This is a genomic window from Amycolatopsis bullii, assembly GCF_014654205.1.
In the GTDB taxonomy this organism is placed as follows: Bacteria; Actinomycetota; Actinomycetes; order Mycobacteriales; family Pseudonocardiaceae; genus Amycolatopsis; species Amycolatopsis plumensis.
Window position 1 is genome coordinate 53877 of the sequence record NZ_BNAW01000016.1, and the last position, 102570, is coordinate 156446.

Genomic DNA, 102570 nt, shown 5'->3' on the forward strand with positions numbered 1-102570 from the left:
CGACGCGATGAACGCCGACTCCGGAGTCCCGCTGAAGTCGCTCAAGGTCGACGGCGGCATGGTCGTCAACGAGCTGCTCATGCAGTTCCAGGCCGACATCCTCGGCGTGCCGGTGATCCGCCCGGTGGTCAACGAGACCACCGCGCTGGGTGCCGCCTACGCCGCCGGTCTCGCCGTCGGGTTCTGGAAGTCCGAGGACGACATCCGCACCAACTGGGCCCAGGACAAGCAGTGGGACCCGTCGATGGACGACGCCCGCCGCGAGCGCGAGTACCGCAACTGGAAGAAGGCCGTCACCAAGACCTTCGACTGGGTCTCCGAAGAAGACTCAGAGGACTGAGCGGACTGAGCGGACTGACCGGCGAGGGCCGGGGGTGCCGCCTCGTGGCGCTCCCGGCCCGCCCGCTCACACCGCCCAGCCCTCCGGCTCGCCCGACTGCTCGTTGGGCGCGATGACCATGAACGGCACGCCCTGGTCGTCGGTGGCGCGCACCTGCCGCCCGTACGGCGAGTCGAACGGCTTCCCCTCGACCGAGCCGCCGAGCTCGGCCACCTTGGCCGCGGCCGCGTCGGCGTCGGCCGCCCAGAAGTACGCCGACCAGTACGACGGCACCTCCGGTGGCGCCGAGCCGGGTACCGCGCCGAGGCCGCCGACCGGGCGCCCGTCGAGCAGCAGTACCGCGTACGTGAAGTCGTCGCCGGAGATGTCCTGGAAGCCGTAGCCGAAGACCTCCTCGTAGAACGGCTTCGCCGCCGCGTAGTCACGGCTGTGGCACTCGTTCCACGCCAGGGCGCCCGGGGCCGCCACGACCTGCGTGCCGATGTGGTTGCCGGCCTCCCAGAGCCCGAAGACGGCCCCCGTGGGATCGGCCGCGATCGCCATCCGGCTCTCCTTCAGCACTTCCATCACCGGCGTCACGATCCGCCCGCCCGCCTCGGTGACGGCCGCGGCCGTGCGGTCCACATCGGACACCGCGAGGTACGTCGTCCAGAACGGCGGGACGTCCTGGCCCGGTGGGGTCTGCCCGATGCCGGCGACCGGGCGCCCCCGCAGCTGCGCCATGCCGTAGAAGCCGGTCTCCGCACCGCCCCGCTGCACGTCCCACCCGAACAGGCCGCTGTAGAAGGCGATCGCCTTCGCCTGGTCGGGCACCATCAGGTCCACCCAGCTCGGCGTGCCGTCGGGCCACCTTTCGTTCCGGAACACCATGTCGACTCCCAACCCTCGTCCGCGCCACCTGGCGGTGACGACGGGCACAGTCTGGCACCGGGCACCGACAAAAACCGAAAATCAGGCCTGGACCAGCCGGGCGTAGACGACGATGTTGTCGACGTAGTTGTGCGCGCTCCGGTCGAAGACGCCGCCGCAGGTGATCAGCCGCAGCTCCGGCCCGGCCGTGTCGTCGTAGACGCCTTCGCGCTCGAAGTCCTTCTTCGGCACTTGGTGCACCTTCGTCACCTCGAACACCACCGTGGTGCCGTCCTTGCGGGCGATCGAGACCCGGTCACCCGCCGCCAGCTCCTTGAGCCGGAAGAAGATGCCCTTCTGGTGGTTGCCGTCGACGTGCCCCAGCACGACGGCCGGGCCGGTCTCGCCCGGCGTCGGCGCGTAGGTGTACCAGCCGGCCTGCAGCGGCGTGGTCACCGGCGGTACCTCGACGGTGTTGTCCGGGTTGAGCCCCAGCGGGACCAGCGTCGAGCGCGCGCCGATCTTCGGGATGTCGATCGAAACGGGCTCGGATTTGGGCAGCGCCGCGACGGCGTCCTGGCTCGCGGCCTGCGGCTCCGGGGTGACCGCGACCGGCTGGGCGGGCGGCGGCTGCGCGGTGTCCGGGCCGCTGCCGCCGTCGAGGGTCAGCACCAGGACCACCACCAGCGCGGCGAGCAACGCCACGATGAAGGCGATCAGGAAGCCCCGCCTGCCGCCCGTTGTCTTCGTGCTCATGCTCTCCCCCTGACCAACGCTGACAAAGTTCACACGTCCGGGTGGTTCCGGTGGTTGAGCCGGGCCGCGGTCAGCGGCGCCAGGCTCGCCGGGCCAGCACGAAACCGCCACCGCCGAGGGCCAGCACGCCCATGGCGCCCGCGGCGGCGAGCGGCCCGTGGCCGGCCGGGCCGCCCCCGGTCTGCGGTGCCCCCGACGGTACCTTCGCCACCTGACGACGTTCACCCAGCACGGTGAACTTCGTGGTCAGTTCGGCGACACCGCAGGAGAACGACACCTGGTAGACGCCGGGTTTCGCGGGCTGCACGATCGCCGACGCGGCCGCGGCGGGCGCCTTGGCCGGGTCGTTCTGCGGGCCGACCCGCCGGAGCGCCCCGATCTTGAGGACCGGGGACGCCGGGTCGTGCGTGCTCGCGGCTTCGCAGCCGAGCCGGATCTCCACCTTCGCTCCCGGACGGGCCGCGGTCGGCATGACGCGGAAGTAGGCCTTCGGGTTTCCCGCGTGCTCGGTGGGTGTCGCGGCGAAGGCCGCCGGCGCCGAGAGCAGCAAGCCACCCGAAACGGCGGCAACGGCCAGGATCTTTTTCGTTTCCATCCCTTTTCCCCTCCCCCCGGGACTTCTGCTTCGAAAGACGCCCTACCTGCGGAGAGGTTGCCTTCCGCGCCGAAAAAACCGCCCCGGAGCGTGGCTCCGGGGCGGTCGTGGCGATTTCGGGAAATCAGCCCGCCATGCTGCCGTCGCCCGCCTTTGCGGCGCCGGAGGGCACCTTCGCCACCTGCGCGGCGGGCACCGTGAACTGCGTGGTGTAGGTCTGGCCGCCACAGGTCACGGTCAGCGGGTACGTGCCCGCCGCGGTGCCGGGCTTCAGCTCGGCGTCGGCGCTGATGTTCGCGTCGGCGCCCATGAACGGGCCAGGGGTGTAGTTGGCGAACGTCAGCACCGGCGAAGAGAACGCCGGCGAAGGGCCTTCGCACTTCGCCAGCGCGACGTTCGGCGCGTCGCGGACGTACTTGTCCACCAGCGTCTGGTTGATCGCGGTGTTCACGTTGAGCTGAACGCTGCCCGCCTTCGGGGCCGCGCTCGTGCCCGGCGCCGGAGTGGTGCTCTGCGCCATCGCCGGTCCGGTCAGCGCCGTCGCCCCGATCACCGCTGCCGCAACGAAAACCACCGTCTTGCGCACTCTCGCACCCTTCGCGTTCTTCAGCCTTACAACCGACAAGACGCGACGGGTGCGCCGGGGTTGCGTGCCGTCGTCAGTCGAGATCGTCGTGGCGCATGAGCTGGCGCCCGGCCTCGGTGATCGAGCCCGACAACGACGGGTAAACCGAAAATGTCAGTGCCAGGTGGTCCACTGTGAGCTGGTTCTGGACGGCGAGCGCGATGGGGAGGATGAGCTCGCTCGCCTGCGGCGCCACGACGACACCACCGACGACCACGCCGGTGGCGGGGCGGCAGAACAGCTTCACGAAGCCTCGGCGGAGGCCCTCCATCTTCGCGCGCGCGTTGGTGGCCAGGGGCAGCATGATGGTGCGCGCGGGCACCTCGCCGGAGTCGATCGCCTGCTGGCTGATACCGACGGTGGCGATCTCCGGGTGGGTGAACACGTTGGCGGCGACGGTCTTGAGCTTGATCGGCGCGACGCCTTCGCCCAGCGCGTGCCACATCGCGATGCGGCCCTGCATGCTCGCCACCGAGGCGAGCATGAGCACGCCGGTGCAGTCGCCGGCGGCGTAGATCCCGGGAACGGAGGTGCGTGAAACGCGGTCGACGGTGATGAACCCGCCGGGGCCGACCTCGATGCCGACCTTGTCGAGGCCGATGTCCTTCGTGTTGGGCACCGACCCGACGGTCATCAGCGCGTGGCTGGCTTCGATCACGCGGCCGTCGGCGAGGTGAATCTCGACGCCCTTTTCGGTGCGCTCGACGCGGTCGGCGCGCGCGTGCTTGGCGACGGTCGTCCCGCGCTGGGAGAAGACCTCTTCGAGCACCGCAGCGGCGTCGGCGTCCTCGTGCGGGAGGACGCGGTCACGGCTGGAGACGACGGTGACCTTGACCCCCATCTCGGTGTAGGCGGAGGCGAACTCGGCGCCGGTGACGCCGGAGCCGATCACGGCGAGGTGCTCCGGCAGCTCCCGGAGCTCGTAGAGCTGGCGCCAGTCGAGGATGCGCTCGCCGTCCGGCACGGCGCCGGGCAGCACGCGCGGGGTGGCGCCGGTGGCGATGAGGACGACGTCGGCGGGCAGCTTCTCGGTGCCGTCCTTCGTCGTGACGGCGACCTTGTGCGTCGCCAGGCCGGGCTCTTCGTCGCAGAAGCGGGCCTCGCCGGCGATGACGCGGACGCCCTCGCGCTGGACGCGGGCGCGGATGTCGGCGGACTGGGCGAGCGCGAGCCCCTTCACCCGGCCGTGGACGGTCGGGAGGTCGATGCTGGTGTCGGCCAGGTCGGTGTTGATGCCGAGCTCGCTGAGGTCGTGCATCTTCGCCAGTGCGCCGGAGCTCGCGATGAACGTCTTCGAGGGAACGCAGTCGTAGAGGACGCACGCGCCGCCGAGGCCGTCCCGCTCGACGATCGTGACGTCGGCTCCGTGCTGGGCCGCGACCAGCGCCGCTTCGTAGCCGGCCGGGCCCCCGCCCATGATCACGATCCTGGTCACCTGGGTCCTCCTCTGGGCTGTTCGTGCGGTGCTCTCACCGTACGCGGCGAAGGTGACCGGACACTGAAGTGGGCGAACACGGCGAGTGCGTCCACTCGGGTGAGGGAGGTATCGCTACGCTGTCGGGCGTGCCGTTGTATGCCGCGTACGGATCGAACATGGAGCCCGCCCAGATGCTGGAGCGCGCGCCGCACTCTCCGATGGCCGGCACCGGCTGGCTGGAGGGCTGGCGCCTGACCTTCGGCGGCGAGGACCTGGGGTGGGAAGGTGCCCTGGCGACGATCGTCGAGGACCCGGCGTCCCGCGTCTTCGTCGTGTTGTACGACGTGACGCCACTGGACGAGGACGGCCTGGACCGCTGGGAGGGCGGCGAGCTGGGCATCCACTCGAAGATCCGCCTCCGAGTCCAGACGATGGACGGCTCCGTCCTGGCCTGGCTCTACGTCCTCGACGCCTACGAAGGCGGCCTCCCGTCAGCTCGCTACCTGGGTGTCCTGGCCGACGCCGCCGAGGCAGCCGGCGCCCCCGCCGACTACGTCGACGACCTCCGAACTCGCCCCTGCTCCGGCATAACCGGCTGATGCCCCGCCAATCACGCGTGATGCCCCTCTGATCACGCGTGATGCCTCTCCAGACACGCGTGATGCCCCGAACGTAACTTGAAGGCGTCCCGCAGCTCGGCGAGGACGCGCCCCGGCTCGCGCAGATCGACGGCCGTCGCCCGGATGGTGACCCAGCCTCGCCCGGCCATCCGCTCGTCCCGCTCGGCATCGTGCTCGTGCCGCTCCTCGTGTGCGGCGAACCCGTCGTACTCGAGCGCGATGCGCAACTCGGGCCACGCGATGTCGAGGACGTAGAGGCGGCGACCGTCGACGGTGGTGATCTCTAACTGCGCCTCCGGGACCGGGAACCCGGCCTCGACCACGATCAGCCGGAGGATGCTCTCCGGGGGCGATTCGGCCTTCCCGGTCGCCAGAGCCAGCAGCATCTGCGCCCTGTGGATACCTCGCCGATCCCGACGGTCGATGAGGCGGTCCCGGACGTTCTTCCGCAGGGTCTGGCGGTGGTCATCCGGTAGTCCCGCCATCGCCTGGTCGACCCCGGCGAACGCGGTTCGATCATCGCCCGAGCACAGGTGATCGGCGAGGGCGAGGTCGAGCGAAAACACCGGGAGCCCCTTGAGTTCGAGCACATCGGCGGGCTGGTATTCGGCCCGGTGCACGACCAGTCCCGGCTTCGATCGAGCCCGCTTCTCCGGTGGTACGGAGAGTTGGATCGTCGTGTCCGCAACCGCCGAAATGCCATGCAGGGCAAGGGAAGTCGCGCCCGAGAGCACTGCCGGCGGCCCGACGTGGATCAACGCCGCCTGCGCCAGCGTCGGCAGATTCAGCGAGTCGGCGGCGTGGATGAGCACGCCACGCCAAGGCTGCGCGAGTACCCCTGTCGCCAGCCCTTTGAGCACCGCTCGGCGCCCCAGGATCTTGTCGGCCTCGGCGCGCGAAACCGCTCCGTGCGGCCCTCCCCAATCGATCACGTAATCGAGAATCGGCCCTTCCCGTGGAGAAGGGAAGGGCCTTTCTCGTGACCTGTGGATAACTCGCTATGCCTGTGGATAACCCTGTGCGGAAAGAGGCATCACGCGTGACTGGACGGGCATCATGCGTGACTGGAGGGGCATCACTACGCGAGGGTGGTTAGGGCTGTGTGGACCAGGGTTCGGACTCCGCAGAGGAGGGCTCGCTCGTCGAGGACGAACGTGGGGCGGTGGATGTCCGATTGGGGGGCGGGCGGGCCGGACCAGACGCCGAGGCGGGCGAAGGCTCCCTGGACGTGCTCCAGGTACCAGCCGAAGTCCTCGCCGCCCGAGGACTGCTCGGTGGGGGCCACCGCGCCCTCGCCGAGGGCCGCTTCCACGCCCGCGCGCATCAGGGCCGTCGACTCCGGGTCGGAGACCACCGGGGGGACGCCGCGGCGGTAGTCCAGGTGGAAGCCGACGCCCGTGGGGGCCAGCAGGGACTCCACCGAGGAGGCGACCAGCGGCTCCAGGGCCGTCCAGACCTCGTGGTCGGCCGTCCGCAGCGTCCCACGCAGGACGCCGTCCTGCGGGACCGCGTTGGCCGCCTGGCCCGCGTGGACCGCTCCCCAGACCAGGATCGTCCCGGAACGCGGGTCGACGCGGCGGGAGAGCACCGCGGGCAGGGACGTGATCACCGTGCCCAGCGCGTGCACCAGGTCCGCCGTCAGGTGCGGCCGGGACGTGTGGCCGCCCGGCGACGTCAGGCGCAGCTCGATCAGGTCCGCCGCCGACGTCAGCGCGCCGACGCGCATCCCCACCGACCCCACTTCGAGCCGCGGGTCGACGTGCAGGCCGTAGATCCGCTCGACGCCGTCCAGCGCGCCCGCCGCGATCATGTCCAGAGCTCCCCCGGGCATGACCTCCTCGGCCGGCTGGAAGATCAGCCGCACCCGGCCCGGCAGCTCCGGCGCGCCGGCCAGCGCGCGGGCCGCGCCCAGCAGGATCGCCGTGTGGGCGTCGTGGCCGCACATGTGCGCCGCGCCCTCGGTCGTCGACGCGTAGGGCAGCCCGGTCGCCTCCGTCAGCGGCAGGGCGTCCATGTCCGCGCGCAGCGCCACGCACCGCTCACCACTGCCGATGTCGCAGACGACGCCGGTGCCGCCCGGCAGCACCCAGGGCTTGAGACCGACCGAGCGCAACAGCGTGACGACCAGTTCCGTGGTCGCGAACTCGTGCCGCGACAGCTCCGGGTGCGCGTGGATGTGCCGCCGCCAGGCGAGCACGTCGGTCGCGTTGGCGCGCAGCCAGTCGTCCAGCCAGAACGGGCCACGGCCCGCACCAAGGTCCTCCACGGGAGCCATGCTTACGCCCGCTTCGGAGATGAGCGCTTCGGACCCCTCCATGGGGTTGATGATGCGCCCTTGGGGGTCGCCTGGAACGTCCGGTCGTGAGTCCAACACCGTCACGCCGCACCTCCTCCCGCAACACGGGTAACCCGCGCAGCGGCTGGGGTCACGCGTCGTGCCGATCGATCTGTCGTACGCATTTGCAGACGATCGTGCACCATGCAGGCGGCAAGCCGCGCCTCGAAAACGGCCGTCCGAGACGGCCGGTACCGGATCTGCGTTGAACGGCGTGCACTAGTTCGGCAAAGCCGAAAACCTCAGGACCCCTTGGCCCGCTTCGAACGGATCTTGCGCCCCCAGATCACGATGCCGAGCAGGACGACCGCGAGCAGGCCCGCGACCAGCTTGTTCTTGGTCTTCTCGCTGTTCGCCTTGTCCGTCTGGGCCGGGTCGAGCACCGGGCCCGGTGGCTGGGTCTGCGCCAGGACCGGGGCCACGGACGCGTGCGCCACGCTCACCGTGACGGCGGACGGCCGCGCGAGCGCCACTGCCGGTGACGCGGTGAACAGCACCGCCCCGAGCAGCCCGACCAGGACCAGACCCCGCAGTTTCGCCATGTCATCCTTTCGCCACGACCAGGCATTCTGCCCACGCATCGCCCGCACGTCAGCCACCGAACGCGTCGAGGATCCGCTGTGCACCGAGGGTAGCCGTCAGTTCACCGTCCCGCACCGCCCGTTCGACGTCGGGAACGACCGTTCGCACGTCCGGATGCACCGCCAGCCGACCGAGCAGCTGCTCGCGCACCATCGCCCAGGTCCAGTCGACCTGCTGCTGCCGCCGCCGGGCGTCCAGTTCGCCGGACGCCGTCAGCGTCTCGCGGTGCTGCTCGATGGCGCCCCAGACCTCGTCGAGCCGCAGGTTGTGCAGGCCGCTGCAGGTCAGCACCGGCGGCGTCCACGACGCTTCGGGCCCGTAGATCATCCGCAACGCGCCCGCCAGCTCCCGCGCGGCCCGCCGGGCGTCCCGCTCGTGGTCGCCGTCGGCCTTGTTGACCGCGATGACGTCGGCGAGCTCCAGCACGCCCTTCTTGATGCCCTGGAGCTGGTCACCGGTGCGGGCCAGCGTCAGGAACAGGAAGCAGTCGACCATGTTCGCGACGGTCACTTCGGACTGTCCGACCCCGACCGTCTCGACCAGCACCACGTCGTAGCCGGCCGCCTCCATCAGCACGATCGTCTCGCGGGTCGCCCGCGCGACCCCGCCCAGCGTCCCGGACGTCGGCGACGGCCGGATGAACGCTCGCGGGTCGACCGCCAGCCGCGCCATCCGGGTCTTGTCGCCGAGGATCGACCCGCCGGTCCGCGTCGACGACGGGTCCACCGCCAGCACGGCGACGCGGTGCCCCGCCGCGGTCAGGTCCGTGCCCAGCTGGTCGATGAATGTCGACTTGCCGACACCGGGCACGCCGGTGATGCCGACCCGCCGGGCGCCGCCGGCCGACGGCAGCAGCTCGACCAGCAGCTCCTGCGCCAGCGCCCGGTGGTCCTCCCGCTGCGACTCGACCAGCGTGATCGCCTTCGACAGCGTCCCGCGGTCCCCCGCGAGGACGCCCTTGGCGTAGGCGGTGACGTCGATCTTGCGCGGCAACGGTCAGGACTCCTGCGCCGACAGCTGACCGAGCAGGTCGATGGCGGCGTCCGCGAGCACCGTGCCGGGCCCGAAGATCGCCGCCGCCCCGGCCTCGCGCAGCGCCGGGTAGTCCTGCGGCGGGATGACGCCGCCGACGACGACCATGATGTCCTCGCGCCCCAGCTCGGCCAGCTCGTGCCGCAGCGCGGGCACCAGCGAGAGGTGCCCGGCGGCCAGCGACGAGACGCCGACGACGTGCACGTCCGCCTCGATCGCCTGCCGCGCCACCTCGGCCGGGGTGGAGAACAGCGGGCCGACGTCGACGTCGAAGCCGAGGTCGGCGAAGCCGGTGGCGATCACCTTCTGGCCGCGGTCGTGGCCGTCCTGGCCCATCTTCGCGACGAGGATCCGCGGGCGGCGGCCCTCCTCGGCGGCGAACTCCTCGACCAGCTGACGGGCCTTTTCGACGTTCTGCGTCTTCCCCACCTCCTCGCGGTACACCCCCGAGATGGTCCGGATCTGGCCGGAGTGCCGTCCCCAGATCTTCTCGAGCGCGTCGGAGATCTCGCCGACGGTGGCCTTCGCGCGAGCCGCGTCGATGGCCAGTTCCAGGAGGTTGCCCCCATTGCCCGCGCCCTCGGTGAGCCGCCGCAGGGCGTCCTCGGTGGCCGCGGAGTCGCGTTCCGACCGCAGCCGCCGCAGCTTCTCCAGCTGCTGCGCGCGGACGCCGGCGTTGTCGACCTTCAGCACTTCGATGTCGATGTCGTCGGTGACCTGGTACTTGTTGACGCCGATCACCGGCTGCCGCCCGGAGTCGATGCGGGCCTGCGTGCGCGCGGCGGCCTCCTCGATGCGCAGCTTCGGGATGCCCGCGTCGATCGCCTTGGCCATGCCGCCGGCCTGCTCGACCTCGGTGATGTGGCCCCACGCCTTGCGGGCGAGGTCGTAGGTCAGCTTCTCGACGAACGCGCTGCCGCCCCACGGGTCGATCACGCGGGTGGTGCCGGACTCCTGCTGCAGCAGCAGCTGGGTGTTGCGGGCGATCCGCGCGGAGAAGTCCGTCGGCAGCGCCAGAGCCTCGTCGAGGGCGTTCGTGTGCAGCGACTGGGTGTGTCCCTGGGTCGCGGCCATCGCCTCGACGCAGGTGCGGACGACGTTGTTGTAGACGTCCTGCGCGGTCAGCGACCAGCCGGACGTCTGGGAGTGCGTCCGCAGCGAGAGCGACTTCGACGACGTCGGATTGAAGCCCTTCACCAGCTTCGCCCACAGCAGGCGGGCCGCGCGCAGCTTCGCGACCTCCATGAAGAAGTTCATGCCGATCGCCCAGAAGAACGACAGCCGCGGCGCGAACTTGTCGACGCTGAGCCCCGCGGCGACCCCCGATCGGATGTACTCGACGCCGTCCGCCAGCGTGTAGGCCAGCTCCAGGTCGGCGGTCGCGCCGGCTTCCTGCATGTGGTAGCCGGAGATGGAGATCGAGTTGTACTTCGGCATGTGCTGCGAAGTGAAGGAGAAGATGTCGGAGATGATCCGCATCGACGGCTGCGGCGGGTAGATGTAGGTGTTGCGGACCATGAACTCCTTGAGGATGTCGTTCTGGATGGTCCCCGCGAGCTGTTCCGGCTTCACCCCCTGCTCTTCGGCCGCGACGACGTACAGGGCGAGCACCGGCAGCACCGCGCCGTTCATCGTCATCGACACCGACATCTTGTCGAGGGGAATCCCGTCGAAGAGCTGCCGCATGTCGTAGATGGAGTCGATCGCGACGCCCGCCATGCCGACGTCACCCGACACGCGGGGGTGGTCGGAGTCGTAGCCGCGGTGGGTGGCCAGGTCGAAGGCGACCGAGAGGCCCTTCTGCCCGGCCGCGAGGTTGCGCCGGTAGAAGGCGTTGGACTCTTCGGCGGTGGAGAACCCGGCGTACTGGCGGATGGTCCACGGCTGGTTGACGTACATCGTCGGGTACGGCCCGCGCAGGAAGGGCGCGATGCCGGGGTACGTGCCGAGGAAGTCCACATCGGACAGGTCGGCGGCGGTGTAGACGGGCTTGACGCCGATGCCTTCGGGCGTTTCCCAGGCCAGGGCGTCGGGGCCCTTGCCGGTGGCGCTCTCCACCGCGCGCGCCCAGGTGTCGCGGTCACCCGGTGACGGCGTGCCGAGGTCGAGACCGGCGAAGTTCGGGATGCTCATCGCGTGACTCCCAGCTTGGCGTGCAGGCCGTTCAGGACTTCCAGGGCGTCGCAACCGGCGAAAACGTTCGCGTCCACGCCGTCGTAGTCGCCCTTCCCCGCGAGCAGGACATACTCGGCCCCGAGGGACGCGGCGACATCGGCCGCCTGGGCCGCGTAGGCGTCATCGGTGCCGCAGAGGCAGGCGATGCGGGCGCCGGATTCGCGGAAAGCGCCGGGCAGGTCGTCGGTCGCGCCCGGGTTGACGGCTTCGATCCCGCCCGCCTGGAACAGGTTGGCGGCGAACCCGGCCCGCGTGGTGTGCGCGGCGACCGGGCCGAGGGTCGCGAGGAAGATCTTCGGCCGCGAGCCGTGCGAAGCGAGGTACGCGTCCGAAGCGTCGCGAAGCGCCTCGAAGCCTTCGGCGTAGCGGTGCCGCGGCAGCCCGCCTTCCACAGTGGACTCCACCGGCTCCCGCACCACCGGTTTCTCGGCCAGGTTCGGGAACTCGCTGACGCCGGTGAGCGGGTCGCGCCGCGTCGCGATCCGCGAAGAGCGCTTCTCCCACGTCGCCGCCAGCCGGGCCGCCAGCTCGCCGGAGGCCAGCGAAGCCACCAGGCCGCCTTCACCTTCGATGGCGGTGAACTCGGCCCAGGCGGCGTGCGCGAGGTCGTCGGTGAGCTTCTCGACGTACCAGGAGCCGCCCGCCGGGTCGGCGACGCCGGCCAGCTTGGACTCCTCCAGCAGCACGGCGTGGGTGTTGCGGGCGATCCGCGCGGAGAAGGCGTCGGGCTTGCCGATCGCCGCGTCGAACGGCAGCACGGTGACCGCGTCCGCGCCGCCGACGCCCGCGCCGAAGCACGCGACCGTCGTGCGCAGCATGTTCACCCAGGGATCACGCCGGGTCAGCATCGACGGCGACGTCACGGCGTGCTGGCGCATCGGGGAGGAGAAGCCGCACACCTCGGCGACGCGGGCCCACAGGCGCCGCGCGGCGCGCAGCTTCGCGATGGTGGAGAACTGGTCGGCGGTCGCGGCGAGCCGGAACTCCAGCTGGCCGGCCGCGGCTTCGGCGTCGAGGCCCGCGTCGGTCAGGGCCCGCAGGTAGGTGACGCCGGCGGCCACCAGCGCGCCCAGCTCCTGCGCGTCCGACCCGCCTGCTTCGTGGAACGGCAGGCCGTCGGCGACGATCGTGCGCACCTTCGGGTACTTCGCGGCGACACGCGCGGCGAGCGCGGCAGCCGGTTCGAGCTCGACCGCCGAGCCGGACCGGGCGGCCAGGCCGATCGGGTCGGCGCCCAGCACGGCGGTGGCCTCGCTCGCCGGGATCTCGCGTTCGGCGAGCAGCGTGAGCAGCTCGGAAGCGGCGGCCTCGTACTCGGCACCCGCGTCCAGGACCACCGGCGCCAGGTCGAGGTAGACCTCGTTCAGCGCGTCGGCCAGCGCCGACGGCGGCACCGAGAGCCAGATCGACGTCACGCCGCCTTCGAGGTCGGCGAGGATCGCCTTGTTGACGTCGCGCCCGTCTTCGCCGGTGAACCGGGATCGGACGTCCCAGCCGGTGCTGACATGGCCGTCCGGTCGCGCGCCGCGCACGTACGGCGGCAGGCCCGGGAAGCCGATGTCGCCGGGGAGGTCCTCGGCCGTGTACAGCGGCTGGATCTCGATCCCGTCGTAGGTCCGCGTGACGAGCTTGCTCTCCGGGGCACCCGCGAAGCCTGCAGGGTCTTCGGGGAGCTTGCCGCTCTTGCGCAGGACACCGGCGACCAGCTCCTGCCACTGCTCGCGCGTCGCCTGGGGAAACTCGGCCCCCAGGTCGAGTTCGGAGATCGGCGCTGACTCCGGACCGGCCACTTCAGTCATACCCAGTGATGGTAGAGGCACGGGCCGCGTCCGACCTGTGACTCTAGTCGCGCCCCTAGGCAATCCGGGGTCATTCGGGTACGACACAATCAGGGGGTGCCCCCCTCCAGCGAAGAGACACGAGTGGTCGCCGGTCGCTACCGGCTGCGTTCGGTGCTCGGCTCCGGCTCGATGGGCACCGTCTGGTCGGCCTACGACGAGTTCCTGCACCGGCAGGTGGCCGTCAAGGAGATGAAGGTGCCGCCGGGCATCCCGGCGTCGCAGGCGGACGAGCTGCGGGAGCGCACGCTGCGCGAGGCCCGCGCCATCGCCGTGCTCTCCCACCCCAACGTGATCATCCTGCACGACGTCGCCCGCGAGGACGACCAGCCGTTCGTGGTGATGGAGCTGCTGCCTTCGCGCAGCCTGGCGCACATCCTGCGCGACCACGGACCGCTGACCGTCGGGCAGGCCGCCGCGGTCGGCATCGCCGTGGCGTCCGCGCTGGAGGCCGCGCACGCCGCCGGGATCACCCACCGCGACGTCAAGCCGGGCAACGTCCTGGTGGCCAGCGACGGCCGGATCAAGCTGACCGACTTCGGCATCGCCCGCAACGTCTCCGAGGCGACCATGACCCGCACCGGGATCATGCTCGGCTCGCCCGCCTACATCGCGCCGGAGGTGGCCTCCGGCGGCGCCGTCACGCCGGCCGCGGACCTGTGGGGCCTCGGCGCCACACTGTTCGCCGCGGTCGAGGGCGCGCCGCCGTACGACGCCGACGGCGACCCCCTGGAGACGGTCGGCAAGGTTGTCAACGGGAAGGTGCCGCAGCCCAAGGCCGGTCCGCTGGCCGACGTCATCGGCGCGCTGATGAAGAAGGAGCCCGGCAACCGGATCACGCTCCGCGAGGTCCGGCACCGGCTGTACCCGCTGCAGACGAAGACGCCGCTCGACCTGTTCGGGGCCGAGCTGTTCCACACCCCGGACGGCAAGAAGACGTCCGCGCAGCCGGACGCGACCGACACACAGGTGATCAAGACCGTCCTGCCCGAGAAGGACAAGGTCAAGGCGGAGAAGAAGGCAGAGGGGTCGAGCAGCGAGCTCGCCGCCGACCCGGGCCCGCTGCCGTTCCTGCGCCCGCCCGCGCCCGCGCCGGCGCCCGGCTCGGGTCCGCCGACGTTGTTCGTCCCGCAGCCCAAGGCGGCCCGGCGCAGCTCCACGGCCACCGCCGTGCTCATCGCGGTGGCGATCCTGCTCTTCCTGCTCGCCGCGGGCGGCGGGTTCGCACTGGCCAGGACGGTCGGCGGGCAGTCGCTGCTGCCCCCGGCCGCCGCCCCGCCGCCGACGTCGAACGGCGTCACCGACGTCCCGGCGCCGACGCTGGTGCAGCAGTCCGGCGACGCGAGCTACGTGACCGGCAACGGCGGCCAGTTCGGCCTCCAGGTGCCCGAGGGCTGGCAGAAGTTCGTCGCCCCGCACACGACGACGAAGTTCGGGGCGAGCACCGCGGTCCAGTACGTCTCGCCCGACGGGCGCCGGTCGCTGCGGGTGGAACGGCTGGCGAAGTACTTCACCCAGTTCCCCGGCGACGGCGAGTACATCGCCTGGCTGAAGGGGTCCTACCCGGCCAACGCGTTCCAGCTCTACGACCCGACGCCGCTGCCGGGCGGCAAGGGCTCGACGCTGACCTACCGCCTGGCCGAGGGCGGCACCCTCCCCGAAGCCGGCCGGGGCGGCGGCACCCGCGTGACGTTCATGAACCTGGTCCAGGCGGGCAGCAGCCTGTGGATCCTGTCGGTCACCGTGCCCGCCGAGCAGGAGAGCTCGGGCCAGGACGTCTTCAGCCGCATCGCGCCGACCCTGAGCGTCTCGGACTAACCGCCGAGGACCTTGCGGGACACCTGCTCCTGGGCGAGGTGGCGCAGCCCGGCGAAGATCCGGTCGCCGAGCACGGTGGCGACCAGCCCGGTCTCGATGATCGTGTCCAGCGACGTCAGGCCGGCCACCACGTCGACGTCGAGTTCCGCGACGCGCATGGCCAGCTCGGCGTACTCCTCCAGCCGCTCGGTCAGCTTCTCCTGCCCCAGCTCCTTGGCCGTCGCCAGCGCCGCGACGAGGTTCGCCATCGTGCGGTGTTCCGGCGGGTGCACCTTCCAGCCGTGGCGGCGCATGACGTCGGCCAGCCGCCCGGACGCCCATTCGGCGGCCTCCTCGGACACCTTCGGCGGAGTCCCGGCCAGCTCCTGCTGGACGACGCCCATCGTCCGGTGCGGGGTCTCGTCGCCGTCGATCGCGCTCAGCACGGCGCCGACCGAGGCCAGCGGCAGGCCGCCGACTTCGGTGAGCGCCTTGATCAGCCGCAGCCGCCGGACGTGCGCCGCGGAGTACCGCGCCTGGTTCGGGCTGGTGCGCTCGCCGGGCGGCAGCAGGCCTTCGCGCAGGTAGTACTTGACGGTCGCGACCGGCACCCCGGACTCGGCGCTCAGCTCGGCCATCCGCATGCGTTTCCGCTCCGATCCCGGGGTCCGCCTCGGGGACAACCCTGAAGACTTCTCAGTATGGATAGTTTAACTTTCCAAAACGGAGAGCTTGACTATCCGTTCTGGGAGGAACCCATGACCATCTTGCGCCTTCCGTGGCTTCGCCCCGGGCCGGGGGCTCCGCCACCCGGAACCCCCGAAAAGAAGCGCCGTGCCGATCTCCGCAGCAGAACCCACACCTGGCACCGGCCGTCCGCGGTCGCGGCCGCCGCCCTGGCGGTGGTGGCGCTGCTGTGCGTCGCCGCCATGGTGCTCGACCAGCGGACCTTGGGAGGCGCGCCGCTCTGGGCGAAGCCGTTCAAGTTCGCCGTGTCCGGTGCGCTCTACTTCGCCACCTGGAGCTGGCTCGTCTCGCTGCTGCCGCGGTTCCGGCGCACGGCGGCCGGGCTGACGAACCTCCTGGTCCTCATCTTCGCCGCCGAGTACGTCCTGCTCGTGTTCCAGGCGGCCCGCGGCCGCGCGAGCCACTTCAACGTCGAGACCCCGCAGGACGCCGCGATCTTCGGCACCATGGCCGCGATGATCGCCGTGCTCTGGGTCGCCACCCTGGTGCTCACGGTGCTGGTGCTGTTCACGAAGGTCCCCGACCGCGCGTCGCGCTGGGCGGTGCGGACCGGCGCCGTCCTCTCGCTGGTGGGGATCTCGCTCGGCCAGCTGATGACGAACCCGACCGCGCAGCAGCTCGCGCAGTGGAAGAGCGGCGGACGGCCGTCGATGGTCGGCGGGCACACCGTCGGGCTCGAAGACGGCGGCCCCGGCCTGCCGATCCTCGGCTGGAGCACGGTGGGTGGCGACCTGCGGATCCCGCACTTCGTCGGGATGCACGCGCTGCAGGCGCTGCCGCTGCTCGCCATCGCGCTGGTGGCGCTGGCTCCGCGGTTCCCGCGGCTGCGTGACGACGTCGTGCGCGTCCGGCTCGTCCTGATCGGCGCGGCCGGGTACGCGGGCCTGATCGCGCTGGTCACCTGGCAGGCGCTGCGGGCGCAGCCGCTCGTGCACCCGGACGCGGCGACGCTCGGGGCGTTCGCCGTGCTGGCCGCCGGGGTCGGGCTGGGTTCGTGGGCCGCGGTGCGCGTCCGATGACCCTCTTCGACCTGGCGTTCCCGCTGGCCGCGCCGTTCTGGGCGCTACTGATCCTGGCCCCGAAGTGGCGGTGGACCGAGCGGATCATGAAGTCGCCGTGGGTGCCGCTGCTGCCGCTGATCTGCTACTTCGCGCTCGTGCTGCCGCACTTCGGCGAGTGGGGGCGGGCGATGCTGCGGCCCGACCTCGGCGTCCTGCAGACGCTGCTGGCCACGCCGTGGGGTGCCGGGCTGGTCTGGGCGCACCTCATTGCGTTCGACCTGTTCATCGCCCGCTGGATGTACTTCGAAGGGCGTGCCCGGGACATCTCGCCTTGGATCGTGAGCCCGATCCTGCTGCTGACGATCTTCCTCTCACCGTTCGGGCTGGCGGTGTTCCTGGTGGTCCGGACGGTCCGGATACGCTCCCTCGCATGACTGAACAAGAGGCCGCGAGCGCCATCGCCAAGCGCACCGGCGTGGACGCGCACGACATCGCGGTGGTCCTGGGCTCGGGCTGGCGCCCGGCGGCGGACGTCATCGGGGAGTGCGAGACGGAGATCCCGTTCGCCGAACTGCCCGGCTTCACCACGCCCGGCGCGGTGGGCCACGGCGGCACCATCCGGTCGCTGAAGATCGGGGACAAGAACGTCCTGGTCATGCTGGGCCGGACGCACTTCTACGAGGGCAAGGGCATCGACCCGGTGGTGCACAACGTGCGCACCGCGGCGGCGGCCGGCGTCCGGTCGGTGCTGCTGACGAACGCGGCGGGCGGCCTGCGCGAAGGCTTCCAGGTGGGTCAGCCGGTGCTGATCGCCGACCACCTGAACCTGACCGCGCGCTCGCCGATCGTCGGCGCGAACTTCGTCGACCTGACGGACCTGTACTCCGCGCGGCTGCGGAAGATCGCGCAGGAGATCGACCCGTCGCTCGAAGAAGGCGTCTACGCGGGCCTGGTGGGGCCGCACTTCGAGACGCCGGCGGAGATCCGGATGCTGCGCACGCTGGGCGCCGACCTGGTCGGCATGTCGACGGTGCTGGAGGCGATCGCCGCCCGCGCGGCCGGCGTCGAGGTCTTCGGCCTGTCCCTGGTGACGAACCTCGCCGCGGGCATGACCGGCGAGCCGCTCAACCACCAGGAAGTCCTGGAAGCCGGCCGCGCGGCGGCCACGAAGATGGGCTCCCTGCTCCGCGAACTGGTCACCCGCGCCTGACCGAGTTCCGGCTTGAATCACGTGAGTGCGTGATTCAAGCCGGAACTCGCGTGATCGAAGCCGTAATTCAGGCGAAGGTGGGGAGTTGGGCGGCCACCTCGGCCGGGGAGGGCATGGCCGCGACTTCGGCGGCCAGGGCCTGGGCGGCGTCGCGGACCGCGGGGTCCGTGAGCAGGTGGCGGGCCTTGGCGGCCACGGCTTCGGCGGTGACTTCGGCGCCGAGCAGGCGGTCGCCGACGCCGGCCGCGACGACCGCGTCCGCGTTGGTGAATTGGTCCGCGCCCTGCGGCAGCAGCAGCTGCGGGAGGGCCGCGCCGAACGCGCCGAGCGTCGTGCCGCTGCCGCCGTGGTGGACCACCAGGTCGACGTGCGGGAGCAGCGCCGCCTGCGGGACCCACGCCTCGAGCCGGACGTTCTCCGGCACCTCGCCCAGCGCGCCCTCGGGCAGCGACGGGCCGGTGGCGACCAGGACGTCGACGTCCAAACCGGACAGTCCGGCGATCGCCTCGGTGAGCACGCCCGCGTGGCCCATCGCCGTGCCCAGCGTCAGGTAGACCAGTGGACGCCGCTTGTCCAGCACGCCCGCCGGCAGCTCGCCCGGCTCGCTCCAGCCGACCGGGCGCAGCGGCACGCGGTGGGTGCGCGCCAGGAACTCCGGGTCCTGCACGGACTCCGGGCAGATGTCGACGAACGGGCCGCCGAACGCCAGGTCCTCGCCGACCTCGATCCCCAGCTCGGCCGCGTGCGAGCGGATCGCGTCCCGGATCTTCCCGGTCATCGGGTCGCCGGTCGACACGCGGCCGAAACCGTGCGCCACCACCGGGATCCCGGCCTTCAGCGCGGCGAACGCCCCGCCCGAATTGCCCGCCTCGCTCACCACCAGATCGGGCCGGACGTGCTCGAACAGCGGCAGCAGGTCGGCGAGGAACCGCTTCGGCATCAGCTCGCCGAACACCTTCGCGACGATCGGGAGGAGCACCTCCGGCGGGATGTCCCCCGGCGGGCCGGGCGGGCGGCCTCCGCCGAACGCCTGCCCGAAGGCGTCCTTGATGGCGAGCCCGGCGGCCGCGGTGTCGAGCCCGGCTTTCGTCAGCTGTGGCAGGAAGTCTTCCGAGGTGGCGAAGACGACGTCGTGGCCCGCGTCGCGTGCGGCGATCGCCAGCGGCACGAGCGGGAACGTGTGACCGAAGGACCCCAGTGAGGTGAAGAGTAAGCGCACCTACCCGACCATAGCCCGTAGGCTGTCGCGGTGACATCGGATTCCACCCTGCGTGACGCCGCTTCCCGCTGGATCGCCGCCGATCCGGACCCCGCCACCCGTGCCGAACTCGAGGCCGTCCTGGCCCGGGCCGGCAGCGACCCCGCGGCCGCCGGAGACCTCGCCGACCGGCTGGCCGGTCCCCTGGAGTTCGGCACCGCCGGCCTGCGCGGCCCGGTGCGCGCCGGGCCCAACGGGATGAACGTCGCCGTCGTCACCCGCACGACGGCCGGGGTCGCGGAGTGGCTGAAGGCGCACGGGCACGCCGGCGCGCTGGTCGTCGTCGGCCGCGACGCGCGACACGGCTCGGAAGCCTTCGCGACGGCCACCGCCGAGGTGCTGACCGCGGCCGGCTTCGACGTCAAGGTGTTCCCCCGCCCGCTGCCGACGCCGGTGCTCGCGTTCGCCGTCGGCCGGCTCGGCGCGGTGGCCGGGATCCAGATCACCGCGTCGCACAACCCCCCGGCGGACAACGGGTACAAGCTCTACGACGCGACCGGCGGGCAGATCGTCCCGCCGTCCGACGGGGAGATCGAGCGCGCCATCGAGGCCGCGCCGCCGGCCGCCGACGTGCCGCGGGCGCCCGGCGCCGAGGTCGTCGACCTGCTGCCGCGGTACCTCGACGAGGTCGCGACGCTGCCGCTGGGGCACGAACGCGCGGTGCGCGTGGCCGCGACGGCGTTGCACGGGGTGGGTGCCGACACGCTGCGCGCGGCGTTCGAGCGGGCCGGGTTCACCGACCTGCACCTGGTCGAGGCCCAGGCCGCGCCGGACCCGGACTTCCCGACCGTGTCGTTCCCGAACCCCGAGGAGCCGGGCGCGACGGACCTGCTGCTCGCGCTGGCGTCCGATGTGGACGCCGACCTGGCGATCGCGCTCGACCCGGACGCCGACCGCTGCGCGCTCGGCGTTCGCGAACGAAACGGCGAGTGGCGGATGCTGCGCGGCGACGAAACCGGCGTGCTGCTCGGCTCGTACGTCTTGTCCACAGTGGACCGCACGACGCTGCCGGACCCGCTGGTGGCCACCACGATCGTGTCGTCGTCGATGCTCGGCGAAATCGCCAAGGCCGAAGGCGCCCGGTACGCCGAGACGCTGACCGGCTTCAAGTGGCTGGTCCGCGCCGGCGAAGGGCTGGTGTTCGCCTACGAAGAGGCGCTCGGGCTGTGCGTGAACCCGGGCTTCGTGCGCGACAAGGACGGCATCGCCGCCGCGACGCTGGCCGCGGGGCTCGCCGCGCAGCTCAAGGCGCAGGGCCGCACCCCGCTCGACGTGCTCGACGAGCTGGCGCAGCGCCACGGCGTCCACCTGACCGACCAGGTTTCGCTGCGGGTCACCGATCTCGCCGTCCGCGGGCAGCTGATGGCGAAGGTGCGCACCACCCCGCCGGCCCGGCTCGGCGGCGTCGACGTCACCCTCGAAGACCTGCTGCCGGACGCCGACGTGGTGCGGCTGACCGGTGACGGCGTGCGCGTGGTCGTCCGGCCGTCCGGGACCGAGCCGAAGCTGAAGGCGTACCTGCAGGTGGTGGACAGCGCGCGCGAAGCGGCGCAGGAGCGGCTGACGGCGTTGCGGGCGGACGTCGAGGAGCTGCTCGCCTGATGCCTCGGCTGCTGATCGTCCACCACACGCCTTCGCCGTCGACGCAGGCGCTGTTCGAGGCGGTCGTGGCCGGGGCGACGCACCCCGACATCGAGGGGGTGACCGTGGTCCGCCGCGCGGCTCTGGCGGCCACGGTCACCGACGTCCTCGAAGCGGACGGCTACCTGCTCGGCACCCCGGCGAACCTCGGCAGCATGAGCGGCGCGCTGAAGCACTTCTTCGACACGATCTACTACCCGTGCCTGGACGAGACCCGAGGCCGCCCGTTCGGGTACTGGATTCACGGCAACAGCGACATTTCGGGCACGCAGCGGCAACTGCTGGCCATCACGACCGGCCTGGCGTGGGCCGAAGCGGCGGAACCCGTCATAAGCACGGGTGAACCGGACAAGAAGACCCTCGAAGCGGGCACCGAACTCGGCGGCACGCTGGCCGCGACGCTGATGGCCTGAAAACGTAAAGGGGCCTGTCACCGGAAGCCCTGGGGGTCGACCTCCGGCAACAGGCCGTGGTCAAGGGTTCGCCCGAGGGCGATCGACCTTGACCCCTGAAGCGTACTACAGACGGCCGATCATGACGAGTCGAAGGCATGACAACCTCTCGCCTTGGCCGTTCCGTGCACCCCCAGGGCACGGAGAGCCAGGCGAGAGGCGAGCCAACTGTAAACCACTGCATACGATGGCTGTCAACATGTGCGTACAGTGGTTTTTGCGGCTAGAATTTCCGCGGCTCGAATCCAGGGGGTGGAGATGGCACGGCAACGCACCTTCGCGGAACGCCTGAGCGCCCTGATCGAGGCCGCTCGGGTGGACGGCCGCGCGCCGCACAGCTACCGGGAGATCTCGGCCGCCGTCGAGCGGGCGGGCGGCCCGGCGATGTCGCCCGCGTACCTGCAGCAGCTCGCCACCGGCAAGCGGGTCAACCCGAAGATCCACTACGTCGAGGCGCTGGCGAGGCTGTTCGGCGTGCCGGTGACGTACTTCTTCGACGAAGAGGCGGCCGCGCCGCCGGCGGGTGAGGCGCAGCTGATGGCGATGCGCGCCCAGGAGCTGTCCCCGCAAGGCCGTCGGCAGGTGATGGACCTGCTGGAACTCGTCGAGCGCTACGAGCGGGCCGAACGCGAGGGCCGGAACCCGGAGGACCCCTCGCGATGAAGGAGCGCGAGCTGCGCCGCCGCTGCCGGAAGCTGCTCAAGGACCTGGACATCGGGCCGCCGCTGGACGTCGAGGTGCTGTGCGCGCGGCTGGGCGAGCGGCGCGGGAAGCCGATCCGGCTGCTCGCGTACCCGCTCGAAGTGCCGGGGCCGTTCGGCTGCTGGATCGCGACGTCGTCCGCGGACTACATCTTCTACCAGGCCGAAACGACGAAATCGCACCAGGACCACATCATCCTGCACGAGCTCGGGCACATGCTGGCGGACCACCACCCGCACGGCGACGCCGAGCCGACGGACTTCCTGCGCGGCCCGGCTCCCGATCTCGACCCGGATGCCGTACACCGCGCCCTGCGCCGCTCGTCCTACGATGACGCGCACGAGTGGGAAGCCGAGACCGTCGCGACCATCATCCTCGAGTGGGCGTCGGTCCTGAACTACACGATCCCGCGGCGCGCTGCGGACCGGGATCTCCGCCGGATCCAGGGGGCGCTCGGCGATCACCAAGGGTGGTTGTGAGCACGCTTTTCAGCCCGGTCAACCTGCTGGCTCTGGTGCTGTTCGCCGCCGCGCTGGCGTGGCGGATCTACCAGGTGACGCGCGCGCCGACCGTGCCGAACTGGGCCGTCACCGCGTGCGTGGCCGGGTTCGCCGCGGCGTTCCTGCTGCAGCAGCCGGTCGTCTCCGACGAAGTGGACGCGCTGCTGGGCCGGGGCGCGGCCCGCGTGGCGAACAACGCCCTGCTCGCGTGCGGCATCTGCGCACTGGTGATCTTCTTCCTCGGCTCGGCGCTGGGCCCCCGCCGCTACCGGCGGGTGGCGCTGGAGCTGGTGCCACTGGCGGCGGCGATCGCGTCGATGGTCGTCACGATGGCCTTGACCCCGCCGCAGCTGCGGGGCCTGCCGCTGGGGCCGTCGACGATCCACGACAGCGGGGTGGCGGCGTTCTACCTCGGCGCCGGGCTGTACCTGATCTACGGGCTCGTCGCCTGCACGGCCTGGATCGTGCGGTACCTGCGGGTGGCCGACCGCGATCTGCGGATCGGGCTGCGCCTGAGCGCGATCGGCATGGCCAGCGCGGCCGCCGGCAGCGTCTTCCGCGCGCTGTACATCGTGGTGGCGTGGGTGTTCGGGCCCGTGGTCAAGATCCTGCTGCTGCTGGGCGTGCCGTTCGTGATCGTCGGCGGGATGCTGTTCCTCGCCGGCGTCACCTACCCGGGGGTGCGGGCGCGCGTTTCGGCGCTGCGGCGGCGTCGCCAGCACCGGCGGGAACACGCGGCACTGGCTCCGTTGTGGACGGTCCTGGTCGAGGCGTTCCCCAGCATCGTGCTGCGGACGCCGCCGCGCGGTCGCGGTGGCGTCAACCGGGTCCACTACCGCCGGGTGATCGAAATCCGCGACGGGCTGGTGCAGCTCTCGCCGTACCTGGACGCGGACTTCGGCGAGGTCGTCGCCACCGATCCCGCGGCCGCGGCGGCCGCGCTGAAGGCGGCGTTGCGGCGGCACGCGGACGGCGAGGCCAGCGACGGCCGCGCCAAGCAGGTCCTGCCCGCCGGGGCGGACGACCTCGAATCGGACGTCCGGCCGCTGCTCGCGCTGTCGGCCGCGATGGCGGACGGGAAGTGACGTGGACACGCTGATCACCGCCGGCCGGGTGCTGCCGCGGCCGGCCACCCCGGTCGACGACGGTGCCGTGCTGGTGCGCGACGGCGTGATCGTCGCGGCGGGCCCGCGCGCGGACGTCGTCGCACAGGCCGCGCCGGACGCGGTCCGGCACGACTTCCCCACCGGGACCGCGCTGGCCGGTCTCTTCAACGTCCACGTCCACCTGGCCTTCGACGCCTCCCGGGAGGTGCTGGCCCACTTCTCGGAAACCGAAGACCTCCTGGACGGCGCGCGTTCGCGGCTGACGTCGATGCTGCGCAGCGGCGTCACGACCGTGCGGGACCTCGGGGACCGCGGGCACCTCGGCGCGGCCGTCCGGCGTTCGTTCGAGGGATCGGCGGCACCGCGGTTGCTGGTGTCCGGTCCGCCGATCACCGTGCCGGGCGGGCATTGCCACTTTTTCGGCGGCGAAACGGCTTCCGACGGCGAAATCCGCGCTCTGATCGACGCGAACGCGGCCGCGGGTGCGGACGTGATCAAGGTGATGGCCAGCGGCGGCCAGCTCACCGAAGGCGGCGCGGACATGTGGGAGTCGCAGTTCGACACGCGGCAGCTGCGCGTGGTCACCGAGCACGCGGCGGCCCACGGGTTGCCGGTGGCGGCCCACGCCCACGGCGCCGACGCGATCGAAGCCGCCGTCGAGGCCGGGGTGTCGACGGTCGAGCACTGCAGCTTCCTGACCGGCCCGCGCTCGTTCGACCGCCGTCCGGAGGTCGCCGAGCGGATGGCGGCCCGCGGGATCTCGGCGTGCTCGACGAGCAGCCGCAACTGGCGGGTGATCGTCGAGAAGCTCGGCGACGACGTCGCGCAGGCGATGTACGGGCGGCTGCCGTGGCTCGAAGAGCACGGCGTCCGGCTGCTGTCCGGCACCGACGCGGGCCTGCCGGGCTCGGTGTTCGACGACCCCGTCGGCGCGCTGGAGCTCTACGAGTGGCTCGGCTTCCCGCGGCGCCGGATCCTGGAGATCGCGACCGAGGACAGCGCGGCCGGGCTGGGCCTCGGCGGCGTCACCGGGCGGCTCGAAGCCGGGCTCGCGGCGGACGTCCTGGTCGTCGAAGGCGACCCCCTCGCGTCGCTGGCCGCGCTCCGCAACCCGCTGCTCGTCCTGGCCCAGGGCCGTTCCACCTAGGCCCCCGATCGGGGAATGCCCACTTACGTGACAGCGTTTTAAAACAGTGTTACTGTTGCGCTACCCACCTCGAAGGAGCTCCCCGATGCACGGACCGACCCAGCTGTTCACGGTGATCGCGCTGGTCTCGCTGCCGACCGTGATGTACGGCGGCTACGCGTTGATGGGCGTCCTGCGCGACCGCAAGCTGACCGAACACCAACGGGCGATGTTCCGGGCCGGCCACGCCCACGCCGGCGTCCTGCTGATCCTCGCTCTGGTCGCGCTGCAGATCCTGAGCCGCACGGCGTTGTCCGACACGACGTTGTGGATCACGTGCTTCCTGCTGCTGTTCGGCATCCTTGCCCAATCGGGTGGTTTCTTCCTCCACCTGCTGCCGAACAAGGGCAAGCTCGGCGGCCGCGTGACGTCCGTGGGCGCGGTGCTCCTGGCGGCGGCCACGCTCCTCACCGCGTACGGGGTCGCTTTCGCCTGAGCGCCGGTCGTTAAGCTGATGACGTGCCTGAATACCTGCCGACCGCGCCCTACAAGGGGACCCGGGACTTCCTGCCCGCCGAAATGTCCGTGCGTACCCAGGTGTTCGGTCATCTCTACGACGTCCTCGAGCGCCGCGGCTTCCTCCGCTACGACGGCCCGATCCTCGAGTCGGCCGAGATCTACGAGCGGAAGTCCGGCCAGGAGATCGCCGACAAGCAGCTGTACACGCTGACCGACAAGGGCGGGCGGCGGCTGGCGCTGCGGCCGGAGATGACGCCGTCGGTGGCGCGGATGATCGCCGGGAGCGCGAAGTCGCTGTCGTTCCCGGTCCGCTGGTACAGCCACCCGAACTGCCACCGCTACGAGGCGCCGCAGCGCGGCCGCGTGCGTGAGCACTGGCAGATCAACGCGGACATCTTCGGCTCGGACAGCGCCAACTGCGAGATCGAGATCTTCGAGCTGGTGCACGACCTGATGGCCGCGCTGGGCGCGACGCCGGACATGTTCGTGCTGCGCGTCAACGACCGGAACCTGCTGACGTCCGCGCTCACCGATGTCGCCGGTGTGTCGGCGGACCACCTGGCCCAGGTGTTCGCGCTGGTCGACCGCTGGGAGAAGTACCCGCGCGAGAAGCTGGCCGAGAGCGCCGGGGAGATCGGGCTCTCGGACAAGCAGTTCGAGAAGCTGGCCGAGACGCTCGACGCGGGCGAGGCGCTGCTCGACGAGCTGCCGGCCGACGTGCGGGAGCAGTCGAACCTGGTGCGGGTGCTCAACAGCAGCGCGGGTTCGCTGGTGAAGTACGAGCCGATGATCGTGCGCGGGCTGGCGTACTACACGTCGACCGTGTTCGAGGTCTTCGACACCTCGCCGGAGAACCGCCGTGCCCTCTTCGGCGGCGGCCGCTACAGCGACCTCGCGTCGATGTTCACGCCGCAGCAGATCCCCGGCATCGGGTTCGGCATGGGCGACGTCACGCTGATCGACTTCCTCGACACGCACGGGCTGACCCCGGCCCCGCGCAGCGAGGTCGACGTCATGGTGATCCCGGTGACCGAGGACCTCTTCGACGCGGCCCGGTCGGTGGCCGCGTCCCTGCGCGGCGCGGGCCTGCGGACGTCGACGCCGATCGAGCACCGGAAGCTGGGCAAGGAACTGACCCGCGCGGACAAGGCGGGCGCGGTCGCGGTGGTGATCGTCGGCCAGGAGGACTGGGCCGCGGGGAACGTGACGGTCCGCAGCCTGGCGACCCGGGAGCAGAACCCGGTCGCCGTCGCCGACGCCCCGGCGGCGGTGCGGGCGCTGCTGGCGTAAACCGGTTCGACTCCCCCTCCGGCGCCCGGGCATCCTGGGCGGCGGAGGGGGAGGCCGATGATCGAGTTCGAAGACGTGCGGCAGTGGGTCGAGTTCGACCTCACCGTGCGGCGGGAGTCGGGGTACCGCCGCGGGCGACGGCTGAGCCGCCGGCCCTCACGGGAAGAGCTGGCCGAAGCCGCGTGCGACGGTGACGGGTACCTGCGCGAGGCCGCCGTCAAGCGGCTCGCGGTCAGCACCGATCCCGAAGCGCTGCCGCTGCTGCTGATCCGGTGCGTCGACTGGGTCCGGCCGGTCCGGGAACGCGCCCGGTCGGCCGTTCTGTCCAAACTGGACGATTCGGCCCTACGCGCGATGCTGCCGCTCATCGGTGTCCTGCGGCGGCGGGAGGTCGACGACTGGATGACCACGCTGCTGCGCGACGCACTGCCGAGCGTGCTCGACGCCGCCTTGGCCGTGGACGACCGGGAAAGCCGCCGCTGGGCGCACCGCGAGGCGCTCGGGCTGCTGGCGCGCGAGCGGCTGCTGGAAATCGCGTCCACGCACCCCGACTTCGTGGTGCGCGCGATCTGCGGCGACGCGCTGCTCGACCGCGGCGAGTGCGTCGAGGAACTCCTGGCGGCCGGTGCACCGAAGGTCCGGGCGCGGGCGTTGACGCTGCTCGGTCCCGAAGCCCCCGTGGCCCGCCTCGCGGACCGGTCGTCGGCCGTGCGCGCGATGGCCCAGGTCCTCGTCCCGGACCCGGCGGCGCACTACCGCACGCTGCCGGTCTCGTTCGGCGCCCTCGCCGGGCTCGGCGAAACCGGCACGGCCGCCGACGCCCCGCTCCTGGAACGTCACCTCGCCGACGAGCGTCCCCGCGTCCGCCGGGCGGCCGTCCGCGGCCTGCGCCGGATCGCCCCGGAGTCGGCTGCGGTGCGGCCGTTGCTGACGGACCCGTCGCCCGCGGTGACCCGGGAGGTGGTGGCGTTCCTGCGTGGCCGGTTCGTCGACCCGGCCACGCTCCGGCCCCTCCTGGCCCCGGCCCACCCGCTCCACACGCGCCGCGCGGCCGCGGCCCTCCTCCGCGACCACGGCACCTGGCTGCGCCTGCACACGGACCTCACCCTCCTGGCCGACCCGGACCTCGCGGCCGACGCCCACCAGGACATCCACGCCTGGCTCCAGCACTCCGCGGCCACCTACACCACCCCGTCCCCCACCCTCGCCACCGAAATCGAGGCCCACCTCGACCGCCTCCCGCCCGAAACAGCCCGCGAAATCCGCTTCGCCCTCCCGAAATCCCCGTGATCAGCGGGGCATCACGTGTGTCTGGAGAGGCATCAAGCGTGATCAGAGGGGCATCTCGCGTGATCCGGGAGGCATCGCGCTGATGCCCGCTCAATCACGCGTGATGCCCGCCGGATCACGCGTGATGCCCGCTCGAGCACGCGTGATGCCTGCCGGATCACGAGGGGTCGGCGCGGAGGAGGCGGAGGGTGAACGTGGCTCCGGAGCCGGGGCGGGCGGCCGCGGCGATGGTGCCGCCGTGGCCCGTCACCACTTCGCGGACCAGGGCGAGGCCGAGGCCGAAGCGGCGGCCGTCGCCGTCGGAGCCGCGGGCGAACCGCTCGAAGATGCGGTCCGCGTCGGCGGCCGGGAAGCCCACGCCCGTGTCGCGGACGCGCAGCTCCACGTGCCGCTCGTCCGGGACGCCGAGCCAGACCTCGATCGAACCGCCCGGTGGGGTGTGGCCGAGCGCGTTGTCCAGCAACGCCGACAGCACGCGACGCAACGCCGTCGGCACGCCCTGGACGACGTACGGCCGCCGCTCGCGCGTCACCGCCAACCGGACCTGGCCCTCCGAAGCGCGCATCGCTTCCGCCGCCACCGCCTCCTCGGCCAGCACACCCAGCTCGACCAGCTCCAGCGACGGCCGTTCGCCGCACGCCTGCGCCGACAGCAGCAGGTCCTCGACGACCTCGCCGAGTTCCCGCGTGCCGCGGACCAGGTGGTCGAGCTCCACCGCGTCGCGGCCGGACGCCCGCCGGGCCAGCAGCTGCGCGCGCGTGTGCAGCCGGGTCAGCGGCGCGCGCAGTTCGTGGGACGCGTCCGCGACAAACGTCCGCTGCCGTCGCAGCGCGTCTTCCAGCGGCCGGATCGCCCGGCGGGCCAGCACCCGCCCGGACCCCAGCGCGGCCAGCAGCGCCAGCGCCTCGGCGACACCGAGCCCGAACACCAGCGACGCCCGGTCCTGGATCTGGTACCGCTCCTCGAAGAACGCCTGGGAGACGACACCGCCGCGGTTCTCCACCCGGAAGGTGTACGTCATCCCGTCGATCGACCGCCGCTCGATGTGGACGTCGCCGGGCGACGGCACGAACGCGTTCAGCTCCGGGATCGGCATCCCCGCCGGCGGCGGGCCCGCCGGCGCGTGCGCTCCCGGCGTGAACAGCCAGACGCAGCCGGGCGGGGTCGTGCCGGGGCCGAGCTGGATCGTCCTGGCCAGCAGCCGGTCCGCGTCGGCGTGCTGGCCCGAGAGCAGGATCCCGTACGCGATCGCGCCCGCGACGGCCACGAGCAGCGACACCACCACGGCGATCTGCGCGGTGATCACCCACCGCGCCCGCCGCAGGACCCGTTCCTCGGGAGCGGGACTCATACCACGCCGATCTGGTACCCGAGGCCGTGCACGGTCCGCACGGCGTCCCGGCCGAGCTTGCGCCGCAGGTAGTACACGTATGTGTCCACAATGGACTCACCGGTCGAGTCGGCGAACACGCGCGTGCGCAACGCGGCCCGCGGGTGGATCGCCTTGGGCCGCTGGGCCAGCGTCCGCAGCAGCTCGAACTCCCGGCCGGACAACGTGATCCGCTCGCCGCGCGGCAGCACGACCTCGTGCCGCCGCAGGTCGAGGGCGGCCGTGCCGAGCGGCAGGCACTCGGCGCCGTCGAGGTCACGACGACCCAGCGCGCGCAGCCGCGCGAGCAGCTCCTCGGCCTCGAACGGCTTGACGAGGTAGTCGTCCGCGCCGGCGTCGAGGCCCGCCACGCGGTCGGCCACCTCCCCCAGCGCCGAGAGCACCAGGACCCGCGTGGTCACCGCCCGGGCCCGCAGCCGCCGCAGCAGCTCCAGCCCGTCGAGCACCGGGACGCGGCGGTCGATGACCATCACGTCGTAGCTCCCGGTGAGCCCGAGGTGCAGACCACGCTGGCCGTCGTGCGCCACCTCGGTCTCGTAGCCCTCGTCCGCAAGCAGCTCCCCCAGCATGCCCGCCAGTTCCCGGTCGTCTTCGACCAGCAGCACTCTCGGCTTCGCCACCCCGTCGCGCACCGATCCATCTTGGCAGTTATTTCCGAACTTGAAGAATCAACTTTTCCCGGTCACCGGCACAGGTTCGGCCGTCAGGAGTACCTCGGTGCTCCCCTTGCGCGCATCGCGCCGGTCGAGCCAGGCCAGCACCGGCGCGGTCATGATCGTGGTGACCAGCGCGACGAGCACCAGCACCGTGAACAACGCCGGGGAGACGATCCCCGCGGCGAGCCCGACGTTGAGCGCGATCAGCTGCATCAGCCCGCGGGCGTTGACGAGCACGCCGACGCGCGTGGCGATCGCCGGCGGCTCTCCCGCCAGCCGGGCCGCGCCCCAGGACGCGCCCAGCTTGCCGATGATCGCGACCGCCACCGTCAGCAGCGCGAAGGCGAGCAGCTTCGGGTCGGCGAGCAGCGCGAACCGGGTGTTGAGGCCGGAATAGGTGAAGAACAGCGGGACGAACACGATCGACCCGATCGGCATGATCTTCGCGAGCACGGCGTCGGAGGCCGCACCGCGCGGGAACGCCACCCCGACGGTGAACGCGCCGAACACCGCGTACAGCCCGATCGTGTCGGTGAACCAGGCGGCCGCGAACAACGTCATCGCGGTGATGAGCACCCGCTGGTCGACGCTCACCCGGTCACTGCCCATCACCCGGGCCAGCAGGCGCCGCCCGACGATGAACACCAGCAGCGCGAACAGCAGCCCGCCGCCGAGCGCGAGCGCGATCGGTCCCAGCGACCCGGCGTGCATGCCCAGCACGACGGCCAGCAGCAGCCACGCGAGGACGTCGTCGAGCGCGCCGCAGGCCAGCGCGAGCGAGCCGAACCGCGTCGAGCCGATCCCGCGTTCGGTGATGATCCGCACCATCATCGGGAACGCCGTGATCGCCACCGCCACCCCGACGAACGCGGCCGACGTCACCAGCGAAACGCCGACCTTGCCGATGCCGACCCACGACGTGCCCAGCACCGCGACGCCGACTCCGAGCGCCAGGGGCACCAGTGTCCCGGCCGAGGAGATCGCCGCGACCGACTTGCGCGAGCTCATGATGCTGCGCAGGTTGAACTCGTAGCCGGCGCCGAACATGTAGATGACCAGGCCGATCTGGCCGCCGACGTAGAGCAGCGGCCGGATCGCGTCCGGGAACAGCGCCGCCTGGACGTCCGGCAGCAGCAGCCCGAACAGCGAGGGGCCGAGCAGCACGCCGGCGATCATCTCCCCGACCACCGGCGGCTGGCCGAGCTTGACCGCGACCAGGCAGACCACCCGGACCACCACGAGGATCGCCACGACGGCGAGGAAGAACACCGGTGCCGCTTCGGACGGGCTCATCGGTTGCCTCCGGCGAAGTAGGTCGAACACAGGGCAAGGCGGCGGGCGTCGAGGACCATGTACGTGCCGAACACGAGCTGGGCGAAGCTGCGCCAGACGTCTTCCCAGCGGTCGCGGACCCCGAGCCACACCAGGGGCGCGCGCCGCGGACGGGCTCCGCGGGGCGTGAGCAGCGCCGGGCCGCGGTTGGGGATCGAGCGCGTGTGCGCGGCCGTCGAAGCGAGGCTGAAGCGGCGCAGCACCTCCTGGGTCACGACCCGCATGGTCGGCGGCGCGAGTCCCCGGGCCGGGCAGGCGCGGTTCTGCGCGACGCCGAACGGGATGAAGTCCTCCTTGGCCGACTGCTCGGCGAAGCCGGGGTAGCTGAAGCACAGCACCGTCCCGGCCGGGATGGTGAGGTGGTCCAGCTCGATGTCCGCGGTGGAGATCCGGTGCGCGATGCCGAAGAGCGGGTACGCACGCAACCCGTCGTCAATAACACTGTCGATGACGTTGTCGGCGTCCTCCGGGTGCTCGGCGAGCCGCTGCTGAAGGCTCTCGTCCTGCGCGATGATCATCAGCAGGTGCGCCATCGCCTCCGACATCTGCACGACGGCGGTGGTGAAGAACGTGCCCTGCAGGTAGTAGGCCTGTTCCTCCGGGGTCAGGGACTGCGGGAGCGGGTGCGGGACGTCGGCGAGGCGCTGCCTGAGGTACTTCGTCAGCCGCGCGCGGCGGCGCATGTTCCGCGGCCGCACGCACTTCAGGGCCGAGGCGACGTCGTCCGCGTGCGCCACGATGAGCTCGCGGGCCCGCGGCGGGCACGGTTCGTCGAACACCAGCTCGTAGTACAGCTCGGCCCAGATCGGCATCATCTCGTCGCGCAGCCGGACGAGGCCGGGGCGGACGCCGGCCAGGACGTGCCGGGCCACGCGCCGGGTCAGCTCTTCGGACTCCTTTTTGGACTTGACCAGGATGTGCCGGGTGCACTTGGCGACCTCGTCGTAGCGCGGGCCGGCTTCGAGGTGTTCCTGGTGCACCTGCGGCCCCGGCGAGAGCCAGTACCAGAACAGGTCGGACAGCGCGGCGCCGCGGCTGCGGCCGTTCGCCGCCGGGTCGGCGTAGACGCGCCGGAAGTCGGCGGCACCGACCTGCGGGCCCGGGATGGTCACCACGTCCTGGCCGTTGACCAGCGCGAAGATCCGCATCCGCAAGGCGACGACCCGCTCGGGCAGCCAGGCGAGGACCTTGCCGATCATCGCCGCACCTGGTCCGGGGTGAGATCGGCCGGGTGCCGGCCGCCGCACAGCGCGAGGGCCTGGTCGAAGTCGGCCCGCAGCATCTCCAGCACCTCCGAGACGCCTTCGCGGCCGCCCGCCGCCAGTCCCCACACGACCGGGCGGCCGACGCCGACCGCGTCCGCGCCGAGGGCGAGCGCCTTGACGACGTCGGTGCCGCGGCGGATCCCGCCGTCCAGCAGCACCGGCAGCGCTCCCCCGACGGCCGCCGCGATCTCCGGCAGCACGTCGATGGTGGCGGGCACGGTGTCGAGCTGGCGGCCGCCGTGGTTGGACACGACGATCCCGGCGACACCGTGGTGCACGGCCAGCCGCGCGTCTTCGGCGTGGAGCAGGCCCTTGATCAGCACCGGGAGCCTGGTCTTCGACCGCAGCCACGCGATGTGGTCCCAGTTCAGCGCCGACATGACGATGTCGCGAACGTGGCTGGCGGTGCCGCCGCTGCGGTTCTCGCCGATGTTGCGGAGGTTCTCCACGGCCAGGCCGGGCGGCAGGTCGTGGAAGGCGTTGCGGTCGTCGCGTTCGCGGCGGCCGAGCACCGGCGAGTCGACGGTGACGACGAACGCCTTCACCCCGGCGTTTTCGGCGCGGCGCACGATCGCCTCGGTGAACTCCAGGTCCGGCTGCAGGTAGAGCTGGAACCACAGGCCCGGGTCCGGCGCGACCTCGCGGGCGGCCGCGGCGATGTCCTCGATCGCCGTGGTCGAGGCCATGCTGACGATCATGATCGTGCCCGCCCGGGCCGCCGCCCGCGCGGTGGCGAGCTCGCCGTCGGGGTGCGCGAGCCGGTGGAACGCCGTGGGCGCGACGAGGATCGGCATCGAGGACGGCGTCCCGAGCAGGTCGACGCTCAGGTCCCGTTTGTCGCTGCCGCGCAGCACGCGGGGAACCAAGCGGAGGCGTTTGTACGCTTCTTCGTTTTCCCGCAAGGTGATTTCGTCCTGCGCGCCGCCCGCGAAGTAGTCGTAGTGGGCCGGGTCGAGGCGTTCCCGGGCCGTCGCCTCGAACTCCGCGATCGTCCGCATCAGAGCTCCCGCGTGAAGAACGCCGTCAGCGGCTCGACGTGCACCTCTTTGTCCCACTCGTTCTCGAGGTTCTCGGTGACGTGGTGGGTGGCGACCAGCTCGCCGCGGCGGTAGTGCCGGACGATCGGGTGCAGGTAGTGGCCTTCGCCGTGGTCGTTGGCCTTGTCCTGGGCGGCGCGGGCGACGAAGTCGAAGGGGTCGACCTTGTCGTGGTCGGGGCCGTAGTCGAGGGTGACGACGTAGGCGTCGGCCGGCGGGTCTTCGAGGACCCGGTCGACCGGCACCTCTTCGAGGTAGCGGGCGGTGTCGCCGTCCACGACCACGACGTCGGCGAGGAAGCCGAACTGCTGGTACAGCGCGGAAGTCCGGTTGATCCGGGTGATGACGGCGTCGGTCAGCGCGTCCGGTTTCGCGGGCAGTTCGGTGTGCGGCCACGGGACGTCGTGGTGGCGCTCGTTGAGCACCTTCGCGAGCGCGCGGACGCCGTAGCGGAAGCCGTGGATGAAGGCGCTGGTGGCCTTCTTGAAGTCGCGGACCTGCGTGATCGTGCCGGCGAAGTAGAGGCCGGGCACGTTGACCGACTCCCAGCTCGAGGTCTGCGCCGGGAACCGGTCGTCGATCGTGAGTTCGGGGCGGCAGTCCTCGTCGAACAGCGAGGCGTCGAACCGGAAGCCGGTGCAGCCGATCACGCGGTCGTAGCGGATTTCCTTGATGACTTCGTCGGCGCGGGCGAAGGCGAACTTGACGTGGTAGCCGTCGGCGTCCTTGCGGACTTCGCGGACGTCGCCGTCGAGGATCGCGTGCTGCAGCTTGAGCTGGTACATGTCGAGGATGCCCGCGTTGTAGGCGCGGAGGTGGCCGACGAAGTGCGTGCGCCAGGCCAGCTTCACCGGCCGCGGGCCGCCGACGTGCACGACCGCGGCGGTTTCGATCAGGTTGTCCGCGGTCTCGAAGGCGGAGTTTCCCTTGCCGAGCACGAGGACGCGCTGGCCGGTGAAGTGCTCCGGGTCGACGTCGACGTCCACGTACTGGTCGATCAGCTCGACGCCGGGGAACTGCGGGATGTACGGCCGAGTGACACCGGTGGCCATGATCAGCCGGTTCGCCCTGAACTCGGCGTCACCGGCGGTGAGCACGAAAGTTTCGCCGTCGCGGCGGATGCGCGTCACCCGGGTGTTGTAGCGGATGTTGACCTGGTGCTTCGCGGCGTAGTCGGCGACATAGCGCAGGAAGTCCGGTGCGTCCGGGAAGAGTTTTTCGCTGTAGTCGGTGAAGAGGACCGGGTCGTCGTCGCCGTCGGCGAGGATCGAGTTCCAGTCCATCCGCATGCGCAGCTCCGGGTCGGCGTACCCGGTGTGCTTCTTGTTGATGGAGATGAGGGTCCGGTGCCGCGGGAAGGTCTCGAAGAAGTGCCCGGGCGCGGACCCGGCCTCCAGCACGAGGTACCGGTGCCCGGCGTGGCCGAGGTGCTGCCCCAGCTGCAACCCGGCCGGCCCGGCCCCGACGACCAGATAATCGAGCACTTCCTCCGCCACGACGACCTCCTGGGGCTCGGCACCGATCGCATGATCGGCGCCGAGCCTGCTCCGGAGATCTCAGAAAAGCCTCAGAAGAAAGTTACTTCCCGGCCGCGCGAGCCAGCCGTTCCGGATAGCGCTCTCCCGCGATGGCGTCGGCGGGCGCGGCTGCCGCGATGGCCGCCAGGTCGTCCGCTGTCAGCTCCAGCGAAGCCGCCGCCACGTTCTCCTCGAGGTACTTGCGGCGCTTGGTCCCCGGGATCGGCACCACGTCTTCGCCCTGCGACTGCACCCACGCCAGCGCCAGCTGCCCCGCCGTCACCCCCTTGTCCGAGGCCAGTTTCCGCAGCGCGTCGACGATCGCCATGTTCCGCTCGAAGTTGCCCTCGGCGAAGCGCGGCAAGCCGCGGCGCATGTCGTCTTCCGGCAGGTCGGCGACCGACGTCACCGCGCCCGTCAGGAACCCGCGCCCCAACGGCGAAAACGGGACGATCCCGATACCCAGCTCGCGGCACGTCGAAAGGACTTCGCCCTCGATGCCCCGCGTCCACAGCGACCATTCGCTCTGCAACGCCGTCACCGGATGCACCGCGTGCGCGGCCCGGATCGTCGCCGCGCTCGCCTCGGAGATCCCGGCGTACCGGATCTTCCCGGCCGCCACCAGCTCGGCCAGCGCTCCCCACGTCTCCTCGATCGGCGTGTCCGGGTCGACGCGGTGCTGGTAGTACAGGTCGATGTGGTCGACGCCGAGCCGGCGCAGCGACTCGTCACAGCTCTGCTTCACGTAGGCGGCGTCACCGCGGGCGCCCATCGCGCCGTCGTTCCACACGATGCCGAACTTCGTCGCGAGCACGACTTCGTCGCGGCGGCCGGCGATCGCGCGGCCGACCAGCTCCTCGTTGACGCCGTTGGCGTAGACGTTCGCGGTGTCCAGCAGCGTCACGCCGAGTTCGAGCGCGCGGTGGATCGTGACGATCGACTCGTCGTCGTTGTCGCGGACACCGTAGGCCTGGCTCATCCCCATGCAGCCGAGCCCCTGGGCGCCGACTTCCAGGCCGCCCAGCTTCCTGTTCTTCACGCGGAAATCTCCTCCATACCGGGTTCCACGCCGAGCACGTTGCGCTCGACCTGGGCGTAGTTCTCGATCTTGTAGTCGAGGATGTCGAGACAGCCCTGCAGCTCGGCGATCCGCTCGGCGACCGACCGGCGCTGTTCCACCAGCAGGGCCTTGCGGCGGCCCGCGCTCGCGACGCCGTGGCGGCGCAGCGACGCGTACTCGCGCATGCTCTTGATGGGCATCCCGGTGGTGCGCAGCTTGGTCAGGAAACCGAGCCAGTTGAGGTCGTCGTCGGAATAGGCCCGGCGGCCCGCGGCGTCCCGCGCGGGCGGGTCGAGCAGATTGATGCGCTCGTAGTACCGGAGGGTGTCGATGGACAGTCCGCTACGTCGCGCGGCTTCCGCTATCGAGTAGCTCATGCGCCCTACGCTACGACCTGGAGTGCACTCCAGGTCAAATCCTCGCCCTGGCCTTCCGTAACACTGTTCCGATACGCTGGGTGCATGGCGCGACCACGCACGCACGACGAAGCGCTCCGGCTCAAGCTGCTCGACCGGGCCGGCGAACTCCTCGCGGCCGACGGGCCGAAGGCGCTTTCCCTGCGCAAGCTGGCCGCCGACGCCGGGACGTCGACCACCGCCGTGTACTCGCTCTTCGGCAGCAAACCCGACCTGGTGAACGCCCTCTACACCGAGGGCTTCCGCCGCTTCGGCGCCCGGATGGCCGGGACGCCGCTGACCGGCGACCCCGTCGAGGACCTCGTCGCGCTCGGCAGCGCCTACCGCACGAGCGCGCTGGCCGACCCGAACCTCTACGGGATCATGTTCACCAAGTCGGTGCCCGGGTTCGAGCCGAACGAAGACGCCGAGAAGCTCGCCCGCGAAACGCTCAAGCCGCTGGAGCGGATCATCCGCCAGGCGATCGCCGACGGCGTCTTCGTCGACGTCCCGCCGGAGACCGTCGCGGTCGGCTGCTGGGCCATCGTGCACGGCCTGGTGTCCCTGGAGCTGACCGGCAACCTGCCGGAGGAGTTCGACGTCACGAGCGCCTACGAAGCGGCCCTGCGCGCGAACGCCTCCGGCTGGCTGCGGCCTCAGATCAGCGGCAGCGACCCGTCGTAGACGACCGCGCCCTTCGCGTCCGACGCCGGTCAGCCGGTAGGCGTGGTTCCAGACCGCCTCCGCGTGGCGTTCGAAGAGCTCGCTGAACGCCGCGTAGTCGCCTTCGGCTGCCCTGTCCCACCGTGCTTGATCATCCGGTGCCGGCTCGACCTTCGGGCTCGATCGCGAACTGCGTGCCTTCGAAGTCGAGCTCTTCGTACTCCCCGCCCTCGAAGCACGCCTCGTCATCGAAGACCGCGTGGAAGAAGGTCAGTTTTCCGGTCGACCGGATGTCCGCGAACCGGGCAATCCACCGGAACCTCGCCCACGAGAACACCGCACCACCGGTGAACGACGAGCCGTCGAAGTTCGCGAGCGCCGAGAACTCCGCTTCGAAGAACCAGCTCCTCGCCGCGAACATCGCGGTGACGTGAGTTGCACCGAGGAATCGCGCGTAGCTGAAAACCGCCGCGGCGATCTCAGCGTCTTCGAGTACGAAGTCGACCAGCGTCGCGTGCTGGAGGTCCAGGGAGACGTCCGGCCAGAAGCGTTCGTCGTCTCGGCGCAGATGCGTGGCGAGTATCTGTTGCGCGGCCAGCCTGACCTGCAGCTCCGCCGGCCGAGCCGCACCGGGGCCTTCTCGCTGCCCAGCTGCTCGACGGCCTTCGTGTACAGCTCGGTGACCCGCCGCTCCGCCAGGTCCAGGGTCGTCTCGGCCAGCTGCAGCTCCAGCGTGCGCTGGCGGCGCGTCGCGAGCCACAGCGCGAACACGCCACCCGCGCCCGCGCCGATGCCGAACGCCGTCTTGACCGCGTCGATCCGGACCGGCGCCTCCGGCCGCCCGGACCAGGCCAGGAACAGCCAGAGCAGCCCTCCGGTGAAGGCCGCGACCGCGACCGCGGTCACGGTGATCCACCGCCACTTCAGGACCGGCACCGGCTCAGACGGCGCCGTACTGGCGGTCACCCGCGTCGCCGAGGCCCGGGACGATGAAGCCCGAGTCGTTGAGGCGCTCGTCGATGCTCGCCGTGACCACCCGGACCGGCAGGCCGGTCTTCTCCAGGTGTGCCAGGCCTTCGGGGGCCGCGAGCGCGCAGATCGCCGTGACGTCGTCGGCCCCGCGGTCGGTGAGCAGGCGGATCGTGTACTCCATCGAGCCGCCGGTGGCGAGCATCGGGTCGAGCACCAGCACCGGCCGGTCGGCGAGCGATTCCGGGAGCGACTCGAGGTACGGCGTCGGCTTGAGCGTCTCCTCGTCGCGCGCCAGGCCGACGAAACCCATCTGCGCGTCCGGGATCAGCTTGTGCGCCTGGTCGGCCATGCCCAGCCCGGCCCGCAGGACCGGCACCAGCAGCGGCGGCTTCGCCAGCTTGTAGCCATCGGTGCGGGCCACCGGCGTGTGGATCTTCTCGATCTTCACCGGCACGGTGCGCGTGGCTTCGTAGACCAGCATGACGGTCAGCTCGTGCAGCGCGGCCCGGAACGCGGCGCTGTCGGTGCGTGCGTCGCGCATCGTGGAGAGCCGGGCCTTCGCGAGGGGGTGGTCGACGACGTGCACATCCATGCGGGTCAATCTAGCTGTTCGGCGAAGCTCTTCACCCAGCCGCGCTGCCAGGGCGTTTCGACGGCTCGTTCGTGGTAGTGCTGTCTCGTCCAGGCGACGGCTTCCTCGGCGGGGACGCCGGAGAGGACCGCCAGGCAGGCCATCACCGTGCCGGTCCTTCCCGCACCGCCGTAGCAGGCGACTTCGACCTTCTCCGTCTTCGCCCGTTCGTGGAGCGCTTTGATCTTTTCGCGGGCGTCGGCAGGCCGGGTGGGCAGCAGGAAGTCGGGCCAGGTGACCCACTCGTGCGGCCAGGAGATGCCCCCGCCGTGCTTGCGCCGCAGCCGGCCCGTGCCCAGGTAGAGCCCGAAATCCGGCTCGGGTCCGTCGGGGCGGGGGCGCCGCAGCCCACGTCCGTCAACGCGGGTGCCGTCCGGAAACTCGACCATGGGCTCAGTGTCCTCCAGAAGATGGACACGCAGAGTGGTTTTCGCCGATAAGCTGCGCCGGGTGAGCGAACTGACGCCCGACCAGATGCGGGCTTCCGACGCGGACCGTGAACGCGTCGCCCAGGTGCTGCACAACGCCCTCGCGGAGGGGCGGATCACGGTGAACGAGCTGGAAGAGCGGCTCACCACGGTCTACGCGGCGAAGACGCTCGGCGAGCTGAAGCCGGTGACGGCGGACCTGCCGTCCGCCGCCGCGACCCTCGAACCGGCGCCGACGCGGGCCCTGGGCCACCCGGACCAGCGCATCGGCGGCCACCCGGGCTCGCCGGTGTCGATCGGCGTGCTGTCGGGCGCGGTCCGCAAGGGCAGCTGGGTCCTGCCCCCGCAGCACAACAGCTTCGCATTCTGGGGCGGCGCGGAGATCGACCTGCGGCAGGCCCGCTTCGCGGACAGGCACTGCACGATCACCGCGGTGGCGATCATGGGCGGCATCACGATCACCGTCCCGGACGACGTCAACGTGGACGTCACCGGCCTCGGCCTGATGGGCGGGTTCACGCTGGAGGACAAGTCGGGCGCACCGCCTGCTCCGCCGACCGCTCCGACGGTGAAGATCAACGGGCTGGCGTTCTGGGGTGGCGTCGTCGTGTACCGGAAGCCGGCGAAGCGGGCGGAGCCGCCGCAGATCGAGGGGGCCTGACCACGGGTTTGTGACGCGTTCGGCACCCAGCGTCACAACCAACGGGGGCTCGCAGTGTCGGACCCGCCGCCTAGACTCAGGCGCATGACAGCCACGACCAGCACGCCAGCGGCGCCGGCCACCCCGGCACCGCTGGTGGACGCGACTCGCGACGACGCGAGCCTGCGCCGCTTCCTGCTCGGGCTGCCCGGTGTCGACCAGGTCGGCGTCGAGCAGCGCGCGGCGGGCCTCGGCACGCGCAGCATCAAGAAGGACGCCAAGCGGTGGGCCATCGACACCGCCATCTCCATGGTCGACCTGACCACCTTGGAGGGCGCCGACACCCGGGGCAAGGTCCGCGCGCTGGCCGCGAAGGCCGTGCGGCCGGATCCCGAACGCCAGGGCACCCCGCGCGTCGCCGCCGTCTGCGTCTACCCCGACCTGGTCGCCACGGCCGTCGAAGCGCTCAAGGGCAGTGGGGTGCACGTCGCGAGCGTCGCCACCGGCTTCCCCGCCGGGCGCACTTCGCGGGACATCAAGCTGGCCGACACGAAGATCGCCGTCGAGGCCGGTGCGCACGAAGTCGACATGGTGATCGATCGCGGCGCCTTCCTCGAGGGCCGCTACATGGACGTCTTCGAAGAGATCCAGGCCGTCAAAGCCGCCTGCGGGGACGCGCACCTGAAGGTCATCCTCGAGACCGGCGAGCTGGCGACCTACGACAACGTGCGGCGCGCGTCGTGGCTGGCGCTGCTGGCCGGCGGCGACTTCATCAAGACCTCCACCGGCAAGGTCTCCCCCGCCGCGACGCTGCCGGTCACCCACATCATGCTGCAGGCCGTCCACGACTGGCACGTGCAGACCGGCGAGCTGCGTGGCGTCAAGCCCGCGGGCGGCATCCGGACGACGAAGGACGCGATCAAGTACCTGGTCGCCGTGCACGAGGTCGCCGGCGAGCAGTGGCTGACCCCGGACCTGTTCCGCTTCGGCGCGTCCAGCCTGCTCAACGACCTGCTGCTGCAGCGCCGCACCCAGGTGGACGGCCACTACAGCGGACCCGACTACGTGACGGTGGACTGATGCCCGTTTTCGAATACGCGCCCGCACCGGAATCCCGGGCCATCGCGAACCTGAAGGACTCCTACAAGCCGTTCGTCAACGGCGAATTCGTCGACGGCTCCGGTGAGCCGCTCAAGACGATCAACCCGGCCACCGAGGAGGTCCTGGCCGAGGTCGGCACCGCGTCGAAGTCCGATGTGGACGTGGCGGTGAAGGCCGCGCGCAAGGCGTACACGAGTGTCTGGTCGAAGATGCCGGGCACCGAGCGCGCGAAGTACCTCTTCCGCATCGCGCGGCTGATCCAGGAGCGTTCGCGCGAGCTCGCCGTGCTGGAGAGCCTGGACAACGGCAAGCCGATCAAGGAGTCCCGCGACTCCGACGTCCCGACGGCGGCCGCGCACTTCTTCTACCACGCGGGCTGGGCCGACAAGCTGGAGTACGCGGGGTACGGGCCTTCGCCGAAGCCCCTCGGCGTCGCGGGCCAGATCATCCCGTGGAACTTCCCGCTGCTGATGCTGGCCTGGAAGATCGCCCCCGCGCTGGCCACCGGCAACACCGTGGTCCTCAAGCCGGCCGAGACGACGCCGCTGACCGCGCTCGTCTTCGCCGAGATCTGCCAGCAGGCCGAACTGCCGCCGGGCGTGGTGAACATCCTCCCGGGCGCGGGCGGCATCGGCGCGTCCATCGTGGAGCACGCCGACATCGACAAGATCGCCTTCACCGGCTCCACCGAGGTCGGCAAGGCGATCCAGCGCCAGGTCGCGGGCACGCCGAAGAAGCTGACCCTCGAGCTGGGCGGCAAGGCGGCGAACATCGTGTTCGAGGACGCCCCGCTGGACCAGGCGATCGAGGGCATCGTCAACGGCATCTTCTTCAACCAGGGGCACGTCTGCTGCGCGGGCTCGCGCCTGCTCGTGCAGGAGTCGATCGCCGAAGAGGTGCTGGAGAAGCTGCGCTACCGCGTCTCGACGCTGCGCGTCGGCGACCCGCTGGACAAGAACACCGACGTCGGGGCGATCAACTCGGCCGAGCAGCTGGCCAAGATCCGCGGGCTCGTCGAATCCGGTGACGCCGAGGGCGCGCAGCGCTGGACCAGCCCGTGCCCGGTCCCGGACCGCGGGTTCTTCTTCGCGCCGACGGTGTTCGCGAACGTGCACCAGTCGATGCGGATCGCGCGTGAGGAGATCTTCGGCCCGGTGCTGTCGGTGCTGACGTTCCGCACGCCGGACGAGGCCGTGGCGAAGGCGAACAACACGCCGTACGGGCTTTCGGCCGGCATCTGGACCGAAAAGGGCTCCCGGATCCTGTGGATGGCGAACCAGCTGCGCGCCGGCGTGGTCTGGGCCAACACCTTCAACCGCTTCGACCCCGCCGCCCCGTTCGGCGGCTACCAGGAATCCGGCTTCGGGCGCGAAGGCGGCCGCACCGGGCTGGAGGCGTACCTCAATGTCTGACCGGATTTCCGTCGCCAAGACGTACAAGCTGTACATCGGCGGCAAGTTCCCCCGTTCGGAGTCCGGCCGGGTGTACCCGGTGACGGACGGCAAGGGCAAATTCCTGGCGAACGCGGCCCACGCGTCCCGCAAGGACGTCCGCGACGCGGTGGTCGCGGCCCGCAAGGCCTTCCCGGGCTGGTCGGCGGCCACGGCGTACAACCGCGGCCAGGTGCTGTACCGGGTGGCCGAGGTCCTGGAGGGCCGCCGCGACCAGTTCATCGCGGAGGTCTCCGCTTCGGAGGGCCTGGCGGCGAAGAAGGCCGAGTCGCTTGTGGACACGGCGATCGACCGCTGGGTCTGGTACGCGGGCTGGACGGACAAGATCGCCACGGTCCTCGGCGCGGCGAACCCGGTCGCGGGCCCGTACTTCTCGTTCACCGTCCCGGAGCCGACGGGCGTGGTGGGCGTCCTGGCGCCGCAGCAGTCGTCGCTGCTGGGCCTGGTCGAGGTGCTGGCCCCGGTCCTGGCAACGGGCTCGACGGCGGTGGTCGTCTCGAGCGCGGAGCGGCCGTTGCCGGCGATCACGCTGTCGGAGGTCCTGGCCACGTCCGACGTCCCGGGCGGCGTGGCGAACATCCTCACCGGGCGGGCCGCGGAACTGGGCCCCTGGCTGGCTTCGCACGGAGACGTCAACGCCCTGGACCCGACGGGAGCCGCCCCGGCGGACCGCGTCGACCTGGCGCGCGAAGCGGCAAACACGGTGAAGCGGGTACTGACGGTCCCGGAGGCGGAGCCCGACTGGACAACGGCCCCGGACCTCACCCGCCTGCGGCGGTACCTGGAGGCCAAGACGGTCTGGCACCCGCTGGGCGTCTGAGCTGTCGCGGAGGCCGCCGCCCGGTCCACCGGGTGGCGGCCTTCATGCCTGTGGTGGATTCTCACGGCGATCTTCACGACCTACCCTTGAACGTAACCAGGGAATCACATTGCGTGATCGAGGGACGTCGTGGACCTCCGAGCCGACTTCACGAGTCTCGTCGCGCTGCGCGCGAAGGGCGGCGAGCTGACAGCTCTGCGAAACCTCTCCGGCTCCGAGCAGGTCCGGCAGGTGCAGCCACTACTCCAGTTCGATCCCGACGGCAGTGCGCCCGCGAGCCGGCTCGACGCGATCGAGACCGCTATCCGCGACCTCAGCCGCCTGGGTCGCCGGGCGATGCTCGACGCTTCCGCAGTGGCCCATCTCCCAGGCTTCGGCCATGGCCCCACCGGCCCGCTCGGCTCGATGGCCGACCGCCTCGCCGATCCGGTCGACCTCCTCGACGAGGCGGGGCCGATCGCCTTCGTGCCGGTGGTCCGCAGCGATGCCGGCGAGCCGGCGGTGGCCGGCCTGGGCCGGCTTTGCCACGAGCTCGGTGCCGGCGGCGCACTCCGCATCCGGCCTGGCACCGCGACTCCGGGCAACATCGAACGGATCATCGAGAACCTGGCCCTCGATCTCGGCCGGATCGACGTGATAGTCGATCTCCAGTACGTGCCGGAGGCCACTGCGGCACGCCTCGACGAAGCGGCGGCCGTCTTCGGCACGCTCGCCACGTTCGGCCACTTCAGGACGACGAGCCTGTTGTGCGGCTCGATCCCGCGGACCCTCGCCCGGACCTCGACGTGGGAACAAGCCCGCACCGAGGAAATCCTCTGGGAGCAACTGGCGCGAGGCGATGCCGCCGAACTTCGGCCGGGCGACTACGGCACGGTGCACCCGATCCCCGGGCAACGGTTTCGCAGCAAGCACGTCGCCCTGAAGTACACCTGCAGGGACCACTGGTTCTACTCGCGAGAGCGCGCGCCGGAATCGGATGACCCGACGACCGAGTCGCCGCGAGCCCGCACCTTTCGCGTCGTCTGCCGCCACCTGGTCGAGTCCGACAGCTTCTCCGGCCCGGATTTCTCCTGGGGTGACCGGGAGATCTTCGAAGCGGCAACCGGCGGCGGGCAAGGTTTCGGCTCGACCACCAAGCACGTCGCGCTGGCGACTTCACACCACTTGGCCTACCTGGCCCAGCGCCACGCGGCGTGACCGCACTGACGTCAGCTCATCGTCACCGAGAAGTCCGACAGCGTGAACCGGGCCTTCCCACCGCCGGTCGAGCAGAACTCGATCCCGTAGCCGATCTGGTTGACCGTCGGGTTCGGCGGGATCAGGCCCTTGCCGATCGCCCACGCGATCATCGCCTTCAGGTCCACGCTGCCCGAATACTGCGTCGACCGGGACACGAACGCCACGTACCCCTCGTCGTCCGCCCAGACGTCGTACGTGAAGCCGGCCGCCGTGTACGTGGTCAGCTTGTCGCCCGCCGGGACCTGCTTGCGGTTCTCCGTCCAGACCATCAGCTCGCTGACACCGCGACCGTCGCCCACGCCGTTCAGCCACAGGTCGTACGCCACGTCGTAGAGGCCCGTGCCCGGGCCGCGACCGGCGAAGGTGGATTGGATCACCGAATAGTCGTTGAACGGTTTCCCATTCTGGTTGTTGATGTCCTTGTGCACGTTCGGATAGGTTTTCACCGACGTCGAATCGGGCTGGACGGAATCGACGTACCAGTTGTCGTACGCGCACGCGCGCAGCGTTTCCGGGCCCGCTTCCGCGGCGTTCCACATGTTGTTGTGGACGTAGTAACCGCCGTCCGACCAGCCGCCGTCGGCGTCGCTCGTGGTGAACTCCGGCGTGCGGCAGCTGCGCACCGGCGTGGTCGACGGCGGTGTCGGAGTCGCCGGAGGCGCAGTTCGGGACGGGGAAGGCGGCGGTGACGAAGAAGCAGCAGGCGTCGTCGCCGTTGTAGACGGGGGCACCGGAGCCGGCAGCGACGCCGGCGCGGCCGCCGCGCCGTCGACGGGCGTGGCGCCGCACCCGGCGAGCACCGGGAAGGAAATCGCCAACAACACGGCCAGCGTTCTTCGTCGCATTTTCCCGCCCGCAGCTGCAATTCCGGCAGAGTGCGGCGAACCCTAACACGAAAATCGGCGAATTCAGTCGGGGTCGAGGTCCCCGGAAGTGATCGGACGCCCCGGCAGCTCGGTGCCCGGCCGGGCGCTGAGGCCGTCGATCATGATGCCGACGCACCGGCGGGCCGCCATCTCGGCCACCTCCGGCGTCTTCGCGCGCGCCTGGCGCAGCAGGGTCGCGAACAGGATGGCGATGTCGCCCGCCCCGACGTCCGGCCGCAGCTTGCCCTCGGCCTGCGCGCCGTCCACGAAGCCGTCGAGGACCGCCAAGATCTCGTCACGCAGCCGGCGGACCTCCGGGTCGTTCTTCAGGATCACCAGCGCCCGGTGCGACACCATCGCCAGCTGCACGCTCAGCTGCAGCTCCACCGACTGCCGCAGCAGCCGCTCCAGCGCGTGCCACGACGACGTCTCCTCGGCGGCGATCACCCGCGCGTCGATCAGCACCCGCTCGAAGTTGTCCATCGCGACCGCCCGGACCAGCGCGTCCCGGTCCGGGAAGCGGCGGTACAGCGTGCCGACGCCGACCCCGGCCGCGCGGGCGATCTCCTCCATCGGCACCTCGGGACCGGATACGGCGAAGATGCTCTTCGCGGCAGCCAGGATCTGGTCGCGGTTGCGCCGCGCGTCCGCCCGCAGGGTGGTCTCGGGGTCTGCCGTCATGCCGTTCGCCTTCCGCTGAATCGCGCGAGCTGATTCTCGCACGGTCAGACGGCCACACACCGCGCCCGCAGCCGGTCACCCGTTAGCTAGTGGACGACTTCCTTCCGCTTCGGTACCTTGGAGCACAGAACCGGAATGTAATCCTCCGCATACTTTCCGTCCGATTTAGGGGGCCCGAAATGACCGAAGTCGCCGAACCCGCCACCGCCGACGCCGTCTTCCCACTCGTGCGGAGCTGCCCGTTCGCTCCGCCGCCGGCGTACGAGAAGCTGCGCGAAAGCGGTCCGGTCCACCGCGTCAAGCTGCAGTCCGGCCAGGAGGCGTGGGCGATCACCCGGCTCGAAGACGTCCGCCAGATGCTCACCGACCCGCGGTTCAGCTCCGACCGGTTCAACCCGGGGTTCCCGTTCCTGACCAAGCAGGGCCGTCCGGTCCGCCGGACCAACTTCACCGCGTCGCTGATCAACATGGACCCGCCGGAGCACGGCGCGGCCCGCCGCGAGGTCGTCGGCGAGTTCACCGTCCGGCGGATGAAGGCCCTGGAACCGCGGATCCAGCAGATCGTCGACGAGCACATCGACGCGATCCTGGCCGGGCCGAAGCCCGCCGACCTGGTCTCCGCGCTGAGCCTGCCGGTGCCGTCGCTGGTCATCTGCGAGCTGCTCGGCGTCCCCTACGCCGACCACGAGTTCTTCCAGGTGCGCAGCTCCACGCTGTTGAACCGGGACGTCGACCAGGACACCCGGGTCAAGGCGGTCGACGAGCTGCAGGAGTACCTCGACCGGCTCGTCGCCGGCAAGGAGGCCGACCCGACCGACGACCTGCTCGGCCGCCAGATCCTCAAGCAGCGCGAGGAGCACGGCGAGGCCGACCACGACTCGCTCGTCTCATTGGCGTTCCTGCTGCTCATCGCCGGGCACGAGACGACGGCGAACATGATCTCGCTCGGCACGGTCGCGCTGCTGGAGAACCCGGACCAGCTGACGATCATCAAGAACGACCCGGGCAAGACCCTCGACGCCGTCGAGGAGCTGCTGCGGTACTTCACCATCGCCGAGTTCGCGACCTCGCGCGTCGCCACCGAGGACGTCGAGATCGGCGGGCAGCTGATCCGCGAAGGCGAGGGGGTGCTCGGGCTGAGCTACTCCGGCAACCGCGACGAGACCGCGTTCGAAAACGCCGGCGAGCTCGACCTCGAGCGCGGCGCGCGGCACCACGTGGCGTTCGGCTTCGGACCGCACCAGTGCCTCGGCCAGAACCTCGCCCGGATGGAACTGCAGATCGTCTTCGACACGCTGTTCCGCCGCATCCCGGAGCTCAAGCTGGCCGCGCCGGTGGACCAGCTGCCGTTCAAGCACGACTCGTCGATCTTCGGTCTCTACTGCCTGCCCGTGACCTGGTGAGGGGGACGCCATGACGACCGTCGAAGAACGCGAATTCCCGATGACCCGCACGTGCCCGTTCGCGCCGCCTGCGGCGTACGAGGAGATCCGCGAGAGCGAGCCCGTCTCGCGGGTCCGGCTGCCCGACGGCGGCGACGCCTGGGTGGTCACCCGGCACGAGGACGTCCGGACCGTGCTGAACGACCGGCGCTTCAGCGCCGACCGCCAGCACCCGGACTTCCCGCAGCTGGTCAAGGGCGGGTTCCGGCGCCAGGGCGACGAGCGCACCATGATCACCATGGACGCGCCCGAGCACGGCCCGGCCCGCAAGGCCGTGCTCGGTGAGTTCACCGTGCGCCGGATGGAAGCGCTGCGGCCGCGGATCCAGGAGATCGTCGACGACCGGATCGACGCGCTGCTGGCCGGCCCGAAGCCCGGTGACCTGGTCGAGGCGCTGTCGCTGCCGGTGCCGTCGCTGGTCATCTGCGAGATGCTCGGCGTCCCGTACGCCGACCACGACTTCTTCCAGACCCACACGGCGAAGCTGATCAAGCGCGCGACCCCGCCCGAAGAGCGGCGGGCGGCGTTCGACACCATCCGCGAGTACATGGCGGACCTCATCGCGAAGAAGGAGGCGAACCCGCCGGACGACCTGCTCGGCCGGCAGATCGTCAAGCTCCGCGAAGAGGGCACCTACCGGCGGGAGTCGCTGGCCGCGACGGGGTTCCTGCTGCTGGTCGCGGGCCACGAGACGACGGCGAACATGATCTCGCTGTCCACCGTGGCCTTCCTGCGCAACCCCGAACAGCTCGCGATGATCAAGGCCGACCCGGGCAAGACGCTCGACGCCGTCGAGGAGATGCTGCGGTACTGGACGATCGTCGACGCGGCTACGGCTCGCCTGTGCGTCGAGGACATCGAGGTCGGCGGGCAGCTGATCCGCGCGGGCGAGGGCGTCCTGGCGCTGGGATACGCGGCGAACCGTGATCCGCGCGCGTTCGACGACCCGGACACCCTCGACATCGAACGCGGCGCGCGGCACCACGTGGCGTTCGGCTTCGGGCCGCACCAGTGTCTCGGCCAGAACCTGGCCCGGATGGAACTGCAGATCGTCTTCGACACGCTGTTCCGCCGGATCCCGGACCTCGCGCTGGCCGCCGACGTCGACGAACTCCCGTTCAAGGACGACGCGAACATCTACGGCCTGTACCGGCTGCCGGTGACCTGGTAGAGAACGAACTGCCATCCCACCACAGGAGAGAAGGACCATGAAGATCATCGCGGACACCGGCAAGTGCGTCGGCGCCGGTCAGTGCGTGCTCACCGAGCCCGCCCTGTTCGACCAGAGCGAGGACGACGGCACGGTCATCGTGCTGAACGACCAGCCGGAGGGCGAACTGGTCGAGAAGGCCCGCGAAGCGGTGCACATCTGCCCCAGCCAGGCCCTCTCCCTCCAGGAGTGACCGCGCGAAGGCCACCTCGAGCCGGCTCGAGGTGGCCTTCGGCGTTACTTGACCGCGCCCATGGAGAGGCCGCGGACCAGGTGGTTCTGAGCGATCCACCCCACGATCATCACCGGCAGCGAAGCCAGCAGAGCCGCGGCCGAAAGCTGCGCCCAGTACAGGCCCTCGCTGGTGATGAAGCCGACCAGGAACACCGGGACCGTGCCCGCCCGCGCCGCCGTCAGGTTGACCGCGTAGAAGAACTCCGTCCACGAAAAGATCACGCAGATCAACGCCGTCGCCGCGATCCCGGGCGCGACCACCGGCATGATGATCTTGCGCAGCAGCGTCGGCAGGTTGGCGCCGTCGATGCGGCCCGCCTCGATCATCTCGTGCGGCACCTCGAGGAAGAACGACCGCATCATCCAGATGGCCAGCGGCAGGTTCATCGACGTGTACAGGATGACCAGCGCCCACACCGTGTCGAGCAGCTCGGTGTTCTGCGAGATCACGTACAGCGGGATGATCGCCGCCACGATCGGGAGCATCTTCGTCGACAGGAAGAACCCGAGCGCGTTCGACGTGCCCTTCACCGGCGCCAGCGACAGCGCGTACGCCGCCGGGACGCCGAAGAGCAGCACCAGCACCGTCGACAGGATGGTCACGAACGCCGAGTTCGACAGGTACGGCAGGAACCCGCCGCTCAGGACGTTGCCGAGCTGCTCGAACGTCGGGGTGAAGAACAGCTTCGGCGGGTCCGTGTAGGCGTCCGCCTCCTGCTTGAAGGCCGTGAGGATCATCCACAGCAGCGGGAAGACGAACAGGATCGCGATCACCCAGGTCGCGACGGTCAGCGACCCCTTGCCGTAAGCCCGCTTGCGGGGCGCCACCGTGGTCACTTGATCCCTCCGCTCACCGAGAACGTCCGGAACATCAGGCGCAGCGCGAAGGTCGCGACGATCATCGTCAGGATGACCACGACCACGCCCATCGCCGACGACTGGCCGACGTCGAAGCCCTCGAACGCGCGCTGGTAGATGTAGTACGGCAGGTTGGTGCTCGCCGTGCCCGGGCCGCCCTGGGTCATCAGGAAGATCGCGTCGAAGCTGTTCACGATGTAGATCGCGCCCAGCAGCGTCGCCAGCTGCAGGAACCGGGACAGGTGCGGCAGCGTGATCGAGACGAACGTCCGCCACCGGCCCGCACCGTCCACATTGGCCGCTTCGAGGACGTCCTTGGCCTGGCTCTGCAGGCCGGCCAGGATGAGCAGCATCATGAACGGCGTCCACTGCCACACGATCTGGGCCATCACCGACGCGAGCGGGAACTCCGAAAGCCAGTCGACGTCGGTGCCGAAGACGAAGTGCAGCAGCCCGTAGGTCGGGTCGAACATCGTCGTCTTCCACAGCAGCGCGCCCGCCGCCGGCAGGATGAGGAACGGCGTGATCAGCAGCGTCCGGACGACGCCGCGGCCGAGGAACTTGCGGTCGAGCAGGATGGCCAGGCCGAGGCCGAGCAGCAGCGCGACGAACACGCACACCACGGTCAGCAGCACCGTGTTGAGCAGCGCGACCAGGAACGTCGTGTCGCTGAAGACGTCGACGTAGTTCTGCAGGCCGACGAAGTGCCGAGAGCCGGGCCGGACCAGGTTCCACGACTGGAACGAGTAGAACACGGTGAGCAGGAACGGCAGCTGAGTCACCGCGATGACGAAGATCAGCGCGGGCAGCAGCGGCAGCCGCCGCTTGGCCGCGGTGCTCAGGCCGCGTTTCTCCTCGACCTTCGCGTGCGAAGTGGACGTCGGGGTGGATACCGAGAGCGTGGACATCACTGCACCGCCTTGTAGGAGTCACCCACGGTTTGCGCGTAGTCCTGGGACTGCTTCAGCGCGTCTTCGACGGATTCGCGGCCGGCGATCGCGGCCGACAGCTGCTGGCTCACCCGGGTGCCCAGGTCCTGGAACTCGGGGATGCCGACGAACTGGATGCCGGGGTAGGGCACCGGGTTCGCCATCACCTTCTGCTGGTTCGCCTCCGCGATGCCGTCCAACGTCGGCTTCGCGTACGCCTTCGCCGCGTCGGCGTACTCGGGGATCGCGTACGTCGACTGGCGGACGCCCGGCGGGACGCGGTTCCAGCCGTAGGTGTGGCCGACCTTCTGCACGTACGCCTTGTCGGTCATCCAGGCCATGAACTTCCAGGCCGCGTCCTTGTCCTTGGCCACCTTCGGGATGCCGAGCGCCCAGGTGTAGAGCCAGCCGCTGGCCTGGGTCTTGACCACCGGCGCGGGCGCGTAGCCGGACTTGCCGACGATCTTGCTGCTCGACGGGTCTTCGTTGGTGCCCGCCATGACCGTCGCGTCGTACCACATCGCCGCGTTGCCCTGGGTGTAGCGCGTGCCGCATTCGGAGAACCCGGCGCTGGAGGCGCCGACCTCGCCGTGCTCGCGGATGAGGTTGACGTAGAACTTCGCGGCCTCGGTGAACTCCGGCGACGTCAGCTTGGCGTTCCAGCCCTGGTCGAACCACTGCGCACCGAAGGTGTTGGCCACCGTCGTGAAGGGCGCGAGGCTCTCGCCCCAGCCGGGCTTGCCGCGCAGGCAGATGCCCGCGACGCCGTTGGCCTTGTCGTCGAGCTTCGCGGCGAAGTCGGCGATCTGCTGCCACGTCGGCTTGGCCGGCATGGTGAGCCCGGCCTTCTCGAAGAGGTCCTTGCGGTAGGCCAGGAACGACGATTCGCCGTAGAACGGGACCGCGTACATCTGGTTCCGGTACGACAGCGACGTCTTGATGCTGGGGATGAAGTCGCCTTCGTCGTAGCCCGGCGTCGACGCCATGTGCGGTTCGAGGTTCTCCAGCCAGCCGTTGGCCGCCCACTGCGGGGCCTCGTAGTTGCTGATCATGACGACGTCGAACTCGCCGCCCTCGGTGGCGGTCGACGCGGTGATCTTCGCGCGGGCCTGGTTTTCCGGCAGGGACACGAACTTCAGCCCGATGCCGGTGGCCTTCTCGAACTCCGGCGCGAGCGCGATCGCGTCCTTCATCTGCGGGTTGGACACGATCGCGATGACGAGCGTGCTGCTGCCGGTGCCGAGCGAGCCGGCGCCCGCGCAGCCGGTGACCAGCAGCGACGTCGCCGCGAAGAGGGTCAGGAGCTTACGCACGGCCACCTCCGGGGAGGACTTGCACCTTGAGGCCCGCGCCGCTGCGCATCTTGGCCAGCGCCTCGGGGTACTGCTCGAGCGGCAGGGTGTCGGTGAGCAGCGCGTCCGTGTCGATCGCGCCACTCGCGACCAGGTCGAGGGCGGCGCCGAAGCTGTGCAGCACGGCCATCGAGCCGACGACGGTGATCTCGTCGTTGTAGATGCGGAACGGCGAAAGCGCGACGCGGGCTTCGGCCGGGGCGACGCCGAAGACGAGCAGCCGTCCGCCGCGGCGGATCGCGTCGAAGGCGGCTTCGATGGCGGGAGCGGCGCCGGTGCAGTCGACGGCGACGTCGAACTTCTCGTCGTTCAGGTCTTTCACATCGGCCGCGGTGGCGACCGCGCCGAGGGCCTGCGCGCGGGGCAGCCGGGCTTCGTTGCGGTCGACCACCGTGACCTGCGCGCCCGAACGCTGCAGCAGCTGCTGCATGATCAGGCCCATGGTGCCGGCGCCGACGACGAGGAAGCGTTCGCCGGCCTCGACACCGACGCGGCGGACGCCGTGCACGGCACAGGAAACGGGTTCGACCAGCGCCCCCTGTTCCCACGTCATCGCGTCGGGCATGCGGTAGCAGGTGGACGACGGGACGGCGACGTACTCGGCGAAGGCGCCGTTGACGGTGTCGCCGGTGGCGCCCCAGTTCGCGCAGAGGTTGCCGTGGCCGGCGCGGCACGGGCCGCAGTAGCCGCAGAACAACGACGGGTCGACGGCGACGCGGTCGCCGACCTTCCACTCGCCCGGCACGTCCGCGCCGAGCTCGACGATCTCCCCGGCGAACTCGTGCCCGGGGACGATGGGGTACGGGGTGGGCGGGAAGTGCCCGTCCGCGATGTGCAGGTCGGTGCCGCAGATGCCGCACGCTCCGACCTTGACGACGACCTGACGTTCCCCGGGTTTCGGATCGGGCACCTCGCCGACCCTGATCTCACCGGGCCGGTCGACGATGGCGGCACGCATGCCTTACCCCTTCCTCGCCGCTCATATGAGCAACAGTGACCTATCGCGTCGAGAACATGTGAAGGCATTACAGGTATGAAGTCGGTATTACGTCAACCTTTCGGCTGGATTTCGCGCTATTATGCTCAGATGAGCGCATCTCGTAAGAGCGCTTCGCTCACTGAAGCGATGCTGCTCGCCACCGTCGCCCGGCGCTTCTACGTGCAGGGACGCTCCAAGCTGGAGATTGCCGGCGAGTTCGGCGTCAGCCGGTTCAAGGTGGCGCGAATGCTCGACACGGCCATGGAGTCCGGCCTGGTCAGGGTGGAGTTCTCGCTGCCGGCGCCGGTGGACCTGGCGCTGTCGGACGAGGTGCGCTCGGCGTACGGCCTGAAGCGCGCTTTGGTGCTCGAACGCTCAACCGAGCGGGAGCCGAAGGAGGTCGTCCGGGCGAAGATCGGCTCGCTGGCGGCGCGGTTGCTGGAGGAGATCGCGGTCCCGTCGGACGTCATCGGGCTGTCGTGGGCGCGGTCGGTGAACGCGATGGCGGAGGCGGTGCGGTCGCTGCCGCGCTGCCCGATCGTCCAGCTCTGCGGGGTGCAGGCCGGGATGGACATGCGCGGCCGCTCGGTGGAGACGGTCAGCCGCGTGACCTCGGTGTCCGGCGGGGACGCGTACCCGATCTTCGGCCCGCTGGTGCTGCCGGACCGCCGCACGACGGAGACGCTGCGGCGTCAGCCGGGGATCGCGGAGACGTTCGGCCAGTTCAAGAACCTGACCAAGGCGGTGGTCAGCATCGGCGCCTGGCAGCCGGGCGAGTCGACGGTGTACGACGCCCTGGACGAAGCCGAGCGCGCGGCGATCGCGGCCCGCGGGGCGACGGCGGAGGTCGCGGCTCGCCTCTTCGACGCGTCGGGAAACGCTCTCTCCACCGGCTTGGCCCACCACGTCCTGGCGATCAGCCACGAAGAGCTGATGGCGGTCCCGGAGGTGATCGCCCTCGGCTACAGCCGCCCGAAAGCGGCAGCGGTCGACGCGGTCCTCCGCTCAGGCATGGTCTCCACGCTCATCACCGACGCGGCCGCCGCGGTCCCCCTTCTCGCCTTGGCCGCCAAGAACCCCGTCGTGAGTGGCAAGTAGGGTTCTACCCGCTTCACCACTCACGACAACCCGGGGCGTACGGCGGTCGCGGCCGCGTACTCCGCTGGGGGTAGGCGCGGCCTCGCCGGCTCCGGGACGAAGCCCGGGTCGTGCCCGATGTGCCCGCACCGCCGCTCGGCGAGCCTGGAACCCGTGAAGACTTCTCCCCGCTGGCGCCAGGCCGTCGTCTGGCTGCACGTCGTTTCGTCGGTCGCCTGGATGAGCCAGGCCCTCGCCCTCGTCGTCCTGATGTCGTCGGGCGCACCCGCGTGGGCCGACCGGCTCGACTCCGTCCTGCTCGCCCCGATGGCCAACGTCTCCGCCTTCACCGGCCTCCTGCTCGCCGGCGCCACGGCGTGGGGCTACTTCCGGCACTGGTGGGTGCTCACGAAGTTCGCCTTGACGCTGATCCAGCTCTACGCCGGGATCTTCCTGCTCTCCCCCGCGCTGCGCGAGTCGGCGGACACCGGCACCGTCGCCTGGCCGCAGATCGCCGGAGCGTCGCTGATGGCGAGCGCGCTGGCGTTCCAAGCGTGGCTCTCGGTCGCGAAGCCGTGGAAGAAGACGCCGTGGTCCCCCGCGGCGAAGCCGCCCGCCGCGCCGACCTGGGTGTTCGTGGCGGGCATCGCCGCGCCGGTCGCCGACGTCGCCGCCGGGCTCGCCCTCGGTTTCCCGTCGCCCCTGGCGGAGCTGGTCATGCTGATCGTTCTGCTCGGGTTTGAGCGGCGACGACGTCGTCGGCGTGCTCAGCGGCCCACCGCCCGAACCCCTCGATCGGCTCCAGCAGCGTCGAGCCCAACGGCGTAAGCGCGTACGCGCCTTCGCGCCGCTCGACGAGACCGTCGAACTCCAGGCGCCGCACGGTTTCCGTGAGCACCTTCGCGCTGATGCCGCCGATCGTGCGCCGCAGGTCGACGTGCCGCTGCGGGCCGTCGCGCAACGCCCACAGCACCACCGGGTTCCATGTGTTGGCGACCAGGTCGAAGGCGAGCCGCGTGCGGCAGTCCGCGAGGAAGTCCATGGTTACCGTTCGGTTCCTTCCGGGGTTCCTACCGTCGTGCTGGTACAGCCAAGCACAAGGAGGACGCATGCGGATCGGGATCTTCGGCACGGGCGGGATGGCGGACGCGCTCGGCACGCAGTGGGCACGCCACGACCTCATGGTGAGCGGCCGGTCCGATCCCGGTCCGCTGGCCGGGCGGCTCGGCGCCGCGACCGGAACCTGGCGCGAGACGGCCGCTTTCGCCGACGTGCTGCTCCTGGCCGTCCCCGCGGCCGCGATCGGCGAGGTGCTCGCCGAGGCGGGCCCGCTCGCCGGGAAGGTGCTGGTGGACTGCACCAACGATCCTTCCCTTACCGGTACACCGGTGGCGTCGCGGATCATCACCGAAGCCCACGTCGTGAAGGCGTTCAACCTCGCGCACGTCGACGTCTGGCGGATGACCCCGCCGGTGTTCGGCGGCCGCCCGCTGTCGGTCCCGTTGTGCGGCGACGACCCGGCAGCGCTCGACGCCGTCAGCACGCTGGTCCGGGACATCGGCGCGCACCCGGTCCACGCGGGCGGCCTGGACCGGGCGGCCCTGTTGGAAGCGACCGCGGCGTTCGTCATCGGGCTGTGGTTCGCCGGCGAAGACGCGCAGGCGATCCTGACCCCGCTGGGCTGAGAGGACCGCTAGTGCGCGCCCACCTCGGTCACCCGGACGACCGCCACCCCGGCTTCGTCCGACGCGGCCAGGTCGACCTCGGCGCTGATGCCCCAGTCGTGGTCGCCCGCCGGGTCGTCGAAGATCTGGCGCACCTTCCAGACGTCCGGCTGCTGCTCGATCATCAGCAGCTGCGGGCCGCGCGCGTCCGGGCCGGTGCCGAGCGTCTCGTACTCCTCGAAGTAGTCCTCGATCGCTTCCTGCCACGCATCCGCGTCCCAGCCGCTGCCCGCGTCCAGTTCGCCGAGCGGGAACCATGCCCGCCGCGCGAACAGCTCGACCCGGCGGAACAGCTCGTTGCGCACCAGGACGCGGAACGCGCGCTCGTTGCGGGTGACGGCCGGCGGCGGCTCCGGCGGGCGGTGCGACACCGGGCCTTCTTCCGTCGGGTGGCGCAGCGCCTCCCACTCGTCCAGCAGGCTCGAGTCGACCTGCCGGACCAGCTCGCCGAGCCACTCGATGAGGTCCTGCAGCGCTTCGGTCTTCGCCTCGTCCGGGACCGTGTGGCGCAGCGCGTCGTAGACGTCGGCGACGTAGCGCAGCACCAGCCCTTCGGACCGGGCCAGCTGGTAGAAGCCGATGTACTCGACGAAGTTCATCGCGCGCTCGTACATGTCCCGCACGACCGACTTCGGCGACAGCTCGTAGTCGGCGACCCACGGGTGGCCCTGCCGGTAGCTGTGGAACGCGCCCTGCAGCAGCTCTTCGAGGGGCTTCGGGTACGTGATGCTCTCGAGCAGCTCCATCCGCTCGTCGTACTCGATGCCCTCGGCCTTCATGGCGTTCACGGCCTCGCCGCGGGCCTTGAACTGCTGCTGCGAAAGCACCGGGCGCGGGTTGTCCACTGTGGATTCCACAACGGACACGACGTCGAGCGCGTAGCTCGGCGACTCGAGGTCGAACAGCTCGATCGCGGCCAGTGCGAACGGCGAAAGCGGCTGGTTGAGCGCGAAGTCGAACTGCAGGTCGACGGTGAGCCGGATGATCCGGCCCTGTTCGTCCGGTTCGGACAGTCGTTCCACGACGCCGGCGGCGAGCAGCGCGCGGTAGATCGCGATGGCGCGCAGGATCAGCTTGCGCTGCGACGCGCGGTCCTCGTGGTTGTCCTCGAGCAGGTGCCGCATCGAGTCGAAGGCGTTGCCCGGCCGCGAGATCACGTTCAGCAGCATCGAGTGCGTGACCTTGAAGCTGGACGTCAGCGGCTCGGGGTCGGCCGCGATGAGCCGGTCGAACGTGCTCTCGGTCCAGTTGACGAACCCCTCGGGCGCCTTCTTCCGGACGATCTTCTTTTTCTTCTTCGGGTCGTCGCCGGCCTTCTCGAGGGCTTTGGCGTTCTCGACGACGTGGTCGGGGGCCTGCACGACGACGTAGCCGTCGGTGTCGTACCCCGCGCGCCCGGCCCGGCCGGCGATCTGGTGGAACTCGCGGGCCTTGAGGTGCCGCTGGCGGACGCCGTCGTACTTGGTGAGCGCCGAGAAGACGACCGTCCGGATCGGCACGTTGATGCCGACGCCGAGCGTGTCGGTCCCGCAGATCACCTTGAGCAGCCCGGACTGGGCCAGGGTCTCGACCAATCGGCGGTACTTCGGCAGCATCCCGGCGTGGTGGACGCCGATGCCGTGGCGGACCAGCCGCGAGAGCGTCTTGCCGAAGCCGGCGGCGAACCGGAAGTCGCCGATCAGCTCGGCGATGGCCTCCTTCTCCGCCTTCGACGTCACGTTGATGCTCATCAGCGTCTGCGCCCGCTCGATGGCCGCGGCCTGCGAGAAGTGCACGACGTAGACCGGCGCTTGACCACCGTTCAAGAGCTCGGACATCGTCTCGTGCAACGGCGTCAGCGCGTACCGGAAGGTGAGCGGGACCGGGCGCTGCGCCGACGTGACGACGGCGGTCGGCTTGCCGGTGCGGCGGGTGAGGTCCTTTTCGAAGAAGGAGACGTCGCCCAGGGTCGCCGACATCAGGACGAACTGGGCCCTGGGCAGCTCGAGCAGCGGCACCTGCCAGGCCCAGCCGCGGTCGGGCTCGGAGTAGAAGTGGAACTCGTCGGCCACGACCTGCCCGACGGGCGCGTCGGCCCCGAACCGCAACGCGATGTTCGCCAGGATTTCGGCTGTGCAGCAGATGATCGGCGCGTCCGGGTTGACGCTCGAGTCGCCGGTCATCATCCCGACGTTGTCCGCGCCGAAGATGTCGATGAGCTGGAAGAACTTCTCCGAGACGAGGGCCTTGATGGGCGCGGTGTAGTAGCTGCGGCGGCCCTGGGCGAGCGCGGTGAAGTGCGCGCCGACGGCGACGAGGCTCTTCCCGGAGCCGGTCGGCGTCGAAAGGATGACGTTCGATCCGGAGACGACCTCCATCACCGCCTCCTCCTGCGCCGGGTACAGCTCGATGCCCCGTTCGGCCGTCCAGGTGGTGAAGGCTTCGAAGAGGGCGTCGGGGTCGGGATCCGCAGGCAGGAGGTCGGTGAGAGTCATCAGGCACCTATCGTGCCATCCGCTCGTCGCAAAGTCGGCAGGGGCGATCGCATCGCGAGTGCGAAACCCGTAGGCTTCGCGGTACCGCGCGTCGACCGGGTGATACTTCCGGTCCCGCGCGCACACGGGCGGTACTCCGGAGGGCTTAGGAATGGCACAGGACATCATCCCGATCGAACTCGGCCTGCCGCAGGGCGACGTCGTCACCCTGTGGGCGCCGCGCTGGCGGGAAGACGGCGAGGAGTGGGAAGCTTTCCTCGGCGACGAGGACGACCTGTACGCCTTCGCCGACGCAGCTCACCTGGCCGCCTTCGTCCGCACGTCCGAGCGGCACGACCTGCTCGACCACCCGGCGTGGGACGCGGTGCCGTCGCTGAACGTGCCGGAGCTGATCCCGGACGAAGACCACACGTACGACCTCGTGGGCGTGCCGGAGCTGGTCGCCGAGGAGCCGGACGTCTGGCACATCGCGGAGCTGGCGGAGATCGTCGGCATCGTGCGGTCGCTCGCCGACGTCTGCGACCTCGAGGAGGTCCACGAGATCCTCGACTCGACCGAGGGCTTCTCGCTGCTCGACCAGGGCACGCTGCCGTTCACCGGCGGTGTCGGCGTGCAGGTGTGGAACGACCTGTCCGAGACGGTGTCGCAGAAGTGGGACACCGTGCTCGACGCGATCGACGGCCTGGTGACCCAGCCGGAGGTCGACGAGAAGGTGCTGGAGCAGACGGCCGAGGAGCTGGCCGCGTTCCACGAGGAGTCCGCGGAGGCTGAAGCCGGCGCCGAGGGCGAAGAGGACCTCGAGGTCATCGATTCCCTCGACTCTTCGGATGGCGCGGAGGACGAGGAAGAAGAAGAGGGCCCGGTCGGCTTCTGGGCCGAGGTCGGCATCGACCCCATCAAGATCATCACGTCCGGCGCGGAGTACTACACGCTGCGCTGCTACCTCGAGGACGAGCCGGTGTTCCTCGGCAGCGAGGGCGAGATCGACGTGTTCACCTCGACGGGCGCGCTCGCCCGCGCCCTCGCGGACGGCAAGGACCTGGCCGACACGGACCTCGCGGACGTGTCCACGTGGGACGAGGTGCTGGCCAAGGCGACGGCGGGCGAGCTCGAGATCGAGGTCGACCCGGAGAACACGTACGTCCTGACGGGCCTGGACGCGGACATCGCGGAGGGCCCGGACGCGATCGACCCGACCCAGCTGGAGCTGGCGGTCGAGCTGATCACGGACGCGGCGGACTGGGCGGGCGACGACTCGGCCGAGACGGCACTGGCGGGCAACGAAAGCCTGGGCTGGCTGGTGTCCTTCGTGTTGCGCCCGGACCCGACGCGCCTCGAGCCGTCGGCGCCGTTCGACGCGGAGCAGAGCGCGTGGCGGAAGCTCGTCGAAACTTTCGAGAACCGCCTGACGGTCGCCTGAGTTTCGCGTCCGAAGGCCGCCTCCCGTGGTCGGGGAGGCGGCCTTCGCCGTGTCCGGGTACGGTCGGCCCGTGCTCAGGCGGGCATCACGCGTGAGCCGGCGGGCATCACGTGTGATTGGGCGGGCATCTCGCGTGAGCCGGCGGGCATCAGGGCTCCGGGTGTTCCACGCGGACCGGGACCACCAGCACCGCCAGGGCCGGGAACACCGCCGCCACGCAGAACGCCAGGGCGTACCGGCTGTCGCCGATCACCAGGCCCAGGAGCGGCGGGGTCAGGGAGGCCGCGATGTTCTGGGCCGTGTTCTGCGTTCCCATCGCCCGCCCGGACCACGCCAAGCCCGCCAGCTCGGCCGAGGCCGTGAAGCCCAGGCCGTTGTCCGCCACCGTGATCACCCCCGCCAACGCCAGCGCCAGCAGCACCAGCCACGGCCAGGACGCGTCGCCGAGCGCCACCAGCAGCATGACCAGGCAGCTCGAGACCGCCAAAATCCGCATCGGACGCAGGCGGCTGCCCACCCGGTCCGACCACCAGCCCGACCCCAGGCGGCCCCCGGCGCCGAGCACCTGGACCACCGCCAGGTACCAGCCCGCCGCCAACGGGCTCCAGTGCTGCACCGCCACCAGGTACACCGGCGCGAACGCCGACACCGCGAACTGCGGCACCACCAGCAGCGCGCTCGCCCCGTGCACCCGCCACAGCGCCGCGTGCCGGTACGGAGAAGCGCCCGCCGAGTGAGGCGCGCGCGGCGGCCGCGGCGGGTCCGTCACCAGCCAGGCCACCAGCAGCGCCACCAGGATCGCCAGCCCGGCCGGCAGCAGGACCGCCGCCCGGAAGCCGAAGTGCTCGGCCAGCGGCGGCAGGCCCAGCGCGGCGACGCCGACGCCGAGCGGCTGGGCCGTCTGGCGGATCCCCATCGCCACGCCGCGCTCGGACTTGGCGAACCAGCCCATCACGACGCGACCGCTCGCCGCGTTCACCGAAGCCGTACAGGCGCCGGCCGCCAAAAACACCCCAAAGAGCAGCCCGACCGGGTGACTTCCTATCCCGGCGTACACCAGGAGTAACCCCGAGATGCCCAGGCCCAGGGCCATGATGAGGCGCTCTCCGTAACGGTCCGCAGCCGCGCCCCACACGATCAGGGTGAACAACAACCCGATGCTCGGCGCCGCGACGACCGTGCCGGCCTCCGCCAGCGTCAGCCCCTCCACCGCGCGCATGGCCGGGACCAGGAACGGGAGGCCGTAGAGGAACGAGCAGCTCGCGGTCTGCGCGGCGAGACCGAGCGCGAGAATGAGCCAACGCCGTGGATTCGCGTGAACCGGACTGCCCGCGACCTGCGCCATCTTCTCCACCGTCTCAAATAATGAGAAGTTGTTCCTACATGGTGAACGATAGTTGGCATGGCTAAGGACCGCAAGCGCGTTGCGGTCCTAAGCGGGGAGGGTCAGGCGAGCGCGGCGTAGCCGGGCTTGATGACGTCGTCGATCAGCGCGAGCCGGGCGTCGAAATCGATGAACGCGGATTTCATCGCGTTGATGGTGAACCAGCGGAAGTCGTCGATACCATAGCCGAACGTCTCGTGCAGCACGGCGAATTCGCTGGTCATCGTGCATCCGCTCATCAGCCGGTTGTCCGTGTTCACGGTCACCCGGAAGCGCAGCTTGGCGAGCAGGCCGATGGGATGCTCGGCGATCGACCGGACCGTACCTGTTTGGACGTTCGACGTCGGGCAGATCTCCAGGGGGATGCGGCGGTCGCGGACGTACGCGGCCAACCGTCCAAGGTGGACCGTGCCGTCCGCGTCGGTCTTGATGTCCTCGGCGATGCGCACGCCGTGCCCGAGCCGCTCGGCGCCGCAGTGCTGAATCGCTTCCCAAATGGAAGGTAAACCGAAAGCTTCACCCGCATGAATGGTGAAGTGCGCATTGTTCTGACGCAGATATTCGAACGCGTCGAGATTGCGGGTCGGGGGGAATCCGTCCTCGGGTCCGGCGATGTCGAACCCGGCCACGCCGGCGTCGCGGTAGCGGACGGCCAGGTTCGCGATCTCGAGCGCCCGGGCGTGCTGGCGCATCGCGCAGAGCAACGTCGCGACGCGGATGGTGCCGCCGTTCGCGGCAACCCGGCGAGTGCCCTCCGTGAACCCCGCCTGGACGGCCTCGACCACCGCATCGAGTGACAGACCGCGTTCGACGAACAACTCCGGTGCGTAGCGCACCTCGGCGTAGACGACGCCGTCGGCGGCCAGGTCCTCCACCGCCTCCGCGGCGACCCTGACCAGCGCTTCCTCCGTCTGCATCACCCCGCAGGTGTGGGCGAACGTCTCGAGGTAGGAGACGAGTGAGCCGGAGTCGGCCGCCCGGCGGAACCAGCTGCCCAGCTCGGCCGGGTCGGAAGTGGGCAGACCGGCATAACCGGTCGCGTCGGCGAGCTCGGCGACGGTCGCCGGGCGCAGGCCGCCGTCGAGGTGGTCGTGCAGCAGCACCTTGGGTGCGCGGCGGAGTGTCTCGGTGGGCAGAACAGGGCTTTCGTCAGGCATCCCCCAACGGTAACCTCGTTGTCATTCCCCTACATGGCCGTAACTCTCAGGCTCGGGCTAACCCTCAGCGTCGAGGATCATGTCCCGAATCGGCCATCCGGGGGCAGCCTCCGCAATAGCCTCTTCACGGGGGCCATACAGACAGCAATTTTTGCAATCGATAAGCTTCGTGGCACGTCCCTCCATTTCCCCGCCGACGAAGGACACACAGCAGTGACCACTGACAACCACATTGCCGCCCCGTCCTTCGACCGGATGCGCAACATGCTGGTGCGCGCGGCCGAAGTGCGTGAGAGCGAGCAGCAGCAGATCTTCGACGCGCTCGACGACATCTACGCCCGCCTCGCGCCGGTGGACTCGCTCGGCGCGGTCCGCAAGCGGCTGTCCGAGATGCCCGACCGCACCGAGGTCAGCGTCCTCGCCGAGCGCCTCGACGAGACGATGTCGCGCCTCGAGGCCCAGGACGCGGCGATCGCCGCCCTGACCCGCGCGGTCGAGAGCATCGTCGACAAGCTCGCCAAGCCCTTCGCGCAGCTCGACGGCCGCCTCGACGGCGTCGCCGCGCGCTTCGAGGGTGTCGCGGGCCGGATGGACGGGCTCGAGGACAAGCTCCAGAACATCCACCGCCGGCTCGACGAGCTGGGCGGCCACCTCGACAAGCAGGACGCGAAGCTCGAGTCGCTCCCGCAGTCGGTGCACGGCCCGGTCCGCGAGCGGATCGAGCAGGCCGAGGCGACGCTGCGCGAGCGCATCGACGCCACCGACCACGAGCTGCGGAGCAAGGTCGACGAGCTGAGCCGCGTCACGCAGGAGCGGGTCGGCGAGCTGGGCCGCACGACGCACGAGCGGATCGACGCCAACACCGAGGCGCTCAAGGTCGCGCTGACCGAGACCGGCGAGATGATCGACGCGTCCGACCGGCTGGAGAACCTGGGCAACCGGCTCGAGACGGTCACCACCCGCCTCGACGACCTGGCCTCCCGCCTCGACAAGGTGGAGGACGGCTTCCTCTCCGGCATCGGCGACCTCGACGGCGCGCTCAAGAGCGGCCTGGCCAAGGTCGAGGGCACGCTGTCGAAGCAGCCGGACACCGACTCGGTGGACTCGCTGGTCCGCAAGAGCAACGACGAGAGCGTCCGCCGCATCGGCGGCCAGCTCGACGAGGCGATGGCGACGTTCGCGGAGCTGATGCTCGGCGGCGGCCCGGCGGTCCAGCAGATCGCCCCGCCCCCGCCGGCCCCGCGCCAGCCGCGCCGCAGCTCGCGCAACGGCCGCGCGCCGAAGCCGGCCGACGCCAAGGCCAAGACGGGCGAGGGCGCGGAAGAAGCCGCGGAGTAACCCAGCACCACGAAGAGGCCCCCACCGGTTCGCCGGCGGGGGCCTTCTTCATGCTCGGAGGGGAGGGCGGGCCTCCGCCCCCCGTCTTCCAGCCTACCGAGCCCCACCGACAGTTTCGGGGGGCTCCGGCTCCCTCAGCGACAGTGGTCACCACTCGATCGGGTGATCATCGTCGCGACGATCGTCACATCTCGGCGCGGATCGTCTCCACGACGATCGGGCCCGGCTCGGGGGCCGAGTCGGCGATCGTGAAGCCGCCCTCAAGCGCGGCCAGGGCTGTCGGGACCGCGTCGGGGGTGTCCGTGTGCAGCTCCAGGAGTGGGTCGCCGGCCGAGACCGTGTCCCCCGGCTTGGCCAGGCAGAGGATGCCCGCCGCCGCCTGGACCGGGTCCTCCTTGCGAGCCCGGCCCGCGCCCAGCCGCCACGCCGCGACACCCACCGCGTACGCGTCCAGCGAAGCCAGCACGCCCGACGAAGGCGCCTCGACGACGTGGACGTGCGCAGGTGCCGGCAGCGCCGCCGAAGGGTCGCCACCCTGGGCCGAGATCATCCGGCACCAGACCTCGTACGCCTCCCCCGACGCCAGCACCGGCTCCGGGTCCACGTCGAGACCGGCGAGGGCCAGCATCTCCCGCGCCAAGGCGAGAGTCAGCGCCACCACGTCCGCCGGCCCGCTGCCCTGGAGCACGTCGACCGACTCCGCGACCTCCACCGCGTTGCCGACCGCCCGCCCCAGCGGGACGTTCATGTCGGTCAGCAGCGCCGTCGTCGGGACGCCGTGGTCGGCGCCGATCGACGTCAGCGCAGCAGCCAGTGAGCGGGCTTGCTCAAGGGACTTCATGAACGCGCCCGACCCGAACTTCACGTCCAGGACCAGCCCGGACGCGCCCTCGGCGATCTTCTTGCTCATGATCGAGCTCGCGATCAGCGGGATCGACTCCACGGTCGAGGTGACGTCCCGCAGCGCGTACAGCTTCTTGTCCGCCGGGGCCAGCCCGGACGTCGCCGCGCAGACCACCGCGCCGACGTCCTCGAGCTGCGCTTGAATCTCCGAAGTGGACAGTGCCGCCCGCCAGCCGGGGATCGACTCCAGCTTGTCGAGCGTGCCGCCGGTGTGCCCAAGCCCGCGGCCGGACAGCTGCGGCACCGCCGCACCGCACGCCGCCACCAGCGGCGCCAGCGGCAGCGTGATCTTGTCGCCGACCCCGCCCGTCGAGTGCTTGTCCACCGTCGGCCGCGAGACGTCCAAAGACAGCCGCTCGCCGGACGCGATCATCGCGCGCGTCCAACGGGAGATCTCGGCCGAGGTCATCCCCCGCAGGAAGATCGCCATGGCCAGCGCCGACATCTGCTCCTCGGCCACCGATCCGCGGGTGTAGGCGTCGATGACCCAGTCGATCTGCTCGTCGGACAGTGTGCCACCGTCCCGCTTCGTCCGGATGACGTCGACCGCCGCGAACGCGCTCACGGCAGGTCGTCCGGGCCGAAGGCGTCCGGCAGGACTTCCGACATCGGCAGCACCCCGCGCGGAGTGTCCACCAGGCACGAAGACCCGCCCAGCTCGAACAGGATCTGCCGGCAGCGCCCGCACGGCATCAGCAGGTCACCGGCGCCGGATCGGCAGGCCACCGCGACCAGCCGCCCGCCGCCGGACAGCCGCAGCTGCCCGGCCATCGTGCACTCGGCGCACAGCCCGAGCCCGTAGGAAGCGTTTTCGACGTTGCACCCGGTCACGACCCGGCCGTCGTCGACGATCCCGGCCACCCCCACGTGCAGGCCCGAATAAGGCGCGTACGCATGGGAAGCCGCTTCGATCGCCTGAGAACGCAGCGCATCCCAGTCTACTGTGGACATCAGTCTTCACCCCGTCGGTACGGCTGCCCGTCGGCCTTCGGCGGCCGCAGCCGCTGCGAAGCCACGGCCAGCACGATCAGCGTCACGAAGTGCGCGGTGTACGGGATCAGGTCCGACGGCAGCGTGTCGTTGGCCCAGTAGATCGCGTACAGCACGCCCGCGCCGACGACGCCGAGCCCGGCCGCGATCCACTGGCGGCGGAACAACTGCACGACGACGATCACGGCGACCAGGATCACCGCGCCGTACAGCAGCGCGAGCACCGCTTCCCCGCCGCCGGCGAGCTGGAGGCCGTCCGCGTAGCCGAACAGCGCCGCCCCGCCGAGCAGGCCGCCCGGCCGCCAGTTGCCGAAGATCATCGCCGCGAGGCCGATGTACCCGCGGCCGTTCGTCTGGTTCTCCAGGTAGTCCGCGCCGCCGCGCAGCAGCACCAGCGAAGCACCACCCATGCCGGCGAACGCGCCCGAGATGATCACGGCCACGTACTTGTGCAGGTAGACGTTGACACCGAGGGACTCGGCGGCCACCGGGTTCTCGCCGCACGAGCGCAGCCGCAGGCCGAACCGGGTCTTCCAGAGGATCCAGAAGCTCACCGGGACCAGGATGATCGCGAGCATCGTCAGCGGCGCCACCTCGGTGACCAGCCCGCGCAGGATGCCGGCGACGTCGGAGATGCCGACGCGCTGCTGCTTCTCCAGGTCACCCAGCCAGTCCGAGAGGAACGTCGCCGAGTAGGTGTCGAACTTCGGCACCACCGGCGACTGCCGCGGGTTGCCGGAGATCGGCGCGAAGATCAGGTTGGCCAGGTACTTGGTGACACCGAGTCCGAGCAGGTTGATCGCGACACCGGAGACGATGTGGTTGACGTTGAACGTCACCGTCGCCACCGCGTGCAGCAGCCCGCCGAGGGCACCGAAGACGATCGCGGCGATCAGTCCGGCCCACACGCCACCGTTGTACGAACCCCAGGCGGCGCCCCAGGTCCCGAGGATCATCATGCCCTCGAGCCCGATGTTGACCACGCCCGCGCGTTCGGCCCAGAGGCCGCCCAGCGCACAGAGCAGGATCGGCAACGCCAGGCGCAACGCCGTCGAAGCGGTGTTCGACGACGTCAGTGCGGCGACGCCGGTGGAGTAGGACGCCGTCGAGATGACCGCGATGGCGACCACGGCCCAGATCACGCCGCGCAGCCAGCCGGGGATCCGGCCCCGGCGGCGCTGCTGCACCGGCATGGTCGAGCCGGATTCGGGAGCGACGTCGGTGATCACACCGCACCCCCTTCGGCGACCGAGGAACCCTTGCGGCCGGCGAGCGCGCGGCCCACCCTCCGTTGTTCGGCCGCGAGGTCGGCCCGGCGCACGATCTCGTACGCCACGACGACCGACAGCACGATGATGCCCTGCATGATCGTCGCGATCTCCTTGGACACGTTGATCTGCTCCAGCGACACCGCGGAGGTGTCGAGGAACGCCCACAGCAGCGCGCCGAGCGCGATGCCGCCGGGGTGGTTGCGGCCCAGCAGCGCGACCGCGATGCCGGTGAAGCCGTACATCTGCGTCGCGGTGATGCCGTAGCTGTAGTCGCGGCCGAGCAGTTCCGGCATCGCGACCAGGCCGGCGACGCCACCGGAGAGCAGCATCGCGATCAGCGTCATCTTCTTGGCGTTGACGCCGCCCGCGGCGGCCGCGGTGGTGGACTCGCCGGACGCCTTGAGCTCGAAGCCGAACCGCGTGCGGTTGAGCATGAACCAGTAGGCCCCGCCGACGATCGCGGCGATGAAGACGAACCCGAAGAGCGTGCCCGAGCCGAGCGGGATACCGGGGATCCGGCCGGACGGCTCGATCACGCGGGTGCCGATGTTGTTGCCCCGCTGCACGCCGAACTGGTCGGCGTTGATGAGGAACGCGATGATCCCGGCGACGATCGCGTTGAGCATGATCGTCGAGATGACCTCGCTGACCCCGCGGGTCACCTTGAGGATCGCCGGGATCGCCGCGTAGGCCATGCCTGCCACGATCGCGACCAGCAGGATCGCGACGACGTGGATGACCGGCGGCAGCTTCATCGCGCCGCCCGCGATGGCGGCGACGACGGCGGCGAAGCGGTACTGGCCCTCGACCCCGATGTTGAACAGGTTCATCTGGAAGCCGATGGCGACCGCGAGCCCGGACAGGTAGTACACGGTCGCGAGGTTCACGGTGTCGACCGCGGTCGAGCCCTTGAACATCTGGCCGATCATCGTGCCGTACGCCTGCAGCGGGTCGGCCCCGGAGATGATCAGTGCGATCGCCGACAGCAGCACGGCGAAGACGATCGCCAGCAGCGGCGGCAGCAGTTTCGTGCGCCAGGAGGTCATTCTTCGTCACCCTCTCCCGCGCCGGTCATCGCGGAGCCCAGTTCCTGCGGGGTCACGGTGGCGGGGTCGGCCTCGCTGACGAGCCGCCCGCGCAGCATGACGCGGATCGTGTCGGACAGGCCGATCAGCTCGTCGAGGTCGGCGGAGATGAGCAGCACGGCCAGGCCGTCGGCCCGGGCCTGGCGGATGTTCTCCCAGATCAGCGCCTGGGCGCCGACGTCGACGCCGCGCGTGGGGTGCGACGCGATGAGCAGCACCGGGTTGCCCGAGAGCTCGCGCCCGACGATCAGCTTCTGCTGATTTCCGCCCGATAGCGCCGCGGCCGGAACGTCGATGCCCGGGGTGCGGACGTCGTAGTCGCGGACGATCCGCTCGGTGTCCGCGCGGGCGCCCGCGATGTCGAGCAACTGTCCTTTGGAGACCGGTTCGCGGGTCTGGTACCCGAGCATCCGGTTGACCCACAACGGTTGTGTGAGCAGCAGGCTGTGCCGCGTGCGGTCTTCGGCGATGTAGCCGATGCCGGCCTCGCGCCGGGCCAGCGTGCCCGCCTTGGTGAGGTCGCGGGCCTTGCCGTCGGCGTCGACCAGCTCGATCGTGCCCCCGGTCGGCTTCCGCATGCCCATGATGGTCTCGACGAGCTCGGTCTGGCCGTTGCCCTCGACACCGGCGACGCCGAGCACCTCGCCCGCGTGCACGGTGAAGGAGACGTCGTCGAGCGCGTTGCGGTCCGAGCCCTCGGCGCCCAGCGTCAGCCCGGACAGGCGCAGCACGGCGCGGTCGGTGACGGTGGACTCGCGGGTCTCCGGGCTGGGCAGCTCGGAGCCGACCATCATCTCCGCGAGCTGGCGGGAGGTGATGGTCTTCGGGTCGGCGGTGCCGACGGTGGTGCCGCGCCGGATCACCGTGACGGTGTCGGCGATCGCGCGCACCTCGTCGAGCTTGTGCGAGATGAAGAGGAACGTGTAGCCGCCGGCCTTCATCTCCCGGACGGTCTCGAAGAGCGCGTCGACCTCCTGCGGCACGAGGACCGCGGTCGGCTCGTCCAGGATGATGATCTTCGCCCCGCGGTAGAGCACCTTGACGATCTCGACGCGCTGGCGGTCGGCGACGCCGAGCTCCTCCAGCAGCGTCTCCGGCTCGGCGTGCAGGCCGGTCCGCTCGGCGAGCTCGGCCAGCCGCGCGCGGGCGGCCCGGCCGATGCCGTGCAGGGCCTCGGCGCCGAGGAACACGTTCTCGCCGACCGTGAGGTTGTCGGCGAGCATGAAGTGCTGGTGCACCATGCCGATGCCGGCGCGGATGGCGTCCTGCGGGTTGCGCAGCTTCACCTCTTCGCCGTTGATCGCGATCGTGCCCTCGTCCGGCGGCTGCATGCCGTAGAGGATCTTCATCAGGGTGGACTTGCCGGCGCCGTTCTCGCCACAGATGGCGTGCACCTCGCCGGCGGCGACGGTGAGGTTGACGTCGGAGTTGGCCACCACACCCGGGAACCGTTTGGTGATCCCGGTCAGCTGGACGGCGGGGACGCCCCGGTCGGGGACGGCCTCGGCCGGGGCCTCGGCAGTGCTCATGGGCGGGAGGATTCCATATCTCTGGAACGCGTGAGGGGCCCGGAGGGAAATCCCTCCGAGCCCCGGCACGCGTTGAGCTACTTCTGCGGCTTGTCCGAAACGGTGATCGCGCCCGAGATGATCTGGGCCTTGTAGCCGTCCAGGACGTCCTTGATGTCGTCGACCTTGCCGCCGGAGGTGGCGTAGCCGACGCCGTCGACCTTGAGGTCGAACCGCTTCGGCAGGGTCGTCAGGTCACCCTTGGCGACGGCCTGGATGTAGTCGAACACCGCGACGTCGACCCGCTTGAGCATGGACGTGATGATGACGTCCTTGTCGGCCTCGACGGTCTTCTGGTTGTACTGGTCGGAGTCGACGCCGATGGCCAGCGCGTTGCCCGCCTTGGCGGCGTCGAAGACACCCTTACCGGAGGCGCCGGCGGCGTGGTAGATCACGTCCGCGCCCTTGGCGATCTCGGCCGCGGCCTTCGCGTTGCCCTTCGGCGGGTCCTGGAACCCGGAGAAGTCACCGGCCGGGGTCAGGTACTCGTCCTCGATCTTGATCTTGGACGAAACCGTCTTCGCGCCCTGCAGGAAGCCGGCCTCGAACTTCTGGATCAGCGGGGTGTTGACACCGCCGACGAAGCCGACGTGGCAGTTCTTGCTCTTGTACGCGGCGGCGACGCCGGCCAGGAACGAGCCCTGCTCCTCGGCGAAGACCAGCGGCGTCACGTTCGGCAGCTGGATCGAGTCGTCGTCGACGATCGCGAACTTCGTGTTCGGGTACTTGGCGGCGACGGCCTTGACCGAGTCCGCGTAGGCGAAGCCGACCGCGACGATCGGGTTCAGGCCCTGCGAAGCCATCTGGTCGAGGCGCTGCTGCTTGGCCGACTCGGCCTCGCTGGCACTGGCGGTGCTCTCGTTGACCGTCGTGACGCCGAGCTCGCTCTTCGCCTTGTCGGTGCCCGCGGCGGCGGCGTCGTTGAACGACGCGTCACCCCGGCCGCCGACGTCGAAGGCCAGGCCGATCTTCAGCTGGCTGCCGTCGACCTTCGCCCCGGCGGCGGTCGAGCTGCTCGCGGCGGCGGGCGCGGCCGGCGGCTTCTGCGCGGTGACGCAGTCGGAACCGCCCGTCGAGGCCGCGGTGTTGTTCGAGCTGTTACCACCGCCGGAATCCTTGGCGCACCCGGCCAGGGTGAGCACCCCGGCCATGGCCGCGGCGGCCAGCGCGGTTCCACGCATGCGACGCAACGTGTGTCTCCCTCCCCGCTGATCCAGCGGATGGTCAAGGGCACGGCCCGGCCCTACTGCCGGGTCGACCGCCAGACCGTACCCGCCGGACCGGAAGGCGCCATAGGAAAGGCACGCTACGTAACACAAACGTTTACTCACGAGCCGCGCGCGCGACGAACTGAACACCGAACGTGATCATCATGGCGACCCAACGCAGCTTTCGCTGCTTCAGCGGCGCTCACGACCACTCGAAAGGCCGTTTCGCGTAACTCAGTGTGCCAGGCGGACCAAGGAATGGACCACGTCGATCACTCTCTGAGATGACGGCTCGTGGCGCTACCAGGAGCCGCTCGCGTGGACCCGGTAGACGACCGTCGCGTGCGGCGGGACGTCCGCGGAGATCCGGTCCGCCGTCCGGAGGTCGCGGTGCGCCCAGACGTCGCGGACGGTGTAGCTCCCGGAGCTCGGCAGTCCGGCGGCGGCCGCGGTGGTGCCGATCGCGGCAGCGGACGTCGTCTCGTTGAACAGCGCGATCGCCACGTCACCGCCGTTTAAGGGCTTGGCGAACACCCAGTGTCCGTCCTGGTTGGACAGCACCCGCGCCTGGACGCCGCGGCGGTCCTGGTCGAGCGCGATGACCTCTCGGTTGCGCAGGACGTCGAAGTTCTCGGCCGACACCTTGCGCAGGTCGGCGCCGATGAGCAGCGGCGCGGCCATCATCGCCCACAGCGAGAAGTGCGAGCGGTACTCCTCGGCGGTCATCCCGCCGTTGCCCACCTCGAGCATGTCGGGATCGTTCCAGTGCCCCGGCCCGGCGTACGGCGCCAGCGGCGCGTTCGCCTTGAGGATCTGGAGCATGCTGGCCCAGTCGTCCCTGATGTCGCCGGTGGTCCGCCACAGGTGCCCGACGTCGGCACCCCACGTCCACGGCTGGTTCTCGCCCCACTCGCAGATCGAGTACACGATCGGGCGACGCGTCTTCTTCAGTGCGTCGCGCATCTTCGTGTAGCGCTCCAGCGCCGGCCGGCCTTGGTTGTCGCAGTTGTCGTACTTGAGGTAGTCGACGCCCCAGTCCGCGAACGTCTGCGCGTCGACGTCTTCGTGGTCGAGCGCGCCGGGCATGGTCTTCGCGCAGGTCAGCGTCCCCGCGCTGGTGTAGATGCCGAACTTCAGCCCTTTCGAGTGGACGTAGTCGGCGAGCGCCTTGATGCCGCCGGGGAACCGGGCCTTGTTCGCCTGCAGGCGCCCGCCGGCGTCGCGCTCGGGCTCGGCCCAGCAGTCGTCGACGTTGACGTACTCGTACCCGGCGGCCTTGAGTCCTTTGTCGACGAAGATGTCGGCGGTGTCGCGGATGAGCCGCTCGTCGACGGCGCAGCCGGTGGTGTTCCAGTTGTTGAAGCCCATCGGTGGCTTCAGCGCCAGTCCGCCGGGAAGTGCGTGCGCGGGCGTGACCGACACCACGGGCAGCAGAGCCGCGACGGCGATCACGAGGCCGAGTCGTCGCATCAGAATGTCACCCCATCGTGAGAGATCCGACGTTTGTCCGAGCGATGCCGTCGATGCGGCCTCGGTTGGTCACGGGCTCTCCTAGAGGTCAGATCTCCGCTTACTGGGACGGCATCGAGTACCCCGCCGCCGAGTGCGCTGCACCACACCGCCGGGTGGCGGTGCGGGAGTGCCGGTGTCTGGTCCATCACAGAGAGGAACCCGGAGGTGAGCCGCGTTCCGGGTGCGGGTCTAGCATCCGATTCATCCAGGCTCGATGACGTTGACTTCGGCACAGCCGCCGTTCCCGCGGCGGCAGCGGACCTCACGGCCACCGGGCGCACAGTCAGACGTTGGAGGCCGTTCACCGATGTCCACCACGGCGAGCACCGCCCCAGAGGCGGCGGCGAGCGATCGGGCGGGTGCCTCACGCCGGCAGGGGACCTTCTACCGGGGCGACCCCGGCATGTGGTCCTGGGTGCTGCACCGCATCACCGGCGTGCTCACATTCTTCTTCCTGTTCGTGCACGTGCTCGACACCGCGCTGGTGCGCGTGTCGCCGAACACCTACGACCAGGTCATCGAGACCTACAAGACGCCGATCGTCAACCTCCTGGAGGTCGGGCTGGTCGGGGCGGTGCTGTTCCACGCGCTGAACGGCATCCGCGTCATGCTGGTCGACTTCTGGTCGAAGGGCCCGAAGTTCCAGAAGACGATGCTCTGGGTGATCGGCGTGGTCTGGGTCGTGGTGATGGTTCCGGGTGCGTTCTTCATGCTGAAGCGCACCGCCGAAATGCTCTTCAGGGGTAACTGACATGGCCGAGTCGCTCACCCTCGACAAGCCGCGCTCGCCGAAGCGCCCGGCCGCCCGCCGGAGCAACTTCGAGCTCTACAGCTGGCTGTTCATGCGGATCTCCGGGATGGCGCTGATCATCCTGGTGCTCGGCCACCTGCTGATCATGAACATCCTCGACGGCGGCGTGCACCGGATCAACTGGGGCTTCGTCGCCGGCCGCTGGGCCTCGCCGTTCTGGCAGTTCTGGGACCTGCTGATGCTGTGGCTCGCCGAGATCCACGGCGGCAACGGCCTGCGCGTCATCATCGACGACTACGCCCGCAAGGACAGCACGCGGTTCTGGCTGAAGATCGTGCTCTACGTCTCGATGGTGCTGATCCTGGCCGTCGGCACGATGGTGATCTTCACCTTCGACCCGAACATGCCCGCGAACTGAAGCCCCGGAGACCTCCCACCATGCAGTTCCACAAGTACGACGTGGTGATCGTCGGCGCCGGCGGCGCCGGCATGCGCGCGGCCATCGAGTCCGGTCAGCGCGCCCGCACCGCGGTCCTCACCAAGCTCTACCCGACCCGGTCCCACACCGGCGCGGCCCAGGGCGGCATGTGCGCTGCCCTGGCGAACGTCGAAGAGGACAACTGGGAATGGCACACCTTCGACACGATCAAGGGCGGCGACTACCTGGTCGACCAGGACGCCGCCGAGATCATGGCGAAGGAGGCCATCGACGCCGTCCTCGACCTCGAGAAGATGGGCCTGCCGTTCAACCGCACGCCCGAAGGCAAGATCGACCAGCGCCGCTTCGGCGGGCACACGCGTGACCACGGCAAGGCCGCGGTCCGCCGCGCCTGCTACGCCGCGGACCGCACCGGCCACATGATCCTGCAGACGCTGTACCAGAACTGCGTCAAGTACGGCACGGAGTTCTTCAACGAGTTCTACGTGCTCGACCTGGTCACCACCCCGGACGAGAACGGCAACCCGGTCGCCTCCGGCGTCGTCGCCTACGAGCTGGCCACCGGCGAGCTGCACGTCTTCCAGGCGAAGTCGATCGTTTTCGCCACCGGCGGCGCGGGCAAGATCTTCAAGACGACGTCGAACGCGCACACCCTCACCGGTGACGGCCTCGGCATCATCTTCCGCAAGGGCCTGCCGCTGGAGGACATGGAGTTCTTCCAGTTCCACCCGACCGGCCTCGCGGGCCTGGGCATCCTCATCTCCGAAGCCGTCCGCGGCGAGGGCGGGATCCTGCGCAACGCCTCCGGCGAGCGGTTCATGGAGCGCTACGCCCCCACCATCAAGGACCTCGCGCCGCGCGACATCGTGGCGCGCTCGATGGTGCAGGAAGTGCTGCAGGGCCGGGGTTGCGGCCCGAACAAGGACTACGTCGTCCTCGACGTCACGCACATCCCCGAGGAGACGCTGAACGCGAAGCTCCCGGACATCATGGAGTTCTCCCGGACCTACCTGGGCGTCGACCCGGTCAAGGAGCCGGTGCCGGTCTTCCCGACCTGCCACTACGTGATGGGCGGCATCCCGACCAACGTCCACGGCGAAGCGCTGCGGGACAACGAGAACGTCATCCCGGGTCTGTACGCCGCGGGCGAGGTCGCGTGCGTGTCGGTGCACGGCTCGAACCGGCTGGGCACGAACTCGCTGCTCGACATCAACGTGTTCGGCCGCCGCGCCGGCATCGCGGCCGCGGAGTACGCGCTGTCGCACGAGCACGTCGAGCTGCCGGAGAACCCGACCAAGCTGGTGGAAGAGCAGCTGGCGGGTCTGCTGTCGGAGCACGGCGACGAGCGCGTCGCCGACATCCGCAAGGAAATGCAGCAGACGATGGACTCGCACGCGTCGGTGTACCGCACCGAGGACACGCTGAAGCAGGCGCTGACCGACGTCCAGGCGCTCAAGGAGCGGTACCAGCGGATCACCGTGGCGGACAAGGGCAAGCGGTACAACACCGACCTGCTCGAAGCCGTCGAGCTGGGCTTCCTGCTGGAGCTGGCCGAGGTCCTGGTCGTGGGCGCGCTGGCCCGCAAGGAGTCCCGCGGCGGCCACGCCCGCGAGGACTACCCGAACCGCGACGACACGAACTTCATGCGCCACACCATGGCCTACAAGCAGGGCACGGAGCTGTCCTCGGACATCCGGCTCGACTACAAGCCCGTGACCTTCACCCGCTACGAACCGATGGAGCGGAAGTACTGATGACTACGGCTACTGCCGACTCGGCCACCGCCGCCTCGGACGAGCACACCCCGATCACGGTCACGCTGAAGATCCTCCGGTTCAACCCGGAGGTCGACTCGGAGCCGCACTGGGAGTCCTACGACGTCCCGGCCCAGCGCACCGACCGGCTGCTGAACCTGCTGTTCTACGTCAAGGACTACATCGACGGGACGTTCTCGTTCCGCCGCTCCTGCGCCCACGGCGTCTGCGGGTCCGACGCGATGCAGATCAACGGCATCAACCGCCTGGCGTGCAAGGTCCTGATGAAGGACCTGCTCGAGAAGGACGGCAAGAAGACCACGATCACGATCGCCCCGATCAAGGGCCTGACGACGTTGAAGGACCTCTACGTCGACATGGACCCGTTCTTCGAGGCATACCGCGCGATCAAGCCGTACCTGATCACGTACGGCAACGAGCCGACCCGCGAGCGCATCCAGTCCCAGGCCGACCGGGACCGTTTCGACGACACGACGAAGTGCATCCTGTGCGCCTGCTGCACGTCGTCGTGCCCGGTGTACTGGAACGACGGCTCGTACTTCGGCCCGGCGGCGATCGTCAACGCCCACCGGTTCATCTTCGATTCCCGCGACGAGGGCTCGGAGGAACGCCTGGACATCCTCAACGACGCCGAGGGTGTCTGGCGCTGCCGCACGACGTTCAACTGCACGGACGCCTGCCCTCGAGGGATCCAGGTGACCAAGGCGATCCAGGAAGTGAAGCGCGCCCTGCTGTTCAAGCGCGTTTGAGTTCGAGGAAAGGGCCCTCCGGCGCAGGTCGCCGGAGGGCCCTTTTTTGTGCGGTGCGAGTACGCGACCGGCGGCGCTCTGCCGCGGCAGACACCAACGCCTCTGCCGCGGCAGAAATCACTCTGCCGCGGCAGAAAAGAAAAAGACCTGTCCTCGCCGGACGGGCAGGCTCTGGGATGACCCCTCCTCGCCGCTGTTCTCTCGCGTTTTCGAGGTGGGCCGCTGGGTGGTCATCCCGTCGCCTGACCGAGGCCTATCACTTTGAGCCGGGCCCGCAAGCTTGCGCTGTTCTCCCGCGTTGGCCTGTGGGTTGCGGGCCCGGCTCAAAGTGATTTGACGGCCTCAGGCGACGGGATGACCACCCTGCTCCTTTGTTGTTGTCAGCGCACTGCGTCCAGGGCGTCTACCAGGCCGTGGCCGTAGTACGAATTGTTCTTTGCCGGGCCGGTGCACTCCGTTTCGGTTGCCGCGCACTTCACCGCGTCCGCTTCGCCCTCCAGAACTCGGGCCAGCAGCTGGGGCGGGATTCCGCGGAAGCGGGAGGCGATCAGGGCCGCGACGCCCGCCGCGTGCGGGGAAGCCATCGATGTTCCGCACTTCGAGCCGTAACCGCCGCCTACCACCGATGACAGCGGGCACGATGGGCCTTCACCGGCTGGGGGCGTCTGGCCGAAGTCGCCTCCCGGGGCCGTCACGTCGATCTCGCCGTAGTTGCTGAACGAGGACTTCGTGCCCTGGTAACCCACCGACGAGACCTTCACAACCCCGTCGATCGCCTTCGGGAGGATGCCGCACGACGAATCGACCGGGTGGGGGCGGTTGGGGTCGGTGGTCTGGGCCGTCGTGTCGAAGCCGGAGTTGCCCGCCGCCGCCACGTTGAGCACGCCTCGGTGCGTCGAGTACTGGACCGCGCGGCGGACCGCTTCGAACGCCGCCGCGTCGCCCGGCTGCTTCGGGCAGTAGAACATGCCCGGGTCGATGTAGTAGCTGTTGTTCGTCACCGCGAAGCCGTGCTCGGCCGCCCAGACGAAGCCGCAGACCGCCGACTCCGGGAAGATGTAGCCGGCGTCGTTGACCACCTTCACCGAGGCCAGGCGCACGCCCGGCGCGACACCCGTGAAGCCCGCCGCCGGGTCCTTGCCCGCGATCGTGCCCGCCACGTGCGTTCCGTGGTCCGACGTCGTCGGCTGCCACGAGGCCGGCGTCAGATCCGGGGCCCCGGTGACACAGCCCGCCGACGAGCGAGCGTCGATGGCGTTGCGAAGCGCTGGGTGCGTCGCCTCGATGCCCGAGTCGAGCACGCCGACCGTCACCGCGCGGCTGCCCTGGTAGATCTTGTTCGCTTCCGGCGCGTGGATCGCCTTCATGTCCCACTGCTGCGCGGACAGGTCATCGGCGGCGGCGACCGACCGCGTGTCCTCCAGCGTCCGCACCGCACCGAGCGACCGGGCCGAGGCCGCGGCGCCCTGGGAAGCCACGTCCTTGGCGCCCGAATAGGCCCGGTAGACGCCGATCTTCTCCTGGAAGTCCGCATTGCGCGAGCTGGCGATGGCGACGCCGATCGGGGCGTAGTACGCGACCTTCGTGCCGCACTTGGCCGCCAGCTCCTTGTCAACGGCCGACGCGCGAGTGCCCGGCTGGTACGTCACGACGTAGGTGTACGGCGTGCTCGTCGTGTCGCAGGCGGCCGGCGCGGCCTCCGCGGCCGGGGCCGCCGCGAACAGGCCGCCTCCGACGGCCAGCACGAGCGGGGCCGCCATTCGACGTAAACGGGACATTCCACCTCCAGAGTCTGTGGCGCCAACCTAAACCGGCTCCGGAGGCCGCGCCACCGACCAAAGTCAGGAGGAAACGCGCGAAGTGGCCCGCACCCCGCGCCAGCCGAGTACGCCGATGACCGTGCCGAGCACGAACGACACGACGGTCAGCACGGCGTGCACCACGAAGTAGGCGGTCGGCGCGCCGTCGGGGGTCCAGGCCCGGTCGCTGTCCCACAGGTTCTTGGCGAAGGTGATCCAGATGATCCACGACCACACACCGAAGGCCAGCAGGAACAGCGAGGTGCCGCGTGAAATGCGCATGCCCCAGAGTATGCGGCGGCGGTCGCGGCGCTAGATTGCGTGGGTGCACTCCGTTGTCTCCCGGTCGCTCAAGGTCTTCACGACGACGCTCGCCGCCGCCCTCCTGGCCCTGAGCACGCCGGCGCTGGCGGCCGCGGCGCAGCAGGGCCAGTGCGCGAACCGCCAGGCTCCCCCGCCGCCGGTCGACACGTCGGAGAAGCCCGCGCCGGGCAAGCAGGTCCCGGCGCCGCTGCCCGTGCCCCCGGTCCCGGTCGGCGGCGCCCGGATGGCCGAGTGCGGCCTGATCACCCCGGACGGCGCGCTCAACCCGCCGGACGGCAACACCGCGGCGTCGTGGCTGGTGCAGGACCTCGACACCGGCGCGGTCATCGCGGCCAAGGACCCGCACGCCCGGCAGCGGCCCGCGTCGCTGATCAAGACGCTGCTCGCGCTGGTCGTGGTCACCCAGCTGAACCCGCAGCAGCCGATCGTCGCGACGAAGGAGGACGCCGAGCAGGAGTGCACCTGCGTCGGCCTCGTCGCCGGCGGCCAGTACACCGTCGACCAGCTGCTGCACGGCCTGCTGATGCACTCGGGCAACGACGTCGCGCACACGTTCGCCACGGCGCTCGGCGGGGTCGACTCCGCGGTGGCGAAGATGAACGCGCTGGCCGCGAAGATCGGCGCGCTCGACACGCGCGCGGCGACCCCCTCGGGCCTGGACGGGCCGGGCATGTCGACCTCGGCCTACGACCTCAGCCTGATCTTCAACTACGCGATGAAGCAGCCGGAGTTCGCGAAGGTCGTCGCGACGAAGAACTTCGAGTTCCCGCCGGCCGGCGGCAAGCCGGCCATCCCGATCTACAACGACAACAAGCTGCTCGGCGTCTACCCCGGCTTCCTCGGCGGCAAGACCGGCTTCACCGACGACGCGCGCCACACCTACGTCGGCGCGGCGCAGCGCAAGGGCAAGCGCCTCGCGGTCGTCATGCTGCGTGCCGAGCAGAAGCCGACCAAGGTGGTCGACCAGGCGGCGAAGCTGCTCGACTACGGCTTCGCGCTGGAGGACGACCGCGCCGTGCCGGTCGGCCAGATCAGCTACCAGCCGCCGGCCCCGACGACGGCGACCAGCGATGACCCGTCCGTGCTCGCCGACGGCGGCACCGGCCACGGCGGCACGTCCGCGGCCGCGCCGGCGGCGAAGGAAGACCCGTTCGGCGTCACCGGCTGGATCATCACCCTGGTGGTGTTCCTGATCATCGTCGGCGGGTTCGTGGTCGGGCACCAGCGCAAGAAGGCCGCGGGCTAGCGGAAGCCGGGTCCCGGTTCGGGGGTCACCCGATCGGTGGTGATCGCGCCCCCGCAGTGTCCACAAGCGACGTACGTCCCGCCGACCTTGCCGCAGTCGTGGTGCCGCAGGAGGATGGGCGGTCCTTCCGGTCCGGCGAGGTGCTTGTCGCCCCACTGCATGAGCGTGACGACGGCACCGAAGAGGTCCCGCCCGGCGGCGGTCAGCACGTACTCGGGCACCGGGTCGACGCGTTCGAGCACCCCGGCGTCGACGAGGGTCTTCAGCCGGGCGGACAACGTCGGGCGCGGGATGGCCAGGTTGCGCGCGAACTCGCCGTAGCGGCGCACACCGAAGAAGGTTTCGCGCAGAATGAGCAGGCTCCACCGCTCGCCGACCAGGTCGAGCGCGCGGCCGACCGAGTCCGCACTGAACCGGTGCTCGAGGCCGGTCACAGCTGGTCCGTCCGCGCCGGGACGCCCAGCAGGAGCTTGCCGGACAGTTCGTAGCTGGCCGGGTTGACCTGGAAGTGGGCGGTCGCGGTGTGCGCATCGCGGAACCGGCGCTGCAGCGGCGAAGTCTCGTAGATCGCCGCGCCGCCGCCGAGGTCGTACATGCTTCCGGCGACCTTCGCGGCGGTGCGCGTCACGTGCGTGGCGGCCAGGCGGAGGCCCAGCTTGAGCGCGTCCGGTACCGGTTCGGGGCCCTGCGCGGCCTGCCAGGCGTCGTCGATGCTGCGGTAGAACAGCAGCCGCGCCGCCCGCAGGTCCGCTTCGGCCTCCGCGACGGCGGCCTGGGTCGCCGGCCGTTCGGCCAGCGACCGGCTGGAGCCGAGCGGCTTGCGCGTCGAGGCGAGCTCGACGAGGTCGTCGATCGCGCCGCGCGCGTTGCCCAGCGCGGCGGCCGCGACCGACAGCGCGAAGAAGCCGAAGAGCGGAAACCGATGCAGCGCCACGGCTTCCGGCGGCGGGCCGGCCATCACGGAGAACACCCGGTGGTCCGGGACGAAGAGGTCATCGGCAACGCAGTCGTGGCTGCCGGTGCCGCGCAGGCCGGTGGTGTGCCAGGTGTCGAGCACTTCGAGGTCGGCCTTCGGCAACGCGGCGACGTAGAGCGCTTTCTCGTGCACGAACCCGGCGAAGAGCCAGCCGGCGTGCGGAATGCCGCTGCAGAACGCCCACCGGCCGGTCACGACGTACCCGCCGTCGACCTTCCGGCCGGTGCCGCGCGGCGCCCAGACCCCGGCGGCGACCGTGCGCGGGTCGCCGAAGACCTCCTCGGCGCACTTCCGCGGGGCGTAGGCCGAGAGCAGACTGCTCGTGACGGCGATCGAAACGCACCACCCGGCGGAGGCGTCCCCGCGCGCGACCGTCTCGGCGGTTTCGAGGCTGACGGCGGGCGGTGCTTCGGGGCCGCCGAGGTGACCGGGGACGCCGGTGCGGAACAGCTGGGCGTCGGTCAGCTTCGCGACCAGCTCCGGCGGGAGCGCGCGCTGCCGCTCGGTGACGGTCGCGAGGGTCCTGGCGAGGTCGGCGCACTCGCGGGCGGCGTCCAGCAGCACAGAAACTCCTCCGGTTCAGTTTTCTTACCGGTTCAGTTTCTTTACTGGCAGGATCGGTGTCAAGACTTCCGACGGCCGCCCAGCCACGCGAGCAGCGCACCCGCGCTGAAGGCCCCGGCCACGGCGCCGAGACCCGGCCCGCGCTGCACCGTGACGTTCTGCTCGAGCAGGACCGGCGGTGGCGGCGCGATGACCTTGCGCTCGTTCTCCTTGGCGGTCGCGGTCCACGCCGTGATGAGCAGGAGGAAGCGCGAGACGAGGTTCGCGAACACGAGCAACCCGATGACCGGCCCGAACAGCGCGGCCGACGGCGACTTCGTGACGCTGGCCAGGTAGATCGAGCCGACCTGCTGCAGGATGACGAACCCGACGGCGGCGACCACGGCGCCCTTGACGGCACTGCGAAGGGCGACCTGCTCCCGCGGCAGGCGGGCGATCACCCAGACGAAGACGAGGGTGTTGGCGGCCAGGCCGAGCACGATGGTGGCCCCGCGGAGCAGGACGATCGCCCAGGTGGCGTGTTCGAGCCCGACGAGTTCGAGCAGGAACTGCCCGACCCCGCCGCCGACCGCGGTCAGCGCGAAGGAGACGACGAGGGCAACCCCGAGCCCGATCAGCGCGACGAGGTCCTTGAGCGTCTGCTTGACGATCGGCTGCGGTTGTTTTTCCTGGCCCCACTGCGCGGTGAGGGCGTCCCGCAGGTTCGACATCCAGCCGATGCCGGAGTAGAGGGCAATGAGCAGGCCGAAGATCCCGATCCCACCGCCGGAGTCGAGCGCGCCCTTGACGATGCCGTTGACGAGGTCCTTGAGACCTTCGGGAACGGAGTTGTTGATGCCGTCGGTGATCTTGGTGATGATCGTCTGGTCGTGGTTGACGACCAACCCGACCACGGCGAAGGCGACCATGAACAGCGGGAAGACGGAGAGAACGCTGAAGTAGGTGATGGCGGCGGCGTAGTGGTTGCCGTACCGCTCGGTGAAGGCGTCGTTGGCCCGGATGAGGTGATCGAGCCACGGGTACTTCCGCCGCAGCCGCGGAAGCAGCTTTTCCTTCTCTTCGTTCGCCACCGTGAAACGCTAACCACGGTGCGTGCACCCCGCAACGCGAGCGGCTCAGGTGAGGGAGGCGCCGCGCGCGCACCACCACGTTTGCCGCGCACCGAGGCGAGTGCGCGCCTCCTCGGGGTCTTGTCCACAAAGCCGGCCGGCTGTGGACAGGTGGCTCGTTCGGTCCGTGAGAGCCCGCTTTGTCGGTAGGCGCCGATAGCCTGACTTGGGGACGCCCCCAGGGAAGGCGGTTTCCAGGGGTGGTTGCAACACCTGAGGGTTCAGGAAATGCCTCGTGTCCGGGCGGGATCGGGATCGTGCTCCATGCTGTGTTTCCCGCGGTCCTGGTCGGCCTGTCATACCGTTGATTGCTGAGCGGGCGGCCTGCTTTGGCCTGGTGGAAGCTGGTGTAGGCGCAGGGAAGCGGCGCGGCAGGTCGGGATCAACTATCGGACCGCGAAACGCTGGCGAGCCGAGACGGCCCAGGCTGCGGCAACGGCGGTGCCGGTGGCGCCGGCGGAGGCGTCCTCGCGGTTTGAGTTCGGCGGAGCGGATCCGGATCGCCGACGGGGTCCGTCAGCCGGGGATGCCGCTGCGGATGGTCGCGGTCGAGCTGGGCCGGCCGGTGTCGACGATCAGCCGGGAACTGGTCCGCAACCAGCAGTCCGATGGCAGCTACCAGCCGCATGCGGCGCATGAGCTGGCCACCGGCCGGCGAGCCCGGCCCAAGATCGGCAAGCTGGCCGCGATCCGCCGGTTACGGGCCATCGTTGAGGATGGGGTTGGACGTGCGGTGGAGCCCGCAGCAGATCACCCGCTGGCTTCGCCGCGACCACCCTGACCGGCCGGAGTGGCATGACCATCTACCAAGCCCTCTACGTCCAGGCCCCGGTCCGGGCGGCCGGCCCCGCCGGGAACAGCTCAGGTGACGGCAGCCAGCAACGCTGGGTAGGCGTCCGCCGCGGTGAGCACTCGCGCCCTCCGGCTCGCGGCGAACGCGGCGACCGCTTCGTAAGCCTGGCTCAGCTCCGCCTCGGTCAGCGGAGCCGCGACCTCGACCTCCGAAGAACCACGAGCGGCGAAGCGCCGAAGCGTCTCCTCGAGCCCCGGCAGGAGCACAATCTCGTGGAAGCTCGCGCCCGTCTCGCCGGCCAGCGATTCGAGCCGCTCGGCGAAGCCCGGGCGGGCCAGCAGCTGCGGCACCACCACGTCGTGGCCCGCGCGGAGGTGGGTGCGGGCCGCCGCCAAGGCGATCTCCCGGGCCAGCAGACCGGCTTCACCCGGCGCTGATCGCCAGCCGCCGAGCATGGCGCGGACTTGGTCGACGTCCAAGGCCAACGTCGGCGGGTGGTGGTCGGCGTAGCGCCGGGCGAGCGTCGACTTGCCGCTGCCCGGCGGGCCGTTGAGCAGGATCAGCTTCACCGCACCGGCGGCAGGAACCCGATCCGCTGGTACGTCTTGGCCAGCGTCTTCGACGCGACCTCGCGTGCGCGTTCGGCACCGGCGGCGAGGACCTTGTCCAGCTCCGCCACATCGTCCAAATAGGACTTCGCGCGCTCCTGGATGGGCGTGACCCACTCGACGAAGACCTCGCCGAGGTCCTTCTTCAGGTCGCCGTAGCCCTTGCCCTCGTACGCCGCTTCGAGGTCCGGGATCGTGCGGTCGGTCAGCGCCGAGTAAATCGTCAGGAGGTTCGACACGCCTGCCTTGTTCTCGGTGTCGAACCTGACCTCGCGGCCCGTGTCGGTGACCGCCGAGCGGATCTTCTTCGCCGAGCGCTTCGGGTCCTCGAGCAGCTCGATGATCCCGTTGACGTTCGACGCCGACTTGCTCATCTTGGCCGTCGGTTCCTGCAGGTCGTAGATCTTCGCCGTGTCCTTGATGATGTACGGCTCCGGCACCACGAACGTCTTGCCCAGCCGGTTGTTGAAGCGCTGCGCGAGGTCGCGCGTCAGCTCCAGGTGCTGGCGCTGGTCCTCACCGACCGGGACGGCGTCCGCCCGGTACAGCAGGATGTCCGCCGCCTGCAGGATCGGGTAGGTGAACAGGCCGACGCTGGAGCGGTCGGAACCCTGCTTCGCGGACTTGTCCTTGAACTGCGTCATCCGGCCGGCCTCGCCGAAGCCGGTCTGGCATTCGAGGACCCAGCTCAGCTGGGCGTGCTCCGGCACGTGGCTCTGCACGAACAGGGCGCTGCGCTGCGGGTCGATGCCGATGGCGAGCAGCTGGGCGGCCGAAACGCGGGTGCGCTGCCGCAGCACCTTCGGGTCCTGCTCGACGGTGATCGCGTGCAGGTCGACCACGCTGTAGAAGGTTTCGTGCGTGTCCTGCAACTTCACCCACTGGCGCAGCGCGCCGAGGTAGTTGCCGAGGTGGAAGGAGTCGGCGGTGGGCTGGATCCCGGACAGGACCCGCGGGCGGCGCTCTGCTGCGACGGTCTGCTCTTCGGACACGTCAGGATTCTTCCAGGCCGGGGCGACCGGCGGGCGCCGAGGGCCCTCAGGCGTTCGGGCGCTGGGTGAGGAACGGGCGGGTCGGCGTCGCGTCGGGCTCACCGAGGACGGCTTCGGCCATCGCCGTGACCGGGTCGGGGACCTCCGGCACGGCGGGGGCGGCCTCGGCCAGGCGGGTCTTGCGCCGCTGCCGCAGCACACCCAGCGTCATGCCGACGATGCCGAGCGCGACCGCGACCAGCCCGACGGGGCCGAGCACGCCGAAGGCCTCCACGTTGGTGTCGGCCTGCGCTGTCGTCGTGACGGCGGCGAACGCGCTGCCGCCGGCCGCGAGCAGGCCGGCCGGGACGAGCGCGAGCACCACGGCCACGCGGAATCCGCGCAGGGTGGACCGCAACAGGGTTCGACCTGGGTTGCGCACCGGAGTGCCTCCCGCGAGTAACGCTCACCCATCCGAGTGAGACGTTGCGTGCTACTGGTCAGAAAACTACCGAGCGTGTCAAGACCTGCCGGTTCTGATCAACTCGGATTTCGAGGGTAGCGCTCAATCCGTAATACGCTGCGGGCGCCCCCAGGGTTCACTTTCGCCACCCGGTCGGGGGAATCGGTTACTCCCTGAGGTAGAGCGTGGCCGGAAAGTGCACGATCAGGTGTCACCCGTTCGATCCGATTCGTTCGGTCACCCGATCGTGGTCTTACCGACCGGGGAAGTCGATGTCGTAGGTCGCGGTGACCGGCGCGTGGTCGGACCACCGCTGGTCGTAGGCGGCCGCCCGCTCGACCACGACGTCGACGACCTTCTCGGCGAGCCCGGGCGTCGCGAGCTGGCAGTCGATGCGCCAGCCGGAGTCGTTGTCGAAGGCCTGGCCGCGGTAGGACCACCAGGTGTACGGGCCGGGGCCTTCGGGGTCGAGCCGTCGCTGGACGTCGGTGAAGCCGGCCTCGGTGTAGACGCGGCCGAGCCAGGCGCGTTCTTCGGGCAGGAAGCCGGAGTTCTTGCGGTTGCCGCGCCAGTTCTTGAGGTCGACGGTGTCGTAGGCGATGTTCCAGTCCCCGACGACCACGGCCTCGCGCCCGTCCGCGGCGGCCTTCGCACGCAGCTCGACGAGGTAGGGCAGGAACGCGGCCATGAAGCGTTCCTTTTCGTCCTGCCGTTCGGTGCCGACGTCCCCGCTGGGCAGGTAGAGACTGGCGACGACGACGTTCGGCAGGTGGACTTCGAGGTACCGCCCGCTGTCTTCGAATTCCGGTTCACCGAAGCCGACGCGAACCTCATCGGGCTCGACGCGGCTGTAGACGGCAACGCCGTTGCGCCCCTTGACAACCGACGGCGCGTGCACCGAGAACCACCCATCGGGTTCGACGACGGAAGCGGGCAGCTGACTGGCTTCGGCCCGGACCTCCTGGCAGGCGACGACATCGGCCTTGGTGGCGGCGAGCCACTCGACGAAGCCCTTTTTGGCGGCGGCGCGGAGGCCGTTGACGTTCACGGTGGAGACGGTCAGCACGCGGTGCACGCTACCGGCCGGGGTATCAGGGCCGGTCGCGGCGCGAGGAAAACGGGTGCGAAGGGCCGGGGTCGCTGTGCCAGACTGCCGCGCATGGGCGAACCCGGGAGCCGGTTGGTCGTGCTGGGCAGTTGTGGTGCGTGGCCGGAACCCGGCCGGTCCTGCGCCGGGTTTCTGTTGGCGCACAACGGCTTCCGCGTGGTTCTCGACCTCGGGTACGGCGCTGCGCCGCGCCTGTTCGCGCACTGCCCCGACGGGCTGCCCGACGCCGTCGTCGTGACGCACGAGCACCCCGACCACTGCGCCGACGTGAGCGCGTTGGGGCGGGCGTGGCACTACACGGTCCAGACCGGCGCGCCCTCGGCACGGCTGCCACTGCACTGCACGCCCGGCACCGTCCGGCGGCTCGAGGCGATGGAGCCCCGGCCGCACCCGGAGACGCTGTTCGACGTGCGGGACCTCGGCGAGCCGGCCGAAATCGGGCCGTTCCGGTTGACGCCGTACCCGCTGCCGCACCACCAGCCGAACTTCGGTGTGCGCCTCACGGCGCCCGGGCTGACGGTGGCGTACACCGGCGACACGGGACCGTCGCCCGCGCTGGCCGAGCTGGGCCGCGACGCCGACCTGTTCATCTGCGACGCCACCCTCCGCACCCGCCGCCGGAGGGAGAGCCCCGCTACCTGATGACGGCCGCGGAGGCGGGCCACTGGGCGGAGCGTGCCGGAGCTCGCCGGCTCCTGCTCACCCACTTCTGGCCCGGCACCGACCGCGGGGCGGCCGCCGAGGAGGCCCGCGCCGAGTTCGGTGGCGAGGTGCTGGTCGCGGAGGAGGACCTCGCGATCGCGCTCTGACGCCCGCCGACCCCCAGCGGGCCGCCAACGCACCCCACCGGCTTCGGAACGCGGCTACCTCGCCACGCCTCCGGCCGCCGCAGCAGATCCCACGCTGGTCGAGCTGCCGCTCGGGCAGCGATGGGCCGCACGCCCAGCACCCCTCGCGCCTCTCGGAAACGCGGCTACCTCGCTACGGCACCCGGCTGCCGTAGCAGGCCCCACACCGGTCGAGCTGCCGCCCGCCAGCGACCAGGCGCAGCACCGAGCACCCCTCGCGCCCCGACCCCCGTCCGAGCGCGGTCCCCAGGGCCTCGAACCCCACCGCCGCACCTGCACGCCGCTCCGACACCGTCCAAGCCCGCGAGACTCCCCCTGGAGACCCCGCGGACACACCGGCTCGTGCCGCGATTCAGTTGTCGCCCGCCCCCGGACGCTTTCTCCTTCCCCGACGGCCCATGCCGCCACCTGCGGTTTTCCCGATGATCAGTTCTAGCACCCACCACCGACAAAAACCGGCCCTTGACCCTCGAAGCTACGATCATTAGCTTTAAAGCTATGCCAAGTAGCCACCATGTCGCCTAGAGCCGGCCTGACCACGGACGCCGTGGTCGATCTCGCCGTCGCGGTCGTCGATGAGCTAGGCCCCAAGGAGCTCAGCCTCGCCAAGATCGCCGACCGCGCCGGCGTTGCCGCGCCCTCGCTCTACAAGCACGTCAAGAACCTCGCCGACCTCCGGCGGCTGATCGACCTCCGCGTCGTCAAGGAAATGGCCGAAACCCTCCGCGCCGCCGCCACCGGGCGCGAAGGCGGGGATGCCGTCGCCGCGGTCGCCGATGCCTACCGCCACTACCTGCAAGCCCACCCGCACCGGACCCACGCCCTGACCGCCGCCCCCGATCGGGGGGATGCCGAACTCAGCGCCGCGACCCACGCCGTTGCCGAAGTCGTCTTCGCCGTTCTGCGGCCGTTCGGCTTCGACCACGCCCAGTCCGTCCACGCCACGCGGTGCCTCCGCGCCGCCGTCCACGGGTTTGCCGGGCTCGAGGCCTCCGGCGGCTTCGGACGGCCCGAAGACGTCGGCGAGAGCTTCGAAGTGCTCAAGAAAATGCTCGTCCAAGGCCTCACGAACTACGCGGAGAAACCATGAGCTTCATCCTCGCCGTCCTGCTCTTCACCGTCGGGCTCGGTGTGCTCGACGCCCGCTTCCCCTGGACGGAGGCCCGCAGATGATCGCCGGGCACTTCGGGCTGGCCGCCGCCGTCAAGGCGGGCCGCCCCGCGATTCCCGTCTGGACGCTCATGCTCGCCACCGCCTGGCTCGACGTCGTCTTCGTCCCGCTCTACCTGAGCGGCGTCGAAACGGTCGACGGCGCGGGCTACGGCGGCGGCGTCATCCACGCCGACTACACCCACTCCCTCGTCGGCGCGCTCGTGCTCGCCGCGCTCTTCGGGGCGGTCGCGAGCAAATGGCTCGGGCGCGAAGCCGGGCTCGTCCTCGGCGGCGTCGTGTTCTCGCACTGGCTGCTCGACCTCGTCGTGCACCGCGCCGACCTGCCGATCCTGCCCGGCAACGCCGGCGACCTGCCCGTCTTCGGCTTCGGGCTCTGGCGGCTGCCCGCCGTCTCGGCCGTCGTCGAACTGCTCATGCTGGCGATCGGCATCGGCCTCTACTGGCGCGCCGCCGCGAAACGGGATCCGAAACGCGCCCGGACGCTGGGCCTCTCGGCCGCGGCCTTCGGCGTCGTGACGCTCGCGGCCGATCTACTGGGTGTCTAACAGGCGGAGCCGGCGACGGGCTGGGTGAACTCGGCGGCCACCCACTTGGCGTCGGCCACCTTGCGGAAGCCGTTCTGCACGCCCGGCATGGCATCGAACTGGGCGTCGCGCAGGTACTTGCCGACGATCTTCGCGTTGCCGTCGGCGGCCTCGCGGGCGTTCAGGACGTCCGCGGTCACGGTGACCTTGCAGCCGGTCGCCGAAGCCCCCGACGCCTGCTTGCCCGTGTTCATGGCGTACACGATGACGACCAGGACGAGCGCGCCCAAGATGAGCAGAGTCTTCTTCGACATGCCTTCCTCCAACCCGCGTGCCCCGTCCCCCGCCAAGGGTAGGCAATCCTTTACCCGGACGGCAGCGCCGGACGTCGCAACCACCCGGAGGCGCCAGCGGAACACGCGCGAGGTGACAACGCGTGATCAAAGCGAGAGCCCCCTCCCCGGCGAACCGGGAAGGGGGCTCTCCAAGCAACGAACTCAGCCCTGGGCGATCTTCTTCGCCAGGTTGTCGTCCAGCGTCGCGAGGAACTCCTCGGTCGTCTGCCACGGCTGGTCCTTGCTGATGAGCAACGCGAGGTCCTTCGTCATCTGGCCGCTCTCAACGGTCTCGACGACGACCTGCTCCAGCTTGTTCGCGAAGCCGATCAGCTCCTGGTTGCCGTCCAGCTTGCCGCGGTGCTCGAGGCCGCGGGTCCAGGCGTAGATCGACGCGATCGGGTTGGTCGACGTCGGCTTGCCCTGCTGGTGCTGGCGGTAGTGCCGGGTGACCGTGCCGTGCGCGGCCTCGGCCTCGACGGTCCGGCCGTCCGGCGTGCGCAGCACCGACGTCATCAGGCCCAGCGAGCCGAAGCCCTGCGCGACCGTGTCGGACTGGACGTCACCGTCGTAGTTCTTGCACGCCCAGACGTAGCCGCCCTCCCACTTCATCGCCGCGGCGACCATGTCGTCGATCAGGCGGTGCTCGTAGGAGATGCCCTTGGCGTCGAAGTCGGCCTTGAACTCGTTCTGGAAGATCTCCTCGAACACGTCCTTGAACTGGCCGTCGTAGGCCTTGAGGATGGTGTTCTTGGTGGAGAGGTAGACCGGCAGGCCGCGGTCCAGGCCGTACTGCAGGGACGCGCGCGCGAAGTCCTCGATCGACTTCTTGAAGTTGTACATCCCCATCGCGACGCCGCCGCCCTCGGGGAACTGCGCGACCTGGAACTCCATCGGCTCGGAGCCGTCGTCCGGGGTGTAGGTCACGGTCAGCTTGCCCGGGCCGGGGACCTTGAAGTTGGTCGCCTTGTACTGGTCGCCGTGCGCGTGGCGGCCGATGATGATCGGCTTCGTCCACGTCGGCACCAGCCGCGGGATGTTCTGGATGACGATCGGCTCGCGGAAGATCACGCCGCCGAGGATGTTGCGGATCGTCCCGTTCGGGGACAGCCACATCTTCTTGAGGCCGAACTCTTCGACGCGCGCCTCGTCCGGGGTGATCGTGGCGCACTTGACGCCGACGCCGTGCTTCTTGATCGCGTTCGCGGAGTCGACCGTGACCTGGTCGTCGGTGCGGTCCCGCTCCTCGATACCCAGGTCGTAGTAGTCCAGGTTCACGTCCAGGTACGGGTGGATCAGCTTGTCCTTGATGAACTGCCAGATGATGCGGGTCATCTCATCGCCGTCGAGTTCGACGACGGTGCCCTGGACCTTGATCTTGGCCATGAGCAGCGGTGCTCCTTCCGCGGATCTTCGCGTTCTTCTTTAAGTCTCGCCGGTAGCGGTACAAGCGTACTGCTTGACCGAGCTGGATGGTTCCAGTAGTGGCCGGTATCAAGTCTCCACCCGGCCGTTGTGGCACGGATCACCGGGCAGGACGGCCGCCGGACCACCGATTCGACCGTTCGCCGAGCGGTCGTCGCATTCGGGGGGTGAACCGGGGCACGATGCCACCCGTGACTCCAAGTGGGAGGTGACGGCCATGTCGACCCATCGGTACGCCGACTACGAAGTCGACTACGAGAACGACTACGAGGAGCAGGACGACCCCACCGACGCGCTCGACGAGCGGCCGCGCCGGGGCGCCGCGCACGTGGTCAGCGCGCTCGGCGGCCTCGTGCTCACTCCGGTCGCCCTCGGCCTGCTCAGCTGGGGTGGCCTGCGCCAGCAGCAGCTGATCCAGGCCACGCTGAGCACCAACCGCGACCCGCTGGGCATCGCGCTGCTGGCCGGCGGGGCGATCCTGCTGCTGGTCGTCGCCGCGCTCGGCGCGCTGTCGGCGGTCGGCCCGATCCTCGGCGGCCTGATCTACGGCGTACTGCCCGGCGTCGCCGCGATGGCCGTGCCCGAATGGGGCTTCCGGCTGGTCAACCTGATGCCGAAGAGCGACATCGCGTACGGCGTCATGGACTTCCTCTTCATCGGCGGCCTGCTCGGCGTGGGCTTCCTCCTGGTCGGCAGCGGCCTGGCCAACGCGCTGGTCCGGCGGCGGCGCGAAGGCTGACGCACGCCGGTGGCATCATCGGCGGATGGGACTGTTCACCGTGGCCGAGGCCCGCGACGAACTGGCGCGCCTGAGACCGGTCCTCGACGAACTCGTGCGCGTCCGCGCCGACGCCGCCGAGCTCGCGGCGTCGCTGCGGCCGGGTGGCCGGGCCACCGAGCTGGGCGGGCTGCCCGAGTGGAAGGCCGCACAGGCGCGCCTCGACGACCTGATGACGACGGTGCAGCACACCGGCGCCCAGCTCAAGGGGTTCGCGCCGCTGCTGGTCGACTTCCCCGCCGAGCTCGACGGCACCGACGTGCTCCTGTGCTGGCTCGAAGGCGACCGCGAGCTGAGCTGGTACCACCGCACCGACCTCGGTTTCGCCGGCCGCCGTCCGCTGAAAACCGCTGGTGGCCCTGGCTAGGTTGGGTTCGTGAGCGACGAATCCCGGGCCGCGTTCTTCGACGGCACAGCCGAGCACTACGACGACGACACGTTCCACGTCTCCGTGGCGGAGGCCCTGGTCGAGCCGCTCCCGTCCGGCCCGGAACTCGTGCTGGACGTCGCCACGGGAACCGGCTTCGCGGCATACGCGGCCTTGCAGCTGAGGCCCGCGCGCGTGCTCGCTGTCGACCTGTCGCCGGCGATGGTCGCGCGGGCCGAAGCGAAGGCGGCTGCGCAGGACCCCGACGGGCGGATCGAGTGGCGCGTCGGGCCCGCGGTGCCGATGCCGGCGCCGGACGGGTCGGCCGACGTCGTGCTGTGCGCGTCCTCGCTGCACTTCCTGGGCGCGGTGGCGTTCGCCGACTGGCTGCGGGTGCTGAAGCCGGGCGGACGGCTGGCGTTCTCGGTCGTGTCGGGGGCCCGGTTCAAACCGTCCGGGCCGTTCGCGGAGTTCGTGCCCGGCGACCTGTCGTTCCCGCTCGACGAGGCCGGGGCCGCCGCGCTGGCGAAGGACTTCGTGGACGTGTCGGCGAAGACGTTCACCGCCGACGACGGCGAGCGCGTCCGAAGCGTCTTCGTGGTGCACGCGACGGCCCCGTGACTCAGGCGTGGAAGTGGACCTCACCGCGGGTCGCCGGGCCGTCCGGGCTGCCGCAGTGCTGGACGAACGTCGCGTCGACGTCGGTCGTGCGGCCGTCGGCGTCCTTGTCAAGGCGGTCGATGGTGAAGTCCGCGTAGTCGTCACCGCAGCCGAAATGGGTGCTGACCACGAAGATCCCGGGCGTGGTCAGTGCCGGGTCGCTCTGCCCACGCCAGCGGGCGCCGGTGTAGGTGCCGGTGTGCAGTGCTTCCCCGGCCGGCGCGCTCAGCTCGACGCGCATGTCCTCGAAACCGGACTGGACGTCGATCTTCAGCACGCCATCGCGCTCCCAGACGGCGATCTCGTCGCCCGGTGCCGCGTAGTGGGCGCTGCCCTGCAGCGGCCAGGCGCCCTCCTCCGAGACGTAGTCGACCGTCTGCACCGGGTCCGCCGAAGCGACCGGCACGAGCGCCACGCCCAGCCCGGCCGCCGCCGTCAGGACCACGCACGCACGACGAAGTGAATTCACGGAACCTCCCCATCCCGAGCCGCCCTCCGCGGCACTGCCGATCATGCTCCCAGCATCACCCGGGCGAGGGATAGAGCAATTTTGCTCAGCGGTGCAGCGACGCCCCCTTGAGGATCTTGTCGACGGCGTTCTTCGGCCCGTGCACCGCCATTCCGGCCAGCGCCAGCTTCTCCCCCGGCACCGCGCGGACCGCCGCCCGGTTGTCGGCGTCGTTCCCGGTGTGGAACAGCTCGTCGGTGAAGATCGAGAACCTCAGGCCGCGGCCCAGTGCGCGGCGGTGCGCCGCGGTCAGGACGTCCGCCGTGCCCGAAAAGACCAGCACCGGCTGGCCGAACATCGGCAGGTACTGCGTGTCGTCGGCGTCGGCGTACGGCTCGCCCATCAGCTCGGGGGTCACGTGCGCGATCCCGCTCACCAGGAACGCCGTGACGTTCAGCCGCTGCCAGGACGCCAGGTCGTCGCGGAGCAGGACGGCGATCTTCGTGTCGAAGGAACTCATGCCGGTCACGATCGCCCGGGCGCCACGGCCGCGTCTTGTACGTTCTTGACATGGCGGACGTCGCGGCATGGCGGCCGGCGGTCCCGGGGATCGCCGAGGTCTTCCACGCGCGCTTCACCACGCACGCCTACCCGCTGCACACGCACGACACGTGGACGCTGCTCATCGTCGACGACGGCGTCATCCGCTACGACCTCGACCGCCACCACCACGGCGCGCTCGGCCCGGCGGTGACGCTGCTGCCGCCGAACGTCGCCCACGACGGCCGCGCCGCGACCAGCCACGGCTTCCGCAAGCGCGTGCTCTACCTGGACACGCCGGTGCTGGGCGAAGACCTGATCGGCGCGGCGGTCGACCGGCCGAGCCTCGCCGACGGCCTCCTGCGCACCCGCATCCACCAGCTCCACGAGTCCCTCGCCTCGCACGGCGACGCTCTCGAAGCCGAGAGCCGCTTGGTCCTGGTCGCCGACCGCCTGCGCACCCATTTGGGTCGCCCGGTTTCCCACGAACCGAAGCGCGGCCTGGCCGACGACCTGCGGGATCTGCTGGACGCGCGCCTGCCGGAGGCGCTGACGCTGGCGGAAGCGGGCGAGACGCTCGGCGCGCACCCGGCGTACCTCGTCCGCTGCTTCGGGGCGCGGTTCGGCCTGCCGCCGCACCGGTACCTCACGGGCCGCCGGGTCGACCGGGCCCGCCGGCTGCTGCTCGGTGGGACGCCGGCCGCGGAGGTCGCGACGGCGGCCGGGTTCACCGACCAGGCGCACCTGACGCGGCACTTCAAGCGGTACCTGGGCACGACGCCGTCGCGCTACGCGAAAACCCGGTGACGGCGTCGTTACGATCCGGATATGGGGTTCCTCGCGAGACTCGGCGGCCTGCGGTTCGCGGTCGCCGTCCTCACCGCCATGACCGCGCTCCAGATGACGCTCATCGCGTTCGGCAACATCACCGACTTCGGCACGAACCAGGCGTTCGTCCAGCACGTGCTGGCGATGGACACGACGTTCCGCTCACCGGACATGATGTGGCGCGCGATCACGAGTCCCGGCCTGCAGAACGCGGCGTACGTGGTGATCATCGCGTGGGAGACGCTGACGGCGCTGGTCCTGATCGCGGCCCTGGTCCAGTGGATCCGCGCCCGCGACGCAACGGCCCGGCGCCTGTCGTCCCTCGGCTGGGTGATGTGGGTGCTGCTGTTCGGCGTCGGCTTCCTCGCCATCGGCGGTGAGTGGTTCCAGATGTGGCAGTCGGAGAAGTGGAACGGGCTGCAGCCGGCGCTGCAGAACTTCCTGATCGCGACGGTGGCGCTGGTCGTCGCGCACCTGCCGGAGCGGCAAGCGACGGGTCAGCAGGGACGCGCCGCCGGCAACTGAGAGCAGGAGCCAGCGCGAGCACACGGTAGAACTCGAGCGCCGGCGTGCAGTCCTGGTTCGCGGCCTGGAGGTCACGCCGCCGGGGTCATGAACTTCTCCGGCCATGCCGAACCGGTCAAACCCACCTGCCGGAGAAGCTGCCGGGGCGGCAGGCTGTGTCAAGATGACGGCATGCTGCGCGAACTGCACCTGACCGGCGACCCGGCGGGCGACAAGTTGCTGAACGACGACCCGTTCGCCCTCCTCGTCGGCATGCTCCTGGACCAGCAGTTCCCGATGGAGCACGCCTTCATGGGCCCGCGGAAGATCGCCGACCGGATGGACGGCTTCTCGCTGGCGAAGATCGCGGCGACCGATGTCGAGGAGTTCGTCGAGCTCTGCGTGGTTCCGCCGGCCATCCACCGCTACGGCGGTTCGATGGCCCGCCGCGTTCACGCGCTCGCGCAGCACATCATCGAGCACTACGACGGCCGCACCGAGGGGATCTGGCTCGACGGCCGCCCGAAGCCGGATGGTCCCGAAGTCCTTAAGCGGCTGAAGGCGCTGCCCGGCTTCGGGGAGCAGAAGGCCAAGATCTTCCTGGCTTTGCTGGGAAAGCAGCGTGGCGTGCAGCCGAAGGGCTGGCGGGAAGCAGCCGGCGCGTACGGCGACCGCGGCTCGCGCCGGTCGATCGCCGACGTCACGAGCGCCGAAACCCTCGCCGAGGTGCGCGCGTTCAAGAAGGCCGCCAAGGCCGCGGCGAAGGCCGGCTAACGCACCCAGACGCGCAGCGGGCCGAGCGCCGAAGCGCCGTGGTCCAACGCGGTCCGCAGCGCGTCGCCGTGTTCGTAGCCGACCACCGGGGCCCCCGGGAACGCCGAGGCCACCGCCGCCACCGCGCCGGGCCACGCCGAGGCCGGGCCCGAGAAGTTGGACAACCCCACCACGCCGTCGCCGCGGTGGGCGACGACCTCCGCCGGGCCGCGGGACAGCACCGCCACCGAGTCGTCCACCGGGAAGCCGTGGTCGATCACCTCCCGCCAGCCCGGCTCGGGGACACCCGGTCCGCACGCGATCCAGGTCGCTTCGAACAAGATCGAGAACCCCGGCAGGTCCAGGGTCGCGAAGCTGTCCTTCACCGAACACCCCGGCGAGCCGTCGACGAACGGGAGGACGTCGGCGGCGGTGGCGTCCGGGGTCAAGGTCACCGCGTCCGGGTAGTACTCCGGTGTGCGGGAAGGCGAAGTCCACGCCCGCGGGCCGAACTGGCCGCCGCACACCAGAGCGCACCACGCCGCGTTTTCCGCGACCGTCCACTTCAGACTCGTCACAGCAGGCCCGCCAGCTTGTAGAGCACGAGACTCCCGGCCACCGCGACGTTCAGGCTGGCGCCGGTGCCGACCATCGGGATTTCGACGACGCTGTCGAGCAGATCGAGGGCCTCAGGCGGGATCCCCGTCTGCTCGTGGCCGAGCACGGCGATCGTGCGGCCGCGGGCGGCGGGCAGGTCGGCCAGCCGGACGGCCTCCTCGGCCAGTTCGACGCCGACCACCCGGGTGCCCGCCGCCCGCTCGCGCGCCAGCCAGCTCGGCGGGTCGTGCACCCAGTGCACGCAAGCCGGACGCCGCAACGTGTTCCCCCTCCGCAACGCCTCGGGTACCCACGGGAACCGCGGCACGGCGAGGCACGCCCCGACGGCGTCGCAGGTGCGCAGGAGAGTGCCGAGGTTCACGCCGTGCAGCGGCCACAGCGGGGCGGCCACCAGGTGGCCCCAACAGGAATGTGCCTTGCTGCGCCGGGACTTCCGCAGCTCTCGGGGCGTGCGGACCCGGACCGAAGGGCTCACCGGCGCCGAGGCGCGGCGCCTCCGAATTCGCTGATCATGCCCCGGAGTCTAACCCGTTCGCGGGGTCCACGGGACGGGTTTCCGCTCCTACCCTGGACCTGGAGGTGAAGCCCATGCACGCAGGAGTAGGCGACGAAATCCAGGTGCACGGCCGGACGGTCGGAGCGGCCGAGCAGCGCGGCGAGATCCTCGAAGTCCGGGGCCCCGACGGCGCACCGCCCTATCTGGTGCGGTTCGCCGACGGGCACGAAGGGCTCGTGTACCCCGGGCCCGACTGCGAGGTCCAGGCGCACGCCGACTAGGAGCTGTCCTGTAAGTCATCGGAGCCAGAGCACGATGGCGGCGATGGTGAGTTCGGCCTGGTAGTAGGCGGCGCGTTTGGCGTAGCGGGTGGCCAGGTCGCGGAACTGTTTGAGGCGGTTGAAGCAGCGTTCGACCACGTTGCGCTGCTTGTAGACCTCGGCATCGAAGGCCGGTGGTCGCCCGCCGCGAGGGCCTTTGGCGGCGCGGCGGGCGATCTGGTCGTCCCGTTCCGGGCTGACGAAGGTGATCTGCCGGTCGCGCATCGCCTGGCGGGTCGAGGGATGCGAGTACGCCTTGTCTGCGATCACCGTCTCCGGCCGGCATCGCGGACGACCTGGCCCGAGGCGGGCGACGCTGATGCCGTCCAGCAGCGGCACCAGCTGCGGATTGTCGCCCGCCTGACCCGGCGTGAGCAGAAACCGCATCGGCAGACCCCGCCCATCCACGGCCAGGTGGATCTTGGTACTCAGCCCGCCACGGGACCGCCCGAGTCCTTCCCCGTCGCAGGCGAGGGCTTCGACTCCGTCGCTGCATCCCCCTTTTTCCGGGCACCAGCCGAGTGCTGATGGGCCCGGACCACGCTCGAGTCGACCGAGATGATCCATTCCAGGTCGCCGACGGCGTCGTCTTTGACGATCACCCGGTCGAGGATCTTGTTCCAGGTACCGTCCTTGGTCCACAACCGCAACCGTTCATGCGCGGTTTTCCAGGGTCCGTAGCGTTCGGGCAGGTCACGCCACGGAGCGCCGGTGCGCAGCTTCCACAAGATCGCGTTGATGACTTGGCGGTGATCACGCCACCGCCGCCCACCGCCTTGCTGCGGTGGCAGCAGCGGCTCGATCACCGCCCACGCCTTGTCCGTCAACTCACCACGACCAACCACGTCCGCATCCAACCGGACCGCAGCTAGATCACTTACAGGACACGCCCTAACCGACGGCGACCTGTTCCCGAGGCTCGCGGACCCGCCCCCACGCCGAGCCGACCAGCAGCAGGGCGGCGAGGGTCAGCGCGGCCGCGACCTCGGGCAGCAGCAGCGGGCCGCCCGACGCGAGCACCGCTCCCCCGACCACGCCGGACAGGCCGACGCCGAGGTAGATCGCGGACGCGTTGAGCGAAAGCACCAGTCCGGCGTGGCCCGGCGACAGCTCGATCAGGCGGTGCTGCACCGGCGGGTTGAACGACCAGGTCGCCAGCCCCCACACGAACAGCGAGATCCCGGCCGCGACCGGCGTCACCGTCGTCAGCGGCAGCAACGCCATCACGGCAGTGATGGCCACGGTGACCACGATCAGGGGCCGGCGCGAACCCCAGCGGTCGGTCGCCCGGCCGCCGGCGAAGTTGCCGATCGCGCCGCCGACGCCGTAGCAGAAGAGCAGCACCGTCACGGTCGTGCCGTGCACGCCCGCGGTCGCGGCCAGCAGCGGTGACACGAACGTGTAGACCATGAACGCGGCCAAGCACGCGAGCACCGTCGTGGCCAGCATGACGAGCACCCGCGGGTCGCGGCCCGCGGCGAACCGCTCGGCGAGGCCCACCCGCGGCGGGGCGGCGACCGTGGGCAGCGCGAACCGCACGGCCAGCGCGCTCACCAGCGAAAACGCGGCGACCAGCGCGAACGCCGCCCGGTAGCCGAGGTGCTGCGAGATGAGACTGCCGAGCGGGACGCCGAAGATGAGCGCCACCGTCAGGCCACCGAAGACCAGCGCGACCGCGCGGCCCCGGCGCTCGGGGACGGTCAGCTCGGCCGCCACGGCACTCGCCGCGGGCGTGAACACCGCGGCGCCGACCGCGGTCACCACCCGGGCGACCAGCAGGGAGCCGTAGCCGGGCGCCAGCGCGGCGAACAGGTTGCCGGCGCCGGTGACGGCGAGCGCGGCGACCAGCAGCGTGCGGCGTTCCCAGGTGCCGGTGGCCGCGGCGAACAGCGGCGAGCCGATCGCGTACGCGATGGCGAAGGCGGTCACGAGCTGGGCTGCGGCCGTGGCCGAGACGTGCAACTCGCCGGTCAGCGCGGGCAGCAGCCCGGCGACGATGTAACCGCTGGTGCCGACGCCGAAGGCGCCGAAGGCGAGGACGGAGATCCGGGACGGAGCAGGTGCGGACATGGGCTGAGCCCCCAAGCGAAGCAGGGATTGGTTCGACGAACGTCGTAGTTCGACAGTCACCGTACTACGACTCGCCCCCCAATTTCGACCGGCGTCGTACAATGGGCTCATGGCCAAGACCGACACCCTGCCCCCGATCGCCCACCCGGCCCGGGCGGAGATCACCGTCGAAGGCGTGCTCCGCGCCCTCGCCGACCCGGTGCGGCTGGCCATCGTCCGCCAGCTCGCGAGCACCGATCAGGAAATCGCCTGCGGCGGGCTCACCGTGCCGGTGACCAAGTCCACACTCACCCACCACCTGAGCATCCTGCGGCAGGCCGGGGTCGTGGCCGGCCGCCAGGAGGGCACCACGCGGTTCAACTCGTTGCGCCGCAACGATCTCGACGCCCTGTTCCCGGGCCTGCTGAACGGCGTCCTGGCCGCTCCGCGCTGACCACCGCGGCCGGAGTGCGGATCGTCACCCGATATCGGGATGACAACGGGCCCCCTCGCTTGTTGGACTAGGGCGTAGGCAGCTCACGGCGCTGGGGCCGATCGGCTGTCTCTCTTTTTGCCCGTTGACTGAACCGATCCAGAGATCGGCTCGGTAATCGTTTACCCACCTTGGAAGGAGTGCCGTGCCCGTCGCGCTGCTCGCGCTCGCCATCGGAGCTTTCGGCATCGGGACCACCGAGTTCGTCATGATGGGCGTGCTGCCCCAGGCGGCCGCCGACTTCGGCGTCGACATCCCGACCGCCGGCCACCTCATCTCCGCCTACGCCCTCGGCGTCGTCGTCGGCGCCCCCCTGCTCACCGCGGTCGCCGTCCGGCTGCCGCGCAAGACCATGCTGCTGGCCATGATGGGCCTGTTCACGCTGGGCAACGCGCTCTTCGCGCTGTCCCCGAACCAGGAGTTCGGCGTCGCGTTCCGGTTCCTCGCCGGCCTGCCCCACGGTGCGTTCTTCGGCGCCGGGGCGGTGGTCGCCTCCAGCCTCGTCGGCCACGGCGAACGCGCCAAGGCCGTGTCGCTGATGTTCCTCGGCCTGACCCTCGCGAACGTCATCGGCGTGCCGCTGGGCACGCTGCTCGGCCAGCAGGTCGGCTGGCGCGCCACCTTCGGCGTCGTCGCGGTGATCGGGCTGGTCGCCATCGCGGCCATCGCCAAGCTCGTCCCGCACCAGGGCAAGCCCGCCGCCGAGGCGTCGCTGCGCAACGAGATCGGCGCGTTCAAGCGGCCGCAGGTGCACCTCGCGCTGGCGATCGTCACGTTCGGGCTGGGCGGCGTGTTCGCCTGCCTGTCCTACATCACGCCGATGCTGACCGACGTCGCCGGCTACTCGCCGTCGGACGTCACGCTGCTGCTGTCGCTGGCCGGCGTCGGCATGACGATCGGCAACCTGCTCGGCGGCCGCCTGGCCGACCGCGCGCTGATGCCGAGCCTGTACATCGCGCTGCTGGCGCTGGCGTCGGTGCTGGGCATCTTCACGATCACCGCGCAGGGCAAGATCGGCGCGGCGATCACGATCTTCTTCGTCGGTGTCGCCGGGTTCATGATCGGCCCGATGATGCAGGCGCGGATCATGGAAAAGGCGGGCGGCACTCCGTCCCTGGTGTCGGCCGCCGTCCAGTCCGCGTTCAACATCGCCAACTCGATCGGGGCCTACCTCGGCGGGCTGGTGATCGCCGGCGGGCTCGGCCTGGTCGCCCCCAACTGGGTCGGCGCGCTGCTCGCGGTCTTCGGCCTCACGCTGGCCGTCGTCTCGGGCACCCTCGACCGCCGGGAAGCGAAGGCCGAACGCCGGGAACTCGCCCTCGCGTCCTGACAGTCACTCCCAAAAAGGGCACTTTCACGTGAAAGTGCCCTTTTTGGCGGCTCAGGCGGAGCCGAGCGGGCCGCCGATGATCGTCAGGGCGACGTACAGCACCGCCGCCGCCAATGACGTGAACGTCACCACGTCCACGAGCTTGCCGCGGATGGCCAGCAGGCCCGCCTTGGCCGTCGGCAGCACCGCCCGCAGGACCGCGGCGAGCAGGAGCGCGGCGCCGATCAGCGCCGCGCCCTCCCGCCAGTGGTACTGGAAGATCCGCAGGGCCGCGACGGCCACCACGAGCAACACCACCGCGAACGGCAGCTGGCTGAACCGGTCCCGCCCGCTCCGGCGGTCGCGGACGTCCCGCCGGTCGTCGGTCACCGTCATCGGCCCTGGACCGAGCGTTCCGCCGCTTCGACCACGTTGCTGACGAGCATCGCCCGGGTCATCGGGCCGACCCCGCCCGGGTTCGGCGAAATCCAGCCGGCGACCTCGGCGACGCCCGGGTGGACGTCACCGGTGAGCTTGCCGTCCACATGGGACACGCCGACGTCGAGCACCGCGGCGCCCGGGGCGACCATGTCCGGCGTGATGATCCCGGCCACCCCGGCCGCGGCCACCACGATGTCGGCCCGGCGGACCTCGGCGGCGAGGTCGCGGGTGCCGGTGTGGCAGAGGGTGACGGTGGCGTTCTCGCTGCGGCGGGTCAGCAGCAGGCCCAGGGTGCGGCCGACGGTGATGCCGCGGCCGACCACCGTGACGCGCGCGCCGTTCAGCTCGACGCCGTGGCGCTTGAGCAGCTCGATGATCCCGTACGGCGTGCACGGCAGCGCGCCCTGCTGGCCGAGCACGAGCCGGCCGAGGCTGACCGGCGCGAGGCCGTCGGCGTCCTTCTCCGGGTCGATCCGCTCCAGCACGCGGTTCGCGTCGAGGTGCTTCGGCAGGGGCAGCTGCACGATGTAGCCGTGGCAGGCGGGGTCGGCGTTCAGCTCGTCGATGACGGCTTCGAGCTTCTCCTGGGTGATGTCGGCCGGCAGGTCGCGGCGGATCGAGTTGACCCCGATCTTGCCGCTGTCGGCGTGCTTCATCCGCACGTACGAGTGCGACCCCGGGTCGTCGCCGACCAGGACGGTGCCGAGGCCGGGCGTCACCCCCTTCGCGGCGAGGGCCGCGACGCGGGGCTCGAGCTCCGCGAAAATGGCGTTCTTGGTGGCCTTGCCGTCGAGAATCTTCGCCGTCACGCGCCCCATTCTGGCAAAGCGACCCCCGCGCGTCGCTTCCAGGCGCGGGTGGTCGCAGCCCGTAGACTGGCCGCTACCCCACACGGTCCAATCGCGACGCTGCCCGCGATCAAGCTGTGATCTACCGCACGTCGCATCACCCGAGGTCAGGCCGGGTGCCACCGGGTGACCGAGCGGCAAAACCCACATGCGGGGTGCACTCGCGCGCGCGAGCAGTCAAAATGTGCGGGTGGCACAACCGACGACGCAGCTGAACGCGACCGAGCAGGACACCCTGGTCAAGCAGATCGGCCTTGCCCTGCTCCGTGCCGCCCCGCGCGACTGGCGCAAGGTCACCGCGGAGTACCGAGCCGTCGGCAGGTACCACGAGCTGACCGGCGAGATCGTCACCGAGGACGGCACGGTGCACGAATGGCTCGCCACCCACGACATCGCGACCCTGTTCGGCAGGCTCCGCGGCGGCATGTACCGCGACGGCCGCGGAACGTGGTTCAACGCGCGCTACCAGCTGGACCACCCGTCCAGCTACAACCTCGAGTACAACCGCGACGAGCCGGTGTGGAACCTCGCGCCGCCGCCGCAGGCCTACTCCGACGAGCTGCGGATGTTCCCGCGCACCGAGGAGAACGTCCCCGAATGGCTGATTCGGCGGATGTCCGGGCTGGGCCCGGAGCAGCCGGGGCCGCACTTCCGGATCGCCCGGATCTTCGACACCGTCGGCCCGGCGGGCCGGCCGGTGATCAACCGCCCCGACCTCGAGGTCGACGAGCAGGACCGGCTGCTGGAGTACCTGGAGCACGCGCCGCTGGTGGTGCCCGAGCGCGGCTACGACATCGACCGGCTGGCCGCGACGCCGGAAGCGACCGTCCCGGTCGCCTTCCACAGCGACGGCCAGTGGATCTGGCCCGCCGCCGTCAACTTCTACCTCCACAAGTACGGCGTTTCGCCCGAACCGGACCTGGTCGAGCACGTCCGTTCGGTCGGCTTCACCCTGCCGCCGGTCGACGAGCCGACGCTGCAGGCCGCGGCCGCGTACCTGACCCGGGGCAACCAGCCGCCGCCGCAGCAGCAGCGCCCGGCCGGGCCGCCGCCCCAGGGGCCGCCCCCGCAGGGCC

The 102570-nt window shown here is 70.5% G+C and carries 105 protein-coding genes and 4 pseudogenes (1 of these 109 cut by a window edge); 48 read left to right on the forward strand and 61 right to left on the reverse strand.

Annotated features, from left to right (window positions below):
• A protein-coding gene (glpK, locus tag IE317_RS19610; RefSeq protein WP_191312102.1) for a glycerol kinase GlpK crosses the window boundary here: on the forward strand, window positions 1-340 show its 3' end. The gene continues 1184 nt to the left of window position 1, outside the view; the window shows 340 of its 1524 coding nt (coding positions 1185-1524); its start codon lies beyond the left edge, outside the window; it ends in the stop codon at window positions 338-340.
• A gap of 66 nt (window positions 341-406) precedes the next feature.
• Here glpK and IE317_RS19615 read toward each other — a convergent pair whose 3' ends face one another.
• From IE317_RS19615 to IE317_RS19635, 5 genes are all read right to left on the reverse strand, one after another.
• Window positions 407-1210, reverse strand: coding sequence for a VOC family protein (locus IE317_RS19615; protein ID WP_191312104.1), 804 nt, complete (start codon window positions 1208-1210; stop codon window positions 407-409).
• An 81-nt stretch (window positions 1211-1291) separates the two neighbouring features.
• Window positions 1292-1945 carry a class F sortase gene (locus IE317_RS19620; RefSeq protein WP_191312105.1) on the reverse strand — a complete coding sequence of 218 codons (654 nt, stop codon included), beginning with the start codon at window positions 1943-1945 and terminating at the stop codon, window positions 1292-1294.
• A 70-nt stretch (window positions 1946-2015) separates the two neighbouring features.
• On the reverse strand, window positions 2016-2540 hold the full coding sequence (locus IE317_RS19625) for a hypothetical protein (RefSeq protein ID WP_191312107.1): 525 nt from the start codon (window positions 2538-2540) through the stop codon (window positions 2016-2018).
• Window positions 2541-2664: 124 nt separating this feature from the next.
• Window positions 2665-3126: a hypothetical protein gene (locus IE317_RS19630; protein ID WP_191312109.1), complete on the reverse strand. Its 462-nt coding sequence runs from the start codon at window positions 3124-3126 to the stop codon at window positions 2665-2667.
• Between the two features lie 73 nt (window positions 3127-3199).
• Window positions 3200-4600: an NAD(P)H-quinone dehydrogenase gene (locus IE317_RS19635; protein ID WP_191312111.1), complete on the reverse strand. Its 1401-nt coding sequence runs from the start codon at window positions 4598-4600 to the stop codon at window positions 3200-3202.
• A 128-nt stretch (window positions 4601-4728) separates the two neighbouring features.
• On the opposite strand from IE317_RS19635, the gene IE317_RS19640 reads away from it, so the two are divergent.
• Window positions 4729-5181, forward strand: a complete 453-nt coding sequence (locus IE317_RS19640; RefSeq protein WP_191312112.1) for a gamma-glutamylcyclotransferase — start codon at window positions 4729-4731, stop codon at window positions 5179-5181.
• A gap of 32 nt (window positions 5182-5213) precedes the next feature.
• Here the strand turns inward: IE317_RS19640 and IE317_RS19645 are convergent, their stop codons facing one another.
• The 6 genes from IE317_RS19645 to IE317_RS19670 all read right to left on the reverse strand — a co-directional run bounded on the left by IE317_RS19645 (window position 5214) and on the right by IE317_RS19670 (window position 13125).
• Window positions 5214-6077, reverse strand: a complete 864-nt coding sequence (locus IE317_RS19645; protein WP_191312285.1) for a DUF559 domain-containing protein — start codon at window positions 6075-6077, stop codon at window positions 5214-5216.
• 203 nt (window positions 6078-6280) lie between these two features.
• Window positions 6281-7582, reverse strand: a complete 1302-nt coding sequence (locus IE317_RS19650; RefSeq protein ID WP_191312114.1) for an amidohydrolase — start codon at window positions 7580-7582, stop codon at window positions 6281-6283.
• A 197-nt stretch (window positions 7583-7779) separates the two neighbouring features.
• Window positions 7780-8079, reverse strand: coding sequence for a hypothetical protein (locus IE317_RS19655; RefSeq protein ID WP_191312116.1), 300 nt, complete (start codon window positions 8077-8079; stop codon window positions 7780-7782).
• A gap of 49 nt (window positions 8080-8128) precedes the next feature.
• Window positions 8129-9112, reverse strand: coding sequence for a methylmalonyl Co-A mutase-associated GTPase MeaB (gene meaB / locus IE317_RS19660; RefSeq protein WP_191312118.1), 984 nt, complete (start codon window positions 9110-9112; stop codon window positions 8129-8131).
• A 3-nt stretch (window positions 9113-9115) separates the two neighbouring features.
• Entirely contained in the window at window positions 9116-11284 is a 2169-nt protein-coding gene (scpA, locus tag IE317_RS19665) for a methylmalonyl-CoA mutase (RefSeq protein ID WP_191312120.1), read from the reverse strand.
• The gene (locus IE317_RS19670) at window positions 11281-13125 is read right to left on the reverse strand and encodes a methylmalonyl-CoA mutase family protein (RefSeq protein ID WP_191312121.1); all 1845 of its coding nucleotides are present in this window, start codon (window positions 13123-13125) and stop codon (window positions 11281-11283) included. The genes scpA and IE317_RS19670 overlap by 4 nt, the downstream gene beginning before the upstream one ends.
• 123 nt (window positions 13126-13248) lie before the next feature.
• Between IE317_RS19670 and IE317_RS19675 the strand changes: the two genes are divergently transcribed.
• Entirely contained in the window at window positions 13249-14982 is a 1734-nt protein-coding gene (locus IE317_RS19675) for a serine/threonine-protein kinase (protein WP_191312286.1), read from the forward strand.
• Here IE317_RS19675 and IE317_RS19680 read toward each other — a convergent pair.
• On the reverse strand, window positions 14979-15605 hold the full coding sequence (locus IE317_RS19680; RefSeq protein WP_191312123.1) for a MerR family transcriptional regulator: 627 nt from the start codon (window positions 15603-15605) through the stop codon (window positions 14979-14981). The genes IE317_RS19675 and IE317_RS19680 overlap by 4 nt on opposite strands.
• Before the next feature lie 114 nt (window positions 15606-15719).
• On the opposite strand from IE317_RS19680, the gene IE317_RS19685 reads away from it, so the two are divergent.
• The 3 genes from IE317_RS19685 to IE317_RS19695 are packed head-to-tail and all read left to right on the forward strand — an operon-like array spanning window position 15720 to window position 17919.
• The gene (locus tag IE317_RS19685; RefSeq protein WP_229902799.1) at window positions 15720-16727 is read left to right on the forward strand and encodes a hypothetical protein; all 1008 of its coding nucleotides are present in this window, start codon (window positions 15720-15722) and stop codon (window positions 16725-16727) included.
• Entirely contained in the window at window positions 16724-17143 is a 420-nt protein-coding gene (locus IE317_RS19690) for an ABA4-like family protein (protein ID WP_191312125.1), read from the forward strand. Before IE317_RS19685 ends, IE317_RS19690 begins: the two co-directional genes overlap by 4 nt.
• On the forward strand, window positions 17140-17919 hold the full coding sequence (locus tag IE317_RS19695) for a purine-nucleoside phosphorylase (RefSeq protein WP_191312127.1): 780 nt from the start codon (window positions 17140-17142) through the stop codon (window positions 17917-17919). The genes IE317_RS19690 and IE317_RS19695 overlap by 4 nt, the downstream gene beginning before the upstream one ends.
• Before the next feature lie 67 nt (window positions 17920-17986).
• Here IE317_RS19695 and IE317_RS19700 read toward each other — a convergent pair whose 3' ends face one another.
• Window positions 17987-19138 (reverse strand): glycosyltransferase, encoded by a 1152-nt coding sequence (locus IE317_RS19700; protein ID WP_191312128.1) that lies wholly within the window; start codon window positions 19136-19138, stop codon window positions 17987-17989.
• A 30-nt stretch (window positions 19139-19168) separates the two neighbouring features.
• Between IE317_RS19700 and IE317_RS19705 the strand changes: the two genes are divergently transcribed.
• The 9 genes from IE317_RS19705 to IE317_RS19745 all read left to right on the forward strand — a co-directional run bounded on the left by IE317_RS19705 (window position 19169) and on the right by IE317_RS19745 (window position 27803).
• Entirely contained in the window at window positions 19169-20779 is a 1611-nt protein-coding gene (locus tag IE317_RS19705; protein ID WP_191312130.1) for a phospho-sugar mutase, read from the forward strand.
• Window positions 20779-21231: a flavodoxin family protein gene (locus IE317_RS19710; protein ID WP_191312132.1), complete on the forward strand. Its 453-nt coding sequence runs from the start codon at window positions 20779-20781 to the stop codon at window positions 21229-21231. Before IE317_RS19705 ends, IE317_RS19710 begins: the two co-directional genes overlap by 1 nt.
• Window positions 21232-21528: 297 nt before the next feature.
• Complete coding sequence (locus tag IE317_RS19715; protein ID WP_191312133.1) at window positions 21529-21933, forward strand: helix-turn-helix domain-containing protein; 405 nt, start codon at window positions 21529-21531, stop codon at window positions 21931-21933.
• Window positions 21930-22451 carry a hypothetical protein gene (locus IE317_RS19720; RefSeq protein WP_191312135.1) on the forward strand — a complete coding sequence of 174 codons (522 nt, stop codon included), beginning with the start codon at window positions 21930-21932 and terminating at the stop codon, window positions 22449-22451. Before IE317_RS19715 ends, IE317_RS19720 begins: the two co-directional genes overlap by 4 nt.
• Window positions 22448-23557, forward strand: a complete 1110-nt coding sequence (locus IE317_RS19725) for an MAB_1171c family putative transporter (RefSeq protein ID WP_191312137.1) — start codon at window positions 22448-22450, stop codon at window positions 23555-23557. The genes IE317_RS19720 and IE317_RS19725 overlap by 4 nt, the downstream gene beginning before the upstream one ends.
• A gap of 1 nt (window position 23558) precedes the next feature.
• Complete coding sequence (locus IE317_RS19730; RefSeq protein ID WP_191312138.1) at window positions 23559-24725, forward strand: amidohydrolase family protein; 1167 nt, start codon at window positions 23559-23561, stop codon at window positions 24723-24725.
• A gap of 85 nt (window positions 24726-24810) precedes the next feature.
• Window positions 24811-25200, forward strand: coding sequence for a hypothetical protein (locus IE317_RS19735; RefSeq protein ID WP_191312140.1), 390 nt, complete (start codon window positions 24811-24813; stop codon window positions 25198-25200).
• A 23-nt stretch (window positions 25201-25223) separates the two neighbouring features.
• Complete coding sequence (hisS, locus tag IE317_RS19740) at window positions 25224-26513, forward strand: histidine--tRNA ligase (protein ID WP_191312142.1); 1290 nt, start codon at window positions 25224-25226, stop codon at window positions 26511-26513.
• 57 nt (window positions 26514-26570) lie between these two features.
• A complete protein-coding gene (locus IE317_RS19745) occupies window positions 26571-27803 on the forward strand; it encodes a HEAT repeat domain-containing protein (RefSeq protein ID WP_191312143.1) in 1233 nt (410 codons plus the stop codon).
• Between the two features lie 157 nt (window positions 27804-27960).
• On the opposite strand, the gene IE317_RS19750 is transcribed toward IE317_RS19745, so the two are convergent.
• The 8 genes from IE317_RS19750 to IE317_RS19785 form a co-directional block, all read right to left on the reverse strand.
• Entirely contained in the window at window positions 27961-29154 is a 1194-nt protein-coding gene (locus IE317_RS19750) for a sensor histidine kinase (RefSeq protein ID WP_191312145.1), read from the reverse strand.
• Window positions 29151-29798 (reverse strand): response regulator transcription factor, encoded by a 648-nt coding sequence (locus IE317_RS19755; RefSeq protein ID WP_191312290.1) that lies wholly within the window; start codon window positions 29796-29798, stop codon window positions 29151-29153. Before IE317_RS19755 ends, IE317_RS19750 begins: the two co-directional genes overlap by 4 nt.
• Window positions 29799-29861: 63 nt before the next feature.
• Window positions 29862-31142: a cation:proton antiporter gene (locus IE317_RS19760; protein WP_191312147.1), complete on the reverse strand. Its 1281-nt coding sequence runs from the start codon at window positions 31140-31142 to the stop codon at window positions 29862-29864.
• Window positions 31139-32380: a cytochrome P450 gene (locus tag IE317_RS19765; RefSeq protein WP_191312149.1), complete on the reverse strand. Its 1242-nt coding sequence runs from the start codon at window positions 32378-32380 to the stop codon at window positions 31139-31141. Before IE317_RS19765 ends, IE317_RS19760 begins: the two co-directional genes overlap by 4 nt.
• Complete coding sequence (locus IE317_RS19770; RefSeq protein WP_191312150.1) at window positions 32377-33444, reverse strand: alpha-hydroxy acid oxidase; 1068 nt, start codon at window positions 33442-33444, stop codon at window positions 32377-32379. Before IE317_RS19770 ends, IE317_RS19765 begins: the two co-directional genes overlap by 4 nt.
• A complete protein-coding gene (locus IE317_RS19775) occupies window positions 33444-34979 on the reverse strand; it encodes an NAD(P)-binding domain-containing protein (protein ID WP_191312152.1) in 1536 nt (511 codons plus the stop codon). Before IE317_RS19775 ends, IE317_RS19770 begins: the two co-directional genes overlap by 1 nt.
• An 82-nt stretch (window positions 34980-35061) precedes the next feature.
• Window positions 35062-35985, reverse strand: coding sequence for an aldo/keto reductase (locus IE317_RS19780; protein WP_191312292.1), 924 nt, complete (start codon window positions 35983-35985; stop codon window positions 35062-35064).
• 50 nt (window positions 35986-36035) lie between these two features.
• On the reverse strand, window positions 36036-36437 hold the full coding sequence (locus IE317_RS19785) for a MerR family transcriptional regulator (RefSeq protein WP_191312154.1): 402 nt from the start codon (window positions 36435-36437) through the stop codon (window positions 36036-36038).
• An 84-nt stretch (window positions 36438-36521) separates the two neighbouring features.
• On the opposite strand from IE317_RS19785, the gene IE317_RS19790 reads away from it, so the two are divergent.
• On the forward strand, window positions 36522-37139 hold the full coding sequence (locus tag IE317_RS19790; protein ID WP_191312156.1) for a TetR/AcrR family transcriptional regulator: 618 nt from the start codon (window positions 36522-36524) through the stop codon (window positions 37137-37139).
• 24 nt (window positions 37140-37163) lie between these two features.
• Here IE317_RS19790 and IE317_RS45595 read toward each other — a convergent pair.
• The 4 genes and pseudogenes from IE317_RS45595 to IE317_RS19805 form a co-directional block, all read right to left on the reverse strand.
• Window positions 37164-37367, reverse strand: a pseudogene (locus IE317_RS45595) (hypothetical protein); the annotation flags it as partial.
• Complete coding sequence (locus tag IE317_RS19795; protein WP_229902800.1) at window positions 37270-37878, reverse strand: pentapeptide repeat-containing protein; 609 nt, start codon at window positions 37876-37878, stop codon at window positions 37270-37272. The pseudogene IE317_RS45595 and the gene IE317_RS19795, both read right to left, overlap by 98 nt.
• 180 nt (window positions 37879-38058) lie before the next feature.
• A complete protein-coding gene (gene upp / locus IE317_RS19800; protein ID WP_191312158.1) occupies window positions 38059-38682 on the reverse strand; it encodes a uracil phosphoribosyltransferase in 624 nt (207 codons plus the stop codon).
• A gap of 5 nt (window positions 38683-38687) precedes the next feature.
• On the reverse strand, window positions 38688-39110 hold the full coding sequence (locus IE317_RS19805; protein ID WP_191312160.1) for a protein-tyrosine phosphatase family protein: 423 nt from the start codon (window positions 39108-39110) through the stop codon (window positions 38688-38690).
• Between the two features lie 85 nt (window positions 39111-39195).
• Here IE317_RS19805 and IE317_RS19810 point away from each other — a divergent pair, with 85 nt between their 5' ends.
• The 5 genes from IE317_RS19810 (at window position 39196) to IE317_RS19830 (ending at window position 44358) form a co-directional block, all read left to right on the forward strand.
• Window positions 39196-39810 carry a DUF1707 SHOCT-like domain-containing protein gene (locus tag IE317_RS19810; RefSeq protein ID WP_191312294.1) on the forward strand — a complete coding sequence of 205 codons (615 nt, stop codon included), beginning with the start codon at window positions 39196-39198 and terminating at the stop codon, window positions 39808-39810.
• A gap of 84 nt (window positions 39811-39894) precedes the next feature.
• A complete protein-coding gene (gene deoC / locus IE317_RS19815) occupies window positions 39895-40869 on the forward strand; it encodes a deoxyribose-phosphate aldolase (protein ID WP_191312162.1) in 975 nt (324 codons plus the stop codon).
• Window positions 40869-42302, forward strand: a complete 1434-nt coding sequence (locus IE317_RS19820; RefSeq protein ID WP_191312163.1) for an aldehyde dehydrogenase family protein — start codon at window positions 40869-40871, stop codon at window positions 42300-42302. Before deoC ends, IE317_RS19820 begins: the two co-directional genes overlap by 1 nt.
• Window positions 42295-43161 carry an aldehyde dehydrogenase family protein gene (locus tag IE317_RS19825; RefSeq protein WP_191312165.1) on the forward strand — a complete coding sequence of 289 codons (867 nt, stop codon included), beginning with the start codon at window positions 42295-42297 and terminating at the stop codon, window positions 43159-43161. The genes IE317_RS19820 and IE317_RS19825 overlap by 8 nt, the downstream gene beginning before the upstream one ends.
• A gap of 129 nt (window positions 43162-43290) precedes the next feature.
• Complete coding sequence (locus IE317_RS19830) at window positions 43291-44358, forward strand: beta family protein (protein ID WP_191312167.1); 1068 nt, start codon at window positions 43291-43293, stop codon at window positions 44356-44358.
• Between the two features lie 11 nt (window positions 44359-44369).
• Here the strand turns inward: IE317_RS19830 and IE317_RS19835 are convergent, their stop codons facing one another.
• Both IE317_RS19835 and IE317_RS19840 read right to left on the reverse strand, forming a co-directional pair.
• A complete protein-coding gene (locus IE317_RS19835) occupies window positions 44370-45245 on the reverse strand; it encodes a GH12 family glycosyl hydrolase domain-containing protein (protein WP_191312169.1) in 876 nt (291 codons plus the stop codon).
• Window positions 45246-45308: 63 nt separating this feature from the next.
• Window positions 45309-45947, reverse strand: a complete 639-nt coding sequence (locus IE317_RS19840; protein ID WP_191312171.1) for a TetR/AcrR family transcriptional regulator — start codon at window positions 45945-45947, stop codon at window positions 45309-45311.
• A 179-nt stretch (window positions 45948-46126) separates the two neighbouring features.
• On the opposite strand from IE317_RS19840, the gene IE317_RS19845 reads away from it, so the two are divergent.
• Genes IE317_RS19845 through IE317_RS19855 form a run of 3 tightly spaced genes read left to right on the forward strand, consistent with a single transcriptional unit; the run spans window position 46127 to window position 48792 of the window.
• Window positions 46127-47350, forward strand: a complete 1224-nt coding sequence (locus tag IE317_RS19845) for a cytochrome P450 (RefSeq protein WP_191312173.1) — start codon at window positions 46127-46129, stop codon at window positions 47348-47350.
• A 10-nt stretch (window positions 47351-47360) separates the two neighbouring features.
• Window positions 47361-48560: a cytochrome P450 gene (locus tag IE317_RS19850; RefSeq protein ID WP_191312175.1), complete on the forward strand. Its 1200-nt coding sequence runs from the start codon at window positions 47361-47363 to the stop codon at window positions 48558-48560.
• Window positions 48561-48597: 37 nt separating this feature from the next.
• Window positions 48598-48792 (forward strand): ferredoxin, encoded by a 195-nt coding sequence (locus IE317_RS19855; RefSeq protein ID WP_191312177.1) that lies wholly within the window; start codon window positions 48598-48600, stop codon window positions 48790-48792.
• A gap of 44 nt (window positions 48793-48836) precedes the next feature.
• On the opposite strand, the gene IE317_RS19860 is transcribed toward IE317_RS19855, so the two are convergent.
• The 4 genes from IE317_RS19860 to IE317_RS19875 are packed head-to-tail and all read right to left on the reverse strand — an operon-like array spanning window position 48837 to window position 52930.
• Window positions 48837-49670 carry a carbohydrate ABC transporter permease gene (locus tag IE317_RS19860; RefSeq protein ID WP_191312179.1) on the reverse strand — a complete coding sequence of 278 codons (834 nt, stop codon included), beginning with the start codon at window positions 49668-49670 and terminating at the stop codon, window positions 48837-48839.
• The gene (locus IE317_RS19865) at window positions 49667-50599 is read right to left on the reverse strand and encodes a carbohydrate ABC transporter permease (RefSeq protein WP_191312181.1); all 933 of its coding nucleotides are present in this window, start codon (window positions 50597-50599) and stop codon (window positions 49667-49669) included. Before IE317_RS19865 ends, IE317_RS19860 begins: the two co-directional genes overlap by 4 nt.
• Window positions 50599-51939, reverse strand: coding sequence for an ABC transporter substrate-binding protein (locus tag IE317_RS19870; protein ID WP_191312183.1), 1341 nt, complete (start codon window positions 51937-51939; stop codon window positions 50599-50601). Before IE317_RS19870 ends, IE317_RS19865 begins: the two co-directional genes overlap by 1 nt.
• Window positions 51926-52930, reverse strand: coding sequence for a zinc-dependent alcohol dehydrogenase family protein (locus tag IE317_RS19875; protein ID WP_191312185.1), 1005 nt, complete (start codon window positions 52928-52930; stop codon window positions 51926-51928). The genes IE317_RS19870 and IE317_RS19875 overlap by 14 nt, the downstream gene beginning before the upstream one ends.
• A 129-nt stretch (window positions 52931-53059) precedes the next feature.
• Between IE317_RS19875 and IE317_RS19880 the strand changes: the two genes are divergently transcribed.
• Both IE317_RS19880 and IE317_RS19885 read left to right on the forward strand, forming a co-directional pair.
• Window positions 53060-54049 carry a sugar-binding transcriptional regulator gene (locus IE317_RS19880; protein WP_191312187.1) on the forward strand — a complete coding sequence of 330 codons (990 nt, stop codon included), beginning with the start codon at window positions 53060-53062 and terminating at the stop codon, window positions 54047-54049.
• A 153-nt stretch (window positions 54050-54202) separates the two neighbouring features.
• The gene (locus tag IE317_RS19885) at window positions 54203-54856 is read left to right on the forward strand and encodes a hypothetical protein (RefSeq protein ID WP_229902801.1); all 654 of its coding nucleotides are present in this window, start codon (window positions 54203-54205) and stop codon (window positions 54854-54856) included.
• Here IE317_RS19885 and IE317_RS19890 read toward each other — a convergent pair.
• Complete coding sequence (locus tag IE317_RS19890; protein ID WP_191312189.1) at window positions 54744-55070, reverse strand: winged helix-turn-helix transcriptional regulator; 327 nt, start codon at window positions 55068-55070, stop codon at window positions 54744-54746. The genes IE317_RS19885 and IE317_RS19890 overlap by 113 nt on opposite strands.
• Before the next feature lie 67 nt (window positions 55071-55137).
• Between IE317_RS19890 and IE317_RS19895 the strand changes: the two genes are divergently transcribed.
• On the forward strand, window positions 55138-55713 hold the full coding sequence (locus IE317_RS19895) for an NADPH-dependent F420 reductase (RefSeq protein ID WP_191312191.1): 576 nt from the start codon (window positions 55138-55140) through the stop codon (window positions 55711-55713).
• Between the two features lie 8 nt (window positions 55714-55721).
• Here IE317_RS19895 and IE317_RS19900 read toward each other — a convergent pair whose 3' ends face one another.
• Entirely contained in the window at window positions 55722-58226 is a 2505-nt protein-coding gene (locus tag IE317_RS19900) for a DEAD/DEAH box helicase (protein WP_191312193.1), read from the reverse strand.
• A gap of 151 nt (window positions 58227-58377) precedes the next feature.
• Here IE317_RS19900 and IE317_RS19905 point away from each other — a divergent pair, with 151 nt between their 5' ends.
• The gene (locus tag IE317_RS19905) at window positions 58378-59646 is read left to right on the forward strand and encodes a primosomal protein (RefSeq protein ID WP_191312195.1); all 1269 of its coding nucleotides are present in this window, start codon (window positions 58378-58380) and stop codon (window positions 59644-59646) included.
• Between the two features lie 148 nt (window positions 59647-59794).
• Here the strand turns inward: IE317_RS19905 and IE317_RS19910 are convergent, their stop codons facing one another.
• Together IE317_RS19910 and IE317_RS19915 are read right to left on the reverse strand one after the other, a co-directional pair.
• Complete coding sequence (locus IE317_RS19910) at window positions 59795-60991, reverse strand: MFS transporter (RefSeq protein ID WP_191312197.1); 1197 nt, start codon at window positions 60989-60991, stop codon at window positions 59795-59797.
• A 101-nt stretch (window positions 60992-61092) separates the two neighbouring features.
• The gene (locus IE317_RS19915; protein WP_191312199.1) at window positions 61093-62187 is read right to left on the reverse strand and encodes an adenosine deaminase; all 1095 of its coding nucleotides are present in this window, start codon (window positions 62185-62187) and stop codon (window positions 61093-61095) included.
• A 213-nt stretch (window positions 62188-62400) separates the two neighbouring features.
• Here IE317_RS19915 and IE317_RS19920 point away from each other — a divergent pair, with 213 nt between their 5' ends.
• Complete coding sequence (locus tag IE317_RS19920; protein WP_191312201.1) at window positions 62401-63525, forward strand: PA containing protein; 1125 nt, start codon at window positions 62401-62403, stop codon at window positions 63523-63525.
• A 184-nt stretch (window positions 63526-63709) separates the two neighbouring features.
• Here the strand turns inward: IE317_RS19920 and IE317_RS19925 are convergent, their stop codons facing one another.
• The 7 genes and pseudogenes from IE317_RS19925 to IE317_RS19955 form a co-directional block, all read right to left on the reverse strand.
• Window positions 63710-64993, reverse strand: coding sequence for a thymidine phosphorylase (locus tag IE317_RS19925; RefSeq protein ID WP_191312203.1), 1284 nt, complete (start codon window positions 64991-64993; stop codon window positions 63710-63712).
• A complete protein-coding gene (locus tag IE317_RS19930; protein WP_191312205.1) occupies window positions 64990-65379 on the reverse strand; it encodes a cytidine deaminase in 390 nt (129 codons plus the stop codon). The genes IE317_RS19925 and IE317_RS19930 overlap by 4 nt, the downstream gene beginning before the upstream one ends.
• On the reverse strand, window positions 65379-66611 hold the full coding sequence (locus IE317_RS19935; RefSeq protein WP_191312296.1) for an ABC transporter permease: 1233 nt from the start codon (window positions 66609-66611) through the stop codon (window positions 65379-65381). The genes IE317_RS19930 and IE317_RS19935 overlap by 1 nt, the downstream gene beginning before the upstream one ends.
• A gap of 32 nt (window positions 66612-66643) precedes the next feature.
• Entirely contained in the window at window positions 66644-67735 is a 1092-nt protein-coding gene (locus IE317_RS19940) for an ABC transporter permease (RefSeq protein WP_191312207.1), read from the reverse strand.
• Window positions 67732-69303 (reverse strand): ABC transporter ATP-binding protein, encoded by a 1572-nt coding sequence (locus tag IE317_RS19945; protein WP_191312209.1) that lies wholly within the window; start codon window positions 69301-69303, stop codon window positions 67732-67734. Before IE317_RS19945 ends, IE317_RS19940 begins: the two co-directional genes overlap by 4 nt.
• 77 nt (window positions 69304-69380) lie before the next feature.
• A complete protein-coding gene (locus tag IE317_RS19950) occupies window positions 69381-70523 on the reverse strand; it encodes a BMP family lipoprotein (RefSeq protein ID WP_191312211.1) in 1143 nt (380 codons plus the stop codon).
• Window positions 70524-70761: 238 nt separating this feature from the next.
• A pseudogene (locus tag IE317_RS19955) lies at window positions 70762-72020 on the reverse strand (glycoside hydrolase family 27 protein); the annotation flags it as partial.
• Window positions 72021-72369: 349 nt separating this feature from the next.
• Here IE317_RS19955 and sdhC point away from each other — a divergent pair.
• From sdhC to IE317_RS19975, 4 genes are read left to right on the forward strand one after another with little or no spacing between them, the layout of a single operon-like run.
• Window positions 72370-72813 (forward strand): succinate dehydrogenase, cytochrome b556 subunit, encoded by a 444-nt coding sequence (gene sdhC, locus IE317_RS19960; protein WP_191312212.1) that lies wholly within the window; start codon window positions 72370-72372, stop codon window positions 72811-72813.
• A 1-nt stretch (window position 72814) separates the two neighbouring features.
• Entirely contained in the window at window positions 72815-73231 is a 417-nt protein-coding gene (locus IE317_RS19965) for a succinate dehydrogenase hydrophobic membrane anchor subunit (protein WP_191312215.1), read from the forward strand.
• 20 nt (window positions 73232-73251) lie between these two features.
• Window positions 73252-75006 carry a succinate dehydrogenase flavoprotein subunit gene (gene sdhA, locus IE317_RS19970; protein WP_191312217.1) on the forward strand — a complete coding sequence of 585 codons (1755 nt, stop codon included), beginning with the start codon at window positions 73252-73254 and terminating at the stop codon, window positions 75004-75006.
• Window positions 75006-75776: a succinate dehydrogenase iron-sulfur subunit gene (locus IE317_RS19975; RefSeq protein ID WP_191312219.1), complete on the forward strand. Its 771-nt coding sequence runs from the start codon at window positions 75006-75008 to the stop codon at window positions 75774-75776. Before sdhA ends, IE317_RS19975 begins: the two co-directional genes overlap by 1 nt.
• Before the next feature lie 380 nt (window positions 75777-76156).
• On the opposite strand, the gene IE317_RS19980 is transcribed toward IE317_RS19975, so the two are convergent.
• Window positions 76157-77554: a S8 family peptidase gene (locus tag IE317_RS19980; protein WP_191312221.1), complete on the reverse strand. Its 1398-nt coding sequence runs from the start codon at window positions 77552-77554 to the stop codon at window positions 76157-76159.
• A gap of 63 nt (window positions 77555-77617) precedes the next feature.
• Window positions 77618-77857, reverse strand: coding sequence for an SCO4848 family membrane protein (locus tag IE317_RS19985; RefSeq protein ID WP_191312222.1), 240 nt, complete (start codon window positions 77855-77857; stop codon window positions 77618-77620).
• Window positions 77858-77900: 43 nt separating this feature from the next.
• On the opposite strand from IE317_RS19985, the gene IE317_RS19990 reads away from it, so the two are divergent.
• The gene (locus tag IE317_RS19990; RefSeq protein WP_191312224.1) at window positions 77901-79145 is read left to right on the forward strand and encodes a D-alanyl-D-alanine carboxypeptidase family protein; all 1245 of its coding nucleotides are present in this window, start codon (window positions 77901-77903) and stop codon (window positions 79143-79145) included.
• On the opposite strand, the gene IE317_RS19995 is transcribed toward IE317_RS19990, so the two are convergent.
• From IE317_RS19995 to yhjD, 3 genes are read right to left on the reverse strand one after another with little or no spacing between them, the layout of a single operon-like run.
• Entirely contained in the window at window positions 79142-79579 is a 438-nt protein-coding gene (locus tag IE317_RS19995; protein ID WP_191312225.1) for a winged helix-turn-helix transcriptional regulator, read from the reverse strand. The genes IE317_RS19990 and IE317_RS19995 overlap by 4 nt on opposite strands.
• Window positions 79576-80685, reverse strand: coding sequence for an acyl-CoA dehydrogenase family protein (locus tag IE317_RS20000; protein ID WP_191312227.1), 1110 nt, complete (start codon window positions 80683-80685; stop codon window positions 79576-79578). The genes IE317_RS19995 and IE317_RS20000 overlap by 4 nt, the downstream gene beginning before the upstream one ends.
• A 59-nt stretch (window positions 80686-80744) precedes the next feature.
• Window positions 80745-81755 carry an inner membrane protein YhjD gene (gene yhjD / locus IE317_RS20005; protein ID WP_191312230.1) on the reverse strand — a complete coding sequence of 337 codons (1011 nt, stop codon included), beginning with the start codon at window positions 81753-81755 and terminating at the stop codon, window positions 80745-80747.
• Between the two features lie 514 nt (window positions 81756-82269).
• On the opposite strand from yhjD, the gene IE317_RS20010 reads away from it, so the two are divergent.
• Window positions 82270-82575, forward strand: coding sequence for a helix-turn-helix domain-containing protein (locus IE317_RS20010; protein WP_191312232.1), 306 nt, complete (start codon window positions 82270-82272; stop codon window positions 82573-82575).
• 80 nt (window positions 82576-82655) lie between these two features.
• Here the strand turns inward: IE317_RS20010 and IE317_RS20015 are convergent, their stop codons facing one another.
• The 4 genes from IE317_RS20015 to IE317_RS20030 form a co-directional block, all read right to left on the reverse strand.
• The gene (locus tag IE317_RS20015; protein WP_191312234.1) at window positions 82656-83156 is read right to left on the reverse strand and encodes an AAA family ATPase; all 501 of its coding nucleotides are present in this window, start codon (window positions 83154-83156) and stop codon (window positions 82656-82658) included.
• Window positions 83153-84187: a tryptophan--tRNA ligase gene (gene trpS, locus IE317_RS20020; RefSeq protein ID WP_191312236.1), complete on the reverse strand. Its 1035-nt coding sequence runs from the start codon at window positions 84185-84187 to the stop codon at window positions 83153-83155. The genes IE317_RS20015 and trpS overlap by 4 nt, the downstream gene beginning before the upstream one ends.
• Window positions 84188-84233: 46 nt before the next feature.
• Window positions 84234-84584: a hypothetical protein gene (locus IE317_RS20025; protein ID WP_191312238.1), complete on the reverse strand. Its 351-nt coding sequence runs from the start codon at window positions 84582-84584 to the stop codon at window positions 84234-84236.
• A 298-nt stretch (window positions 84585-84882) separates the two neighbouring features.
• On the reverse strand, window positions 84883-85704 hold the full coding sequence (locus tag IE317_RS20030) for an exodeoxyribonuclease III (RefSeq protein WP_191312240.1): 822 nt from the start codon (window positions 85702-85704) through the stop codon (window positions 84883-84885).
• An 84-nt stretch (window positions 85705-85788) separates the two neighbouring features.
• Here IE317_RS20030 and IE317_RS20035 point away from each other — a divergent pair.
• The 3 genes and pseudogenes from IE317_RS20035 to IE317_RS20045 all read left to right on the forward strand — a co-directional run bounded on the left by IE317_RS20035 (window position 85789) and on the right by IE317_RS20045 (window position 88303).
• Window positions 85789-86546 (forward strand): annotated as a pseudogene (locus tag IE317_RS20035) (MBL fold metallo-hydrolase).
• 553 nt (window positions 86547-87099) lie between these two features.
• A complete protein-coding gene (locus tag IE317_RS20040) occupies window positions 87100-87675 on the forward strand; it encodes a TetR/AcrR family transcriptional regulator (RefSeq protein WP_191312242.1) in 576 nt (191 codons plus the stop codon).
• Between the two features lie 79 nt (window positions 87676-87754).
• On the forward strand, window positions 87755-88303 hold the full coding sequence (locus tag IE317_RS20045; protein WP_191312243.1) for a permease: 549 nt from the start codon (window positions 87755-87757) through the stop codon (window positions 88301-88303).
• Here IE317_RS20045 and IE317_RS20050 read toward each other — a convergent pair.
• Both IE317_RS20050 and IE317_RS20055 read right to left on the reverse strand, forming a co-directional pair.
• The gene (locus tag IE317_RS20050) at window positions 88300-88596 is read right to left on the reverse strand and encodes an SH3 domain-containing protein (protein ID WP_191312245.1); all 297 of its coding nucleotides are present in this window, start codon (window positions 88594-88596) and stop codon (window positions 88300-88302) included. The two genes, IE317_RS20045 and IE317_RS20050, sit on opposite strands and share 4 nt — an antisense overlap.
• Before the next feature lie 183 nt (window positions 88597-88779).
• Window positions 88780-90003 carry an NADP-dependent isocitrate dehydrogenase gene (locus IE317_RS20055; protein WP_191312247.1) on the reverse strand — a complete coding sequence of 408 codons (1224 nt, stop codon included), beginning with the start codon at window positions 90001-90003 and terminating at the stop codon, window positions 88780-88782.
• A gap of 256 nt (window positions 90004-90259) precedes the next feature.
• On the opposite strand from IE317_RS20055, the gene IE317_RS20060 reads away from it, so the two are divergent.
• The 3 genes from IE317_RS20060 to IE317_RS20070 are packed head-to-tail and all read left to right on the forward strand — an operon-like array spanning window position 90260 to window position 91808.
• Window positions 90260-90781 carry a hypothetical protein gene (locus tag IE317_RS20060; RefSeq protein ID WP_191312249.1) on the forward strand — a complete coding sequence of 174 codons (522 nt, stop codon included), beginning with the start codon at window positions 90260-90262 and terminating at the stop codon, window positions 90779-90781.
• A 25-nt stretch (window positions 90782-90806) separates the two neighbouring features.
• A complete protein-coding gene (locus IE317_RS20065; RefSeq protein WP_191312251.1) occupies window positions 90807-91187 on the forward strand; it encodes a DUF2203 domain-containing protein in 381 nt (126 codons plus the stop codon).
• 9 nt (window positions 91188-91196) lie between these two features.
• Window positions 91197-91808: a class I SAM-dependent methyltransferase gene (locus IE317_RS20070; protein ID WP_191312253.1), complete on the forward strand. Its 612-nt coding sequence runs from the start codon at window positions 91197-91199 to the stop codon at window positions 91806-91808.
• Window position 91809: 1 nt separating this feature from the next.
• On the opposite strand, the gene IE317_RS20075 is transcribed toward IE317_RS20070, so the two are convergent.
• Together IE317_RS20075 and IE317_RS20080 are read right to left on the reverse strand one after the other, a co-directional pair.
• Window positions 91810-92316: a hypothetical protein gene (locus IE317_RS20075; RefSeq protein WP_229902803.1), complete on the reverse strand. Its 507-nt coding sequence runs from the start codon at window positions 92314-92316 to the stop codon at window positions 91810-91812.
• Between the two features lie 85 nt (window positions 92317-92401).
• Window positions 92402-92815 carry a DUF2000 domain-containing protein gene (locus tag IE317_RS20080; protein ID WP_191312255.1) on the reverse strand — a complete coding sequence of 138 codons (414 nt, stop codon included), beginning with the start codon at window positions 92813-92815 and terminating at the stop codon, window positions 92402-92404.
• Between the two features lie 50 nt (window positions 92816-92865).
• Between IE317_RS20080 and IE317_RS20085 the strand changes: the two genes are divergently transcribed.
• The 3 genes from IE317_RS20085 to IE317_RS20095 all read left to right on the forward strand — a co-directional run bounded on the left by IE317_RS20085 (window position 92866) and on the right by IE317_RS20095 (window position 94941).
• Window positions 92866-93642 (forward strand): helix-turn-helix transcriptional regulator, encoded by a 777-nt coding sequence (locus IE317_RS20085; RefSeq protein WP_191312257.1) that lies wholly within the window; start codon window positions 92866-92868, stop codon window positions 93640-93642.
• Window positions 93643-93663: 21 nt separating this feature from the next.
• Window positions 93664-94188, forward strand: coding sequence for a DUF2165 domain-containing protein (locus IE317_RS20090; RefSeq protein ID WP_191312259.1), 525 nt, complete (start codon window positions 93664-93666; stop codon window positions 94186-94188).
• A gap of 171 nt (window positions 94189-94359) precedes the next feature.
• Window positions 94360-94941 (forward strand): HhH-GPD-type base excision DNA repair protein, encoded by a 582-nt coding sequence (locus IE317_RS20095; RefSeq protein WP_191312261.1) that lies wholly within the window; start codon window positions 94360-94362, stop codon window positions 94939-94941.
• Here IE317_RS20095 and IE317_RS20100 read toward each other — a convergent pair.
• Window positions 94938-95498, reverse strand: a complete 561-nt coding sequence (locus IE317_RS20100; protein WP_229902804.1) for a hypothetical protein — start codon at window positions 95496-95498, stop codon at window positions 94938-94940. The genes IE317_RS20095 and IE317_RS20100 overlap by 4 nt on opposite strands.
• Window positions 95495-95929, reverse strand: a complete 435-nt coding sequence (locus IE317_RS20105; protein ID WP_191312263.1) for a TrmH family RNA methyltransferase — start codon at window positions 95927-95929, stop codon at window positions 95495-95497. Before IE317_RS20105 ends, IE317_RS20100 begins: the two co-directional genes overlap by 4 nt.
• 197 nt (window positions 95930-96126) lie before the next feature.
• Here IE317_RS20105 and IE317_RS20110 point away from each other — a divergent pair, with 197 nt between their 5' ends.
• Window positions 96127-96315, forward strand: a complete 189-nt coding sequence (locus tag IE317_RS20110) for a DUF1918 domain-containing protein (protein ID WP_191312265.1) — start codon at window positions 96127-96129, stop codon at window positions 96313-96315.
• Window positions 96316-96330: 15 nt separating this feature from the next.
• Here the strand turns inward: IE317_RS20110 and IE317_RS20115 are convergent.
• Together IE317_RS20115 and IE317_RS20120 are read right to left on the reverse strand one after the other, a co-directional pair.
• A protein-coding gene (locus tag IE317_RS20115; RefSeq protein WP_229902806.1) for an IS5 family transposase occupies window positions 96331-97199 on the reverse strand; the annotation gives its coding sequence in 2 pieces (ribosomal slippage) (window positions 96331-96825 and window positions 96828-97199; 867 coding nt in all).
• 46 nt (window positions 97200-97245) lie between these two features.
• Window positions 97246-98424 carry an MFS transporter gene (locus IE317_RS20120; protein ID WP_191312267.1) on the reverse strand — a complete coding sequence of 393 codons (1179 nt, stop codon included), beginning with the start codon at window positions 98422-98424 and terminating at the stop codon, window positions 97246-97248.
• Window positions 98425-98533: 109 nt separating this feature from the next.
• On the opposite strand from IE317_RS20120, the gene IE317_RS20125 reads away from it, so the two are divergent.
• Together IE317_RS20125 and IE317_RS20130 are read left to right on the forward strand one after the other, a co-directional pair.
• Window positions 98534-98857, forward strand: coding sequence for an ArsR/SmtB family transcription factor (locus IE317_RS20125; RefSeq protein WP_191312269.1), 324 nt, complete (start codon window positions 98534-98536; stop codon window positions 98855-98857).
• A 184-nt stretch (window positions 98858-99041) separates the two neighbouring features.
• Window positions 99042-100226, forward strand: a complete 1185-nt coding sequence (locus IE317_RS20130) for an MFS transporter (protein ID WP_191312271.1) — start codon at window positions 99042-99044, stop codon at window positions 100224-100226.
• 51 nt (window positions 100227-100277) lie between these two features.
• Here the strand turns inward: IE317_RS20130 and IE317_RS20135 are convergent, their stop codons facing one another.
• Window positions 100278-100601: a DUF3017 domain-containing protein gene (locus IE317_RS20135; RefSeq protein ID WP_191312273.1), complete on the reverse strand. Its 324-nt coding sequence runs from the start codon at window positions 100599-100601 to the stop codon at window positions 100278-100280.
• A complete protein-coding gene (locus IE317_RS20140) occupies window positions 100598-101455 on the reverse strand; it encodes a bifunctional methylenetetrahydrofolate dehydrogenase/methenyltetrahydrofolate cyclohydrolase (protein ID WP_229902805.1) in 858 nt (285 codons plus the stop codon). The genes IE317_RS20135 and IE317_RS20140 overlap by 4 nt, the downstream gene beginning before the upstream one ends.
• Before the next feature lie 223 nt (window positions 101456-101678).
• Here IE317_RS20140 and IE317_RS20145 point away from each other — a divergent pair.
• Window positions 101679-102570: pseudogene (locus IE317_RS20145) on the forward strand (glycohydrolase toxin TNT-related protein); the annotation flags it as partial.

What these genes read in the sequence shown, in the direction of transcription:
- IE317_RS19745 (WP_191312143.1), top strand. Translation starts at nt 26,571, where the DNA reads ATGATCGAGTTCGAAGACGTGCGGCAGTGGGTCGAGTTCGACCTCACC.
- IE317_RS19790 (WP_191312156.1), top strand. Translation starts at nt 36,522, where the DNA reads ATGGCGCGACCACGCACGCACGACGAAGCGCTCCGGCTCAAGCTGCTC.
- IE317_RS19825 (WP_191312165.1), top strand. Translation starts at nt 42,295, where the DNA reads ATGTCTGACCGGATTTCCGTCGCCAAGACGTACAAGCTGTACATCGGC.
- IE317_RS20125 (WP_191312269.1), top strand. Translation starts at nt 98,534, where the DNA reads ATGGCCAAGACCGACACCCTGCCCCCGATCGCCCACCCGGCCCGGGCG.
- IE317_RS19880 (WP_191312187.1), top strand. Translation starts at nt 53,060, where the DNA reads ATGAGCGCATCTCGTAAGAGCGCTTCGCTCACTGAAGCGATGCTGCTC.
- sdhC (WP_191312212.1), top strand. Translation starts at nt 72,370, where the DNA reads ATGTCCACCACGGCGAGCACCGCCCCAGAGGCGGCGGCGAGCGATCGG.
- IE317_RS19905 (WP_191312195.1), top strand. Translation starts at nt 58,378, where the DNA reads ATGGCACAGGACATCATCCCGATCGAACTCGGCCTGCCGCAGGGCGAC.
- IE317_RS19980 (WP_191312221.1), bottom strand. Translation starts at nt 77,554, where the DNA reads ATGTCCCGTTTACGTCGAATGGCGGCCCCGCTCGTGCTGGCCGTCGGA.
- IE317_RS19910 (WP_191312197.1), bottom strand. Translation starts at nt 60,991, where the DNA reads ATGGCGCAGGTCGCGGGCAGTCCGGTTCACGCGAATCCACGGCGTTGG.
- IE317_RS19695 (WP_191312127.1), top strand. Translation starts at nt 17,140, where the DNA reads ATGACTGAACAAGAGGCCGCGAGCGCCATCGCCAAGCGCACCGGCGTG.
- IE317_RS19945 (WP_191312209.1), bottom strand. Translation starts at nt 69,303, where the DNA reads ATGAGCACTGCCGAGGCCCCGGCCGAGGCCGTCCCCGACCGGGGCGTC.
- IE317_RS19670 (WP_191312121.1), bottom strand. Translation starts at nt 13,125, where the DNA reads ATGACTGAAGTGGCCGGTCCGGAGTCAGCGCCGATCTCCGAACTCGAC.
- IE317_RS19805 (WP_191312160.1), bottom strand. Translation starts at nt 39,110, where the DNA reads ATGGTCGAGTTTCCGGACGGCACCCGCGTTGACGGACGTGGGCTGCGG.
- IE317_RS20120 (WP_191312267.1), bottom strand. Translation starts at nt 98,424, where the DNA reads ATGTCCGCACCTGCTCCGTCCCGGATCTCCGTCCTCGCCTTCGGCGCC.
- deoC (WP_191312162.1), top strand. Translation starts at nt 39,895, where the DNA reads ATGACAGCCACGACCAGCACGCCAGCGGCGCCGGCCACCCCGGCACCG.
- IE317_RS19975 (WP_191312219.1), top strand. Translation starts at nt 75,006, where the DNA reads ATGACTACGGCTACTGCCGACTCGGCCACCGCCGCCTCGGACGAGCAC.
- IE317_RS19965 (WP_191312215.1), top strand. Translation starts at nt 72,815, where the DNA reads ATGGCCGAGTCGCTCACCCTCGACAAGCCGCGCTCGCCGAAGCGCCCG.
- IE317_RS19680 (WP_191312123.1), bottom strand. Translation starts at nt 15,605, where the DNA reads ATGCGGATGGCCGAGCTGAGCGCCGAGTCCGGGGTGCCGGTCGCGACC.
- IE317_RS19715 (WP_191312133.1), top strand. Translation starts at nt 21,529, where the DNA reads ATGGCACGGCAACGCACCTTCGCGGAACGCCTGAGCGCCCTGATCGAG.
- IE317_RS19950 (WP_191312211.1), bottom strand. Translation starts at nt 70,523, where the DNA reads ATGCGTGGAACCGCGCTGGCCGCCGCGGCCATGGCCGGGGTGCTCACC.
- IE317_RS19785 (WP_191312154.1), bottom strand. Translation starts at nt 36,437, where the DNA reads ATGAGCTACTCGATAGCGGAAGCCGCGCGACGTAGCGGACTGTCCATC.
- IE317_RS20095 (WP_191312261.1), top strand. Translation starts at nt 94,360, where the DNA reads ATGCTGCGCGAACTGCACCTGACCGGCGACCCGGCGGGCGACAAGTTG.
- IE317_RS19890 (WP_191312189.1), bottom strand. Translation starts at nt 55,070, where the DNA reads ATGGACTTCCTCGCGGACTGCCGCACGCGGCTCGCCTTCGACCTGGTC.
- IE317_RS19850 (WP_191312175.1), top strand. Translation starts at nt 47,361, where the DNA reads ATGACGACCGTCGAAGAACGCGAATTCCCGATGACCCGCACGTGCCCG.
- IE317_RS20060 (WP_191312249.1), top strand. Translation starts at nt 90,260, where the DNA reads ATGTCGACCCATCGGTACGCCGACTACGAAGTCGACTACGAGAACGAC.
- IE317_RS19620 (WP_191312105.1), bottom strand. Translation starts at nt 1,945, where the DNA reads ATGAGCACGAAGACAACGGGCGGCAGGCGGGGCTTCCTGATCGCCTTC.
- IE317_RS20050 (WP_191312245.1), bottom strand. Translation starts at nt 88,596, where the DNA reads ATGTCGAAGAAGACTCTGCTCATCTTGGGCGCGCTCGTCCTGGTCGTC.
- IE317_RS20045 (WP_191312243.1), top strand. Translation starts at nt 87,755, where the DNA reads ATGATCGCCGGGCACTTCGGGCTGGCCGCCGCCGTCAAGGCGGGCCGC.
- IE317_RS19615 (WP_191312104.1), bottom strand. Translation starts at nt 1,210, where the DNA reads ATGGTGTTCCGGAACGAAAGGTGGCCCGACGGCACGCCGAGCTGGGTG.
- upp (WP_191312158.1), bottom strand. Translation starts at nt 38,682, where the DNA reads ATGGATGTGCACGTCGTCGACCACCCCCTCGCGAAGGCCCGGCTCTCC.
- IE317_RS20090 (WP_191312259.1), top strand. Translation starts at nt 93,664, where the DNA reads ATGGGGTTCCTCGCGAGACTCGGCGGCCTGCGGTTCGCGGTCGCCGTC.
- IE317_RS19845 (WP_191312173.1), top strand. Translation starts at nt 46,127, where the DNA reads ATGACCGAAGTCGCCGAACCCGCCACCGCCGACGCCGTCTTCCCACTC.
- IE317_RS19760 (WP_191312147.1), bottom strand. Translation starts at nt 31,142, where the DNA reads ATGAGCCCGTCCGAAGCGGCACCGGTGTTCTTCCTCGCCGTCGTGGCG.
- IE317_RS19750 (WP_191312145.1), bottom strand. Translation starts at nt 29,154, where the DNA reads ATGAGTCCCGCTCCCGAGGAACGGGTCCTGCGGCGGGCGCGGTGGGTG.
- IE317_RS20135 (WP_191312273.1), bottom strand. Translation starts at nt 100,601, where the DNA reads ATGACGGTGACCGACGACCGGCGGGACGTCCGCGACCGCCGGAGCGGG.
- IE317_RS19895 (WP_191312191.1), top strand. Translation starts at nt 55,138, where the DNA reads ATGCGGATCGGGATCTTCGGCACGGGCGGGATGGCGGACGCGCTCGGC.
- IE317_RS19810 (WP_191312294.1), top strand. Translation starts at nt 39,196, where the DNA reads ATGCGGGCTTCCGACGCGGACCGTGAACGCGTCGCCCAGGTGCTGCAC.
- IE317_RS20110 (WP_191312265.1), top strand. Translation starts at nt 96,127, where the DNA reads ATGCACGCAGGAGTAGGCGACGAAATCCAGGTGCACGGCCGGACGGTC.
- IE317_RS19765 (WP_191312149.1), bottom strand. Translation starts at nt 32,380, where the DNA reads ATGATCGGCAAGGTCCTCGCCTGGCTGCCCGAGCGGGTCGTCGCCTTG.
- IE317_RS20055 (WP_191312247.1), bottom strand. Translation starts at nt 90,003, where the DNA reads ATGGCCAAGATCAAGGTCCAGGGCACCGTCGTCGAACTCGACGGCGAT.
- IE317_RS19710 (WP_191312132.1), top strand. Translation starts at nt 20,779, where the DNA reads ATGCCTCGGCTGCTGATCGTCCACCACACGCCTTCGCCGTCGACGCAG.
- IE317_RS19865 (WP_191312181.1), bottom strand. Translation starts at nt 50,599, where the DNA reads ATGTCCACGCTCTCGGTATCCACCCCGACGTCCACTTCGCACGCGAAG.
- IE317_RS19770 (WP_191312150.1), bottom strand. Translation starts at nt 33,444, where the DNA reads ATGCGGACGATCGCGGAGTTCGAGGCGACGGCCCGGGAACGCCTCGAC.
- IE317_RS19655 (WP_191312116.1), bottom strand. Translation starts at nt 8,079, where the DNA reads ATGGCGAAACTGCGGGGTCTGGTCCTGGTCGGGCTGCTCGGGGCGGTG.
- IE317_RS19820 (WP_191312163.1), top strand. Translation starts at nt 40,869, where the DNA reads ATGCCCGTTTTCGAATACGCGCCCGCACCGGAATCCCGGGCCATCGCG.
- IE317_RS20065 (WP_191312251.1), top strand. Translation starts at nt 90,807, where the DNA reads ATGGGACTGTTCACCGTGGCCGAGGCCCGCGACGAACTGGCGCGCCTG.
- IE317_RS19690 (WP_191312125.1), top strand. Translation starts at nt 16,724, where the DNA reads ATGACCCTCTTCGACCTGGCGTTCCCGCTGGCCGCGCCGTTCTGGGCG.
- IE317_RS20040 (WP_191312242.1), top strand. Translation starts at nt 87,100, where the DNA reads ATGTCGCCTAGAGCCGGCCTGACCACGGACGCCGTGGTCGATCTCGCC.
- scpA (WP_191312120.1), bottom strand. Translation starts at nt 11,284, where the DNA reads ATGAGCATCCCGAACTTCGCCGGTCTCGACCTCGGCACGCCGTCACCG.
- IE317_RS19625 (WP_191312107.1), bottom strand. Translation starts at nt 2,540, where the DNA reads ATGGAAACGAAAAAGATCCTGGCCGTTGCCGCCGTTTCGGGTGGCTTG.
- IE317_RS19835 (WP_191312169.1), bottom strand. Translation starts at nt 45,245, where the DNA reads ATGCGACGAAGAACGCTGGCCGTGTTGTTGGCGATTTCCTTCCCGGTG.
- IE317_RS19735 (WP_191312140.1), top strand. Translation starts at nt 24,811, where the DNA reads ATGCACGGACCGACCCAGCTGTTCACGGTGATCGCGCTGGTCTCGCTG.
- IE317_RS19940 (WP_191312207.1), bottom strand. Translation starts at nt 67,735, where the DNA reads ATGACCTCCTGGCGCACGAAACTGCTGCCGCCGCTGCTGGCGATCGTC.
- IE317_RS19900 (WP_191312193.1), bottom strand. Translation starts at nt 58,226, where the DNA reads ATGACTCTCACCGACCTCCTGCCTGCGGATCCCGACCCCGACGCCCTC.
- IE317_RS20085 (WP_191312257.1), top strand. Translation starts at nt 92,866, where the DNA reads ATGGCGGACGTCGCGGCATGGCGGCCGGCGGTCCCGGGGATCGCCGAG.
- IE317_RS19685 (WP_229902799.1), top strand. Translation starts at nt 15,720, where the DNA reads ATGACCATCTTGCGCCTTCCGTGGCTTCGCCCCGGGCCGGGGGCTCCG.
- IE317_RS19875 (WP_191312185.1), bottom strand. Translation starts at nt 52,930, where the DNA reads ATGCGTGCCGCCATCGTCGACCGGCCCGGTGAGATCAGGGTCGGCGAG.
- IE317_RS19915 (WP_191312199.1), bottom strand. Translation starts at nt 62,187, where the DNA reads ATGCCTGACGAAAGCCCTGTTCTGCCCACCGAGACACTCCGCCGCGCA.
- IE317_RS19935 (WP_191312296.1), bottom strand. Translation starts at nt 66,611, where the DNA reads ATGCCGGTGCAGCAGCGCCGCCGGGGCCGGATCCCCGGCTGGCTGCGC.
- sdhA (WP_191312217.1), top strand. Translation starts at nt 73,252, where the DNA reads ATGCAGTTCCACAAGTACGACGTGGTGATCGTCGGCGCCGGCGGCGCC.
- IE317_RS19840 (WP_191312171.1), bottom strand. Translation starts at nt 45,947, where the DNA reads ATGACGGCAGACCCCGAGACCACCCTGCGGGCGGACGCGCGGCGCAAC.
- IE317_RS19985 (WP_191312222.1), bottom strand. Translation starts at nt 77,857, where the DNA reads ATGCGCATTTCACGCGGCACCTCGCTGTTCCTGCTGGCCTTCGGTGTG.
- IE317_RS19855 (WP_191312177.1), top strand. Translation starts at nt 48,598, where the DNA reads ATGAAGATCATCGCGGACACCGGCAAGTGCGTCGGCGCCGGTCAGTGC.
- IE317_RS20080 (WP_191312255.1), bottom strand. Translation starts at nt 92,815, where the DNA reads ATGAGTTCCTTCGACACGAAGATCGCCGTCCTGCTCCGCGACGACCTG.
- IE317_RS19780 (WP_191312292.1), bottom strand. Translation starts at nt 35,985, where the DNA reads ATGGGGATGAGCCAGGCCTACGGTGTCCGCGACAACGACGACGAGTCG.
- IE317_RS19930 (WP_191312205.1), bottom strand. Translation starts at nt 65,379, where the DNA reads ATGTCCACAGTAGACTGGGATGCGCTGCGTTCTCAGGCGATCGAAGCG.
- IE317_RS19720 (WP_191312135.1), top strand. Translation starts at nt 21,930, where the DNA reads ATGAAGGAGCGCGAGCTGCGCCGCCGCTGCCGGAAGCTGCTCAAGGAC.